The sequence below is a fragment of the Belliella pelovolcani genome, assembly GCF_900156785.1.
GTDB lineage: Bacteria > Bacteroidota > Bacteroidia > Cytophagales > Cyclobacteriaceae > Belliella > Belliella pelovolcani.
In genome coordinates this window covers 57,672-148,550 of the sequence record NZ_FTOP01000011.1, presented here as the reverse complement: position 1 = coordinate 148,550, position 90,879 = coordinate 57,672, and the positions used below count along the sequence as shown (strand labels likewise).

Here is a 90,879-nt window from a genome sequence, read left to right as displayed (position 1 = left end):
GGAGAAAACTTTCGTCTTGTTTGCTTGTTCATAAGGTTAAATTTAAACGGTTTTTTTTAACTTAACCTCTGGTCTCAATTTTGGGGAGTATTATAGGTGAAGCCGTCGAACTTTTCAATAGCCCTATGTGAAACCTAGGGGAAAGGATGAATAATGATGCATGGCAACAACCCCGTGAGGGGTTGAACTTAGTATGAATAATCGTTCAAGAAAGTTATACAAAAAAGTATAAAGACCATAATCAATATCAAAAATGCATAAAATCTTAAAGGGTCATTTTACTCCGAAGTAGGTACGATTAGAGGAAATTTAAGAAAGTCAGAGTTAAATCGTATTATTATTTTTTGACTTATAGAAGATTTTTCTTTTTCATTTAATTTAGTTTTATCCAAAAAATATTTTCGCATCTTTCTTTCAGATCTGACCATCTTTTGTCTATGCCTTGGAGAAATCTCTTTACCTAGAGTAAAGATTACAAGGTAACAATCACCCTTAAGTCTCTCACCAATTCTTTCCCACCAAATCTTATCTGTGTCTCCTATTGAACTCCCGAAAATAATTATAACGTTTGAATTAATAATTTGCTTTTTAAACTGATTTTCAATAAGGTACTTATTAGCTATGTTTGTTTGTTCTTTTACCAAAGAATCAGTTATATCCAAATCATCTCTAAAATTTAGATTACCAATTTGAGAAGTATCATTAACCCCAAGAACCATGTCTTTATCGTAATATCCATGGATGTGAGTAAGCCCTTTCAAATAATATTTTGAATGATTTTTATGCGTGCCAATAAAATTATTTTGCTCATAATCTTTAAAAATCCTATCCAAAATATAGGTATAATTAAAAGTACAAATTTCAATTGAAACTTCTTTGCTCGCCCATTTATGTTTATGAGTATTAATTATCTGTTTATCAGCTGGTGGTAAATTTCGTTCAAAATAAATTAAATAATTTTGTAATGATGAGAAATCTATTGAATCAAAGTCTAATTTTTCTTCCTCTTCTTTTAAATAATCCGCTAAAGAATCTTTAAAACAATCTAAGACTTCATCAAACTCTTCTATTGTATTTATCTCCTCAGTATATTTTCCAAGGGCTAACTCTAAGTCGGCCCAATTTTCGTAATCATTTTTAATTTTTGCTTTAATATCTTTAATCAAAACACTTTCGTGATTAGCACAATTAAAATGACTGAAGAAATCTGAATATTTTGATTTCATACCTAAACTTAAATCAAAACCATTACCTAAAACAAATAGAATCTTCATTTATATTTTATAATTAATTAATAGATTTTTAATCCCCTTCCACTATCCTAATCTCCTCCTCCGTCAACCCATACAACTCATAAACCAGGTTGTCGATCTCTCGATCGAGGCGGGTGATGTCGGATTGGAGGGCTTGGGCTTTGGCTTTTTGTTCGTTGAAATAGGCCATCCACTCGGCTTCTTCTCCTAGACTTAACTTGACCTTGGCTTTCTTTAACTCCCCCAAGAATCCCTTGAAATCTAAGGAAGGCCAGTTTTGGAGTTTGGTGGAAGGTTTCTCGATTGAGAATTTTGATTTAAGGAGATTAACAAGGCTACTCACTTGCTCTAAATTATGATTAGAAAAATTTGATATTTCAGTAACCAAAACTGAAAGTTTATTAAAAATTTGTGAATCAATATCAGGAATTGGATAATTCTTAATATCCTTTATTACAACCTTTGGGAAAAGAGTTCTGTTACCCTTTGCAGCTTGACGAATATGATAAAACGACATTAGTGAAGAATTCAAGATCCCAACCAAAGCTTTCAAAGAATAATCGTTATTTTTTGATAAAATATTAATAACACTTTTATTGTTTAGGTAAACTTCTTCTACATAAGAAGCATATAAAACATTTGGAAATTTCCCTGTTATTTCCCTTATTAAAATTCTACTTTTCGAAAACTGATCAAAAGATTTTGGTTGTGATAACCATGGTCCCCATGATAACCAAGAACCTGACCAATTAATACCATATCGCAATACGTCCTTACCTTCCAAGTACTTAAATGTATTTTCATCATATTTATACGTAAAATCAAATATATGATTTTTCACATCATCTTCGGATTGTTTTGGATTACCCTTTCCTTTTTCATAAGCTTGCATCCCAACTCTTACATCATATTTATCCTCTATTATAAATGGTGAAGAACTAATTTTTTGAATTATTGAGATATCATCATTATTACTTTTAATATCAATGAATGAATCTCTATTTTTAAGCCAGTCTTCTTGATTTATTGAATTATAAATACCGTCTATAGAATCGCTCAAAACAGTGAAATATTTTGTAATATTTGATATAGGTTTGGAATTTTTAATTATAAAAATCATAGTTTCAACTCCAACTCCTTGAAAACTTTTACCACTTAGAAATATTAAATAATTAATACTTGTAGTAGTTAAATATAAATTTCTTATAAGCTTACCTGACTCAATCCCCAGCCAAGCATTTGGAACAATAAACGCAAATTGGCCTGACTCCTTGATTAAATCCAGAGCTTTTTCCATAAACAATATATAAAGATTGGGCTTTTCATAAATGCATTTAAAATTTGATAAATAATAATCTTTATAGTCATCTAAAATCTCATCACGGGATCTCACATAAGGCGGATTACCAACTACCACATCAAACCCTCCTTTGGCAAAGACTTTTGGGAACTGCGCTGACCAGTTGAAGGCCAAGTCACCGGCTACTTCGGGATCATCGATTAAGGAGTTGCCTACTTTGATATTGGAATTGAGACTACTGAGTTTGCGGCCTTTTTTAGCAGTGCGGAGCCATAGGGAAAGTCGGGCGATCTGTACGGATTCCTCGTTAATATCCACGCCGAAGATGTTGTTTTCCAGAATGTGGTTTTCTACATTGGGAAGGATCAAGGGTGAATCGAAGAGTTGGGATTCCAGTTCATCCACATAGCGATGCTCTGCCATCAAAAACTCCAAGACCTGATTTAGAAAAGCGCCTGATCCACAGGCAGGATCACAAATCGTCAGCTGTAGCAGCCAGGTACGATAGGTATCGAGCTTTTCTTTGAGTCGTTGGATCGTTTTCTTCTGCCTGCCTCTTTTGCCCTCTGCAAAATCCTCGTCTATGATTTCGAGTTCCGCTTTTTTCTCCGTGCACAGCTTCCCTAGGGTATTGTCTACGATGTATTTGGTAATGTATTTTGGGGTATAAAAAACCCCATCCCGCTTCCTCTTGGTCTTGGAACGGTCCACGACCTCACCCGCAAGTTGGGCACGGACATTTTCGATATCATTGAGTGAATGCTCGAAAATATGTCCCAGGATATTGGTATCTACTTCGGATTCAAAATCATATTCGGTCAGCTTTCGAACGTGCTTTTCCAGTACCTGATCCGAAATCTCCAGTGCATCCAAGATCAAATCTGGAGCGAAAAGCCCGCCATTGTAAGCGTGTATTTCTGCCTTTCCCGGCTGAACCCTTCCTGTATTCAAGTAACCAAAATACTTTTTGAAAATCTGATACAAAGGTCTGTATTCGTCCAGATCGCTGAGTTTGTTCCAATGCGTGACTATTTCCATAATGGAATTAGGCGGCAGCAAACCCTTATCCTCTGCAAAAAAGATAAATAGAAACCGATCCAAGAGCTTTTGACTTTTCTTGTAGAGTTCCAGTTCATCAGTGCCAGCGTTCAACTTGACCATATCCTGCCAAAGCTCTTGCTTGAAGGCCGAATAATCCGCATAGAGTTGCTTGGTGATCTGCTCCTCTACCAGTAAGGATTGTTCTTTGATCTTTTTGGGAATGCCCGAAAGCAGGTTTTCTTTATGAAGCAGCAGCCAAAAAACCTTGAATTCCTCCAGCTGCATCGCCAGAATATTGAACTCTAAAAAATCAACTGCATTGTCGATGTAGAAGCGTAATTTCTCGAAATTACTGGTAATGACATAGACACATTCGGGCTGATTGTTTTTATAATTGAAGGCTTGATCACGGATTTTTTCCAAGTCCTTCGTATCCGTCCCCTTCAGTTCGATGACTGCCAAAGCCTTCCCGTCTTTCAAAATCGCGCCATCGGTCTTTTTTGCATCCTTGATATTCTTCAGCTCCGTAGTCAGGTCATAATCCGGATTTGGGTTGATGGTATAGCCCAAAATATTGACAAAAAGCTCTCGGAGAAAACCTTCCTGAAATTGTTCTTCTTTGGCCGCTCTGATATTTTCCCGAATCTGAGGATGATGAAAATATTTCTGATAAGCTGTATATGCTTCTTTTACAAGAATCTGATCTTGAGTGGCAAGATATTTTTTAAGAACTGAGTTTTGGAAAAAAGCCATTCAATAGGTTGATTAAAAATTACTAATCCTTAAAGATATTTGAATCTGTTGAAACTAAAAATTCAAATTCTGAAATTTTGATTTGGTTGATGAAAAAGTTTTTGTAAAATAAGTTCGACACCCTTCGGGGTCGTGGGGTAAATTGGGTTTGTTTCGTTTTCCACGGGTTTCACCCGCGGTTATTGAAAAGTTTGACCACTTCGTGGTCGGTAATTTGATAAAATGTTGATTTGCATTTCCGATGCTGAAAGGATCAAACTTTTCAATAGCCCTAGGTGAAACCTAGGGGAAAGGATGAATAATGATGCATGGCAAAAACCCCGTGTGGGGTTGAACTTTTAGAAATGGATTTCTATTTTTCTGGCAAAAATTTCACCCCTTCAAAAACTCCAAAAACCGCATCTCTGACCATGTAAACTCTTGCCCGCTTACCGTAAAACCTGTGTGACCTCCCCTTTTCGGTAATTCTAGGAAAATATGGGATGAATTTTCTGCCAGCTTGATGGGATAGCAGCGATCATGGAGCAGTGGATCATTGAGGGCATTGATGATTAAAGTGGGTATTTGTATGTGCTCCATCCAATTGTCCGCGCTCACAGATTGGTAGAAATCGGTAGCGTCCTTGAACCCATGCAATTTGGCTGTAAAGTGCGTATCAAAGGCATCAAAGTCCTCCACTCGCTTCAGCAATTCCAAATCTATTAATTCGGGATATTGCTCACCTTTGAGTTGCATTTTTACTTTCAACTTATTTAAAAATCGTTTCTTATAAAAACCATTTCCTTTGAAATTGAGCGTAGCAGCAGAATCCGTCAAGTTGCAGGGAGTGGAGTAGACAGCGGCTTTTTTGATCTTTGAATTCAAGTCAGTTCCTTTTTCACCTAGGAACTTCAAGGTCTGTGCTCCGCCCATACTGATGCCAACCAAATAAACTTCATCATAATCAAATGATCCTTCCACATGCTCAAAAACGGTATTCAGATCATAAGAGGCACCATGATGATACATAATAGGCTTCAGGTTCATCTCTCCGCTGCAAGTTCTATTGTTCCACGCTAAAGCATCAAATCCGTGTTGATTGAAGAGTTTTACCAAGGCCTTGGCATAGTGTCTATCAGCACTTCCTTCTAATCCGTGAGATATGATTAGAAGTTTTCTGCTTCCAATCCTCGACCAATCCAAATCCAAAAAATCTCCGTCAGGTGTATCAATTCTTTCTCTTTGATACATTACGCCATCGATCTTTCTGAAAATACTCGGAATGATGGTTTCAAAATGTCCATTGAAAAGATGAAGCGGTGGTTTGCCGTAAGTTGAATTTGAAATAATAGGCATGATAAAAGGAATTTAAGTCACGAAAGTAAAAACATATGGGCTAATCAGGAATTTTTTTGTTAATTCATTAATCAAATCAAATTCAATTATGAAATCATATATCGGTATTATATGTATCCTAGCGATCAATTTGGGGGTTTCGGCTCAAAGTTTAGACCAAGCTATAGAACAGTTTTATCCTCATTTGGATCAACTCTACAAAGAGCTGCATCAAAATCCAGAGCTTTCGCTTCAAGAAAAAGAAACATCTGCAAGAATGGCCCAAGAGCTCAGGTCATTGGGATATGAAGTCACAGAAAACATTGGTGGCTATGGCCTAGTCGGCATGTTCCAAAATGGCCCTGGACCGGTATTACTGATCCGGACAGATATGGATGCACTTCCTATGGAGGAGAAAACAGGCTTGCCTTATGCTTCTACGAAAAAGGGAGTAACTAATGATGGAAAAGAGACCTTCATTACCCATTCCTGCGGGCATGATATCCACATGTCGGTTTTTGTCGGCACGGCCAAAATGATGATGGAATACAAAAATAGCTGGAGAGGTACGGTATTGATGGTGGCTCAGCCTGCTGAAGAAAATGGCCTTGGGGCTTATAACATGCTCAATGATGGCCTGTACGAAAAATTTCCACATCCAGACTATGCGATTGCCCTGCATGATGATCCCTTTTTACCCGCCGGAATGATAGGCTACAAAGCTGGGCCATTGATGGCAGGGGTTGACATGATGAATGTCAAAATCTTCGGAGAAGGTGGTCACGGCGCAGCGCCACATACGACGATTGACCCTGTAGTCTTATCGGCTCAGATCATTCAAGCCTATCAGACTATTGTCAGTAGGACACTTACACCAACTGATCCTGCAGTAGTGACGGTAGGATCTATCCACGGGGGATCGGTTCACAATATCATCCCAGATGAAGTGATGATGCAATTGACCATTAGAACTTATTCTCTTGATGTCCGAGAAAAAATCATCAGCAGAATCAAAGAGATAAGCGAGAATTACTCCAGAGCTGCGGGATTGAAGGAAGACAAAATGCCCGAGTATTGGATTAGAGAGCCATTTACTGCGCCATTGATTAATGATGCCACGCTGACTGGTCAAATGGTGAGTGTTTTCCAACAAACTTTTGGCGAAGATAAAGTAGTAGAAGTCGCTGCTCAGATGGTTGGGGAAGATTTTAGTGCCTATGGCAATCAAGAAAGAAAAATTCCAATCAGCATGTTTTTCTTGGGAGCCAATGATCCAAAATTTCTAGAAGAAGCCAAAGCAAAAGGACTAGATATTCCAGGGTTGCATAGTCCTTATTTTGCGCCAATCCCAGAACCCACCATCAAGACTGGCGTCAAAGCAATGACCAGCTTTGCACTAGATATTTTGAAAAACAAAGAAGTGATGATCGATAGAGGGAATTGATTTGGTAACAATTGAATGACATTGTGTTAACCACTTCCTTGAATCTTTACCCTAGTTTTGAAGTGTAAACTTTCTTCATAGGGAATCAATAGGATTTAAACTCAAAAAGCGGTCTGAAAATCAGACCGCTTTTTTATTACATTCATATCTACGCAAGAAAATTAACTGGGATCAAATAAAATTACTTAGATCAAGACTTTACCCGATTCATGGCTAACATCCTAAGCATCCAGTTTGGAAGAGGTTTATCTGGCTTTCTGTTTCTGAGATTCAGGTACCAACCCCATTTTTCCATGATTGGGATTTTATGAGTCTCTACAAACTCTATCAGTGTACCGTCAGGGTCTTCACAGTATGAAAAATGCCCTGCCGCTTTACCCATATCAAAGCTATTGCTGCTATCTACAGTAAAAGGAAAGCCCGCTTTAGCACATTTTTCAGCTAATTCCTTCATGCCTGTAATATCAAAACACACATGGATAAAACCCAAATCCCCCCAATCTCTATTTTGAAATATCTTTTTCGGAACTCTTCCCTTTACTTCAAAAAGCTCAATTTCAGTCTTACAGAGTAATTTGCTAAATGCTCCCACTCTACCCTCTGGTCTATGAATCAATACTCTTCTAAATTTGGCATCTCCTCCATTGACGCCTAACAAATCCTCAAATTGTCTAGTTTCATCAGACCTTACATGGTGATACCCTAAGATCCCTTGATAGAGCTTCAGCGCCTCCTCTATATTACTCACACCAATTGATACACCTGCCACTCCACCTGTATAATCCTTGTTCAGATTGAACCAAGAAGGACTTTCTACCATTTCAAAAGTATTTCCATAAGGGTCTTGAACATAGAAATGTTTCCTTCCACAAGGAGATATCGTGGGTGAGCCTAAAACTTGAGCCCCTTCAGCTTTAAAATAATTGTAAGTATTCTCAATATCCTTGGTCCTAATCTTTACAGCGAATATTCCTAAGTCGCCCAGAGCTAATTCAAAATCAGCTTTAACAGGTTTTTTATTTGTGTATTGCCAGATTTCAAATCCACCACCTCCTTGCATATTCATAGCCAGGATTGCAAAGCGCTCCTGTGCTATTTCAGAGGTATATCTTGTCATCAGGTTTGCTGTGGCTGCATCTTCAAAAATAGGCACATCCATCTTGAAAAACTTTCTATACCAAGACCATGCTTCTTTGGCATCTGTCACTCCAATACCGACTTGTTGGATACCGCTGATGATCGGTAATAGCCCATTACTTTGACTCATATGTAAACAATCAATTATCTATAATTCAGCATTTTGCGGTAGATCCATTTGAGTTTATCAGGATTTATTTTGAGATAATAAAGCATGAAAACTGTCAAATTAGCTAACTGAACTCTCAACCAAGAATTGGTCTCGTATTTTCTAGCAGAAACAAGGATAGTTTTTGGTAAAACCGTAAAACCAAACTTTCTCTTGATTCTTCCAACTAATTCAAAATCCTCCATGATTGTATAATACTCATCGAAGCCATTCAACTCCTCAAATACTGATCTTGCGATAAACAATGTCTGATCTCCACCTCCTGAAAATATACCATTAAATCTTGTAAACCAAGCATTCATTTTTAACAAAGGACTAGAAGAATCAAATTGATATCGATAACATCCTGCTAAATTTCCCTTTTTAACTGATTCTGAGACATCTCTAGCAAAATCTGGATGCGGTCTACTATCAGCATGTACAAAGTAAAAAATTCCACCTTTGGCTACAGCAGCACCTTGGTTGAGTTGTGCCGCCCTACACTTCTGTTGTGAGCGCAATAAAATTGCGCCATGGCTTCTGGCAATATGTACTGTGTCATCTTCGCTTCCAGCATCTACAACGATCACCTCTGCCAAATCCCTCCCTCCAGACTTAAAAATAAACGGTAACAGCTCTTTGAGATTCTCTGCCTCATTCAAAACTGGAATGATTACTGAAATTTTCATTAGGGACTTTTCCTTTTGATCACATAATTTTTGATAGGACTTTGCATGACAGCTTTTAGAAACTTACCATTTTCATAGTAAAATCTGTTTTTATTACCGTTGACATTGACTTCATAATAATCTTTGTATTTGGTAATCGGAGATGGAAGTCCAAAATTTTCTGCCATAAAAATTTTCTGACCTACTGGTTCTTCAAAATACAATCTTGCAGAGCTGAAAAAAAGTGGATTATTGATCACTGTATCCTTTTCGTATTGATAACTAGTTGCTTCTACTACATATCGATCATTTTTCCAGACAATATCAGAAGCAAACTCTCCCTTATTACTTTTTGTTTCTGCTTTTGCTTTGATCAATTGTTCACCCTTGAAATGAGAATTGATAGAATAATCCACATTGACTTTACCAAAAAACCAAAAACTAACTTCACTCTTTAAGTCATAAAATGATTCATCCCCTTTCTTCGTTTTGACAGCTGTCATTTCACCGATGGAGAATCCAGCAACGGAGATTTCGAAGTCCATTTTCTCCTGAGCTAGACTAGGTAAGCTCAAGAGAATGACTAATCCAACTAAATTTTTTTTAAGATAACCCATTATTGAAATATTTTCAACCATAATTCTAAAGTGTTTAGATGAGAATTACTTCCCAAAAGTTCAATTTTGAGAAATTATATCTGATACTTTTATCAAAAATTGGAAAAGTTTATATCAACTCTTTACCTAATCTAAACAACATTGAACCACAATTTCTGAATTTTTGGCCTAACAACAACCCCCTCCGTCATAAAAGAAAGTTGATTCAGTAATATAAATGTCCTCTCTTCCAAGGTTTTTAATGGCAGCTGCTGTCTTATCACAAATAGAAAGAGGTTGATTTTGCATCAACACATGCCCTTTTTGATCATCAAAATACGCTTCTGATCCAAAATAAATGGCTGTTTTACCAGTAAATACACATGGTCCATCTGCTGGCATTGGATCTTTGATGGCACACACCTCTACACTCTCCAAAAAGATCATCTCCTCTGTATCATAATGACCAGGAGCCAATATTCTATAGGGTCTTTTAGCTCTGATTTCAACCGTACCAAATCCAGCATCTGTGATCATCTTGAGATATTCTTGAAGAGAAAGTGAGCCACTCAGACATAAAGCTCTCAGACGATCGTCATTTCTAAGACTATCAGGCATAGCTTGCTCAGTCACAGGATCACTGAGCACCAAGCGACCATGTGGCTTTAGCACCCTGTACATCTCTTTCAATGCCAAAGCAAGATCTTCTTTAGTGAAAATATTGAAAAGGCAATTTTGAGCTGCAACATCTATACTTTCATCGGCAATTGGTAAGGCTAGCGCTGATCCTTTCCTAAGTGACACAAACTCCTTTTTGAACCAATCATTTTCTTGCTCAGCCAATACAAGATTAGCATTACAAGCTTGGATCATTTCGTCTACAATATCCACCCCAATGACCCCATTTTCTTTTCTGGAAAAATAAGAGAATTGCAATACTTCCATACCTCCTCCAACTCCAACATAAAGAATGTTAGGCTCATTGACCAAATCTCTGAAATGAACTGTGCTCCCACAGCCATAATTCATTTCTTGCATAATCTTTGGGATCTTCAATCCTGGAAATTGCCAAATGGGTGTAGTGGTGCAACATAAACCCACATCAGGTTTCAAGGCTGCGTCTCTGTATACATTTGCTGTGGTTTCTAAGTAGGTGCTCATATAGTTTGTGAAAGTGTTTTTTTATACTTGATCCAATCTGCTTCATTATCAATATCAGACAGCATCTCAAGTAGTGTAAATGAATTTCTATTTAAGTCTAATTTCTTGATGGAATCCATCAAAACCCTGTCGTGACTCCAAATCATCTGCTCAAAAAGATGGGGAATAAACTGATTCATGCCCAATAAATAATAACCCCCATCTCTAGCAGGTCCAAAAACGGTATCCGAATAATCCAAAGTCTCAAACGCCTGATTGATTAATTCAACGGTGATTTCAGGGCAATCAGTTCCTATGATGGTGACTTGATCATATCCTTGCTGAAAAATTTCTTCGAATGCATTTTTCATCCTTGACCCTAAGTCAAGTCCATTCTGAACCTTGAATTTTACCCGATCCACAAACATTTCTTCCAGACCATTTTCAACTTGATCGCTGAAATAAATGAAAGTATCGATGGCTTCTAGTTGATTGATAACTTTATAGGTATGCTGAAGCAACAGCATATATATTTCCAAGGCTTTGGCCTCCCCTACAGTCGCTGCCAATCTGGTTTTGACTTTGCCAAGGACTGGATTTTTTTGAAATACAATGAGTGCTTTTTTACTTTCTTCCATAACTTAGGCAGTAGCTCCTCCACAACTAGACCCTGCTCCAGCAGTACAGCCAAAACAATGTTGCTTCACGATAATTTCTCTTTCTAAAAGAGATTTTTTATTCCAGTCTGCTATGTGCTGACTTGTAGGAGAAGCTACTTTTAATTCAAGCATTTGATTGAAATCACAATCATATAAGTATCCATCCCAACCCACTGATATCGTATTTCTACACATCACATTAGCAGCAGCTACAGGGTTGTAAGCGTCTAGGAGCTTTTCCATATAGCTATCATAATTTTCGGACCTCAGTAGGTATTCTAAAAATCTACTGATAGGCAAATTCGTGATGGTATACAATGCATTGAAAGTAATGTCATAGGAGTTCTTTAAACGTTTTTTGAACTCTAGCTCCAGACCTTCCTGGGAAGCAGGTAAGAATGCCCCAGCGGGATTATAGACCAAATTTAATTGCAGTCCTGTACCCTCTGCTCCATAACCAACCTCATTGAGCATTTTCAATGCTTTGATTGATTTATCAAATACTCCATCTCCTCTTTGGGAGTCTGTTTTGACTGCTGTAAAGTAAGGTAGAGACGAAACTACCTCGATATGATGTTTTTTATAAAACTCAGGGAGATCATGATACTTTGGGTTTGCCAAAATAATGGTCAGATTACACCTAACGATGATATGGACTTCTGAACTGATTTTCCTAATCTCTTCGATAAACCAGCGAAATTCGGGATTCATCTCAGGAGCTCCACCAGTCAAATCCACCGTTTTGATTCCACCCTTTTTGATCACTTCTAAAATCAGCTGCATGGTTTCTCTGGTCATGATTTCTTTGCGGTCTGGACCTGCGTCTACATGACAGTGCTTACATACCTGATTGCACATTTTTCCCATATTGATTTGAAAGATATCAATTTGGGTGGGACTCAAAGGAAAAAGATTAGAATTGGCTAGCTTATCAGCAAAACTAATTCCTTTGATCGGGGTATCTAAGACCTCTAATTCGTATTCAATTTTAGAAAGCGGGTGTTGTTGAGCTTTGAGTGATTTCATGTTTAGTCTTCAAAAATTCACAAGAGATTACATAGAGATCTCTTTTACTTTATTCATCATTTGGGTACTATGTACTAGTGATGCGCCACCTCTGATAGCTGCAGCAACATGTACCGCTTCCATCATCTGCTCTTCATCGCAGCCCTTTTCCATGGTATCGACAGTGTAAGCATCTATGCAGTATGGACATTGGATCGCATGGGCGACGGCTAATGCGATTAGAGATTTTTCTCTAGCTGTCAAGGCTCCTTCTTGAAAAACTTCTCCGTAATAGTCGAAGAATTTATCCGCCATGGATTTTTGAAATTCCCCAATTTTCCCAAATTTTTTAAGATCTTCAGGATTGTAATATGTCTTCATGTTTGATAGTTTTGGTTGATATACGTATTAAGCTCAAGGTATAGATTTATGTTCAATGAAATATAAATTCTATAGAAATTTATATCCTAATAAATGATTATCTCTAAATAAGCAGTTATGTGATTATGTCAAATTCTATCATCTGGTCATTCTCCTACGATACACAACTAAGAATCCACAGAAATCTTAAAAAAAGATAGTGATTAATTTCTATTGCCTAGGAAGTTTGCAATGAAAAAATAATATATCTTAAAATGATTTTTATTAAAAATTTTATTCTGATTAAAATATTATTTTTAACATTATCATAAAGCTGTGATTCAAATAGAGCTTCCTTAATTTTTATTTTTTAAATTTCGGCTCCAACCAGATTTTCACCCAATTAAAAACTCTTTATGCCTATTTACAGCATCATTACTGGATCTGGAAAATACATTCCAGAGATTATAGTCAAGAACGAAAGCTTCCATAACCGCAATTTTATCAATGAAAAGGGAGAAAAATTAGAAAAACCAGTTCCTGATATCGTGAGTAAATTTCAAGAAATCACTGATATACAAGAAAGAAGATACCTCAATCCAGAACTCAACACTTCGGATATGGCTTTTTTTGCCGCAAAAGATGCAATTGAAAACGCCCGGATTGATTCCGAATCATTGGATTATATTATTGTCGCTCACAACTTTGGGGACATCCTCCATGATAATATCAAATCGGACATGGTGCCTACTTTGGCCTCCAGAGTCAAACATAAGCTTCAAATAGCAAATCCAGATTGCGTAGCTTATGATTTACCATTCGGCTGTCCTGGATGGGTACAAGGTATCATTCAGGCTAATTATTTTATTAAATCAGGTGATGCTCAGCGTGTATTGGTCATAGGAGCTGAGAATCTTTCACGAATAGCTGATCCGCACGATATAGATAGTATGATCTATTCTGATGGTGCTGGGGCAGTAATCCTAGAAGCAAAGGAAAGTGAAAAAGCACTTGGGATACTTTGTCATAAAACAAGAACTGATACACTGAATGAAGCCCATTTCTTAAAAATGGATATTTCTTATCATCCCGAGTTTGAAGACAACACCTTATTTATGAAAATGAATGGGAGAAAACTCTATGAATACGCACTCAATACAGTACCTGCACTGGTCAAAGCTACAATAGACAAATCAGGGGTTCCAATCCAAAAGATCAAGAAAGTCCTTATTCATCAAGCAAATGCAAAAATGGATGAAGCAATCATTCAGAGGCTATTCAAACTTTATGATCAAAGGCTTGAAGATTCTTCTTCTATCATGCCCATGACCATCTCCAAGCTTGGAAATAACTCAGTAGCGACTGTTCCAACTCTCTACGACATGATCATCAAAGGCGAATTAGAAAATCACCATATCAATTCTGGTGATCATTTGGTATTTGCTTCTGTAGGTGCTGGAATGAATGTAAACGCATTTGTTTACCTGGTTCCTTGAAGAAGTGTCAAAAAATGAATTAAAAATCCCCGTCTGTTAGTAGCTCAGACAGGGATTTTTTAAATGAAAATCTCACCTTGAAGATAGGTCACTGCATTCCCACTGATGTGAACCCTATCACCGACAAGTTTACAAATCAAACTTCCAGATCTTGCAGACATTTGAATAGCAGTCAAACTATTCTTCTTCAGTTTTTCTGCCCATAGGACAGTCAATGTAGTATGGGCAGAGCCAGTGACAGGATCTTCCTCCACTCCTACTTGAGGTCCAAATCAACGGCTTACAAAATCCACTTCTTTTCCTTGTGCAGTAACAATAAATCCACGAGTTTTTACTTTCTCTATCTCTTTAAAATCTATATGGATATCGCGTATGTCATCTTCTGATTCATAGACCAGTACATAGTCACTTTTACCTCTCCAAAGCTCTTTTGGTGCTTTCCAGAAACCATGGAATATACTTGAATCTAAGTCAATCCTTTTTATCTCATCCACTGGAAAATCTAAAGTCAGCATTCCAAGCTCTTCTTTCCTCACATCCAAAGCACCAGTTCGGGGAGATATGAATTTGATTAAATCGCCAGAATACCCTTCATGCTGAAATAAAACATGTGCTGTAGCCAAAGTTGCATGACCACAGAGATCAACCTCCACTGTCGGAGTAAACCAGCGGATTAAATAATAATCTCCATCTGCTACCACAAATGCCGTTTCTGATAAGTTATTCTCTGCGGCTATTTTTTGCATAAGTTCATCTGGCAACCAACTTTTCAAAGGAACCACAGCGGCAGGATTACCTTTAAATACTTCTTCTGTAAATGCATCTACTTGGTATATTCTCAGTTTCATATCAAATGGTATTTTTCATCTTTTCACCTATACGCTGTGCTATCGCACTTCCGAATATCAACTGTAAAGCATGATACATCATCAAAGGCAGCAAAATCACTCCAAATATGACTGGGTCTGGGAACATCACTCTTCCCATGACAGCACCTTGAACAAGCGACTTTTTACTTCCACAAAAAAGCACAGTAATCCTGTCGGCATCATTGAACTTCATGCTTTTGGCAAGGAAATCCATCAACAACATCATTACCAAAAAGAAAAGCAACATCAAGCCCCCCAAGGTGATTAACTCTCCTGCTGTTTTTCCATCAAACATTTTTTCAGCAAAGGATTCAGCAAATGCTGTAAAAACGATTAGTAGGATGATTGTCTGATCTAAGTTTTTCAATGCCTTACCATGCCTTCCAACCCATGCAGATAGGTACTGATGCACAAAAAGCCCAACAATCAAAGGTAAGAGAACCTGAAGGCTGAGTTTGATAAATGTATCCGTGAGATCAAATCCAATAGCAGTAGCAGGTAATAATAACTCCATCCAAATAGGCGTAATAAATATCCCAACCATACTCGAAATGCTGGCATTAAAAATCGCTGCTGGCAGATTGCCTTTCGCTATAGAAACCATCACCACAGAAGAGGAAACAGTAGAAGGCAAAGCGGCCAAATAAAAAGTCCCTAACCATATGTAAGAATTCTGATCACCCCAAATCGCATAAAGTACCAAAACAAGCAAAGGGAAAATCAAAAATGTAGTACCCTGTACTAGCAAATGAAGCTTCCAATTAGAAAGATCTTGAAGCAGTTTCCTAGGATTGAGCTTGACTCCATAAAAAAAGAAGATGACAGAAATGCCAACACCTGTGATGGGCTTGAGTGGTATAGGGCTATCTGCAGTACCCCACTCAGGATACAGTTTGGCTAAGAAGATCACTCCAATCAATAGAAAGAAAAAGGTATTGAGACCAACTTTTTTGAGCGTAACGAATAAATTGGACATATGGGAATGACTTATGATCTTTTGAAGTTATCGCAAATGATAGCCGTAGCTATGGCCACATTAAGAGATTCTGCATGACCAAATCGCGGAATTGTCAGCCTTTCTGTAACAAGCTCTGCTATTCTATCTGATATACCATTGGATTCGTTGCCCATCAGAATAACACCTGTTGATTTCAGGTTTTGTTGATGAATATCTTTCCCCCCTAGAAAGGCTCCATATATAGGTAAGTTCAAAGTAGGTAAATAGGTATATAAATCGGTATAATACACATTCACTCTTGTAAAACTTCCCATACTGGAATTAAGTACCTTTGGGTTATAAATATCAGCCGATTCTTCTGAGCAAATGATATGCTTGATTCCATACCAATCAGCAATTCTGATAATCGTACCTAAATTCCCAGGATCCCTCACATCATCCAAAGCGAGCATCAATTCTGATTTAGATATTTGGGGTGGATCATTGACTTTAATCTTTGCCACGGCCAAGGCACTGTCATTGGACTGAAAAGATCCCGCTGACTCTAGTACTTTTTGAGTCACAAGAAAAGCCTCTCCTTTGAAACCTCTTAACAAATTTCTATATTCTGTTTCAAACTTCTCTGTGTACAATAAATATGTGATTTCGAAATCTGAATCCAATAATTCCGTTACATTTTTGCTACCTTCCACAAAAAATGCGTTTTCCTGTTTACGGAATTTTTTATGTTGCAAGGATTTAATAAACTTAAGCGTATTTTTGCTTAACATTCGGTGAGCGTCAAATAGTGAATAAGGCCAAATATATAAACTTTATCTTTCTCCTTTTTTTGATTTCTTCATGTTCTTTGACCAAGGGCTTGAAGGAAAACGAATATTTGGTCTATCAAGTACAAATAGAAGGTGTAGAGAAGAGCGATAAGGATGCAATTTCTAACCTGATCAAGCAAGAACCCAATACCCGTATTCCATTTTTAAATACATCAATTGGGGTAGCCTTTTATAGATTTGGAGAATGGACTTTTGATAGTACCGTTCACATTCAAAGAAAAGAGAATTTAGAAAAAGAAAGGAAAGCACTTTTAACCAAGAAGGAAGAGGAACTATCCCGAAGGGAAATCAAGCGATTCAATAAAATCAATAATCAAATCACTTCAATAGAAAAAAAATTAGAGTTTGGAAACTTTTTCATGCGAACTGGCAACCCAAGAGTAATCCATGACAGCATCAAGACTGAGGATTCACGAAGGCAAATCTCTTTTTACTTATCCAATAATGGTTTCTTTGAAAACGAAGTAGATTATGCTGTAGACTATGATGGTAAAAAAGCTAGGATAAAATATTTACTTACTGAAAATGAACCATATGTCATTGATTCTGTCTACTCTCGATCAGATGATGAAAACATTTATCTACTTCTAGATAAAAATAAAAGGCGTTCCGAAATCAAAACTCGAAGCAGATACGAGCAAGCACAACTATCTAGGGAGCGTCAGCGTGTGGAAGACTTCCTAAAGGAAAACGGCTATTATACTTTTTCAAAATCCTACATTGAATACAATGTCTACAAAGACACTCTTGAAAAAACTGTTCAAATAGAGCAGGTCATCAGAAAACCAGCGGCCAATGATTTCCACAAAGTTTACACCCTAGACTCTATCTACTTCTCTATTGACGCGCCTTCGGGAGACAGCTTCTTTGAAGAAGAAACGAAGTCGAAATACAAGGACATCAATTTCAAAATCTATCGAGATCGCTATTCCGAAAAAATAATCTCTTCAAGAATATTCCTAAATCAAGGTGACCTCTATAATAAAACAGATGTATTAGAGACGCAAAGGCAGTTAGCTAATTTGGATCTCTTTAGGTTTGTTAATATTTCTTTTGATACCTTGGGAACAGTCTTAAGGCCAAGGATTTTTACACAACCAAATCAAAAATACCTGATCACAAACCAACTTGGTGCTAGTATCACAGAGCAAGTTCCTGGACCATTTTTTAGTCATTCTTTAAGAAATCGAAATCTATTTCGAGGAGCAGAGATCTTTGAGTTTAACTTCAGAGCTGGTCTTGAAGGTGTTGTATCAGCAACAGGCGAAGGTGGTGTTTTCAGATCCAGGGAGTTGAATACTTCCGCATCGATTATCTTCCCGCAGTTTTTGGTGCCAATGAATAAATTTGCTCTAGAGCGATTTGGAAGGTACAATCCCAGGACTAGAACTTTGATTGGTTACAATTATGTAGATCGGCCTGAATACAACAGGGAAAGTGTCAATGGAATCCTTGCCTACAATTGGAACACACGAAACCTTAGACAGCAATTCTCGCTCAACTTAGTCGATGCTAACTTTATCAGATCTAATTTAAGTAATGATTTCAGAGAAATACTTGAAGACCTTCAAAATCAAGGAAATAACCTTATCAATTCATTTCTCCCTTCATATGTAAGTAGCATCTCAGGACAAGTTATCATCAACTTCAATCAGTATGGCGTTTTTCAGAAAAACAGTGCTTCACTTTTACGACTTTTCTTAGAAAGTGGTGGGACGGCGCTCAATTTTGTCAATAGGCAATTTATAGAAAATCGAAGCCTTGCGTATTTCCAGTTCTTAAAATTTCAAGCAGACTTTAGGAGATATATCCCACTGAGCAACAAACAGACTTTTGCTTATAGGCTCAATTTGGGTATGGCCAAACCGTATGGCATTAGTGATGGAATTTTACCTTATGAAAAATATTTCTTTGCTGGGGGTAGTACCGGTATCAGAGCTTGGCAACCTAGACGACTTGGCCCAGGATCTTATACACCTCCGTTAAATGAAGACGGTTCATTTGATTATAGATTTGAGCAGCCGGGAGATATTCTATTCGAAGGAATGCTGGAATATAGAAGGAAACTATATGGCTATTTTGACGGAGCTTTTTTCATTGATTTTGGAAATAGCTGGACTTTTCTCAATGATCCTACTAGACCAGGGGCTAACTTTGAGTTCAATAGATTTTACAAGGAGATTGCGGTAGGTACAGGTCTGGGATTGAGAATGGATTTTGATTTTTTGGTGCTAAGACTGGATATGGGCGTCAAAGCTGTAGATCCCGCACGAGAAGAGGGCCAAAGATTTATCCTTGGTAATTTCTTCAATGGCTTTCTAGGTGAAAGAGGCCAAACTGTCTTCAATATAGGGATCGGGTATCCATTCTAATCAACTGTTATTCTATCTAGATTGCTTTCCCAATATGTACCAAGGCATCGCCAGCATTCACGACTGGATTGTTGTTAAGTCCCACGATAAATCCATTGGTTGTACACTTGATAGGCACTTTTACTTGCCCGTAAGGGTCTGAGATTCTAGCCAGAATTTGCCCTTTTTTGACGTGATCTCCCAATTGCACTGAGGTCATAAAAATTCCTGAAATCTTTGCCCTCAACCAAGAGCTTTCAGCTATCATGGTCAAGTCCTTCTTTTCAGGAGCAGCTTCCAACATACCCAAGTAATGAAGCATACGCTTCGTACCTGCGACTGCCTCCTCTACTGCAAAGTCATCCAAACGCATAGACTCTCCCCCTTCGTATACTAGAATACTTTTCTTCTTTTTATAAGCTTCCTTCCTGAAGGATTTATCAATATGAGGAGAATTCAAAATAAAATGTGTCCCAAAAGCTTTAGCTAGTTCAACGCCTTTTTTGTCTTTGTAGTCTACTCTGATTTGAGGGTAATTGGACAGCATCCTCCCTCCAGTATGCATGTCTATACCATAATCTATCAATGGGATGATTTCATTAGTCAAGATGAACGCAATCTGAGAAGCTAATGAACCTTTTTTACTGCCTGGAAAACTCCTATTCAAATCTCTCCCATCAGGAAAGGTTCTGGAATTACTCAAAAAACCATATACATTTACCAACGGAATCAATATCACTGTTCCCTTTGAAGGTGTGATTTCATCTTCCTCCAGCATCCTCTTTACGGCTACGATTCCGTTGATTTCATCACCATGTACACCTCCGGAGATCAAGACAACTGGACCATCTTCTTTTGCTCTTTTGATGAAAACTGGAAGATCAATCAATGTATGGGTGGGCAACCTTGCAATTGCAATTTCTATATTGACAGTTTGACCTGGTCTTATTCTTACTCCGTTGATTACCATTTCTTTCATTCTGGAACAGATTTAATTAAAGTGACATATACGTCTCGAATCTTTCTATTTGGGTAAAATCTTGCTTAATTCGCAAGAAGAATTTTCAGCCATGAATATACAAGAAAACATCTCGTTAAAGTCATACAATACTTTTGGAATTGATAAAAAAGCTAAATTTTTTGCTATTGCAAATACCGAAGAAGATGTCCTAGAAGCCTTGGAGAAGGCCAAAGAATGGAATATTCCATTACTGATTCTAGGGGGAGGAAGTAATATCCTTCTGACTCAGGATATAAATGCGCTTGTACTAAAGATGGAAATAAGTGGGATAAACTTGATAGAAGAATCAAAAGAAGATGTTTTCGTGGAAGTTGGTGCTGGAGAAAACTGGCATCAATTTGTACTGCATTGTATTGAGCAGAATTGGGCTGGTGTTGAAAATCTTTCGCTAATTCCCGGGACAGTAGGTGCATCTCCAATGCAAAACATCGGTGCCTATGGCATAGAGATCAAGGAAGTGTTTCATACTCTCAGAGCGATCAATAGAGATTCTGGTAAAACAGAAGTGTTCGATTGGAATGAGTGTCAATTTGGCTATAGAGAAAGTGTCTTTAAAAATGCACTGAAGGATCAGTACATCATCACCAAAGTTTCATTTAAGTTAAAAAAGAATCCTATTTTCAATATTTCTTACGGCGCTATCGAAGAAACATTGCAAACTATGGGTATCAAAGAGCTTAACATCAAAGCAATATCAGATGCTGTAATCCAAATCAGGCAAAGTAAATTGCCAGATCCCGCGGTAATTGGAAACGCTGGAAGTTTCTTCAAAAATCCGACAATTTCTCAAGAGCAGTTCGATAAGCTAAAATCTGAGTATCCAAACATTCCCGGATACCCTAATGAGAATGGCATAAAAGTAGCAGCAGCATGGCTGATCGAACAAGCTGGCTGGAAGGGACAAACTTTTGGTAAGATTGGTGTACACAAGCTACAACCACTTGTCTTAGTCAATTATGGAGATGGAGATGGAAAAGAAATAGCCAATCTCAGTAAAAAAATACAAACCTCAATTCAAGAAAAATTTGGGATTTTACTTCATCCAGAGGTTAATTTCATTTAAATCAAGGGGTCTTCAATCTTAATTTCGACTCCATATTTATCAACTTCCACCCCAAATTTCTTTAAGAACTCTAAGCCCTCATCGAATGGTAATCCTTTGTATTCAGCGTAAGAATACATGTATATGACTCTTTGGATACCCATGGAAAAGATAATTCTTGCGCAGGCTAGGCAGGGAGCCAAGGTCACATATAGCGTGGATCCTTCCACCGAAGTATTGTTCTTGACTGCATATAAAATGGCATTTTGTTCTGCATGAAGAGCAAGTGTACAACTACCTTTACTATCTCGGGCACAACCTTCATGTGGAAACTCCTCGTCGCAGTTGTGGGTACCTGACGGAGGCCCATTATAACCAATGGATATGATTCTAGTCTCTTTTGTCAGCACAGCCCCTACATGCTTTTTGATACAATGTGATCTTTTTGCAAGATTCACAGCTAGTTCCATAAAAATATCATCAAAATTAGGCTTGCTCATTCCTGAATGGATTAATATAAATCGAATTAGATAGCAAAGAAAACAAATCTTAATGGTTTTCTGGTTTTATGCTACAGTTTTTAAAGTAAATAATTTCCTACTTTTGTAATCTAATCAAGTAGCAAATGGAAAAGGAGAATTTAACTGAAGAGCAAATGATCGTAAGAGATTATCTAGCGAGGCAAAGGACTACCCTGGCCAACGACAGGACGCTCCTCTCTTATATCAGAACTTCGCTTTACTTTTTGGTCAGTGGTACTGCTTTGATGGAGGTAAATGTACTTAGCCATATCAGTGACTTGGGATATTTAGCTTTTGCATTAAGTATAGGATTGATCTTTCTTGGTTTTTTCAATTATTTCAAGGTCAAAAAAAAGCTCAAAAAGGGTAATTACATTAAAATGTAAAGACCTTTTTTTCGAATATGCCTGACTAATAATCCTCACTGAATAAACAAATTACCTTTGGAATATCTAAAAGATGAAGGCTATGCCCTGATTGGTTTTGCCATTATTGTCTTAGCCCTACTTGCTATTGATTTACTAGTCTTCAATAAAGAAGCCCACAAAGTATCTACTAAAGAAGCTCTGAATTGGTCAATCGTCTGGATTGGGATCGGACTGCTATTTGGCTTGTATGTTTATTGGGATTTTGGACTAGAGAAAGCTTCTCAGTACTACTCCGCATTCTTGATTGAAAAAGCCCTCAGCGTAGACAATCTTTTTGTTTTTATCTTGGTGTTTAAGTTTTTCAAAGTACCAGATAAATACCAGCACAAAGTCTTGTTTTACGGAATCTTAGGAGCTATCATCATGAGAGCTATTTTCATTTTCTTTGGTGTTACTTTAATAGAATTAACTTTCATTGAACCTTTTTATCTATTTGGTATTGAGCTTCATATCAATATCATATTGACCATGTTTGGAATCTTCCTTTTCTATGCTGGCATCAAGACTTGGAAGCAAGACGAAGAGGTTGAGGACAAAAAAGACTTCTCAAAATCTTTGGGAACTAAACTCATTCACAAACTATTCAGAGTAGATCCAAAATACCATGGAGAGAAGTTTTTTGTAAGGATTAATGGAAAAAGATTTGCGACACAACTACTAGTGGTAGTCGCAGTGATTGAGTTTACTGATCTATTATTTGCTGTGGATTCCATTCCTGCCATTTTTGCTATTTCAAATGATCCTGTTATCCTTTATACCTCCAATATATTTGCGATACTTGGACTTAGGGCACTGTACTTTCTACTAGCTAATAGTTTTGAGATGTTTCATTACTTGCAACATGGGCTCTCATTTATATTGATTTTTATCGGTTTCAAGATGATCATTTCTGCTGCTTATCATTTTCCATCTTATATTTCGCTATCAGTTGTGTTTGGAATTCTTTTGATAAGTATCATTGCATCATGGAACCGGTATAAGTCACTTCACTCCAATTCATAGTTTGGTAAGCTTCTTGCTCCTAATGGATACAGAAACCAATCAAACAAACTATGAGAGCTTTGGGAATTATTTTGATAGTTATCGGAATTGCGATGTTCATTTTTTCAGGAATCAGTTTCAATACGGAAGAAAATATCATTGACGCTGGACCAATACAAGTCAACAAAACCAAAGAAAATGAAGTCAACTGGCCTAATTATGCTGGAGGAATTAGTGTAGCTGCAGGTATAATCTTACTTGTGGGAGGAAGAAAAAATAAGAATTAGTAGTTCTTAGCCGCTATTTTTGATTAATTTAGAATTGATTTCTCAAATAGTAATTGAACACCTTTTCAACCATTTGTTTCATTAATTTAAAATATTGATTTGAAACTAGCAGCAGTAGATATCGGATCCAATGCCATCAGGCTCCAAATTACCAATGTAACTCACTACGAGGATAAAACCACCTTCAAAAAACTAGAATACCTTCGCTTTCCACTTAGATTAGGTATGGATGTTTTCCATGTTCAAAAAATCAGTGATAAGAACAGAAGGAAGTTTGTAAAATTGATGAAGGCTTTTAAACTTTTGATTGACCTCTACGAAGTGGATGATTACATGGTGTGTGCAACTTCTGCCATGCGTGAATCTGCCAATGGAAAAGAGATAGCAGATGAAGTCAAGCAGGATATTGGATTGAAAATCCAAATTATCGACGGAAATAGAGAAGCGGAGCTAATCAATTTGGCATTGTGGTCATATATAGATGAAAAACCTTATTTACACATCGATGTGGGTGGTGGTAGTACGGAGCTTAATATCTATAAAAACAAGCAAAAGATTGCTTCAAAGTCTTTTAAAATTGGTTCGGTCAGAGCATTGGATGACAATATCCCACTTTCTGTATGGAAAAGTATGAATAAATTCATAGAAGAAAACATCACCAATAAAGACAAAATCACCTGTATTGGAACAGGAGGTAACATCAATAAAATTTTTGAATTATCAAATCCAGCTAAGAATAAAAGATACATCAGTCCAGAAAAGATTAAAGAAATTAAAGAATACCTAGAGTCTTTTTCTTACGAGGACAGAATCAATAAACTTAACCTGAATCCTGATCGGGCAGACGTTATCATTCCTGCAAGCAAAATTTATCTTGCAGCTATGACAGCAGCAGCATCCAAAAAAATGATCGTACCAGATGTAGGACTGAAAGATGGATTGATGAATGTGCTATACGAAAGAAATAAAATCAAGAAAGTAGTCAAATAAAAAATGCCTCACTTTGATTGTGAGGCGTTTTTTATCTGTTTACCCTATCAACTTCACCTGCATGACATCGTCTACATTGAGATGAAAAAACTCCTTGTGGATATTGAACTCTTCTTCATCCGCTTGAGGCATTTTTCTGATGTAGGTTCCATCCTCCAGCATTTTATACGAGTTGACATTGTCTCTAAGATTGAATGCTATGATGTTCATCAATTGCTTTTCCAAAAGTGGTGCATCTACTTTGAATAATGACTCCAGTCTTTTGTCAAAACTTCTCACCATCATATCAGCACTTCCCGCATAAGTTCTAGTCTCACCATTATTATGAAAATGATAGATTCTAGAATGCTCTAAATAGTCCCCAACAATAGAAAAAACCTCGATATTTTCACTTAAACCTGGTCTTCCTGGTCTAAGACAGCAAATACCCCTAATGATCAATTTTATGGGAACACCGGCCTGCGAAGCCCTATACAAGGCATATATGATTTCGGAATCCTCTAGAGAATTGACTTTGATAAAAATACCACTTGGAAGACCCTTTTTGGCATTTTCTGACTCTTGTTCAATAAAGCTAATCAATTGATTTCTCATGTCCCGAGGTGCCGTAATCAAGCTTTCATAAGTGTCTGGCATAGAATGTCCAGTGATTACATTAAAAAATTCAGACACATCATTAGCCAGAATCTCATTGGTAGTAAGCAAACCTATATCAGTATAAAGTCTTGCCGTATCTTCATTGTAATTACCAGAACCTAGGTGAACATATCTTGTAACCTTGTTTTCGTCCTTCTTGACGATCAGCATCAATTTAGTATGTGTTTTCAAATTACTGATCCCATAGATTACAAAGCAACCTGCTTTTTGAAGCTTTTTGGCTTCACGAATGTTATTTTCCTCATCAAACCTAGCCTTGACTTCAAAAAGAACCGATACGTGCTTGCCATTCTCAGCTGCTCTAAGTAGCGCCTTGGTTATCCTAGAATCACTGGCAAGTCGATAAATAGTCATCTTGATAGCCATGACATTATGATCATCCGCAGCCTTTTCAATTAGATCAAGAATCGGGTCGATGTTGTTATAAGGATGGTGCAAAAGTATATCCCTATTTTTCAAAACCTGAAAAATATCTTCTGTTCCTTCCTCCGGATAAGATAATGGATGAACTGGAGAGGGCATTTGAGGGAGTCTATCTTTGAAACGCCTATTCCCAATCACTTGCCAAAGACCAGTGAAATCCAGCATACTTCTTCTTTCTACTTTGAAGATACTGTCATCTTGAATATTCCACCTTTCTTTCAGCAAATTGATCATCCATTTGCTGTATCCTTCTTCAATTTCAATTCGCACTACCCTGCCGGTCTTTCTTTCGTTAAGTTTTCGCTTTACTTCTTCCAGAAAGTTCGCATCCATGTCCTCACTTTCTTCCAAAGTAAAGTCTCCATTTCTAGTTATTCTGAATAGGTTTACAGATTCTATATTCACATTTCGAAATAGCGAAATTAGATTTTCTCTGATTACTTCTTCAATTGGGATGTAGATCACTACATCTTCGCGCTCTACTTCAAAAAACCTCGGAATATTGGCAGGAATCTGCACAAAAGATAGTTTTCTATTTTCTTTTTTCTCTCCTGGCGCCAAAGTGACTACTCCAAAAACCAAGAGCTTATTCATCAAAATCGGAAAAGTTCGATAACCATCATATACCATGGGAGTTAGCATTGGGTATATCGCCTTATTGAAATAAGACCTGATATACTCTTGCTCGTCCTCAGTTAGATTTTTGACGTTACTCAAAATAAAACCTGAATCTGCCATATTTGGCAGAAGGTTTTTTTGAAAATGTTCTTGTTGCTTTTTGTGAAAGGCTTGACACTCTAGCATCAATTTTACCTTGAAAGGTTCTTCTCTGAGCCCAGAGTAGTCAACTCTTTCTTTATCATAATCAAGATAATTGTAGAGAGAACCTACTCTAATCATAAAAAATTCATCCAGGTTAGACGCAGTGATTGCGAGAAATTTCAACTTCTCGAAAATTGATCTTGATTCTTTTTTGGATTGATCAAAAACACGCTCATTGAACTTAAGCCAGCTTAAATCTCTACTGACAAGATCACTCGCATAGATGATGCTATCAAATTTATCTTTGGTTGCAATATTCATAATTCAAGTATTCTTAGGGCGAAATTACTTAATAATAATCCTCCAAATGGAGCTTAAGTTTAAGTATTTTATAACGAAATAAAAAAGGGAGCGATTCGCTCCCTTAAATTTATTTTCTGAAAATTATCAGGTATCAATTTTTGCGTATTTCGCGTTTTTCTCGATAAAGTCTCTCCTTGGTGGCACTTCATCTCCCATCAGCATACTGAAAAGGTGGTCTGCTTCTGCAGCAGACTCTATAGTCACTTGCTTGAGCGTTCTTGTATTTGGATCCATAGTGGTGGTCCAAAGCTGCTCTGGGTTCATCTCTCCCAGACCTTTATAACGCTGCAAATTAATGCTATCTTCTTTTCCTGAATCACCTACCATCTCTCTAGTGATCTTTCTTCTATCTTCTTCATCATAAGCATAACGCTCGTCCTTTCCCTTTTTCAGAAGGTAAAGTGGTGGCTGAGCGATATAGACATAGCCATTTTCGATAAGAGATCTAAGATATCTAAAGAACAATGTAAGAATCAATGTTCTGATGTGAGAACCATCAATATCAGCATCTGTCATAATGATAATCTTGTGATATCTCAAGTTGGTCAGATCCAATTCTCTATCACCATTGACAGTACCAAACTTAACACCTAGCGCCGTGAGGATATTTTTGATCTCATCGTTATCGTAGATTTTATGCTCATGGGCTTTTTCTACATTTAGGATTTTTCCTTTGAGCGGAAGAATCGCTTGAAAATCTCTATCTCGTCCTTGCTTTGCAGAACCTCCCGCGGAATCACCTTCTACCAAGTATAATTCACATACAGTTGGATCAGAATTGGCACAATCTGCAAGTTTACCTGGCAGACCACCTCCACCGAGAACATTCTTACGCTGTACCATCTCCCGGGCTTTTCTAGCTGCATGTCTAGCTTGTGCTGCTAAGACTACTTTACCCACGATTATTTTAGCCTCTTTTGGATGTTCTTCCAGCCAGATTTGTAACACCTCAGAGACAGCACTGTCTACCGCACCAACTACATCCGAATTACCAAGTTTCGTTTTGGTCTGACCTTCAAATTGAGGTTCTGCTACTTTTACTGAAATGACAGCCGTCAATCCTTCCCTGAAGTCGTCTCCAGAAACTTCAATTTTCAACTTATCAAGCATACCAGATTTATCTGCATAGCTTTTTAAAGTTCTAGTCAAAGCTCTTCTGAAACCTGATACGTGACTACCGCCTTCATAAGTATTGATGGTATTGACATAAGAAACCACATTTTCTGAGTAAGAAGAATTATAACTCATAGCCACCTGTACAGGTACGCTATTTCGCTCTGACTCAATGTAAATAGGTTCTTCTATGATTTTTTCTTTTGTATCGTCTAGATACTGTACAAATTCTACCAAACCACCTTCTGAAAAGAATTCATTGGACCTTGGCGTGCCATCCTCTTCCAATTCTCTCATATCCTTGAGCAAAATCCTGATCCCTGCATTTAGGAAAGACATCTCTCTCAGCCTATTGGCTATAGTTTCGTACTTATACTCCGTGATGGCAAAAATACTTGCATCAGGTTTGAAGTGAATGATTGTTCCTCTCTTATTAGTTGTACCTATCTCTCTCACAGGGTATTGAGGTACACCTATAGCATACTCTTGTTCGTAAACCTTACCCCCTCTATGCACGGTAGCTTTAAGCATAGTGGACAATGCATTCACACAAGAAACACCCACACCATGAAGTCCACCTGAAACTTTGTAGGTGTCTTTGTCAAACTTTCCACCAGCATGTAGGACAGTCATTACAACTTCAAGTGCAGATTTTTTTTCTTTTGGGTGAAAATCTGTTGGAATACCTCTTCCATTATCTTCAACGGTTACTGAATTATCTTCGTTAATTGTAACATGAATGGTATCACAATGCCCTGCAAGCGCCTCATCTATAGAGTTATCCACCACTTCCCATATTAGGTGATGAAGTCCTTTTACTCCAACATCGCCAATATACATGGCAGGTCTTTTTCTTACAGCTTCTAATCCTTCGAGAATTTGTATATTCCCCGCTGAATAATCATTCTTGTTTTCTTCTATGTTGTCGCTCATAACTAATTTTAAGCTCCTTTATTGATGTAAAAAAGGGATTTTTTGACAATCGTATTAAAGCGTAATAATACGCAAATTTTTCGAGAGCACATACCCACTTGCATCCTTAAATTGCATTATTTAAGTAATTATACAATAAGGAAATAATAACCAATTCAACCTAACGAAAGTAAAGTTTGAATTGCTGAGCCATACGCTTCTATGTTAATTTCCTAAATACCAATTACATGCGTTTTGTCACCAATATCAAGTCATTAAAACACTTTTGTTTAACATATTCATATTTTTATTAAACAAACAATCTCCCAAATCTCTTTACATGTCAATATTACCCAAAATATTATTTCTCTAAATCAATCACATCTAAAATCAATTTACAATGAACACAATTTTAACAGCAGAAATGATCGGATTAGATCGTATCGTCAACAGTGATCCTGTAGCCATTACCTTTTTCATTGGGTATATGGCTATGTTTGCATCTGCAGTATTCTTCTTTGTGGAAAGAAGTTCTGTAGACGGGAAGTGGAAAACTTCACTTCTTGTATCAGGTCTCATCACTGGTATTGCAGCAGTGCACTACTATTACATGAGAGATTTCTATTTAGAAACAGGTAGCTCACCAACAGCCTTCAGATATGTTGACTGGACACTAACAGTTCCATTGATGTGTGTGGAGTTCTATCTTTTAACAAAACCATTTGGAGCAAAAGGCTCTACATTGACCAAATTGATCGTAGCATCCTTGGTTATGTTGGTAACAGGTTACATTGGTGAAACTTCTGGAATCGACAATAATGTATTCTGGGGAGTTCTTTCTACTGTAGGTTACCTTTATATCGTGTATGAAGTATTCGCTGGTGATGTTGCTAAATTGGCTAAATCTTCTGACAGTCCTGCTTTGGGTAGAGCGATGTTCTTGTTGAAGATCTTCATTACATTAGGATGGTCAATCTATCCAATTGGTTACATGGTTCTTCCAGGAAACTTGTTATCAGGTTTGTTTGAAGTTAGTAGCATTGACTTATTCTACAACCTTGCTGATGCTATCAACAAAATTGGTTTCGGTCTTGTAATTTATTCTGTAGCTATCGCTGAAACACACAAAAATAAAGCTGTAGCAGCTTAATAAACTTAATTTGGTCACTCTGTAATTATTCAGAGTGACCTTTTTATTTAAATATCACCCTCCCCACTCCCAACTATGACCTACGATTTCATCATATCAGGTCTTGGCTGTGCTGGATTCAGCTTCTTGTACTATTTGCTGGACAGCCCACTCAAAGATCAAAACGTTCTCGTGATAGATGCCTCAAAGAAGGATCAAAACGACAGAACTTGGTGTTACTGGTCTCCTACCCCATTGGATACACATCCAAATAAAGATAATCCTACTTTTTGGAATTCGATTGCGCTATCAGGAAAAAAAAATACCGTTAGCAGTCTAAAAAATCTTAAATATTACCACATCAAATCATCTGACTTTTATCAGCAGATGTTGGAAATGATTTCGGACAAACCAAATATTAAATTTGTCAATGATAGAATCGTTGGCGTCCAAACGACTTCTGAAGGGAATTTCGAACTATTAACAGCGACTGAAAGTGTTTTTTCAGGAAAAAAAATCATCAACTCCATTCCGCAATTGAATGGTGAGCTTCCTGAAGACGTGCTCAAGCAAATTTTTCTTGGTTGGAAAATAAGAACAAAGGATCCTGTATTTGATTCTAAACAAATCACTTTGATGGATTTTGTTCCAAATCAAAGTGATGCTTTCTCCTTCTTTTATATACTTCCATACAATGAAAGAGAAGCTCTTGTAGAATACACCCTGTATGATAAGATTGATATAGACACTACTGAGATGATCTCCAAGCTCAGAAACTATATAGAAACCAAATTCTCAAAAGACTTTGACATTACTTTTGAAGAAAAGGGCTCTATACCAATGTCAACGAAAGCCTTTTCTACATCTACAAATCCCAACTGGATCAATGTCGGTACCATAGGAGGTTGCACAAAACCTTCTACGGGCTATACCTATCATACAATACAAAAACACTCTAAGCAACTGATCAATGAATTGGTTAATGGAAGTACCAAAACCAACTTGTCATGGAATAGACCATTTAGATTTAAATTTTATGACAATATCCTACTCAATATCGCTTCCAGATGGCCTGAAAGGTTACCAGATATTTTTCAAGAAATGTTCTCTAGGAATCCTGGAGATCAGGTGCTTAAATTTTTGAATGAAGAAACCAACTTCTTTGAGGAATTGAATATACTTCGTAAGCTTTCTTTCGGTATATTCATCAAATCCTTATTGAATTATGAACAACATTGAAAACATTGGCAAATGCATCGCCATAGGGCTTTGTCTCTTATTTTTCCTTTTTTTCAAGGAAAATATCACCTTCCAATGGATTGTTTTTGCTGTAGTGTTACTCAGTATAGGAATACCACATGGAGCAATAGATCACTTACTTCCCCAAGGTTCCAATAAAAAATCTTCTTTAGGTCTATTTCTATTTAAATATCTTGGCATCATGGCATTATATCTAATTTCATGGTACTTTTTCCCAAAATTATCCTTGGCAGTTTTTATAATAATTTCAGCGTATCATTTTGGCCAAACGCATTTTTTAGATTTTGACCAAATCAAATTTAAACCAATTACTTATTTCATTCTTGGTTCCAATTTCCTGTTGATTATTCTTTTAAGTGATTTTCAGTCAACTTACGATATCCTAATTTCCATAGTTGATATCAGCATTTTAGAACCCATGTCCTTAACCTTGATAGTAATTTTATTTATGACATCTGTGGGATTGACTTTAATTCAAAGACAGAAAGGGTCATTCAAATTGGCTTTAGAAATATGCTTTTTGAGTTTATTACTCTATTTCACTCCGCTGATTTTAGGCTTTGGGATATATTTTGGATTTTGGCATGCTTTACCGAGCATGAAGGCCGAATATTATGCCTTGACAAAACAATTGAATTCGAGTCAATTAAAAATGTTTATCAAGCAACTGCTCCCTTTTAGTAGTATCAGCATCCTTGGAATCTCCCTTATTCTCTACCTTTCAAAAGAATTCTTGAATGAAGAACAAGTCATTCTTTTGTTTTTTGTGTTGGTTTCTTTGATTTCAGCTCCGCATATATTTGTGATGAACAATTTTATAGAGCATCAAAAAGTCTAAAATTGGCCAGTTCGCAATAAAACAAGATTACAGGAGACAGTAGCCTCAATACCCTTATCCTCAACCATTTTTATAAATTCAGGATTTTCGGTTCCTGTATTAAAAATAATTCTTTTGGGCTTCAAAGAAAGTATATATTCGTACCATTCCGGCTGATTTTTGGGTCCAATATACAAGGTCACTGTATGTACATCTCCAATTTCTGGCTTAGATCTCAGGTCTAAAATATCTTCTCCAAAAACTTCCCCTTGTTTGATACCTACCGGTACAAATGGAATTTTATATTCCGAAAACATCCCTGCTGCTATGAAAGCAGTCCTAGAGGGATTGGTTGTAGCGCCTATGATTACGGTTTTTTTCATCTTGATCCAAATACTTTATCTCTCTCAAAAGTATCCATATGTCTATGCTTTTTGCTTTCATAGATATCGTCAATGGTGATCAAAATACCTGTCTCCTCTACTGCCCCAAATTCGTCATTGAGTGCAGTACCAAAAGTTTTCATACTTGGAGAAAGGTTCATGTAGGTATTGATCAAAGGAGGAATATTTTCTCCTGCTGCTCTTACCCTTGAATTCAACAATTTATACCCTTCCTTATAATCCAATCCATCAAAAATATGGTCTATTTTAGATAGGTCTGTATCATATCCTAATTTTAAATGATCCAAAGGACTTACTAATTGATCATTATCAGGAAAATAATGGTTCATGAAATAAAGCAAGAGATCTCTCGCTTCTCGATCATAGTGAGGGTACATCGTGACTTTACCAAACAAATACTTCACCTCTGGATGCAACATAACTACAGCTCCCAACCCATCCCATAAATTGTCAAGGGAAAAAAGGCCTTTACGGTTGTCTAAGCTTGGTTGATACTTGGGTTGTACAAAAGACCTTCCTAATTCAATGGTATGTGGAATGTACTCTTTGATAAATTTTTCTGAGAACTTGAACAGATGCGCAGTGGAGAGATTGATGATGTTATTTTCATCAAAAGAAGCATTTTTACAATAGATTAATCTATATCCTGCAACTATCTCCTCTTCTTCTGGATTCCAAGTAATCAACTGCTGATAGCAATTTTCACAAGTATCGTTTTCATCTATATCCAGCTCCAAACCAGTACCTCCACCAGCTCCCCTAAAAGTCAATTCTCTCAATCGACCAATTTCACGGACAACATTTGGAGCATTGTGAAAATCAATCAGATAAATATGGTTATTTCCATTATTGGTATATCGAAGGAAGAGCTCCGGCGTAAGCTCTTTCTTCAACAACTCCTTATCTATCGCAGGTATAATTGCTTGCATAAACCTTAATTTTTGGCCATTTGGTAAACGGTCTCTTTAATTTCTTCAGCCCAATCCTTTTCACTTTTTGATGAATCAAAATACTGATAAGAAATAGGTTTTCCCACATGAATCACTACTTTTTTACCTTTTTGCGAGAACATTTCGTCAGCAAGGTATAACATCTCAATATTAGCTTTGATACCGATAGTTTTCCGAATCAATGCCAAATTGTAAAAGAATTTCGAGTTCTTGCCCTCAATGTAAACTGGAACAATGTCTTTCTTATACCTCTTGGATTTACTAATAAAGCTTTTTTTCCACTCTAGGTCTTTAATTTGACCATTTTGCTTTCTAGAAACTAGCCCAGCAGGAAAAACTAACACAGCATGTTCTCCAGCATAAGTTTCTTCAATTAATTTGGTTACCTTCCTTGAGTTGGCTCCATGCTTATTGACAGGGATAAACATGGGTTCAAAGTTTCTAATATTGGTTAGAATGTCATTGACCAGAAAACGAATATCCGATCGAAACTTACCAAGGGCATACATAAAAGCTATTCCATCCATCCCTCCCAGTGGATGATTGGATGCAAATATAACAGATCTATCCATAGGGATATTCTCCTCACCCTTGAGCTCTACTTCAACACCAAATTCTTCAATTAAGGCATTCACAAAGTCTAGACCTTGGAGGTGGCCATTCTTGGCCATGATGTGATTGATTTCACCTTCGTGAACAATTCTTTTGATATAACTGAGGGCAAATGAAGGAAGCCACCGATGAAGTTTCGGATTTTTAGTCTTCAATACTTGCTCTATATCAATAAATGGTTCTTTTACTTTCACTCTTTTTGGGAAATTAAGTCAATGTTTCTTTCAGAGTTCCTTTTAAAACACTGATTTTCATAATATTTATGAAAATGCTAGAAAGAATAAGTTTCTATATTTTTTGAAATATTGAAATTTCAAAAGCATAAAATTACTAAATTTTGTCTTAAATATAAGTTTTATTTCATTATACAAAATTTCATTTTTAAGCTTTGCTATAACATTTTAGAACCACCTTGGTTTAACTGTAAAATTTTAAATTATGAATTTAGCTATTACAGGTGCCACATCAGGAATCGGAGAATTTACTTTAAGAAACCTTATTCCAGCGTTTGAGCAAATTTTCATTTTGGCAAGAAATAAGCAAAAGGCAGAAAATTTGGTAAAAGATTTAAAAACAGATGCTAGTCAAAAATGTATTTTTATTTACTGTGATTTGACTGACATGGATTCTGTAGTGAGCGCTGCACAAGAATTATCCAATCATTGTGATCAGCTTGATGTTCTGATCAACAATGCTGGCGGAATCTTCAAGCAAAAAGAGATTACCATGGATCAATTTGAAACTAGCCTTTCGGCTAACCACTTGGGCCATTTTCTTTTAACTAACAAACTCCTCCCTCTTTTACTCAACTCGAATGTAGCTAAAATTATCAATGTTAGTTCAGAGGCTCATCGGGCTGCAAAAGTTAGATTTTCAGATTTAAATTATAAAGAGAACAGCTATAGCGCTTTTGGAGCATATGCTAATGTCAAGCTTTTCAATATCCTTTTCACAAAATCTCTGGTTGAATTGTATGGTGATAAAGGACTGAAAAGTTATGCCCTCCATCCAGGGGTAGTCAAAACCAACTTTGGCTCTGATACTAGCGGAATTTTTGCCTTTCTTTGGAAATTAGCCACTCCTTTTATGATTAGTGCAGAAGATGGTGCAAAGACTAGCATCTTTCTAGCAAAATCTAAACTTCCAGAAAACCTAAATGGATCATACTTCAAAAACTCAAAGGCGGTAAAACCGTCATCTTCCGCTTCATCTAAAAGTATGCGTCAAAAGCTTTGGGCTGTAAGTGAAGAATTGTTAGCAGATTGGCTTTAAAAGCAATAATTATTTTGCTTGTAAAGCCTGCAAGAGGTTTTTAAAATCAACTGGATCTTCTATTTTCCATTTATTAGCTTTAATTAAGTTCTTAGCCTCATTCCCTCCTATTTCTTTGACAAATTGATTGACCTTAATCTCTACTTGAGTCATACCTGATATTCTATAAAAGCTTACAGCATGGGTATATGTATCAAACTGTCTAGGAGAGTAACTGTCTCGAGTCGATGAGGGCTTTACAAGTTTTTTGCTATGAAGAGCGACTATTCTTGAGCCTTCCCATTCGCCAATAAACTCCACTATCTTTGACTTGGCATGAATCATTTCGATCCCAAACTCTCTTTTTATTTCACCTAATGTCTCCAAAGTAATCCAATTGCGTACTGGAAGAGGCTGTCCATTATTGCCTTCACCTTGAATGATCAATTCTTCTTTCAATAAGTCAATGTTAAAAGAAATTCTTTCATGTTGTTTTCCAGACTTCAGCGTGATATTTCCATAAAGTGCATGATCAAATAAAAATGGCGTGCCTTTGATCCCAGTGCTCCTTGCATTGATCATAATCACATCGAAGCCTTGCTCATAGTAAGAAACATCCTTGTCATTTTGAGCCACAAGAGTTATATACTGAATAAAAGTCAATCCTAATAGCAGTAGAAATTTCATAAGTCTAGAAGCTTTGACCATAAGCATGTAATAAATATTAAATATAGGAAATTAACCAGCAAATTAGAATCATTTATGTACGCCTTCAATTATATCTTTATTTTTGCAAGATGAAGGAAACAATTTTGTCATTGACTCCACAGTATTGGGAGGATTATGAATTAATAGATACGGGTGGGTTTGAAAAATTAGAACGTTTTGGGCCTTATATTTTAAGCAGACCCGAACCTCAAGCTATTTGGGACAAAAGTATGAGTTCTGAAGAGTGGAAAAACATGTCTCATGCCATTTTCGCAAAGGAGAAAAATAATCCAGAAAAAGGTCAATGGATTGAGCAAAAAAAAATCCCTCACAATTGGCAAATCAAATACAATAATCAGGATCAAGTTAAACTGACGTTTAACTTAGCCATGACTTCTTTCAAGCACATTGGACTATTTCCAGAGCAGGCAGTCAATTGGGATTATATATCTGATACATTGAAAAAATTCCCAATCAAAAATCCTAAAATATTAAACTTGTTTGCTTATACGGGCGCTGCAAGTATAGCAGCTAGAGCCGCAGGCGCTGAAGTGACTCACTTAGATTCTGTCAAGCAAGTAGTCACTTGGTCCAAGCATAATATGGAATCCTCTAACCTGAATGATATTCGATGGATCGTGGATGATGCCATGAAATTCATCAAAAGGGAAGTCAGAAGGGGAAATAAATATCACGGAATCATCTTAGACCCACCAGCTTATGGTCGTGGACCCGACGGTGAAAAGTGGATTTTAGAAGAGCAAATCAATGAAATGCTAAAACTCTGCGCCGAACTTTTAGAACCAGAGCATAATTTTCTAATACTCAATATGTACTCACTGAGCTTCTCCTCTATTATTGCTGCCAATTTGGTGAATTCTAATTTCAAAGAAGTTAACAACGCTGAACATGGAGAGTTGTATTTGGTAGATAGGTTTGAAAAGAAACTTCCACTTGGAATATTTTTCAGATTTAGAAAAATCAAATAGCAACTTGCTCCAAGATTTCCTGATCAAATAATTAGCATGAATAATAGACAATTATTTCTTTCTCACTTAGCACAAACTACAGACTTCCCCTTGATGATAGAAATCGAAAAGGCAGAAGGCGTGTACATGTATGGTCCTGGCGAAAAGAAATACCTAGACTTGATCTCCGGAATAGGTGTCAGCAATGTAGGGCATAGGCACCCTAAAGTTTTGACTGCAATTCAAGAGCAATTGGATAAGTACCTTCATCTGATGGTTTATGGGGAATATGTACAAAGTCCACAGACAAAATTGGCCAAAGCTTTAACCGATACATTACCTGAGCATCTAGACAATGTCTACCTAGTCAATAGTGGAAGTGAAGCCGTAGAAGGTGCGCTTAAATTAGCCAAACGATATACGAATAGAAGAGAAATCATCTCTTGCGTCAACGCTTACCATGGTTCATCCCATGGTTCTCTTTCGGTCGGAGGAAATGAAATATTCAAAAGAGCCTATAGGCCTTTGCTTCCTGGTATTAGGAATGTGACCTACGGATCCTTTTATCAACTATCAGAAATTACAACAGATACAGCAGCAGTCATCATTGAAACCATACAAGGAGAAGCTGGAATTAAAGTGGCTTGTAGCAATTACTTCCAAGCTTTGAGAAAGCGCTGCGATGAAACAGGAACTTTGCTAATTCTCGACGAAATCCAGGCAGGATTTGGTAGAACAGGTAAATTTTGGGCTTTTGAGCACTTTGGTATTGTCCCAGATATTTTGGTCTGTGCCAAGGGCATGGGAGGTGGCATGCCAATTGGCGCTTTTATTGCCAATAAAGAAGTCATGGGGGCTTTCAAAAATAACCCACTACTAGGACACATTACCACATTTGGGGGGCATCCGGTAAGTGCAGCAGCATCACTGGCAACGATAAAGATAATTCAAGAAGAAAATCTTTTGGATCAAGTAGAGATCAAAGCTGAGCTGTTCAAAAAATTATTAAAACACCCAAAAATAAAGGGAATAAGAAATAAGGGATTGATGATGGCTGTTGAATTTGAGTCTTTTGATGTCTTAAAGCCAATTATAGACCTAGCTATCGAAAAAGGGGTGATCACAGATTGGTTTTTATTCTGTGATGATGCTATGCGGATTGCTCCCCCTTTAATTATTACAGAGGAACAAATCCACGAAGCTTGTACTGTCATTTTAGCAGCAATTGATGAAGTAAATTAAAAATTCAGGTAAAACTGGAACTTTTGATTTACACCCTTTCCAACACCACAGCATAGCCCTGCCCTACCCCAATACACATGGTAGACAAGGCATATTTTTTATTCAATCTCTCCAATGATTTGGCAGCAGTCAAAGTAATCCTAGTGCCAGACATACCCAAGGGATGGCCTAGTGCAATCGCTCCCCCATTGATATTCACCCTTGGATCATCATCGGATAATCCCAATGCTCGTGTACAAGCCAAACTTTGAGCGGCAAAAGCTTCATTCAACTCTATCACATCCAAATCTGCTAAAGTCAACCCGGCTTTTTCCAAAGCTTTCTTTGTAGCCGGAACTGGACCAATGCCCATGATTCTAGGCTCCACCCCTACAACAGCTGAACTCACAATTTTAGCCAAAGGCTTGAGTCCATATTCCTTTACAATCTTCTCAGACACAATCAAGGTAGCAGCAGCCCCATCATTTAAGCCCGAAGCATTGCCTGCAGTCACGGTACCATCTTTCTTAAAAACAGCCCTGAGCTTGTTCAAAGCCTCAACAGTAGTCTGAGGCTTGATGAATTCATCCTGGTCAAATACAATTGGTTCGGATTTCCTCTGAGGAATGCTTACAGGCATGATTTCCTCTGCCAAGATTCCTTTTCGCTGTGCTTCGGCAGCTTTCATTTGAGAATGGTAGGCAAACAAATCCTGATCTGCTCTATTGATCTGATACTGATCCACGAGGTTTTCAGCTGTGATTCCCATGGGATCTGTGCCATACATTTCCTCCATCTTGGGATTGACAAAGCGCCAGCCGAAGCTGGAGTCTTCCATTTTAGCATCATTGCCAAAAGCCCTGCTTGCCTTGGAAATCACCAAAGGTCCACGGGTCATCTGCTCTACTCCACCCGCAATGAAAATATTCCCATCTCCTGCTGCAATAGCCCTAGCGGCATGAATGATGGAAGACATACCCGAGGCACAAAGTCTATTGATCGTTTCTCCCGGTACAGTCACTGGAAGTCCAGCCAGAAGTGCGGACATTCTAGCTACATTTCTATTGTCCTCTCCTGCCTGATTGTGGCAGCCCAAAATCACATCATCAATTTGATCAGTAGGAATAACAGGGTTTCTTTTGACCAATTCGCTGATAACCATGGCTGCAAGATCATCAGCCCTTACAGCAGATAATCCCCCACCAAAATTCCCGATTGGCGTCCTAATGCCATCTATAATATATGCGTTGTAGTTCATAAGGTATATAATTCTATGGTTATAATGGTATTAATAGAAAATGGATTTAACGTGTAATATTTTGATATGAACCTCTGGAAAGAAACTGGCAATCTATTTATACCTAATTTTTTATGATTCAGATATTAATGGATATTTAATCCGCCACAAACGGATAAGATACTTGTGGATATTGATCCAGTATTAATGTTGAATATATTTTCAATCCCATATCAAAATTGAAAGTGAGTTATCATTTTATTCATATTAGAGAACTATAATAAAACATTCGATGTCAAAAAAGACCTCAAATGTTGTGTCTCGCTTTTTATCCCACTTTTCCAGTTATTTATGTCTTGAATCTTAAATCTTATATCTACAATCTTAAATCTACAATCTACAATCCAACTTCAAACTCAGCCTCAGTATTCTCCTTCACCTCTTCAAGACTCACGCCCGGCATCAGTTCCGTTAGGGTCAGTTTGCCTTTGATAAATTCAAACACAGCCAACTCTGTAATCACCATATCCACCGAAGCCTTAGCTGTCAAAGGCAAGTTACAGGATTTTACGATTTTAGACCCCTTGGGTGAGGTGTGGTTCATCGTCACGATCAACTTCCTTGCTCCAGAAGCCAAATCCATGGCCCCACCAACTCCCAATAGCGGCCGACCAGGTACAGCCCAATTGGCCAGGTTTCCTGCTTCATCCACTTCCAAGCCTCCCATCACGGCTACATCCACATGCTTGCCTCTGATCATGCCAAAAGAAGCAGCAGAATCAAAGTATGATGAACCAGGCAAAGCCGTTACAGGGATCTTACCTGCATTGACCGGGTAATCCATGGCTCCCCCTTGCTTTGGAGATGGACCAATTCCCAACATGCCATTTTCTGAATGCATGATGATACCATCCTCAGGACTGATCAAATTGGCAATTAAGGTAGGTATTCCTATCCCTAGGTTGACCACATCACCTTTCTGTAATTCTTGCAAGGCTCTTTTGGCAATCAGCATACGGTCAGCAGGAATATCTTCCGAACTGCCCACTTTTGCTGAAGAACCTAAATCCTCTTCTGTCAATTTCACTTCTACCAAATAATCCACAAAGCAGCTTGGAGTATGGATAAAATTGGGATCAAGCGCTCCAACAGGTACAATTTCTTCCACTTCCGCAATGACTATCTTAGCTGCTGTCGCCATAGCCGGATTGAAGTTTTGCTCAGTCAGGCGATATTGTAAGTTTCCTGCAGTATCCGCTTTCCAGGCACGGATAAAGGCTACATCTCCTTTTATTCCCTTGACAAAAACCTGCTTCACCCCATCAATTTCTTTCACATCTTTTCCCTCAGCAATCACCGTTCCTTCTGCCGTAGGCGTATAAAAACCACCAATTCCAGCCCCACCGGCTCTGATGGCCTCAGCCAAAGAACCTTGAGGAATCAATTCAAATTCTACTCTGCCCTCTTGCGCAGCTTTGACTGCTTCTGGATTGGAAGTAAAGAATGAACCGATCATCTTTTTGATCTGCCCATTTCTCAACAGCCTTCCCCCTCCTATTCCAGGTTCACCGACATTGTTTCCAATAAAGGTCAGGTCTTTTGTTGCTGTCTCTGCCAATGCATGCATCAAGTGAACCGGATTTCCGGTCATCCCAAATCCACCTTGCAGTAAAATATCTCCATCCTTGACCAATTTGGCGGCATCTTGGAGAGAAATGATAGGAACTTGTTTCATTATAGTGGGTCTTTATTTTTATTTAATGTAGCAATATTAAATGTATATACATATAAACATGGAATTACTTAAAGATGTTCTAACTACTAAAAAATAATTGTGAGAAAAATTAGGGACAATGCCTGACAATTGAAATTAGTGTCAATATAGATTGTGTAAATTTGAAGAATGTTAGGAGTCAATTTTGCAATAGTAGATATAGAAACAGCTGGAGGAAATCCCTCAGAAGGTCTTGGCATTACTGAAATTGCTATTTTAATACACAATGGTAACGAGATCACAGAAACCTACAATACGCTTATCAATCCAGAAACTTATATTCCTGGTTATATTACCGGTTTGACTGGAATCAATTCTGACATGGTGGCTCAATCACCAACATTTCGCCAAATAGCGCGAAAAATATATGAAATGCTTCATGACAAAGTTTTTATAGCACATAATGTAAATTTCGATTATACATTTATTCAAAAAGCATTAGCAAAAGAAGGGTACGAGCTAAGGACTAGCAAAATTTGTACGGTAAGATTAAGCAGAAAGGCATTCCCTGGATACAAATCATACAGCTTAGGAAGGATTTGCGAACCATTAGGCATATATATAGAAGATAGGCATCGCGCCTATGGAGATGCTAAAGCAACAGCAATTCTATTTGATAAAATCCTTAAAAGAAATCCCGAATTAATCCATGAAACTCTCAAAAAGAATAATGGTGAGTCATTTTTACCTCCTAACATCTGCAAAGAAAAATATAGCAAGATTCCTGAAAAAACAGGTGTCTATTATTTTTATGATGTAAATCACAAAGTGATCTATATCGGTAAAGCTAACAATATCAAAAGTAGATTTAAAAGTCATTTTTCAGGCAGTACTAAAGGAAAGTTAAAAATGGATTTGAAGAATGAAATCCATGACATCTCTTGGCTATTGACAGGTAGTGAAATGCTTGCTTACTTCCTTGAACTTCAAGAAATCAAAAAGAACTGGCCCAAGTACAACAAATCTATGAAATTCACTAGTCAACCTTGGGGAGTTATACAATATCAAGATAGTTTGGGTTATGTAAGATTTCAAGTGTCCAAAATAACTCCTTCCCAACCTGCTATTACCCAGTTTGAAAATCATGCTGACGCGTGGAAATTTCTAAATGAGGCTATCTCTGAGTATGAACTTTGCCCTAAGCTCTCAGGTGTACAAAAATCAAAATCAGCATGTTATGATTTTGAACACAACAAATGTAGAGGAGCTTGTTGCAATCAAGAAAAGCCTGAGCAATACAATATCAGAGTTAATCAGTGGCTAGAAAAAATAGCAAATGAAGAAAATATGTTAATCATCAAAACCATAGGAAGAAGTCAAAATGAAGAAGCCGCATTGTTTTTTGAAAACGGAATGTTTTCAGGACATACATTCATTGAAAAAGAACTAAATATTCACAATCCAAAAGAACTATTGGATATGATTCATCGCGTAAAACCTTACCAAGAAAGTAAATTCATTCTCAGAAGCTATCTACCCAAGATAAAGTTAGATTCGATTTTGATCCTGAAATAAATATTTAATAGTAAACTTCACACTCTTATTTCACCATCACAAATTCATAAGTAGACTGTAATCCTAACGGAATCCCAAGGGTCCAATATAACAACAAGAAAAGCGTCCACACGACCAGTAAGGTCAATGAATAGGGAATCATAATAGATACCAATGTCCCAATACCTGTGGACTTGACATATTTTTGACAGAATACAACAATCAAAGGAAAATAAGGCAAAAGTGGTGTGATGATATTTGATACTGAATCACCTACTCTGTAGGCAGCTTGGGTAAGGTCAGGTGAAATTCCCAACTGCATCAGCATAGGAACAAATACAGGGCTAATCAATGCCCATTTAGCCGAAGCAGAACCGACAAATAAATTGACCACTGCGGTCAAGATGACAATGCCCACAATTGTGATTTGAGCGGGCAATCCTAGAGACTGTAGAAACTCTGCACCTTTGTACGCCGCTATACTTCCAATCTTGGATTCAGTAAAAGCATTAATAAATAGTGCACAGAAAAATGCCATGACAATATAGTGTGACATGCTTCCCACCGACTTACTCATTCCTTCTACCATGTTTTTCATTGATGAGTAAGTACCACTAGCAAATCCATACACCAAACCAGGAATCCAGAATAAAATAAATATCAGCGGTACTATTGAAGCCATCAGCGGAGCATACCTTGAGGTGATGGCACCGTCAGCATCTCTCATTGCAGAATCTTCTGGAAGCACCCAAAAAAAGAGTAAAACCAAACCCAATAATAAAGTCCCAAAAGCTAACCAAAAAGCTCTTTTCTCCTTTTGGCTTAAGCTTTCCATTTTTGGAATATCTACAATATCCTTGTCAATTTTCAAGCTTCTATTGAGGCGAGGCTCGATTATTCTATCAGTCAAATACCAAACAACAGCTATAACAATCAAACTTGATATTCCAGTGAAAATAATGTTATTAAGTGGATTCAATGAAATATCTGGCTGGATTATCTGCGCAGCTGACTGAGTATAACTTTGAATCAATGGATCAATACTAGAAGGGATAAAATTGGCACTAAATCCACCCGATACTCCCGCAAATGCTGCTGCTATACCAGCAACTGGATGTCTACCAGCCGCATAGAATATAACTCCTCCTAACGGAATAACTAACACATATCCAGCATCAGCCGCTGTATGACTCACTATAGCCACCAACACCAAAATAGGCGTAAGCAGCATCTTCGGCGTAACCCCAAGCAGATATTTTAATCCAGCATTGATAAAACCAGAATGTTCTGCCACACCAACACCCAACATAGCAAGTAAAACAACTCCCAAAGGTGGGAAATTGATGAATATGCCTATCATATTTGAGAGGAATGCTGCAAGTTTCTCTCCAGTTAATAAATTAATTACCCGGATCTCTTGACCATTCATTTGATCAAAAGCATTAAAATTGATCGGAGCGAGAACAGCAGATAAGCCCCAAGTAATCAGTAACAATATCAAAAAAAGCATAGCTGGATCAGGAAGTTTATTACCAGCCTTTTCTATAAAATCCAAAAATCTATCTAAAGATGACTTTGCTTTTCCTTCTATTTTTTCCATGATTCATGCTTGGGTTTTGTCAAAAATAAGAAGCTTGGAGGCATTTACAACATAGAATTAGAAAAAACAGGCTTGATATCTTATCTTGCAAGGGAAATTAATTCACCTGATCATAAATCACACATCAAATGAAGCGTAATATTTTAAGTGCTATTATTTTTTTATCCCTTTCGTCGAGTATCACCCATGCTCAAATCGTAGACAAAAAGAACCTAATTGAAAAAAATGCCCAACTTGAGAAAATAGCTGACGGTTTTGGATTTACAGAAGGTCCAGCAGTTTCCAGATTAGGAGATGTTTACTTTTCAGATCAGCCCAATAATCGGATTATCAAATGGTCTTTTTTCACCAATAAAACAGAAGTTTTTATGGAAGATGCAGGCCGATCAAATGGAATGTTTATGGATAGGGAAGGTAACATCATAGCTTGCGCTGATGAAAATAATCAACTGTGGTCCATAGATGATAAGGGAAACAAAACTGTATTATTAGAAGCATACCAAGGCAAAAAGCTTAATGGACCGAACGATCTTTATATCACTCCCTCTGGGACCATGTACATCACAGATCCTCTCTATAAAAGAGAATATTGGACAAGAGATGCAGTATCAGAGCAAAATGGCGAGCACTTATATTTGCTATCAGCTGATAGACTTCAATTCATGAGAGTTGATGACAAGCTTGTAAAACCAAACGGCATCGTGGGAACTTATGATGGGAAGACCCTGTATGTAGCAGATATAGGTGCCGAAAAAGTTTATAAGTATGATATCATCGAAGATGGTTTTCTAACAAACAGAGAGGTTTTTATAAATAGAGGATCTGATGGAATGACCATTGACTATCGAGGAAACTTATACTTGACTGGTGCCGATGGTGTGAAGATCTATAATCGCAAAGGAGAAGAGATCGGTCACATCCCTATTCCAGAAAAATGGACAGCCAATGTCGTTTTTGCTGGGCCCGATCGTAAGACTCTATTTATCACAGCTTCCGAAGGAATTTATAAAATCAGAATGAAAGTATACGGTACATATTAATGGAAAAAGGCTTCGGGAGTTAACCGAAGCCTTTTTTTAATCACAATTCCCATCAACATCACAAGCCATTCCTTGACTGTCTTGGGTCATTTGAATGATTGGATTTTCTTTTACAAAATCAGTCCAAGCCTTTTGAAGAGTCTGATCAAACGCTTCTACAGGTTGGGCTCCAGATATACCATACTTTCTATCTAAAACAAAAAACGGGACACCCCTTACTCCCAATTGCATCGCTTCTTTGATATCGTTATTTACATCTGACTCAAATTCTTTTGATTCAAGACACTTAATCACCTTTTCCTCTTCTAAACCCACTTCAAGGGCTAAGGCTATCAGAGTTGGATTATCGTCGATATTTTTGGACTCTGTGAAATATGCTTTTAATAACCTCTCCTTCATTTCGTCCCCTTTGTCCAAAGATTTCGCTAAGTGAAGCAACCTGTGCGCCTTTTTTGCATTAGCCACTACAGTAGTATCCATACGATATTCTAAGCCTTCTTCCTTAGCCATTTCTACCACTTGCTTGGTTATTTGGCGTGTTTGTTCTATTGACCATCCTTTTGTTTCTGACAAATACTCCAAAGTTGATTTTTTGGTATCTGTAACCATATCAGGATTTAGCAAAAAACTTTTCCATTCAATTTTTATATGATCCTTATATTCAAAATTATTCAAAGCTGACTCCAATCTCCTCTTTCCAATATAGCAAAAAGGACACATGATGTCCGACCAAATTTCTATTTTCATAATTTTATAAGTTTATTTAAATGAAAATCAAAAACCCTCAAAAAGAGTTCCTCTATTATGAAAACCAAAGAATGTCCTTCATGCGCAATGGATATAGATCAAAAAGCGGCTTTTTGTCCAATTTGTCAATTTGAATTCCCTAAAAGAAATCCCTTATATACTTGGGTAGCTATAATAATGGCTATTATTCTTTTAATAATGTTCATTTTATAAAAACAGCCTAGTAAAAATCACTAAGCTGTATTTACAAATCAAGCCATTTCCAAATGTCTATGGAGTGAATCTTTTACAGCGTTGATTACCAAATCATAAAACATACTCGGGTCATTTTGAACCTGTACATTTTCTAATGCTTTATAATATGCCAACCTTGACTCCAGATCCCCTTTCAGGTTTGCTATTGGAAATCCATGACGCATCAAAATCAGATTCATCACCAACCTACTTGTCCTGCCATTTCCGTCTACAAATGGATGAATACTGACCAACCTCTCGTGCATCTCTGATGCTAAAATCACCGGATGCATGGTATCTTTGTGATTTTCATAATGAATAAAGTACTCCTCCATTAATTTTTCAAGCAAATAAGGTTGAGGAGGAATATGTTCACTACCCGAAATCCTCACAGGTACATTTCTAAATTTTCCTGCATATTCTCTATCAATTCCTTTTAGAATCAAATAGTGTAATTCTAATAGTACTCTCCTATTGAAAACCGCATCTTTATTGACCAAATCTTCTAAATAATCGATCGCCTCGGAGTGGTTGATAGCCTCCAAATGCTCTCTAACAGACTTCCCTCCTATTGTAATTCCTTCATTGACTACCAAGTGTGTTTCTTGCAGAGTCAGTGTATTTCCTTCTATCCTATTACTCTCATAGGTATATGCTATATTGAAAAATTCTTTCATTTTTCGAAGCTGGGTAGAATTGAGAGGTTTTTCTGCAGTCCACTTGTCCTTCAATTCATCTATCTCTTGAAGGTTTTCAATAATCGGATTACCCAACTCTTGTAATTCTAACGATTGCTTACTAGTAAGGTATTCTACTCTTGATTCAGCTAATGCAAGAATATCGGAAGCATCCCTCTCATCTGCAAGAATCTGATAAACCCTTTCGGCAAGCCAAACTTTGCGAAGTTCATCAAAAGATAAATCAAGAGCTTTTGCTAAAACTTTTAAGTTTTCTTCATTAGGAAGCCTATGACCTTTTTCAAACTTTGAAACCAAAGCAGGATCCAACCCGCATGCTTGCGCCAAATTTCTAATTACAATTCCTTTTGTAATTCTAGCTTCTCTTAAAATTAGAAACAAAGTTTTCATTTGTTGACATTATATTTGTTGACAAATTTAGTCATTATTTTTTGATTTTTTCATCATTCAAAAATTATTCTCAATTTTTAAATTATTTGAAATTTTACTTTGATAATGATTGATAAGTTCTAACCTTTGCATTGATATATTATCAAATGTTAAAATATCCTAACATAGCGACCAATTCTGTTTTAACGGTAAACTCCGATAGTGCTATGTTATTTTTAGCTCCTTTTAGGGAATTTAGGAACAGCTATAGGGCATAGTCCCTCTTATTTTCATTGGTTTCCTATGTGGAAGACCTACAATAGCAAGCAATTTATTATTATCCTAACCTGAATTCCAGATTCAATCACTGTCTATTTCAAAAGATCAATGGACAATTTCACATTCAAAATAACAACAGCTACTGAAGCTCATCTCGATTATGCAATAATCATAACAGAGGAAATGGAAGAATCTGCAAAAGCCAGAGGTACTGGAATTGCAAAGAGATCTCCTGAATACATCAAAACTAAAATGATGGAAGGAAAGGCTGTAATCGCTTTAACCGAACAGGGTGAGTGGGCAGGATTTTGCTACATTGAAGCATGGGGACATGGCAAATTTGTCGCAAACTCTGGTTTGATCGTCGCTCCTAAATTTAGAAAATATGGATTAGCGAGATTGATCAAAATGGAAATCTTCAAACTGAGTAGAATAAAGTACCCCGAGTCAAAAATTTTTGGACTTACAACTGGTGCTGCTGTGATGAAAATCAACTCAGAATTAGGCTATATCCCTGTTTCTTATGCTGACCTTACTGACGACGAACAGTTTTGGAAAGGCTGTCAGAGCTGTGTCAATTTTGAAATTCTACAAATGAAAAGTAGAAACAACTGTCTTTGCACAGCCATGCTATATGTTCCAAAACCTGAGCAATCTCAAAAAGAAGACCTAGCGCTAAGAAATGACTTTAAGAAAAACATCAAACTATTTGAGCGCTGGACTAGGCTAAAAAAGTATGTCATGCTCAACTTGAAAAAGACTAAAAATAAAACCATTAGCTTATTTTAATTATATGCACGTAAGTGCTTGAAACAAATATAAAGATGAAAAAAGTAGTATTAGCATACAGTGGAGGACTAGATACAACATTTTGTGCCTTATATCTTTCAAAGGACCTTGGTTATGAAGTTCATGCAGTTTTAATCAATACTGGTGGCTTCAGTAAAGATGAACTTTTGGATACGGAAAAAAGAGCTAATAGTCTCGGTATCGCATCTTTTACAATTCTCGATGTCACTAGCATCTACTATAATGAAGTTATCAAATACCTTGTATTTGGAAATGTCCTTAAAAATCAAACCTATCCGCTTTCAGTTTCAGCTGAAAGAATTCTTCAAGCCAAAACATTAGCTGAGCATGCCAAAAATATAGGTGCTAAATGCATCGCCCATGGAAGTACAGGTGCAGGTAATGACCAGGTGAGATTTGATATGATTTTTCAAACTATCATTCCTGATATTGAAATCATCACTCCAATAAGAGATCTAAAACTAAGTCGTGAAGCTGAAATAGAATATCTCAAAACGCATGGGGTACATATGAACTTTGAAAAAGCTGCTTATTCAATTAATAAAGGCATTTGGGGAACTTCAGTTGGTGGAAAGGAGACTTTGACTTCAAGTCAAAGTCTTCCAGAAGAAGCATGGCCAACTCCAGTTTCAAAGACAGAGAAGGAAGAAATCACACTTGGTTATGAACATGGAGAGTTGAAATCTGTCAATGGAGAAGCTTTCAAAAATCCAGTTGACGCTATTCTCAAAGTAAATGAAATAGTAGCTCCTTTTGGTATTGGTAGAGACATTCATGTAGGTGATACCATCATTGGAATCAAAGGCCGAGTAGGTTTTGAAGCAGCTGCACCGCTCTTGATTATCAAAGCTCACCAATTACTTGAAAAACACACTTTGACCAAATGGCAGATATATTGGAAAAATCAAATCTCCGAATTTTATGGTAATCATTTACATGAAGGACATTACCTAGATCCAGTGATGAGAAACCTTGAAGCATTCTTAGCTGACTCTCAAAAATTTGTTTCCGGAACTGTTACTGCCTGTCTTTTACCTTATCGATTCCAATTGATCGGCATAGCGTCTAAACATGACCTGATGGCATCAAAATTTGGTAGCTATGGAGAAATGAATAAGGGGTACACTGCCGATGACGTCAAAGGTTTTACCATAATTCTAGGTAATCAAACTGCAATTTTTCATCAAGTAAATCAACCTGAATCATGAAAAAAACAGTTGCTATCATAGGTGGAGCGGGTTATACTGGCGGTGAACTCCTTAGATTACTCGTACACCATCCAAATGTTGATATTGCATATGTCCATTCCAATAGCCAAAAAGGAAAATATATAGCTGAAGTACATCCAGACTTGATTGGTGATATTGAGCTGACTTTTACGGATCGAGTCGAAGTCAATGGTTTAGATGCAGTTTTTCTAGGTTTACCTCATGGGGAAACAAAGAACTTTCTTTCAAAGCATAACTTTGACCCTAAAACTGTCATAATTGACCTGAGTACAGACTTCAGAGATGAAAGTGATGGATTTGTCTATGGACTTCCTGAGATCAATGCCTCAAAAATCAAAACTGCAAAAAGAATAGCTAATCCTGGTTGCTTTGCTACGGCAATCCAGCTCGCGCTTCTTCCTGCCATAAAAAATCACCTAGTAAAAGGCTCGATTCATATTTCTGGAATTACAGGTAGTACAGGTGCAGGTAAAAAATTAGCTGATACTTCACATTTTAGCCACCGAAACAATAATCTATCTGTTTATAAGTTGTTCACTCACCAGCATCTCAAGGAAATCAATCAAACATTCCTTCAAATCAGCCCCAAATTTGATCATGAATTATTGTTTGTTCCCTACAGAGGAAACTTCCCCCGTGGTATTTGGATAACTGCCTATTTTAAGTTTGATGGGAATTTAGAAGATGCATTAAAGCTTTATAAAGATTTTTATTCTAATGCTGCATTTACTCACATTTCTACCAATGATATAGATCTTAAACAAGCTGTCAATACCAATAAATGTATCTTACATATTCAAAAAGAGGCAGGTCAATTAGTGATTCATGCTGCTATAGACAATTTATTGAAAGGAGCATCTGGACAGGCTGTTCAAAACTTCAACTTGGCTTTTGGCCTTACTGAAGAAAAAGGTCTAAAACTCAAAAGCATTGCTTTCTAAATAGGAAATTATGAAACTATTTGATGTCTACCCATTGATCAATGTGACACCGGTAAAAGCACAAGGAGCAAAAATCTGGGACGATCAAGGAAATGAATACTTAGACCTTTATGGAGGCCATGCAGTGATCTCTATAGGTCACTCACACCCTCACTTCAATCAAAGAATCAAAGATCAGCTTGATCAGATCGCTTTTTATTCCAATTCCGTTCAAATTCCTATTCAAAAGTTATTAGCTTCAAAATTGGGGGAGCTTTCAGGTTACTCGGACTTTCATCTCTTTCTGTGTAATTCTGGAGCAGAAGCCAATGAAAATGCCTTGAAGATTGCTTCATTCGCAACACAGAAATCAGGTTTTATATCTTTTAGTGGTGCATTTCATGGTCGAACAAGTGGCGCCGTCGCACTTACTGACAACCCAAAAATAATAGCACCTTCAAACCACCGAAAAGACACCTTTATTTTACCTTGGAACGATACTGAGGCTGTTGAAAAACAGTTGAAAATCGGGAATATCGCCGGGATCATCATAGAAGGAATTCAAGGAGTCAATGGAATACATGTACCAGAAGCAACTTTTCTTCTAGATCTTCAATCCCTATGTCAAAAGTATGGTGCTAAATTGATTCTCGATGAAGTACAGTCAGGATATGGTCGGACAGGAAAATTCTTTGCTCATCAGTGGGTAGATGGACTCAAACCTGACATCATTACGATTGCCAAAGGTATGGGAAATGGCTATCCTATTGGTGGCGTATTGATCCATCCTGACTTCAACGCATCTTATGGCTTATTAGGAACCACTTTTGGTGGAAATCACCTTGCCTGCGCAGCTGGTCTTGCAGTCTTAGAAGTTATAGAAAGTGAAAATTTAATTTCAAACTCCCATACATTAGGAAACTATCTTATAAAAGAACTTGAACAGATAGGTTGCATCACATCAGTAAGGGGAAAAGGCTTGATGATTGGGATTGACTTTGAAAAAGAAGCAGGACCAATTCGTTCTGAATTAATTTCAAAATACAAAATATTTACAGGAAGTTCAGCAGGAAAGCATACCATTCGTTTGCTACCTCCTTTAAATATTGAAATAAATCAACTATCTTCGTTTTTAGATAGCTTGAAGAAAATTTTAGCTTAAATCATTACCAATAATTCTATTCAGCAAATTCACATTCATTGAAATATTATTTCATCTGAGCTGAAAAAACTTCTCTAAACAACCTAACCTCCTTCTTTTCACAAGTAGTATCACTATCATGAAGCATTTCACCCAATTCGAAAATAAATCCTTAGCAGATCGATTGATCGAGAAAGCTCTAGCTTATAAAAATAACCCTAGGATTGATATATCAAAAGGTTTAGGAAAGCGTGTAGGCTGTATTTTTTTGAACCCTTCATTGAGAACCAGGGCTAGTACCCAAATAGCGGCAATGAATCTTGGTATGGAAGCCATAGTCATGAATATGGATAAAGAAGGCTGGGCACTTGAAATGAAGGAGGGTGCCATCATGAATAAAGGTACTGTAGAACATATCAAAGATGCTGCCGCTGTTTTAGGGACATACTTCGATGTTCTTGCAGTAAGAGCCTTCCCATCACTGGTTGACAAAAAAGAAGATACTGAAGATTATATCTTCAATCAATTCATAAAGTACTCAGGAATTCCAGTTGTCTCTTTAGAAAGTGCCATAAGGCATCCTCTACAGAGTCTTGCAGATATGGTAACCATTCAAGAGCACATGCTATCTGGTGTCAAACCAAAAGTGGTGCTCACATGGGCTCCACATATCAAAGCTATTCCACATGCAGTAGCCAATTCTTTTGCAGAATGGGCAGTGGGATGTGATTATGACTTAACTATAACACATCCAGAAGGCTATGAATTAGATGAAAAATTCACGAAGGGAGCCACTATCGAATATGATCAGAATAAAGCTCTAGTGGGAGCTGATTTCGTTTATGTCAAGAACTGGTCGGCTTTCAATGACTATGGGAAAATTCATACAACTGACCCTGATTGGATGCTTAGAGAGTCACATTTCAAAAATGCCTCAGGTGCAAAAGTTATGCATTGTCTCCCTGTTAGGAGAAATGTAGAACTATCAGATGAAGTTTTAGATGGACAAAGAAGCCTTGTTCAAAAACAAGCTGAAAATAGAATTTATGCAGCACAAGCAGTGCTTAGCATGATCATTGAATAATAACCAAACCTAACAAACCTATTAACACCATGAATATCAGTATTATCAAAATTGGCGGAAATGTCATTGATTACCCCGAAAAACTTGAAGAATTCCTTTTTCTATTTTCAAGATTTCCAGGAAAAAAAATCCTAGTGCATGGCGGTGGAGTACTTGCGTCAAAATTTGGAGAAAGCCTCGGAGTCATGCCAGAAATGATCGATGGCAGAAGAATCACCGACAAAGACACCTTAGACATCGTCACAATGGTATATGCTGGATTGATCAATAAGCAGATAGTAGCAAAACTTCAAAAATTAAAACAAAATGCATTGGGAATGACTGGGGCTGATGGCAACTTGATTCAATCCAAAAAACGTCCTGTAAAAAAGATAGATTATGGTTTTGTTGGTGATATCAAAACCATCAATACAGACCTTCTCGAAAACTTATTGGATCAAGATATAATTCCTGTAATCAGTGCCATCACTCACGATAAAAAAGGACAACTCCTCAATACAAACGCAGATGGTATCGCTTCTGAAATGGCAGTAGCGCTTTCAGGAAAACACAGAATCAATCTCTATTATTGTTTCAATAAAGCGGGAGTTCTAATCGATGAAAAAAATGATGACTCAATTATCCCATTGATCAATGATGACATCTATCAAGAACTCAAACAAGAAAATGTAATCCATTCCGGTATGATCCCAAAATTGGATAATGCTTTCTCTGCTTTGAAAAAAGGTGTCAATCTGGTGTGGATTGGAAAAGCTGAAAATTTGCTACTTGCTGCCAAAGGTAAAGTATCTGGCACTATGATAGAAAGTCACAAATATGATCTTTATTAATAATTGAATTTCAATTATTTAAAATAGATTACCAACATCAATAATTGAAGTAAAATATCATTAAAATTTTAAGTTAGAACGTGGCTTCTCCAGATTATCATGCAGCTATAGACCTCCTCAAGGAACTTATCAAAACACCCTCTTTCAGTAAAGAAGAGGACCAAACAGCTGATATTTTAAATAATTTTTTCCAACAAAGAAAAATACCTGTAGTTAGGTCTCAAAATAATATACTTGTTAAAAACAAGTTCTTTGACGACTCCAAGCCTACGATACTGTTAAACTCACACCATGATACTGTCAAGCCTAATTCCGGCTATACCAGAGACCCTTTCAATCCTCAGGTAGATTTGGGGAAATTATATGGATTAGGAAGTAATGATGCAGGTGGATGCCTTGTTGCTTTGATCGCTACTTTCCTTCATTTTTATTACCAAGACTGTTCATACAACCTGATCTTAGCAGCTACTGCTGAGGAAGAGATTTCAGGTAAAAATGGTGTTGAGAGCATTTTGAATTTGCTTCCTAAGATCGATCTAGCAATTGTAGGAGAACCTACTCAGATGGAAGCAGCAGTAGCAGAAAAAGGCCTTCTCGTAGTAGATGCAACTGTCAAAGGAAAAGCCGGTCATGCCGCTAGAGAAGAAGGTGTAAATGCAATCTACGAGGCACTCGATGATTTACTATTTATTCAGAACTACCAATTTGAACGAGAGTCAAAATACTTAGGCAAAACAAAAATTACAGCTACGTTAATACAAGCTGGAACACAGCATAATGTTATACCCGATACTTGTAATTATACGCTGGATGTAAGAGTTACTGATGCCTACTCTCTTGAAGAAGCATTGGAAGAAATAACTCCTAAGCTTAAAGCCAATCTAGTACCTAGATCATTAAGACTTAACTCTTCCAAAATCCCTGATAATCATCGAATTTTAAAAGTTTTAAAAACATTGAACATCAGTCAGTACGGGAGCCCTACACTATCAGATCAAGCCTTGATGCCTTTTCCTTCGCTAAAAATAGGGCCTGGAGATTCAGCTCGGTCACATTCAGCTGATGAATTCATCTACTTATCCGAGATAGAATCCGGAATCAATTCATACATCAAGTTACTCAATCAATACTTTCAAACAGCATAACTTAAATACCTCATGAAGCTTTGGCAAAAAGATAAAACGAGCAGCAAAGAAGTCGAACAATTCACAATTGGCAGAGATCCTGAATTTGACATACTTTTAGCTCCTTTTGATGTACTAGGTTCAATGGCACATGCTATTATGCTTGAGAAAATAGACCTCTTAAGCAAAGAAGAATTAAGTTTACTTTTGAAAGGATTGAAAGAAATCTATCTAGAAATAGAAAAAGGTCAATTTGACATCCAAGAAGGGGTGGAAGATGTGCACTCTCAAGTGGAGTTCTTGTTGACAGAAAGATATGGAGAAGTTGGCAAGAAACTACATAGTGGAAGGTCTCGTAATGATCAAGTCTTGGTTGATCTAAAACTTTACTACAGGGCAGCCATTCGTGAATTAGTAGAAGCGTCAAAAGAATTATTTGATCTACTCCAAAAACTATCAAAAAAGCATCAATCAGACTTGATGCCAGGCTATACCCATACACAACTTGCTATGCCTTCTTCCTTTGGATTGTGGTTTGGGTCTTTTGCTGAGGGACTGGCAGAAGATCTTGAACTAGTGCTTACAGCTTACAAATTGGCAGACAAAAACCCATTGGGTTCAGCAGCAGGTTACGGATCTTCATTTCCCTTGGATAGAAATATGACTACTAAATTACTGGGCTTTGATGATCTCCATCATAATGTGATCAACGCACAAAACAGCCGTGGAAAAACAGAGAAAACACTTTCCTTTGCAATGGCAGGCTTGGCAGGTACATTAAATCGGATGGCTGCGGACATTTGTCTATTTATGAATCAGCACTTTGGGTTCATTTCTTTTCCCGATGAACTGACTACCGGGAGTAGCATCATGCCTCACAAAAAGAATCCAGATGTATTCGAATTGATCAGAGCCAAAACAAATCAAATTCAAAATATCCCTCAAGCTATCACCTTAATACTCACCAATACAACTACAGGCTATCACCGTGATCTGCAACTATTAAAAGAACATATTTTTCCAGGCTTGGAATCATTGATATCATGTATCAACATGACTAGTCTCATGCTCAAAGAAATCAAAATCAAACCTGAAATTCTCAAAGATTCATTTTACAAGCATGTGTTCTCAGTAGAAGTAGTGAATGAACTTGTTTTGAAAGGTGTACCGTTTAGAGATGCCTACAAAAAGGTTGGAATGGATATAGAAAAGGATGACTTCAATCCGAATCAAGAACAAGTAAACCATACACATGAAGGAAGCATAGGAAATCTTTGTGTGGATGACATCAGTGCCAAAATGGGAGCAGTCATCGAAAAATTTGATTTTGAAAAAGTAAATAAGGCGTATATCAAACTATTGGGTTCTACCACATAAGGTTAGAATCCAAGTTTTATTTCTAAAGCTAGTTGCTCTTCGACTTTGATTAAGCCACCAAGTTTTTTTGGAGGACTTAGGTCTAGTTCATCGAAATTAAGGATAATGTTACCTTTGAGTTGATTCCCTCCATTGGTAAGATCTAAGCTTTTGTATTCCAATCTTTTACCTACAATATTGACGATTACGTCACATGTATAGTCCTTGCCTTTTAATTTCAAGTTATTTACTCGAACCTTAGCATGTGGATACTCATCAGCTTTAATTGTCTTTCTAAAGTCTTTATTTAGTAAAAAATTACCACAGCCAAACTCCTGAACTGGAATGTCAAAAACAATTGGCTTTTGGCTTTTGGCACTATTAACAAAAAGCGTGTCCTTAAAACCTTGATTCAGATAGTCACATTTGAAGCTTCCCAAAGAGGTCTGACCTTGTACGGTGATGACCTTTTCCTTGATGATCAGTTCCTTTTCAGAAGGAACGATGTGACTAAGTACGAGAATCAATGCTATAAGGACACGCATGATTATTTTTAATTTAGAATCCTATGACACCTTCTATCATTAGGCCATTGAATCTACCTCCATTTCTGATATCTCCAACAGCGAAGTCATTGTAGTTTTGGTTTACATATTCGAGCTTAGCTAGGATATTTTTGGTAACAAACCAACCACCGCCTATCTGAACTCTATCGATGCTCACATCTCTACCACCCGTTAACTCACCACTTACTTTATTGTATCTTGCAGCAAGGTAAACATTCTCTTTTACGCCTATTCTGTAGACAGCATCAGCTCCGATTTGGTTCCAACTTCTGTCAGTCTGCTCGTTCGCAGCTTTACCTTTTGATTGCTCAAAGTTTCCAAATAATTCCAAGCCTTTGATTTTCACAAATGGGTTGAATACCATAGCTGTGATATTGTCAGTTTGATTAGGGTTGAACCTACCTGAAGTAAAGTTTGCTGCTGTAGTAGCTCCTACTGGATCCATTACCAAGTAATATCTAGATCCTGCTCTGTCACCACCCCATAGGGTATTTCTTGCAGATCCTGATGTAGAGTAAATAGACCCCGTCAATCTTACTCTGATATCATCAGTGACATATTTATCATAACCAACTTTACCTAGGAAGTTTAACTTTCTGTCATCTGGTCTTGTCACCCCTCCTTGAATCTCACCACCTGTTACGCCAACCATTGCTAAGAAACCGTTATTTTGATAGAATACTTCCCCACCAACTTCTGTAGTAAATGCATCCATGATATAGTTACCTATGAATGGGTTGTACATCGCATTACCGTTATCTGATCTTCTGAAGTGGGCATCACCATAATTGATCTCCATGTGACCGACTCTCACTGTCAGGTACTTGTCAAACCAATCTGTATTACCGATTCCCAAGAAACCTAATTTATCTACTTGCAAGAATCCGCCTTTCACCCAAGTTTCAGGGTGGTGTCTAGAAGAAAGATAAGTCACCAAGTTCAATCTCACACCATCTGCCAAGGCAACATCGATGTTCAAGTTTGCTGTAGCTAAGTTAGTACCTGCACCGATTTCGATAAGAGCTGGGGAACCTGCTGCATTACTGTGGCTTAAGCTTTGGAATTGCTGAGTGAAGTGACCTCCAACTCTTACTTTGATTCCATCAAATTCAACTGTATCTGCTTTTCCTGTTTCGAAAACATTGATACCTCTTTGATCATAGGATCTCCAGAATTGCATATCTCTTTGGAGTCCTTGGGCCATCGTAGCGGCTGATAAGCCTGCGATAGCAATTAGGGAAAGGATGTACTTTTTCATAATTTAATTATTTTGTTGGTTGGAATGTGACATTGAAATGGATACTTACTTCATTACCTGTTTTTACTGTTCCCATCAAAGCTGTGGGAGGATCTATGTTATAATCTGTTAATTTGAAATCATGTTGTCCTTTGAAAGTGACCTTATCACCAGCCACACTTGCTGTTACTGGGAATTTTGCTGACTTAGTTACTCCAGCAATTGTAAAATCTCCCGTTGCTTCGAAACCATTCCCTTTGGCTATTAGCTCCTTCAATGTAAACTTTACATCTTTATGGTTTTTCGTTTTCAATGCTGTGTAGGCATTTTTATCCATACCACTTTTACCACTTTTGATACTTTCAGCAGGCATAGTGATCGTTACATTTTTTACATTGACAACTTTACCATTTTCTAAAGTAATCTGTGCTTTACCTGTAGCTGTGCTAGATTTCATATCCCAATCATGCAAAGTAGACGTTCCAGTCACTTTCAGATCTGCACCAGAAACTAAAGAGAAGTCTGATTGTGCAAATACTGAATAGTTGAAGAAGACAATTACTGCTAAGAGTGTGGTTTTGATTATTTGTAAGCTAAACTTGTTCATGGCTTTTTGCTTTTGATTATGAATCAAAGGTATTATGCCTTAGCTCCCTAAAACATGAGAAAAGTCAGTTTTTATGATGATTTTAGACACAAGCAAAAATCAAAAAATAGAACTCCCCTAAATAAAACACTAAAAGCCTGACATTTACACATCAGGCTTTGAATGATTATTGCATTTTTTTGAATTTAAGAAAATATTTTTTCCAGAATCTTGTAAGTAATCAAGTAAGTTGGTCTCACACCTTCCATTCCCAAAGCGCCAGATGCAAGAGTACTTCCTGTTTCCAAAGGATTGTCAGAAGCATAATATGCATACAGGACTTTTACATTCTTTCTAATTGAATTTCTAATTTTACTAGCTGACTGGATTGCTTTCTGGTAATGTGCCCCTTCCATTTCTAAGCCACATGCTTTCCAAGAGGACTCCATAAAATATCTCAGAACATCTTTATTTTGCAATGAAGTACCCAATACCGTTATCATCGGGCCATCATACACCCCAAGTCCAAAACCTTCAAAATCTGATTTTTTAAATTCATTTTTCAATGGGTAATTATCTGCAGTCCCTTCAAATACATGACTGCTTGGAATCATGATATCTCCTTTGTTTCCTTCAAGAATTCCAGCTTTACCCATGATTGATGCTGAAACTACATCCAATGGAATTACCTTACCGTCCTTTTCATAAGGCTTCAGCAATTCATCAAAGCATTCATAAGCCTGTTCTCCAAATGCATAATCCATCACAACGATGACAGGTCTGGCTTTTGGGTCTTTGGGTAGTGAAACTCCCGGGATGACGGTATCTTTACTCATCTGAGCAGTATCAATAAGCTGTGCCCCTATATTTGTTCCTGACAAATCTGGTAAATCTATAAAACCGTTTGCATTAGCAAAGGCTTGTATTTCTCTCCCCTTATTCTTTTTATCACCAACACTGATATCCATTGCGACTTTTTCAATTTCATCGTAGTTTTTCAATCCCAATGCTTGATGTCCAAAGATGGTGTTGACCACGCTATGAAGATTTGCTGAGATGATATGTATAGGCCTTTCTAGCAGGCCTTTTTCATCCAATACTTTTTTGATTCTATTGGCCCACAACTCTCCATATACGTGATGGCCCACTCTTTCTCTTAGCGTAGCCGAAAATGAAATCTCTCTATCTTTCTCTTCAGCAAATTCGTCAATAGATAATTTACCCAAGTGATAAATAATTGAGAAAAGGCTATTTGAATTTGAAGACTGGCCAAACTTGCTCACTGCTACATGGGTCTCGTCAAATGTTCTTCCTGTAATATGGCTGAGATAAGAGCAAGCAGCCTCTTTGTCAAAATCTTCTCCATTTCGCTCCTTCTCTACTATTTTCTCCAACATCTGCCAATTCAAGTTGATTCTACCTTTATGATCTGTAGAATTTGCCCTGATTTTCTCTGATTCAATATAAAGAAAGGTAAGGTGAGTCAGTATATCATAAATATCTGACTTACCTCTGGTCATCTCTACATACATTTGATCATGGTCTACTCTGTAGCAATTTCTTCTTCTTTTGGCAGGAACTAATGTAGGAAAATCAGAATTCTCATAACCTTCTCGACTGATCAATCTCACATATCTACATTCCTCTATTCCTCTAGGTAGACGTTCCATGACATAAAGCAGCCCATCTAATTCTATTTTTTCTTCGTCCACCACTAGACCATAAATCTCCGGACTCAACACCAAAAGTGAACTCACCAGCGACTCACCAGAAACTCCCATAGGCTTATAAGACCCTCTCATAAAAAGGTGTCTCATTGTAATGTATAGTCTTTCAATGGCGGCTCGTGATTCCTGTGCTCTTGTTCTTTTCATATAAATTTTATTTTTTAGTTATTCTTATTCTGAAATTATGTGAAATTTTCAAACTGCGTGAAAAGAATTTTTTGTCGATTTAAAAAGCAAGCTCAAATTCATTTTCTTAGATTTTTTGCAGTAGATAAATTCAGCAAATATAGTATAATTTCTCGAATACACCCCAATTTAATTTCATGAAGACGTCAAAAACATACTTTTATAATCCGACAATGATCAATAAAGGCTACTTTCAAACCATTGAAGAATTTCAATATCGCTCCTTCAAAACCTCTAAATGATGCAAAACATGGCCAGCCATGATATAAAATAATGCTCTGACACTAACCTCATGATTACTCGCAATTCCAGTCTTGGTATAACTTGCTATTGGAAGCGTTTTCAACATAGATACCAAGGCATAACGCTGCATTTCAAAATCCTCAAGTAAATTCATTAATGGAATATCATTGGCTCTAGCATTGGAAACATAGATATCCTGATCAAATCCAGGTAAAGGTGAAGTCTCTCCCCTTGAAAAGCATAAAGCTCTAAATGTCATCACTCTATCCGTATCAGCAATATGATTTAAAACTTCCTTTGCAGTCCATTTACCTTCAGCATAGGCCAGATTGCTCTTCTCCTCCCCCATTTCCTCGTAAAACTTTCTTATTTCCTCTACTTGATTCAGCAACAACTTGGAAATATCTTCATTGATAATTTTATCAATATACTTTCCGTAATAAGGGGCATATTCTCCTACTTTGGGTTTCATAGATTCGTTCATGTAAAATTCGTTTGGTGATCTATAGTACTTTAGTAAATTTAATAGTTTCAAAATCACCTATAACTAAAATGAGAAAAATATTCATAATAATTACCCTACTTGTTTCAACATCTGCATTTGCTCAAACTCAGATTGTTCAAAGAGATTCAAAAATTGAAAAAATGGTTTCACAAATCAGTGCTACGAGCTTAGAGCAATATGTAAGAGACCTAGCAGACTTTGGCACGAGGCACACGCTGAGCGAAGAAGAGGAAAATAGAGGGATTCTTGCTTCTCAAAACTATGTATTAAATCATTTCAAATCATTTGAAAAAGATGCTGGAGGAAGATTAAGCTCTGAGATTGATTTCTTTACTATTCCAGCTGACAACAGGAGAATTCCAACAGATAGTAAATTAGGAAATGTCATTGCAACCTTGCAAGGTATAGATCCAAATGATGATAGAATTTTTATCATCATGGCTCATATAGATAGTAGAGCACTTAGTGTCATGGATTCAAAAATTGATGCCCCAGGTGCAAATGATGATGGTTCTGGAGTAGCTGCCATCATAGAGCTAGTCAAAATTATGTCAAAAAACACTTATCCTGCTACGATCAAGTTTGTAGTAGTCAGTGGTGAAGAACAAGGGCTTAAGGGTGCAGAGTACTTAGCCAAAAAAGCAAAGTCAGAAAACTGGAATCTTGCAGCTGTCCTCAACAATGATATGATAGGTAACAGCAGATCCTCAGGAACAGATATTGCCGACAATACAAGAATCAGAATTTTTTCAGAAGGTGTTCCTATGGCGGAAACAGAGCAAATGGCTGCTGTAAGAAGATATACCAATGGCGAAAATGATAGTAAATCACGACAACTTGCTAGATTTATGAAAGAAGTTGGAGAAAGGTACGTGGATCAACTTGAAGTAAAACTGATATACAGAAATGATCGATTCCTTCGTGGTGGAGATCATACACCTTTTGCCAGAGAAGGCTTCACAGCTATCCGAGTATGTGAAATGAATGAAAACTATTACGCTCAACATGAAAATGTAAGACTGGAAGATGGTATACAATACGGGGATTTACCAGAATTCATGGATTTTGAATACATGAGAAAAGCAACGGGAATCAACCTTGCTGCTTTGGCATATTTAGCTACCGCCCCTTCCGAACCACAAATGGTAGGGATAGATGTAAGAAGATTGAGCAATACTTCCACTTTGAGATGGGAGGCTCCAAAAATCGGGAAGGCGAAAGGCTACTATGTCTTGATGAGAGAAACAAACGAGTCCATGTGGTCTAAAAAGTTCTATACAGAAGATACTACACTCACTATTCCTTATTCCAAAGACAACTATTTCTTTGCAGTGCAGGCCGTAGGAGAAGGTGGGCACGAAAGTCTCGCTGTATTTCCTCAGCCTATTACAAGATAAGTTCTCGGAAATATTTGACAAAAAATGCACCTCAGATTATTCTAAGGTGCATTTTTTTATTTCTGTCTATTGGCAGCCTGAATGAGAATAGCAAAAACCATGACCAAAATACAGCCTATGGCATTGTACCACAGAAAACCAATATTGATTGGAATACCAAATAGAGCATCTCCATTGTGCCAGTGAATCAATAAAATAATAGCTTCTGCCATAAGAGCTGCAACAAATACGGCATTTCCTTTGATCCATTTCATATAGAAACCTACCAAGAAAATGCCTAAAATTGTCCCATAAAATAGGGATCCAAGAAGATTGACAGCCTGAATCAAATTCTCAAATAATGTCGCATAAGTAGCAAATAAAATTGCAAAGACACCCCAAAACGCGGTAAGCCATTTGGAGGAAAGCATATAGTGCTTATCTGAACCCTCTTTGTAAAGAGACCTTTTATAGATATCCACAGTTGAAGTTGTACCAAGAGAATTGAGTTCGGAGGCAGTAGATGACATGGCAGCAGAAAAGATAACTGCAAAAAGCAGCCCTACAATTCCTACAGGCAGATAGTCCATCACGAAGCGCATAAAAACATAATCTGTATCCTTTGTTTCAGCTGAGGCATCATTTTGAATTATCAAAGATTTGACATCTTTTCTGATTTCTTCTTGTTTGGTATGCGCAGACTTCATTTTTGCTTGAGCATCTGCTATACCTACTTCATTACTACTTTCTATAGCTAAAAGTAATTCAGAAATTGATTTTGATTTTTGGTCAAAAACCTCTGAAAATTGTTCTTCTAATTGAAAATAGTCATCTCTTAATCCTGAATTGATAAGACTCTCGGTTTGCACTTTATTGAATACTACAGGAGGTTGGAAAAACTGATAAAACACAAAAACCATAACACCTATAAATAGGATGATAAATTGCATCGGTACTTTCAATAGCCCATTCATTATCAGTCCCATTCGACTCTCTGCAAGTGTTTTTCCTGTCAAATACCTTTGAACTTGAGACTGATCAGTTCCAAAATAGGAAAGAAAAAGGAATAATGCAGCCGTCATACCTGACCAAAAATTGTAACGATCTGAAAGGTTGAATTCAAAATTCACAATATTCAAACGCTCCATTTTTCCAGCCACATGTAGCGCTTCAGAGAAACTCACTGGGAGCATATTAATCACGAAGACGCCAGCTAGTACCATCCCACCCATCATCACGGCCATTTGCTGCTTTTGAGTAATCGAAACTGCTTTTGTCCCTCCTGACACAGTGTATAAGATTACAAGCAGACCTATAAAAATATTAGTCCAAAATAGACTCCAACCCAAAAGGGTCGATAAAATAATAGATGGAGCATAGATTGTAATCCCTGCTGCTAAACCCCGCTGTGTCAGAAATAAAAGAGCTGCTAAAGTTCTTGTTTTTAAATCAAACCTATTTTCAAGAAACTGATATGCGGTGTAAACTTTCAATTTATAATAAATAGGTATAAACGTAACTGAAAGAATGATCATTGCAACTGGCAAGCCAAAATAGAATTGTATAAAACGCATTCCATCTTCATACGCCTGTCCAGGAGTACTCAAAAAGGTAATAGCCGACGCTTGAGTAGCCATGATTGAAAGTCCAATGGTCCACCAGTTCATGTCACTATCACCTCTCAAATAATTGTCCATACTCTTGGGCCCATAGGTTTTATATACCCCATAGCCAACTATCAGAAATAATGTAGAAAATAATACAATCCAATCAACCGTACTCATGAAAATGCTTGGGTTAACCAATAAAATAAGCCAATCAATACTGCTAAAGCAATGATTAACAACCAATACCATTTATTCCAATTCACCTTATCGTCCATCACCTTGTTCGATTAGATTGACAAAGATTTTGATAGCACCAGGAACTCCCGCAGGTAATTGCCTGAACCACGAGATTCCAGAATATGTGTAAGTACCTTTACCATATTGAGTAAATAAAAGTGAACCAGCGCTTTCCTTTTCACCTGGGTCTTGCATGATAAAAGGCGTAGTATATTTTGAATCCCAGTTCGAAGTAAAATATAATCCTCTTTCTTGCACCCAGCCATCGAAATCCTGACTCGATATTCGATTTGGATAACTTAAAACAGGATGATTGAAATCAGCTTCGACTGGAGAATCTTCTACCGTCACACGATCTCTTGATATTGAAAATGGGTATGGACCTAAGTCACGAGTAAGTAGTGGAGAAGATGTGTTATACTGCACAATCAGATTACCTCCACCCTTGACATATTCCATCAATTGATCGACATTGTTTGCTAAATTTTGATTGGTGTTAAATGCCCTGATGCCAATCACTATTGTTTTGTAGGCATTCAGTTTATCCTTTTGAATATCTCCATTTTCTATAAAATTCACTTCATAGCCTAAATTTCTCAACACATCAGGGACATCATCTCCTGCTCCAACGATATAACCTACCTTCTGATCAGACATCTTAATATCCATTTTAATCAGGCTGAATTGAGAAGGTGTAAAATAGGTCAGATTAGGAATATGCTTATAAAGTATTCTTTTGGTATTTTGATTAAAAACCCTTCCATCACTCGCACTGAATGCAGCAGTTACCTCCTTTTTTTCAACATCAGAATCAAGTAACTTTACCTGATAAATTATTCTTTTCCTCCTTTCATCCTTTTCTGATGCAAGAATCTGATATTGCGCATTTGTAAGCCCCTCAAATATTAACTCACCATCAAGAAACTTATCTTTGAATGTTACCTCGACTGACAGCTCAGGTTTAGCACCACCTACCAAAAACACCAATGATTGAGTTAGGCTTACATTGACCTCTGGAACAATTGTAAATGGCTGCTTTATTTCTCCATCTACCTGGTCATTATATTTATACATCAAAGGTAGCTCTAATTGAATAGACTGTCCATCTATTTTTAGATCCAGCAAAAGAGATATGCTTGGTTTATTGATCGGTGCACCAATATTATTTTTATCTTGAATATCAAATAAACTATTATCAATTGGTTTTTCTAACCAAAACGGTTGAGATATAGGGAAATCTTTTGGAATAGTCAGTTTTAATGACTGACTTATTGGTTTATTATCCACCGCTTCTTTATTCATATTCATATTCAAAAGTGAATTTCGAACTTGTATGATTTGAATTGGCAGGCTACTTGGATTATTAAAAATCATCTCAGCATCTACAGACTCTCCAGCATATGCTATTTCTTTTCTGATAATAAATTCAGCTTTTACACCTAAAACATCTAAAATCAATTGATTGATGAAATCTTGCTTTTCCTTGAACCATGGTTCTTGGAAATCAGAGAAATCCATTATTCTCTTAATATTCAACAGATTCTTTGCATTTTGTTCAACATCGATAAAATCAAAACTTTGAATGGCTTTGTCAATTGCTGATACGATTGATTGTCCATTTGGAACCTTATTCCAGCGGCTTTCAATACCTTCAAATGGACTATTTTTGAAACTTTCACCTTTGATCTGTTCGATAAAGTCTTGTCCAAAACCTATCTGTGAAGTGGATCCAAAGCCTTGAGATTTATGCATAGTCCTACTATCTGCTGCGATCTGAGAATAGGTGGTGCCTAACAAAGGGTTATAATCACCTACAGGAAAAATATGATAATTCATTCCATCTTTTGGTTCATACTGACCTCCCCAATTATACGCATTCCAAAATAATCTTTTTGCTTTCCAAGGTTTTGTATAATTGAGTTGTTCTGAGAAAGCCTCTGGATCATCTACGATATCAAAAGCTTCTGAAGAAAGGATAGCAGATGTCGTATGATGTCCATGTGTGGTCCCTGGAATGGTATTGAATCTATTGATAATAATATCAGGTTGAAAATTCCTGATAATCCATACTACATCAGAAAGCAAATGCTCTTTATCCCAGTTATTCAATGTTTCATCTGGATTCTTACTGAATCCAAAATCAAGCGCTCTTGAAAAAAACTGTCTTCCTCCATCAGTTTCTCTTGCTTTTAGGAGTTCGTGAGTCCTTATCATTCCCAATTCAATCCCAAGCTCCTTTCCAATTAAATTTTGCCCCCCATCTCCACGGGTAAGAGAAAGGTAAGCCACTTGAGCATGTTCACCATTTGCTAAATACGAGATCAGTCTTGTATTTTCATCATCAGGATGGGCTGCCACGAAAAGGATCCTTTTTGTCTCTTTTAGTTTTAATAGATCATGATAAAGTTTCGAAGAGGGATTTTGAGCATAAGAAAATTGAAATGTCAAGCATATAAAAGCTAATGACAAACTTACATGTTTTAACATAAGGTCTATTGTTTGAAAGGTAAAAGCTATAAGAAGCAACTATCATTTAAAAACGTTTTTTTACCAAAGGGTTTTAGATGATTTTAAAAAATGTATCAGTGGTTATTTAGTCGTGCTAACAACAAAAAAAGCCACCTCGAAAGGTAGCTTTTTTTGTATTAATGATTTAAGAATTAACCTTCCATCCAATTTTCACCAAGGATGGCAATTAGTTTTTGATTATACTTTTCAGCCTCTTCCTTGTTACCAAGTCTGGTGTGGATTTGAAAAAGTATCTCAAGGATATCAGTAGAGTCAGGCCTGATTTCTGTTGCCTTTGTAAAATATGGTACAGCTTCTCTATAATATCCTTCGGCTTCTTTATTCATAGAATCAGCTCTTTTTTCCCATTCTTCATCAGAAAGGTTTCCTACTTCATTAAGAATAACTCTTGCTTTCTCAAGATAAATAGCGCCTGCATAGTTATTTCCTTCAAAAAACTCAGGATCAGCTTCTACAGATTTCTTATATTGAACTAAAGCTCCTTCCAAATCACCAGACTGCTCTAGCAAGTATCCATATCTAAGAAGAATTCCAGCATTATTAGGATCATTTTCGAGGGCTGAAACCACAGAAGTCAATGCTTCATCCATTTTATTCAATTGTAATAACAATTGAATTTCATATTCAGCTAAAGTCTTATCGGAAGGATCTGCTTTTCTTGCCTCCCCTATCAATCTTAAAGCTTCCTCTGGATTAGAATCTGCACTTGTAGCAATCTGAATCAAGAAATAATAAGCATTCAATTTATTATAATCCTCAAGCTCCAACAATCTGTTAAAATATTTTTTAGCTTCTTCATACTTTCCTAAATCATTTGCAAGGTATCCAGCATTGAAGTTCATAGTAGAATCAGTAGGATCAATATCTCCAGCCAAAGCAAAGAACTCATAAGCCATCTCCATATTGTCTTCCTCGTAAGTCGCTATTGCTTTCTGGAAAGCAGTATTTTTCAAGGTCACAATTCCAAATGGTCTTAGATTTTCTGGCATACCAGCCAAATCATCTTTATAAACTTCTTTTCCAACTTTTGAACTTTCATCATTACCTACCATTTCCATAGTCTTTGTGAAAGTTCCGAAAGCATCTCTACCAAGAGCGACCGTAGACATTTCATTTTCATCTCCAGCTTCAAACATTTTGGTTTGAATCTTACCTTTTAACAGATGATTTGATGGATCATCCATTGTTTCAGGGTTTGATAAGGCAGCATTGATTTCATCTAATGCTGTTGTCAACTCACCTTTTTTGAAATTTTTCTCAGCAGATTTTGCTACCTTTTTTTGGGCAAAACTCACAGAAACAAGACCTGCCAATGCGATTGATAGGATTAATTTTTTCATTTTGTGTTTTTCTTAAATGTTTGGTTCCTCAGTTTCATTGTTTTCTGAATCAGGGCTTTCTCCCTGAGCATCTATGGTAGTATCTTCGACCTCGGATTCGTCTTTTCTGATTTTCTCAACGGAAGATATCTCGTCATTTTCTCCCAATTTGATCAATCTTACACCTTGTGTCGCTCTACCCATTACTCTCAAGCTAGAAACTGGAGTTCTGATGGTGATTCCTGATTTATTGATTATCATCAGGTCATCAGAATCAACCACTTCTTTGATTGCAACAAGTGATCCCGTCTTCTCGGTGACATTCATGGCTTTTACACCTTTTCCTCCTCGGTTGGTGATACGGTATTCATCAAGGGGTGATCTTTTCCCGTATCCTTTTTCCGAAACTACCAATAGGTTAGCATCTTCTCTAGCGGCACATACCATGCCAATCACTTGGTCATTAACATTACTTAACGAAATGGCTTTTACACCAGTAGCCGTACGCCCCATAGGTCTTACTGTAGACTCGTGGAAATGAATTGCCCTTCCTGATTTCGCTGCAATGATGATATGTGAATCTCCGTTTGTCATTTCAACCTGCATCAATTGATCTTCATCTCTGATATTTAAAGCGATGATACCATTTGTTCTAGGTCTCGAATATTGTTCTAATGTGGTCTTCTTGATGATACCATTCTTAGTAACCATTACTAAGAAATTATTATTTATATAGTCAGGATCATTAAGATCTCCCACCTGAATGATAGATCGAATCTTATCCTCTGATGTGATATTTATTAAGTTTTGAATAGGGCGACCTTTGGAAGCTTTTGCTCCCTCTGGTATTGCATAAGTTTTTAACCAAAACAACTTACCAAGGTCTGTAAATATCAGTAGATAATTATGTGTAGAAGCTGTAAACAAATATTCTGTCCAATCATCATCTTTGGTTGTTGCTCCTCTAGAACCTACTCCACCCCTACTCTGAGTTCTATACTCTGTAAGTGCTGTACGCTTGATATACCCTTCATGAGATACGGTAATCACCACTTCTTCATTTGGAATCATATCTTCATAGCTGAAGTCTTCCGCGTTGTGTTCTATAGTAGTTCTTCTAGGATCATTATAGCGTTCTTTGATCTCAGCAAGTTCATCCTTGATGATTTGCATTCTCTTGCCCTCATCAGCGAGAATTTCCTTAAGCTCTTCAATCAACTTCATGATCTGATCATACTCCTCCTGGATCTTCTCACGTTCCATGCCTGTAAGACGCTGCAACCTCATGTCTAAGATTGCTCTGGCTTGAATTTCACTCAATTCGAATCTTTCAATTAAGCCATTTCTTGCTGTTTCTGGATCTCTAGAGTTTCTAATTAGAGCAATGACTTCATCCAAATTATCTAAAGCAATTAAATACCCCAATAAAATATGGGCCCTTTTCTCTGCTTCTCTTAGCTCATATTCTGTCCTTCTGACTACTACCTCGTGACGGTGATTGACATAATGCACAATCATGTCCTTCAAGTTCAATGTATGCGGCCTACCTTTGACAAGGGCTACATTATTAACTGAGAATGAGGTCTGTAATTGTGTTTGCTTATATAGATTGTTTAAGACAACATTAGAGATAGCATCACGCTTTAGTTCATAAACTATCCTCATCCCTTGACGGTCTGATTCATCCCTTATAGCCGAGATCCCATCGATTTTCTTTTCGTTGATCAGCTGCGCTGTCTTCTCGATCATATTAGCCTTATTGACTAAATATGGGATTTCAGAAATGATGATCATTTCTTTACCACTATCCTTAGTCTCTATCTCTGCCTTTCCTCTAATGACAACTCTACCTCTTCCTGTCTCAAATGCTGCCTTGACACCATTGTAACCATAGATAATACCACCCGTTGGGAAATCAGGTGCTACTATAAACTCCATTAATTCAGAGACTGTTATATCCCTATTGTCAATGTAAGCAGTAATGCCATCTACAATTTCTCCCAAGTTGTGGGGTGCCATATTGGTTGCCATACCCACTGCGATACCCGAAGCACCATTCAACAACAATGCTGGGATCTTAGCTGGTAAAACAACTGGTTCTTTTAAAGAGTCATCGAAATTCAACTGGAAGTCAACGGTTTCCTTATTGATATCAATCAATAGCTCCTCAGCAATCCTTTTCAGTCTTGCCTCTGTATAACGCATCGCCGCTGGATTATCTCCATCAACGGAACCAAAGTTACCTTGACCATCCACTAAGGGGTATCTCAAAGACCATGGCTGCGCCATTCTAACCATTGTTTCGTAAACTGCTGAATCACCATGTGGATGATACTTACCAAGTACCTCACCCACAATTCTTGCAGACTTTTTAAAAGATTTATTATGTAATACTCCTAGTTCTTGCATTCCGAAGAGTATTCTTCGGTGAACAGGCTTTAGTCCGTCTCGGACATCTGGAAGTGCTCTGGAAACAATAACCGACATCGAATAATCGATGTAGGCTCCACGCATTTCGTCCTCAATGTTAATTGGTATGATATTCTCGTTTTCTCCTTGAGCCATATTTATGTATTCTCAATAAGCTTGCAAGATAATAAAAAGAATATGGTTTTGAAACACGAATTTACACTCAAAAAAAGGGTTTTTGATGAAGTTTTAATACCATTGACCTACTTTTCTGTTTTGGAAATTCCAAATAGAACTACCCCTATACTCTACCCCTTCATGTAAGTGCTTCATTACCACACCACAACCTTGAACCTTACATCTCTTAGTTCCAGGAAGGCTAATTGAAAGGCCAATTTGTGCACCATATACTCTTTGTTGTATATTTTGAAATTCTTCCAAGTTTTGAGGGGCATATACCAAACTTCTAAACTCTGCTCCTGCTTTCACAAATATTCTAGCATACTCTGAAAACTCTCTTTCAATTCTCAAAGCCAATCCATAATAAGGTTCATTACTAAAATTGAGATTTGCATCGGGAGAAGACCTGTTGAACATTTGCCCGTACTCTCCTTCAAGGATAAATCGCCAAGGGTAATTTTGTCGCATTCTTTGATTTTTCTCTGATTGCATGTAGGTGTTTTGAGAAGCAAATTTTCTGTAACGCCACTTAAGAAAACTCACTCTCCTTTTTGCATCATAGAGAACTAAACCAAAAGTGCCATAAAGCTTATCAAAAGTATATGCGCTCTGATCAAAAGTGAAATCATAATCCCCACTCGACATTGAAGAAAAACTACCCATCTCACGGCCATAACCACCACCTAACGTGAAAATATCAAAGAGATTTAACCTAACTCCAAGGTTGATAGGAACTCCAAATCCTGCGCCTCTAAATGAAAGGGTATCTTGAGAAGCAATCTCGCTAACATTTGAAATATTTCTAACCTGATCAATTGGATAAAAGCTGGGTTGCTCAGAATTAAACATAATTTGATTATTTAGATAATTACCTCCTGCAGCAAGCTCAAAACTAAAGTTACTCACAGCTTGTCTAAAAACATTCCCTAGATTGCTTTGACTCATTCTGTTGCGCTTGGCTTTGGTGTCTATTCCAAAAAAATCTTCTTGGGCTAGCGAAAGGCTACTAAATCCAAAAACTAATAGGACAATGATTGTATACTTGATTTTCATATACGATAATAACGAATTTCAAAGATAGTTTAATACAGGAATAGGCAATAAAAAAGGCCTTCTTGATGAAGACCTTTTTTATTTATTCAAAATGTATGAAAATTATACTGTTGCAGTTGTTTCATCTTCTTCAGTTACTGTTTCCTCATCAGCTTTGGCTTTCAATTCAGCAATCAGAGAATCAACCTTTTCTTTAACTTCAGGATCTTCCTTCATGGCCTTGTTTACTTTGTTGTAAGTTGCCGCTCCCAATACTTCCTGATCCATAATCAAATCAGTCTTATATTGTCTAGCATCATCTCCGATAGAAGCAATAAAGTCCTGTATTCTTTGATATTCTGCCTTTTCTTCTTCAGTCACTTCAATTTCGGCCATTTTCTCTTCATTACCCCAAGCTGCTTTGATTTCATTGTATCTTGCACCTCCTCCTTCGATCACCTCATTCGTCTTGATCATATCTTCCATTTCAGCTTGCTTTTTAGCTATAAACTTCGCAAACTGTGCCTCCATAGAAGCAAATTTCATCATTTCCTCTTCAGTCACTTCTTCTGACTCATCCTGAGCATTCACCTGAACACTCATCAATCCCAACATCAAGAAGGCTAGTACAAACACTCTTTTCATCATGACAATAGTTTAAATTTAGTTTTTTAATAAAATCAATTTACAATAAAACGTTTAAAACGCATTTTCACAAGGAAATATGCAAAAACTAAACCACAATAATTGTTAAAAGGCAAATAATTCTGACCGAAGGTAATTTCAAAATTCAATATTATTCTATTGCTTTCAGGGTTTTGATAGTCTGAATAGGATCTGGTGAATTAAAGACAAAACTTCCAGCAACTAAAACATCTGCTCCAGCAGCTCTCAGCAATGGTGCATTGTCTTTGTTAACCCCACCGTCAATTTCAATTTCGGTAGAAGCCCCATGCTCGAGGATGATTTCTTTCAATCTTTTTACTTTAGGATAGGTTTGCTCTATAAATTTTTGCCCACCAAAACCTGGGTTAACAGACATGATACACACCAAGTCAATATCATTGATCACATCTTTCAATAATTCGACTGAGGTATGTGGATTGAGTGCCACTCCAGCTTTACAACCAAGCTGTTTGATAGCTTGTAATGTTCTGTGCAAATGTGTACATGCTTCATAGTGAACTGAAATTATTGCCGCACCAGCATTTTTGAATGCTTCAAGATATTGATCAGGATTGACGATCATTAAATGAACATCAAGTGGCTTTTTTGCATGTCGCTTGACAGCCTCAGTTACTGGAATACCAAAGGAAATATTAGGTACAAAAACACCATCCATGATATCTACATGAATGTAATCAGTTTCTGATGCATTGAGCATCTCAATTTCTTTTTGGAGATTAGCAAAATCAGAAGCTAATATGGAAGGAGCTATTTTTACGGACATTTTGAGCAAAATTATATTTGCTGCAAAGGAAATAAAAAAGATTATAGCCCCCTATTTTTTTATCAATTTTATCCTTTTGACAGTAGCAGCATCTCTTACCTCTAGCACATATACTCCCACAGGTAAATTGGGGGTCGAAATCTCAAATGGATTTTGACTGGATTCCCTGCTCATCTCACCTGACTGGATTACAGTTCCTGTTGAATTTATTAAAAGAAATGAAGCATCTAAACGATTACCAAATTCAACGTTTATAATAGAACCTTCTAGTGGATTAGGAAATACTTTCCATTTGATTTCAGGCTCAGAGTTTTCAATATTCAAAACTTCCCCAAAATAAGCCCTTGAAAAATTTGGAATTCCATAGCCCAAAAGATTGTCTGGAGATTCAAATTGAGAACCACTTTGGATCAACGCCTCAATTAATTCATCTTTTGTCCATTCTGGTTTTGCTTGCCAAAGCCCGGCCGCTAATGCAGTAATTTGAGGCGCAGAGAAGGATGTGCCACTTGATTGAGAAACGCTGATATTAGGACGAACATAAATATACACTCCTTGTCCCAAAGTACTCAATTCTGGCTTTATCCTACCATCTGCTGTAGGACCCCTAGAGCTAAAACCTGCCCTTTCCAATGAACTATTGACTGCGCCAATTGACAAAATTCCATGTGCATCCGCTGGTGCAGTGACGGAAGATTCACCCACACTTCCATAGTTCCCAGCACTTGTCACAACTAGAATACCCTTATTTTGTGCAATATCTGCTCCTCTTGAAATTATCGCAATCTGACCATTCAAATCTGAGACAGTGTAATCCATAGTTGGATCATCAAAGTCAAAATACCCCAAAGAGGAATTGATAATATCTACCCCAAGGCTATCTGCATATGTGGCTGCCTTCACCCAGTTATACTCTTCAATTCTATATTCACTGGAAGTATCTTCAGTAATACATAAAATATAATTAGAGTTTGGGGCTCCCGCTACAAGCTCCCCTGGTTTATTTGAGGCAATGGCAGAAAGTACATTCATTCCATGCTGATTTTTAAAAAATATATTTTGATTATTTAAATCCACAAAATCCTTCCCTCCAACAATCCTCTGATTTTCAAACAAATGACTAAAAGCTTCAATGTTATTCACATCTGGAAATCCTGCATCAAAAACTGCAATAGTAATGCCCTCTCCTTTAAATCCAAGTTCATGCATTTCAGGTATTCCCAAAAGTCCGTTTTGAAAATCATATACATTTGAGGAAACCCTAGCGTTTTTTAGATTCAATTTTAGATTGAAGCCCTTTTTGATTTTCTGAATCAACCTTGCACCATTTCCGATGATTGGTGCTGCATACACTACCTTCTCTACAAAATCCAAAGCCTCTATTTCTTGTATCTGTGATTCTGTAGCGACTACCAAGGATGCATTGAACCAACTGATATGGTAAAGCATACTTTCAGTCAACTCAGATATGGTAGAGATATACTTTTCAGAAACTGGCAAATCCATCGAATCTAAAGGGATTTGATACCGGTCTCGACGCTCTATAGCTTTTGCTGTCAAAAATTCTTGTGGTCTATCCAAGCTGTAAGCATCCTGAGGCTTAAATTTATAATGAATGGCATACTTGCTTTGTCCTTGTACTGATCCCATGACCAACACAAACAAAAACACAAATACAAGTCTAATTCCTTCCATAATTAATAATCTTCATGTGGGTTTTTCGACCCGAATCAACTAACTGCTGTCCCAAACAGTCATTTCTAGAACAATAAGTCAATACTTCATAATAATGTTCAATCTGACCTATTCCCTTCACATAAACATCATATCTCTTGTCTCGAAAAGTAATCAAATCATCATCATCTTCTTGCAAAACCCTTGCCGCCTGTGTATAATTCCTATCGTCTAAGGCGTACCCACCAAGTAAATCTATCTCAAACTGTTCTGATTGGTTACTTGAATAGACTCGACCATCCCATGATCTTCCTAATCGCGGAGGAAATGCTAACATCACTACTCTTTCATTATTTTGCATGCGTACCAAAGCATTGTTTCTAATAAAAAGTGCATAATTACCATCACTGATATAATTATTTCGACTAGTCCCCTTTTCGCGTAAGATTACATAGACGATCTCTCCTGCCTCATTTCTATAGCTATAGTCTACCTTATCTCTGATGAAAAAATTACTCGTTTCAGAATCATTCTCTCCAAATACAATAGTCTCTTCAACGACATACTCCCAGAAGTTTCCAATTTCTAATGGTTGAAAATCATAACCAAGATCTCGTGTAGGGTCCTCTACTTCTCTACACCCTAGGACAAGACCAATAGATAAGTATAAAACTATGACATATTTTCTAAGCATACTGATCGGTACAATGGGCTAAAAATACATTTTTCGATCGAAATCTTTTACCTTAGCAGTCAGAAAAACAAAATATTTAAGCATGTCTCTGAAAACTTTTGTCAAAGTAAGCAATATCAACAATTTAAGTGATGCCCGGTACTGTGCTGGAATGTACGTCAATCTGATGGGTTTCAACTTGGAACAAAGTCATGAAGATTTTATTTCTCCTGAAAAATTCAAAGAAATAACTGATTGGCTTTCTGGCTTGGAATACGTTGCCGAATTTGAAACTGCCCATCCCGACACTATTCTCAGCACTTTACAAAGCTATGAAGGCATCAAGTATATTCAAATTCAAGAAGAAATCCATCTCAAAATGTTGGTAAATTCTGGTTATGGTTTGATACTTAAAATAACGATTCATGAAGCTTCAGAGCTAGATGAAATCATCGCTAAATCAAACTCCTATAAAAGCTTCGGAGTAGTTATTCTTTTAGATAGTACTTCTCTTGAATTGAATGATACCGTTGCCAATAAAATCAGCGAACTATCATCAAAATGTGATGTGCTACTTGGCTTTGGTTTAGAAGCAGACACAATCGAAAAAACATTGAATCAAACAGGTGTCAAAGGAATTTGCTTGCAAGGAGGACACGAAATCAAGCCTGGGTTGAAGGACTTTGATGAATTAGCGGATATTTTAGAAGCTTTGGAAGTAGAAGATTGAAAAAGAAAAATGATAAATAAAAATCAAATTGCCGAAGACTTCAAGTTGATACAAGACCATATTTGTAGTGAGCTAGAACTTGAAGATGGCAAAGCAAAATTCATAGAAGACGAATGGACTCGTGCAGAAGGCGGAGGGGGTCGCACTAGAATCATTCAGGATGGAAATATCATCGCCAAAGGTGGGGTGGCATTCTCAGCAGTAGAAGGTCCGACTCCTGACAAAATCCTACAAAAGCTTCAGCTAGACCAAGCAGATTTTTTTGCAACGGGTGTATCTATTGTGATTCACCCTGAAAGTCCTATGGTTCCTATCATCCACATGAATATCCGTTATTTTGAGATGAGCAATGGGGTCAATTGGTTTGGCGGAGGTATAGACTTGACGCCACATTATGTGGATGAAGAGGATGCCAAGTATTTTCATCAAGCTATTAAAGATACCTGTGATCAGTTTAACCCTGACTATTACCCAAAATTCAAAAAATGGGCGGATGATTACTTTTTTATCAAACATAGGAATGAAACCCGTGGGATAGGCGGAATCTTCTTTGATAGATTGAGTTCAAAAGATGACTCAGAGATGACTCAAATTTTTGAATTTGCAAAAGCCATCGGGTATTTATTCCCCAAAGTCTATAGATACTTTATGAATAAAAATAGTAAACTGGCTTACGGAGAGAAAGAAAAGCAATGGCAAGCTTTGAGAAGAGGGCGCTATGTGGAATTTAACCTAGTCTGGGATGCGGGAACGAAGTTTGGATTGGATACCAATGGCAGAACAGAAAGCATACTGATGAGTATGCCACCTGTAGCAAATTGGCAATACATGCATCAACCTGAAGTCGGTTCTGAAGAAGCAAAAACACTTGCATTGCTAAAGAAAGATATCAACTGGGTTTGAAAACGGAATTATGATTGAAAAAATCAAAGCATGGGATGAAGGTCTATTCATCTATTTGAATAGCTTTCATCATGATTGGCTAGACCCAGTCATGTTTCAGTTGACCCAAACATGGCCATGGATTCCCCTGTATTTGTTTTTGAGCTTCTTAGTGATTAGGCACTATGGCAAATCATCTTGGTGGGTTTTCATTGGAATTGGATTGACTATTCTATTTGCTGATCAATTTACTTCGGGATTTATGAAACCGTTTTTTGAACGATTACGACCTTGCCATGATCCAATTTGGGATGGAATAGTCCATAACTACGGTAAATGTGGCGGCCTTTATGGATTTGCCTCGTCTCATGCTTCCAATAGCTTTGGAATAGCTATGATCATGTACCTGACATTAGGTCAAAAACATGATCATATCAAATGGCTATTTCTCTGGGCTACTTTCTTTTCCTATACCAGAATTTACTTAGGTGTACACTACCCAGCGGATGTGACTGTAGGTGGCTTAGTGGGAGTTTCAGCCGCTTGGGGAGCTTGGTATATTAGCCAAGCTATTCACAAATTGAGTACACAATCAGTTCGTTAAGCTTCGTAGCCTCTAATTATCCTCTGAATATATTTTCCAATCACATCAAATTCCAAATTCACTTCATCTCCAACTTTGAGTTGGTGGAAGTTGGTGAATTCATAAGTATAAGGAATAATGGCTACCGAGAATCTTCCATTTTTTGAGTTGAAACAGGTCAAACTTGTTCCATTCACGGTAATTGATCCTTTTTCTACCGTGACATTTCCAGAGTTGGCATCAAAAGAAAAATCAAAAATCCAAGATCCATCCTGTTCTGAAATCGCCTCTACCCTACCGACTTGGTCTACGTGACCTTGTACGATATGTCCGTCAAACCTCCCATTGGCAGGCATGCACCTTTCGATATTTACCTTTTTACCAACGGTCCAATTCTTCAAACTCGTTTTTTTGAGTGTTTCATCTATCGCTGTCACCCTATATACAGCACCTTCGATGGCAACAACAGTCAGGCAAACTCCATTGTGAGCCACTGATTGATCTATTTTCAACTCAGCAGTGATTGGTGATTCTAAATCAAAGTGAATATTGGTTCCTTCTTTTTCTATATTTTTAATTGTCCCGATGGTTTCTATGATTCCAGTAAACATTTCCTTCTAAAATTTAAATATCAAAGATTCAGGTGATCAAAACAGCAAATGATCGATTGTTCAAATTAAGCCATTTTAAACCTTAACTTAGCAGTCTCAATTAAAGTTTCTAATAAAATCTTTTTCCACATTCATGCTTAGACTTGAAGACACATATAGACATAAAGGACAGCGCAAAGCTTTAGTAAGCATCCTTCGATCCAAAGGAATAAAAAACGAAGCTGTACTTGAGGCAATCAATACTTTGCCACGACACTTTTTTTTCGATACTGCATTAGACTCCCATGCTTATGAAGATAAAGCTTTTCCAATTGGAGAAGGTCAAACAATCTCTCAACCCTATACGGTGGCTTTTCAGACTGAACTCTTGGAAATCAAGCCCGGGGACAAGATTCTCGAAATAGGAACTGGATCTGGCTATCAAGCTAGCATACTCCATTTGATGGGTGGCATAGTACACAGCATAGAATACCAAAAAAAACTGTATGATAGAACAAAGAAATTTCTCACCAAGCTAGGTATTCCGATCAATTTCTATCTTGGAGATGGTTCACAAGGAATTCCATCACAAGCGCCATTTGATAAGATAATTGTAACAGCTGGAGCGCCTGTGGTTCCCAATTCTCTTCTGAAACAGCTCAATATAGGTGGAATTCTTGTCATCCCTGTAGGAGATCGAAATACACAAAAAATGATGAAACTGACCAAAAAAACTGAAAAGCAAATTATTCAAGAGGAGTATGACAATTTTGCTTTTGTACCTTTACTAGGCGAGGAAGGCTGGAGATCAAAATAATGATCAAAATATTATATGGATTAAACACCTTAATCTCTTTCAAATTGATAATTTATTCTGTATTTTTGTATAAAATATAATTTTTATGACAAGAAAGAAACTAGCCAAGCAATCAGAAGTCATCATGACTGAAATGGTATTACCCAATGATACCAATACTTTGAACAACCTCATGGGAGGCAAATTGATGCACTGGATGGATGTAGTGGCAGCTATCGCCGCGCAAAAGCACTCCAATAGAATCGTAGTTACTGCATCTGCAGACAGCATTTCTTTCAAGCATCCAATTGCCTTGGGAAATGTGGTGACACTTAAAGCGCAAGTTACCAGAGCTTTCAATTCTTCCATGGAAGTATTCATTGAAGTGTTTGCAGAAGATATTCCGGCAAATAAAAAGATCACAACTCATCGAGCTTTTTTTACTTTTGTAGCGGTAGATCAAGGTGGTAGACCTATAGAAGTTCCAGAAGTAGAGCCAGTATCAGAAGAAGAGATTGAACTGTATGAAGGGGCTTTGAGAAGAAGGCAGCTGAGGCTTGTTTTAGCAAAAAGAATGGATCCAAAAGATGCAGTTGAGTTAAGATCAATTTTTGATCTCGAAAACAAAAAAGAAGATTAAAAACTAATTGATACTGGTGGCTTGAAAGATTATTTCAAGCCACCTTTTTTTATAATAAGGGCAGAGAATTTGTTTGTTTGAGCCATAATTTTTAAGCAATTTAGCCACATGGAAAACATGAATTTGAAGCATTTTAGTCTTTTTCTAGATTCAGAGCTAGTAGTGGTCAAAGAGGAAGTTCCTAAATTAATCAGTAATCTATTCAACGACTCTTCAGAATCTGAAATCGAAGTTGATACCCCAGAGAGGCAAGAAGATGATTTGATTTTTGAAGGTAACTTTGGAAAAGCAATCATGATCATCTATCAAGGAAGTCATTTGGAACCTGAACTGAGAGAGTTTTTGTTCAAAATCCTAGGTGCTGTAGGTTGTTCGCTAAAAGATATCGCATTAGCTGCTTCTGAATCAGTAGAAGAAGTTTCACTCAAGTCGATAGAAACACTCAATCCAAGCAAAATTTTGGTTTTCGGTAAACTGAATCATGAACTATCTAACAAAAAACAACACAATTACGAAATCTTAAATGATGAAGGTGTCGAATTCCTATTTGCAGATGATCTCAAAGATATCAATGCTCAAATCAACCTGAAAAAATCACTCTGGAGCAAACTACAAGTATTATTTGGTATCAAATCTTAATAAAATCTTCATGTCTATAAAAGAAAATCAAATCAAGTGGCTCAAGCGCTTTAGAAAAATCAGCATCGTAGAAGGTCTGTCATTCTTGCTCTTACTTTTTATTGCCATGCCTCTAAAATATGTTTTTGATATGCCCATGGCAGTCAAAATAGTTGGTTGGGCTCATGGAATCCTCTTTGTCATTTATATCTATGTCATTTTTCCTACTGCAAAAAAACTTGATTGGAGTTTCAGTAAGACATTTTTGGGTTTAGTTGCCGCCGTATTACCATTTGGGCCATTTATTTTTGATAGAAACCTAAAGAAAAAAGAAAAAGAACTGATCGAATCCTAATAGATAGACGATGGCATTGATCAGTAAAAAGAAGCTTGTATTTCCAATCAGCGAAAAACTCAGAAGCTATTTAGTCAAATACGGTAGAGAGGCAGGCTTCCCTATTCATTATAAGGACCTACTTCGGTATAGCAGTTCTATCCCATTGTATGATTTCAAGGGTAATGATACGCTATGGGAAACTGTATTTTTCAATGAATCTGATCGAGAAGAAATCCACTACAATGTCAAAAAAATCTATGCAATCCTTAAGGCTGAAGGTGATATTTCTGTCATGAAACACCTCTATGTAGACCGCATAGATTTGTGCGTTTACGGCAATACACAGCCTTACAGGGTAAGGATTGTCAATAGAATCAATGATAACTTCGATTACTTCTATGTCAAAAATGCAGATGCATCTAGGGTATATGGGTTAGAGTTAGAACATCTCCTCTCGCCAAATAGAATTTCATATCTCGTGCATGAAAATACGCTTATAGAAGAGCATATCGCTGGTATTCCTGGGGAGATGTTTATGAAACAGCATATCCATGACAGTTTGCTCAACCCTATCCGATTAGCCAAGGAGTTTGTAAAGTTTAATGAAAGGTGTTTTGTCAGGCTTCTGGGTGATATGCACTCGTCAAACTTCGTGATTGACGTCACTCCTGATTTTGAAGAAACACATTATAGAATCAGAGCGATTGACTTTGATCAGCAATCCTATGAAGGTAAAAAGTCCATTTACCTCCCTCAGTATTTCAAAGAAAACAATGCTCTGATACAGTTGGGCATCAAGCATATCACGTCTGAGTCTATGGTACAATATCAGCGGGAAGAGCGAGCCTTGATAGCCAACAGACTCAAATCTTCCTCAAAAGAAATTGAAGATATCCTGAGAAGCATGGAACAGGATAAAATCTCTACTCCTGAGAATATTGCGCATCTCAAAATAGACCTCGCCAAACACTATAAAAACGAAAAATTCTTAAGCTGTAAAAATATGGGTGCTATTCTTAGAGAAAGTCTAGAACAGGTAATCAAAAGGTAAAGGGATTGAAAATCAACCCCTTTACCTTTTATTTTTAATAATATCTCACTTCACACTCAGGGTTTAATTTCCTAAAATTATCTACTCCTCTTTTGTTTATCCTTGTGTTGAAGCAGCTTAACTTATTCAGGTTAGTGAGCCCTTGTACTGGCTTCAATGACCTCACATTGGTACTGGCAATATCTAATTCTTCTAAAGAATAAAGGGACTCTAGACCTCGCAGGTTTTTGATTGTTGTACCTGAAATCAATAAAGTACTCAGGTTCCTAAGTGACGACAATGGTCTCAAGTCTTCAATACCTGTATTTGAAAGATCCAAATAGGTGAGTTTGATAAGTTGAGCAACATCATTGAGATTTGAAATAGGTGCTTGATTGATAGTTAAAGATTCCAGTAAAAGCATCTCATTCAAAGCTGAATAATCCATCGCAGGTACATCGACGATCTTCAAACTTCTCAGATTAATGAAAGCCTTCAGGTTCCTGAAATTTGAAACAGATTCCTTTTCTATGCTCAATGACTTGCTAGAAGTCCAAATATGCAGTTCTTCCAAGTTAGGATTTTCTGTGGCGTTGAAATACTTTTTGATCAAAGATTGCCAATTTTCATCCATACTATCCCACCATTCAATCAGATCTTCCGTCCTGAATATGATTTTTAAAGAAGGATTTTGCTCCAATAGCAAAACTACTTCCTGGTGCCCAACATTAGAATTATCAACATTGAGATATTTCAAGGACTTGACCGCAGTCAGCGCACTGATGGAATTGATTGGGTTATTTCTAAAATCAAGTACTTCTACATTTGGAAGATTGACCAAAGGCTGCAATGTATTCACATCTGCATTTCTACCTGTGATTCTTACCAAAGTTTTGATATCTGCCAAGGGAGACAAATCCACAACTTCTGTATCATCAAATGACAAATAATTGATTTTTTTGAACTTTAATACTGGTCCGAGATTGATTACTCCACTACCAGATAAATCCAAGGAATCCATACCAACTAGGGTAGACAATTCCTCTATACTCGGTTCAGCCCTATTGAGATTTGGATTGATCTTGATAAAAACTTCTTTCCAAGGTTGAGACAAACCATCCCACCAAGTCTGAAGATTCTCCACATGATGAATCATCAACACCCTTCGGTTTCTTCTAGCAAACTCATCAGCAACCCATTCTTCTATGCGTGTCCTATCTGCATAGATTCGTTGTAGTGAGGGCATGGCATCAAGGGCATTGATATCAGAGACTTCCGTTTGATTGATATTGACTACTTTGAGCTTTTTTAATTCCTTCAAGGGCGTCAAATCAACAATATTCGTCTCTTGAAGATTGATATTTTCAAGGTCTACTAAGCTTGAAAGCAATTCAAAATTGATCAAATAATTGGAACTGATGTCGAGAGATACAAGCTGATCAAGCTCTTGGATATTTTCCAAGTTATTGAACCCACTACCTTTCAAATCGAGCGTTCTCAAGGCAGAAAATGAATTGAGTACTGCGAAACTTGTGATCGGTGTATTCTGTGCTCTTAAAATTGAAAGTCCTTTTAAATTTCCCAATTCACTGATATCACTAATCTCTGTATTTGAAATATTCAGATGCGTCAATCTATCAGAATATTTGATAAATTGGATATCCTTAGTTGGAGTGTTAGCAATATTCAAATAAGATAAGAAGGTGACATTGCTGATAGGATTCAACTCTTTGATTTGTGTATTGCTAATGTCTAGAAATTTCAGTTCTCTAAGTGCCTCAATCGGTTCTAGATCCACGACAAACTGATTCCCAGAAAGGTTGATGGAGTCAATTGAGCTGATTTTGTACAAATGCTCAATTGTAACCGAATCTGAATCAGTCAAACCAACTTTCTTACGGAAGTAGTTTTCCCAAGTAAATGACAATCGCTTCCACCACTCCAACAACTCCTCATCCCTACTCAATTTAGTTGTGTAAATACTCGCGATTTTCAATTCATTGGACTTTTTATCCACATTGACTTCAATGAATCGCTCCTTAGTATTGGTGATTTTTTCTTTATTTAAACCTGTGGCTGTCAATGTTCGGTCGAGAGATACCACAAAAGATAATTCACCATTATCTCTCAAAAATGGTTTCACCTCTCTTACCTTAAACTTAAATGATGCATCCTTGAAAAAGAACTCAATATCTTTCAAATATGCTGTAATGTCCTTGTTGGTGATGACTTTCCTGTCCAATAACAAATCATCTTCAACCTGTACCAAATGGTCTCTAAAAATCTTCTTATAACTCTCTCTTATAATCACATCTTTATCTCTAGCAGGAGTATCCTTACTCCCTACTGTGTTGAAAAAATACTCCAAGAAAGCAACTTGATCCTCAACCTTTTGGCTAAGATCCTTGATTTCTTGCTTGGTATAATCCCCTAAAGCTTGTTGAGCTTTGGAAACGAAGCCATTTAGAATAAAAATGGCAAAAAAAAGATATGTTAACCTAGTTCTGGTCATAAATGAATTTTTGAACAACTTCTTTATCCCCTGGCTTTAGCTTGATCAAATTGCTAATAAGCCAACCTGTATTAAATCCTGGTCTATTGAACTGATTCAGTTCAAAATACCAATCGTTGATTTGAAAGAAATGAAATTTCACATCTGAGATGTTATCAAATTTCAAGTTTCCATTCTTGACTTCGTACAAAAACAAGGTCAAATAATCTGGTTCATACTCTTTAGGTGTGTATGCTTCAGGTAATTTATTATCCTGAAAAGCCTTTCTCAAATTCATAAATCCAATTTCATGACTCATTGGATGCAGGAAAGACTTCTGATCACCTTGCGGTTTTTTAAATAAATTCTTAAATGGAGCGAAACTCACTCTATCTACTACCCATTCATAGCCCAAACCCTCAGGCTGAAGCTTCATGAACAAGGTGACATTTTCTCTTTTTCCTTTATAAATAAAAGTGGTGGCAACCTCCGCAAACCACTCACCTCTATGAAAGGCTAAATATTGAGGTAAAGGCTCAGAAAGAACATCTTTCATGAATTCAGTCTTCAGATTATTTTGAATACCTGAAGTCTCATTATCAAAAAGGATGCTAATAAATTTACCTCTTAGTTCTCTATTTCTGTAATTGGAGTCGTCTTCATAATAACGTTTAGTGCCATCAGCACTCTCTTCTCCATTGAATCGTCTAAAAAATTGATTCACCTGTTTGGTTGAAGCGGCAAATCTACCATCATCTTGAGGGGAACCGGGGCTGTATAAACCTTGCCCCGGTGCCAACTCAATTGATGTAATAAATAGAATGATTATTACTGCTAATTTTCTCATGCTGAAGTTTCAGTCACTCTGATGTCACCCAACATCACATCCCAGAACTCAATTGTTCTACCTGCAATTTGAGTTTGTTTTTTCTCTACATAGATAGTGATGTCTTTCTTCGTAGTATCTCTGTAGTTCAAGCCACTTTCAAGAGAAGTACCTTCAAATCTTTGATACACTGTAATCACACCTACATATCTACCATCAGGCTGTCTTTCCAAATCAGAAATATAGTGAATATCATACCAAGTGATGTTTACTCTATCATAGTTCAAAGCCATTAATCTTTCGAAATATCTTCTCACTTTGTAGTAAGCAATCTCTTTTCTGTTCAAAGAAGAAACTCCCATTTCAGCATCTGGAGCGAATAATTCTTCTGCTCTATCCATTACTCTGTTAGCTTCAGAGAATTGTGTCTCTTTGCTACCGATGATAGAGATATATTTACTTAAGTCCTTTACTTTTTCCAAAGCCAAAGAATCGATGGCTTGCTTTCTTGCTGGGCTGATGTTATCTGACTGCGCCATAGAGATGGTCGCGCTAGCCACAAACATGAATAGGAATAGGGAAATGTATTTTTTCATGGTTTAATTATTATCGATTGAGTGATTATTTGCGACGAAGTTCCAATTCAGATACTCTACCATTGGCATCTAACCTGATATCGCTGATGAAGTTTAGGTTTTTCTTGGTGTCTTTGAGATAGTTCAAATATTTAACGATGGTAGTAGGCTCATCGTAATCTTTGATACCGCTCTCTTCATAGATCACAATCAATACTGGAGTTTCTTGATTTGAAAACATGCTCAAGGCTTCTTGAATTGTGCTATTGGCAGCTTGAACATTGGTAGAGTTAGCGATGCTGCTAAAGTAATTTTCCAACTTCCCTACAGCGACTTCTTCTGCCGAAGGCTGTGCAGGTGCTGGAGCAGGTGCTGGTTCTACTTTCTCTACTGGAGCAGGAGGTGCTGGTTCAGCAACTACTTTTTTCTTGCTTTTACAAGCTCCCATGGCTAATAAGCCGAACAGTGCAATAAATACCAATCTGTTCAAAGGTGATTGAAGGGTTCTTTTTTTCATGTTTGGAATTATAGATTTTAGTTTGTTCCTTTTGAGATTGTCCTCTAACAGTCAAAAAGCATTCCATAATTAATAAATGAATTATTTATTTTGAAATTACTTTATGCATCCTGAGAACGAATTTCTCGCGCAAATGTATGCGAAAAACTCAATAATAAATACTAGCTACAACCCATTAAGATAAAATATTTTTTTTGAATAAAAAAAGCCACTTACAACAGGTAAGTGGCAGGGTATTTTATTGGATTCAAACTTAATCAAAAAGCTCTTTCAATTTATTTTCAAGGCTTGGTCCTCTTAGATCCTTCGCTATTATTTTACCCTCAGGATCAAGTAGATAGGTAGCAGGAATTGCATTGATTTGATAGATCGCAGCAGCCGCTGAATTGAAGTATTGTAAATCAGAAACATGCGTCCATGTCAATTGATCATCTTCTATAGCTTTGACCCAAGCATCTTTGGTTCTATCCAAAGAAACCCCAAAAACTTCAAAACCCTTTTCGTTATACTGATTGTAAAGCCTAACCACATTTGGATTTTCTTCTCTACATGGTCTACACCATGCCGCCCAGAAATCAATTAATACATAATTACCTCTCAAGTCTGACAGATTTACCAACTCTCCTTCTGGATTTGGTAGTGAAATCTCAGGAGCTACTTGACCAATAGACAATACCCGCATGTCATCCAACTGAGCCATCAAGGTAGTTATCATTTTAGTATTAGGGTACCTTTCATTTAAATTCTTGACCAATTCATCGATATAAATAAAATCATTCTTTTCATTGATCATACCCAGTGCAGCTAAAGCAGCAAAACTTCCATCCATATCATCAATTACAGCTTTTACTTTTACTGCATGGTCTCCTTCAAGATTCATAGCTTGATTCTGAATTTCCTTGATGGCCTCTTGATCCTTATTGGTCATGGCTTCAAAATATGCAGTATTCAGATTATTGATTTCTGCTTGGTAATCCTCAGTCAACTTATCGACTTTTTGCATGTGTTGAGAATCCTCAGAACCTTCAATCACAAGACTATTTTCATCTTCAAGGTCATAGTTAATTACAACATCTTGATCATAAAGAGCCAATCTGACCATTTTCTTGTCAAGAATATTCAATTCATAAAATCCAGGCCCATCCAATGTAAGCTCATATTCGAAACTACCATTTCCCGCTAAATCTATTTTAGCCACTTCTTCTGATCGTTCTTCAAGTTTCAAAAGAACTAGACTTCCAGATCCAGCATTATTGATCTTTCCTGACACTTTTACTTTTCCATCAAATACTCTCTCTGATTCTCCACATGCAAAGAACAAAATGGCTAAGGTTGCCATTAAAATATGTTTGAATATCTTCATAGTTTTTAATTTTCAAGAAGTTCAGTTAGAATTTTTGTCGCTACTTTAGGATCTGCTTTTCCTTGAGACTTTTTCATTACTTGTCCCATAAACATACCCATCAAGCCCTTTTTACCAGACCTATACTCTTCTACTTTAGCTCCATTTTCAGCTAAAACCGATTCCACAATAGGTCTAAGACTACCTTCATCACTATCTTGGATTAGATTCAACTCTTGAGCTATTTCAAGTGGGCTTTTTTCTCCATTTTTCAGCATCTCAGGGTATACTTTTTGAGAAGCTACGGAGAAGTTGATTTTTCCATCATCTATAATCCCAATCAGATCTGCTAATCTATTTGGCTGAATTGGAAAGTCTGAAATATGCAACGTCAATTCATTTAAATATGACTTGACTGGTCCCATCATCCAATTAGAGGCTGCTTTGTAGTTGGCTGTGGCTTCACATAGCTCGTTGAAATACAATGCAATTTCCTTAGAATCTGTAAGTACACCAGCATCGTATTCAGGCAGGCCATATTCATTGACAAACTTTGCATGAAGCTCTCTTGGAAGTGCGGGCATTTCTTTTCTAACAGACTCTAGCCACTCTTCAGATACCACCACAGGACTAAGGTCTGGCTCTGGAAAATACCTATAATCATTTAGGTCTTCCTTGGTACGCATACTTGCAGTAGTTCCAGTCGTAGCATCAAAAGTCCTTGTTTCTGATACAATTTCTACTCCTTCTTCGATTAAAAGTATTTGTCTTTCAAACTCATGTTCTATGGCTCTAGCAACATTTCTGAAAGAGTTCATGTTTTTGACCTCTACTTTCTTTCCATATTCAGCAGCACCATGTAACCTCACCGAAATATTGGCATCACATCTTAGTGAACCCTCTTCCATATTTCCATCACAGATATCTAAGTATCTTACCAATTTTTTGATCTCCATCAAAAAAGCATATGCTTCTTCAGATGACCTGATGTCTGGCTCAGACACAATTTCAATTAATGGCACTCCAGCTCTATTGTAATCCACTAGGGTATCCACTTCCCCAACCAAGTGCATGGATTTACCTGCATCCTCTTCCATGTGGATTCTAGTCAATGTGACTGACTTTTTGGTACCATCCGGCAATGTCAATGGAACTTCTCCTCCAACACAGATTGGCCCCTTGTCTTGGGTAATCTGATAGCCTTTTGGAAGATCTGGATAGAAATAGTTCTTTCTAGCAAAAATATTTCTCCTCGTGATTTCAGAATTACAAGCCAAACCCATTTTCACAGCAAACTCAACTGCCTTTTTATTGACTTTTGGAAGTGTACCTGGATGACCTAGCGTAAGGACAGAAATGTGAGTATTTGGTAAATTCCCGAATTCCGTAGAATCCGATGCATACATTTTACTTTTTGTAAGTAACTGTGCATGGACCTCAAGACCTACTACTAATTCGTATTTATTCTTTATATCAGCTGAAAGCATCATTAATTCTTTTCTTTATTGAACATAACCGAATGAAGTGTCCAAAAATGGCTCAGAAATCATCTAAAACCAAATTGGAGGTTATTTAAATGTGGTATTTTAAGCAAACATTGTTTTAGCTTTGGCTACTACAGCATCTAATCCACTAAGATTCTTCCCTCCCGCAGTTGCGAAGAAAGGCTGACCTCCTCCTCCTCCTTGAATCTCTTTTGCCAATTCTCGGATGGCTTGGCCCGCATTTAGCCCTTTTGTTGATACCAAATTTTCATTGATTACAACGGCAATCTGCGGATTGCCATCAATTTCAGCAGCTATCACTGCAATTAAATTTGGAACTTCATTTTTGAGTTCGAAAGCGATTTTCTTCAAAGCCTCAGCAGAAGGTAAACTGACTTTTACAAATAGTTTATTTAGATCATCTCCTGTTTCCACTTGTTTTAAGAGATCATCTTTCAAAACTCCAGCTTGCTTGCTATGTAGCATTTCAATTTCTTTTCGCAAGTCATTTCTTTCTTGGATCAGAGATTCAACCGCCTTTTTCAAATCTTTTGGTGCCTTGAGTAATTCTTGGATTTCTTTCACCAATGTCAATTGACTATTGAGAAAAGCTTCAGCAGCTTCAGCAGTGATTGCTTCGATCCTTCTTACACCAGAAGAAATTGAACCTTCTGATACAATCTTAAATAGTCCAATTGCTCCCGTGGACTTTACATGGGTGCCACCACAAAGCTCAACTGAAAATTCCGGATCAAATGTGATAACCCTCACAAAATCTCCATATTTCTCCCCAAAAAGTGCTGTTGCACCTTTTGTCTTTGCTTCTTCTATTGGCACATTTCTTTCTTCGGAAAGTTGAATATTTTCTCTGATCTTGGCATTGACAATCGCTTCTACCCTTGCTATTTCTTGATCTGTCAATTTAGCGAAATGTGAAAAATCAAAGCGTAACAGTTCTTCATTCACCAAAGAACCTTTTTGCTGCACATGATCTCCTAGAACATCTTTGAGTGCTGATTGCAACAGGTGGGTTGCTGTATGGTTATTCATCGTAAGCTTTCGCTTGGTAGCATTTACCTCTGCCGAAAACTGTGCATTTGGCTCTAAGGGCAGTTTATCTACAAAATGTACAATCAGATCGTTTTCTTTTTTGGTATCTATGACCTTGATCTTTTCAGATGAAGAAATCAAAATCCCTGTATCTCCTACTTGACCTCCACTTTCTGCATAGAAAGGTGTACGATCAAGAACAAGCTGGTATCTATTTCCTTTCTTATCTTTGATCTGACGATATTTTATGATTTTACTTTGTGCGGTTAAGTTATCATAACCTACAAACTCCACTCCCTCGTCATCTCTGACCATGATCCAATCTCCAGTTTCTTGTTCTGCTGCTGCTCTTGATCTGTTTTTTTGCTTTTCCATTTCTTCAGCAAAACCCTTTTCATCCACCGAAAGGCCATTTTCTCTGGCAATCAATGAAGTGAGATCTAGTGGAAAACCAAAGGTGTCATAAAGCTCAAATGCTGTCTTTCCATCGATCACCTGACCGCCTGATGCTTGAAGTTCATTTTTGATTTGATCCAGAATTTTTAACCCATTATCCAAAGTCCTTAAAAAAGAAGCTTCCTCTTCTTCAATGACTCTGCCAATAAAATCCTGCTGAGCCACAACTTCTGGGAAAATCTCTCCAAAACTCTCTGCAAGCATGGGTAGCATCTCATACATAAACGGCTTTTGGAAGCCCAGGAAAGTGTAACCATAACGAACAGCTCTTCTTAATATCCTTCTGAT

80 protein-coding genes and 1 pseudogene (1 of these 81 cut by a window edge) are annotated in these 90,879 nt (G+C 37.2%); 33 read left to right on the top strand and 48 right to left on the bottom strand.

Annotated features, from left to right (window positions below):
* Positions 1 to 278: 278 nt before the first annotated feature.
* The 3 genes from BW935_RS13015 to BW935_RS13005 form a co-directional block, all read right to left on the bottom strand.
* On the bottom strand, positions 279 to 1,274 hold the full coding sequence (locus BW935_RS13015) for an AbiH family protein (RefSeq protein ID WP_076502103.1): 996 nt from the start codon (positions 1,272 to 1,274) through the stop codon (positions 279 to 281).
* Between the two features lie 28 nt (positions 1,275 to 1,302).
* Complete coding sequence (locus BW935_RS13010) at positions 1,303 to 4,347, bottom strand: Eco57I restriction-modification methylase domain-containing protein (protein WP_076502101.1); 3,045 nt, start codon at positions 4,345 to 4,347, stop codon at positions 1,303 to 1,305.
* 372 nt (positions 4,348 to 4,719) lie between these two features.
* Positions 4,720 to 5,682 (bottom strand): YheT family hydrolase, encoded by a 963-nt coding sequence (locus tag BW935_RS13005; protein ID WP_076502099.1) that lies wholly within the window; start codon positions 5,680 to 5,682, stop codon positions 4,720 to 4,722.
* An 88-nt stretch (positions 5,683 to 5,770) separates the two neighbouring features.
* On the opposite strand from BW935_RS13005, the gene BW935_RS13000 reads away from it, so the two are divergent.
* Positions 5,771 to 7,105, top strand: coding sequence for an amidohydrolase (locus BW935_RS13000; protein ID WP_076502097.1), 1,335 nt, complete (start codon positions 5,771 to 5,773; stop codon positions 7,103 to 7,105).
* 190 nt (positions 7,106 to 7,295) lie between these two features.
* On the opposite strand, the gene BW935_RS12995 is transcribed toward BW935_RS13000, so the two are convergent.
* The 7 genes from BW935_RS12995 to BW935_RS12965 all read right to left on the bottom strand — a co-directional run bounded on the left by BW935_RS12995 (position 7,296) and on the right by BW935_RS12965 (position 12,839).
* Positions 7,296 to 8,372, bottom strand: coding sequence for a VOC family protein (locus BW935_RS12995; RefSeq protein ID WP_076502095.1), 1,077 nt, complete (start codon positions 8,370 to 8,372; stop codon positions 7,296 to 7,298).
* A 14-nt stretch (positions 8,373 to 8,386) separates the two neighbouring features.
* Positions 8,387 to 9,079: a TIGR04283 family arsenosugar biosynthesis glycosyltransferase gene (locus tag BW935_RS12990; RefSeq protein ID WP_076502093.1), complete on the bottom strand. Its 693-nt coding sequence runs from the start codon at positions 9,077 to 9,079 to the stop codon at positions 8,387 to 8,389.
* Positions 9,079 to 9,675: a DUF6134 family protein gene (locus BW935_RS12985; RefSeq protein WP_076502119.1), complete on the bottom strand. Its 597-nt coding sequence runs from the start codon at positions 9,673 to 9,675 to the stop codon at positions 9,079 to 9,081. Before BW935_RS12985 ends, BW935_RS12990 begins: the two co-directional genes overlap by 1 nt.
* Before the next feature lie 168 nt (positions 9,676 to 9,843).
* Positions 9,844 to 10,815 carry an arsenosugar biosynthesis arsenite methyltransferase ArsM gene (gene arsM, locus BW935_RS12980; RefSeq protein WP_076502092.1) on the bottom strand — a complete coding sequence of 324 codons (972 nt, stop codon included), beginning with the start codon at positions 10,813 to 10,815 and terminating at the stop codon, positions 9,844 to 9,846.
* Positions 10,812 to 11,432 (bottom strand): TIGR04282 family arsenosugar biosynthesis glycosyltransferase, encoded by a 621-nt coding sequence (locus BW935_RS12975; protein WP_076502090.1) that lies wholly within the window; start codon positions 11,430 to 11,432, stop codon positions 10,812 to 10,814. The genes arsM and BW935_RS12975 overlap by 4 nt, the downstream gene beginning before the upstream one ends.
* A 3-nt stretch (positions 11,433 to 11,435) precedes the next feature.
* The gene (gene arsS, locus BW935_RS12970) at positions 11,436 to 12,479 is read right to left on the bottom strand and encodes an arsenosugar biosynthesis radical SAM (seleno)protein ArsS (protein WP_076502089.1); all 1,044 of its coding nucleotides are present in this window, start codon (positions 12,477 to 12,479) and stop codon (positions 11,436 to 11,438) included.
* Positions 12,480 to 12,506: 27 nt separating this feature from the next.
* The gene (locus BW935_RS12965) at positions 12,507 to 12,839 is read right to left on the bottom strand and encodes an arsenosugar biosynthesis-associated peroxidase-like protein (RefSeq protein WP_076502087.1); all 333 of its coding nucleotides are present in this window, start codon (positions 12,837 to 12,839) and stop codon (positions 12,507 to 12,509) included.
* 395 nt (positions 12,840 to 13,234) lie between these two features.
* On the opposite strand from BW935_RS12965, the gene BW935_RS12960 reads away from it, so the two are divergent.
* Complete coding sequence (locus tag BW935_RS12960; RefSeq protein WP_076502086.1) at positions 13,235 to 14,314, top strand: 3-oxoacyl-ACP synthase III family protein; 1,080 nt, start codon at positions 13,235 to 13,237, stop codon at positions 14,312 to 14,314.
* Positions 14,315 to 14,373: 59 nt separating this feature from the next.
* On the opposite strand, the pseudogene BW935_RS12955 reads toward BW935_RS12960, so the two are convergent.
* The 3 genes and pseudogenes from BW935_RS12955 to BW935_RS12945 all read right to left on the bottom strand — a co-directional run bounded on the left by BW935_RS12955 (position 14,374) and on the right by BW935_RS12945 (position 16,911).
* Positions 14,374 to 15,162 (bottom strand): annotated as a pseudogene (locus BW935_RS12955) (PhzF family phenazine biosynthesis protein).
* A 1-nt stretch (position 15,163) separates the two neighbouring features.
* Positions 15,164 to 16,159: a bile acid:sodium symporter family protein gene (locus tag BW935_RS12950; RefSeq protein ID WP_076502084.1), complete on the bottom strand. Its 996-nt coding sequence runs from the start codon at positions 16,157 to 16,159 to the stop codon at positions 15,164 to 15,166.
* 11 nt (positions 16,160 to 16,170) lie between these two features.
* Positions 16,171 to 16,911, bottom strand: a complete 741-nt coding sequence (locus BW935_RS12945; RefSeq protein WP_076502083.1) for a TrmH family RNA methyltransferase — start codon at positions 16,909 to 16,911, stop codon at positions 16,171 to 16,173.
* A 17-nt stretch (positions 16,912 to 16,928) separates the two neighbouring features.
* On the opposite strand from BW935_RS12945, the gene tamL reads away from it, so the two are divergent.
* On the top strand, positions 16,929 to 19,343 hold the full coding sequence (tamL, locus tag BW935_RS12940) for a translocation and assembly module lipoprotein TamL (RefSeq protein ID WP_076502081.1): 2,415 nt from the start codon (positions 16,929 to 16,931) through the stop codon (positions 19,341 to 19,343).
* A 16-nt stretch (positions 19,344 to 19,359) separates the two neighbouring features.
* Here tamL and BW935_RS12935 read toward each other — a convergent pair whose 3' ends face one another.
* Complete coding sequence (locus tag BW935_RS12935; protein WP_076502080.1) at positions 19,360 to 20,301, bottom strand: succinylglutamate desuccinylase/aspartoacylase family protein; 942 nt, start codon at positions 20,299 to 20,301, stop codon at positions 19,360 to 19,362.
* 61 nt (positions 20,302 to 20,362) lie between these two features.
* Between BW935_RS12935 and murB the strand changes: the two genes are divergently transcribed.
* Complete coding sequence (murB, locus tag BW935_RS12930) at positions 20,363 to 21,406, top strand: UDP-N-acetylmuramate dehydrogenase (protein WP_262484365.1); 1,044 nt, start codon at positions 20,363 to 20,365, stop codon at positions 21,404 to 21,406.
* Here murB and BW935_RS12925 read toward each other — a convergent pair.
* Positions 21,403 to 21,885 (bottom strand): deoxycytidylate deaminase, encoded by a 483-nt coding sequence (locus BW935_RS12925; RefSeq protein WP_076502076.1) that lies wholly within the window; start codon positions 21,883 to 21,885, stop codon positions 21,403 to 21,405. The genes murB and BW935_RS12925 overlap by 4 nt on opposite strands.
* Before the next feature lie 125 nt (positions 21,886 to 22,010).
* Between BW935_RS12925 and BW935_RS12920 the strand changes: the two genes are divergently transcribed.
* The 4 genes from BW935_RS12920 to BW935_RS12905 all read left to right on the top strand — a co-directional run bounded on the left by BW935_RS12920 (position 22,011) and on the right by BW935_RS12905 (position 24,592).
* Positions 22,011 to 22,292, top strand: a complete 282-nt coding sequence (locus BW935_RS12920) for a DUF202 domain-containing protein (protein ID WP_076502075.1) — start codon at positions 22,011 to 22,013, stop codon at positions 22,290 to 22,292.
* 57 nt (positions 22,293 to 22,349) lie between these two features.
* Positions 22,350 to 23,336 carry a TerC family protein gene (locus BW935_RS12915; protein ID WP_076502073.1) on the top strand — a complete coding sequence of 329 codons (987 nt, stop codon included), beginning with the start codon at positions 22,350 to 22,352 and terminating at the stop codon, positions 23,334 to 23,336.
* Positions 23,337 to 23,386: 50 nt separating this feature from the next.
* A complete protein-coding gene (locus BW935_RS12910) occupies positions 23,387 to 23,602 on the top strand; it encodes a hypothetical protein (protein WP_076502072.1) in 216 nt (71 codons plus the stop codon).
* 99 nt (positions 23,603 to 23,701) lie between these two features.
* Positions 23,702 to 24,592, top strand: a complete 891-nt coding sequence (locus BW935_RS12905) for a Ppx/GppA phosphatase family protein (RefSeq protein WP_076502070.1) — start codon at positions 23,702 to 23,704, stop codon at positions 24,590 to 24,592.
* A gap of 39 nt (positions 24,593 to 24,631) precedes the next feature.
* On the opposite strand, the gene ppk1 is transcribed toward BW935_RS12905, so the two are convergent.
* Both ppk1 and gyrB read right to left on the bottom strand, forming a co-directional pair.
* Positions 24,632 to 26,755: a polyphosphate kinase 1 gene (gene ppk1, locus BW935_RS12900; protein WP_076502069.1), complete on the bottom strand. Its 2,124-nt coding sequence runs from the start codon at positions 26,753 to 26,755 to the stop codon at positions 24,632 to 24,634.
* Positions 26,756 to 26,881: 126 nt separating this feature from the next.
* Positions 26,882 to 28,843 (bottom strand): DNA topoisomerase (ATP-hydrolyzing) subunit B, encoded by a 1,962-nt coding sequence (gene gyrB / locus BW935_RS12895; protein WP_076502067.1) that lies wholly within the window; start codon positions 28,841 to 28,843, stop codon positions 26,882 to 26,884.
* A 379-nt stretch (positions 28,844 to 29,222) separates the two neighbouring features.
* On the opposite strand from gyrB, the gene BW935_RS12890 reads away from it, so the two are divergent.
* From BW935_RS12890 to BW935_RS12880, 3 genes are all read left to right on the top strand, one after another.
* On the top strand, positions 29,223 to 29,972 hold the full coding sequence (locus BW935_RS12890) for a bacteriorhodopsin-like (protein WP_076502066.1): 750 nt from the start codon (positions 29,223 to 29,225) through the stop codon (positions 29,970 to 29,972).
* Between the two features lie 75 nt (positions 29,973 to 30,047).
* Positions 30,048 to 31,190 carry a lycopene cyclase family protein gene (locus tag BW935_RS12885; RefSeq protein ID WP_076502064.1) on the top strand — a complete coding sequence of 381 codons (1,143 nt, stop codon included), beginning with the start codon at positions 30,048 to 30,050 and terminating at the stop codon, positions 31,188 to 31,190.
* Positions 31,177 to 32,049 (top strand): Brp/Blh family beta-carotene 15,15'-dioxygenase, encoded by an 873-nt coding sequence (locus BW935_RS12880; RefSeq protein WP_076502063.1) that lies wholly within the window; start codon positions 31,177 to 31,179, stop codon positions 32,047 to 32,049. The genes BW935_RS12885 and BW935_RS12880 overlap by 14 nt, the downstream gene beginning before the upstream one ends.
* On the opposite strand, the gene BW935_RS12875 is transcribed toward BW935_RS12880, so the two are convergent.
* The 3 genes from BW935_RS12875 to BW935_RS12865 are packed head-to-tail and all read right to left on the bottom strand — an operon-like array spanning position 32,046 to position 34,188.
* A complete protein-coding gene (locus BW935_RS12875; RefSeq protein WP_076502061.1) occupies positions 32,046 to 32,411 on the bottom strand; it encodes a CoA-binding protein in 366 nt (121 codons plus the stop codon). The genes BW935_RS12880 and BW935_RS12875 overlap by 4 nt on opposite strands.
* Positions 32,408 to 33,361 carry a glycine N(alpha)-acyltransferase GlsB gene (locus tag BW935_RS12870; RefSeq protein WP_076502060.1) on the bottom strand — a complete coding sequence of 318 codons (954 nt, stop codon included), beginning with the start codon at positions 33,359 to 33,361 and terminating at the stop codon, positions 32,408 to 32,410. The genes BW935_RS12875 and BW935_RS12870 overlap by 4 nt, the downstream gene beginning before the upstream one ends.
* A gap of 5 nt (positions 33,362 to 33,366) precedes the next feature.
* Positions 33,367 to 34,188, bottom strand: a complete 822-nt coding sequence (locus BW935_RS12865) for a lyso-glycine lipid O-acyltransferase GlsA (RefSeq protein WP_076502058.1) — start codon at positions 34,186 to 34,188, stop codon at positions 33,367 to 33,369.
* 244 nt (positions 34,189 to 34,432) lie between these two features.
* Between BW935_RS12865 and BW935_RS12860 the strand changes: the two genes are divergently transcribed.
* Positions 34,433 to 35,266, top strand: coding sequence for an SDR family NAD(P)-dependent oxidoreductase (locus tag BW935_RS12860; protein WP_076502056.1), 834 nt, complete (start codon positions 34,433 to 34,435; stop codon positions 35,264 to 35,266).
* A gap of 9 nt (positions 35,267 to 35,275) precedes the next feature.
* On the opposite strand, the gene BW935_RS12855 is transcribed toward BW935_RS12860, so the two are convergent.
* Positions 35,276 to 35,932, bottom strand: a complete 657-nt coding sequence (locus BW935_RS12855) for a hypothetical protein (RefSeq protein ID WP_076502117.1) — start codon at positions 35,930 to 35,932, stop codon at positions 35,276 to 35,278.
* Between the two features lie 110 nt (positions 35,933 to 36,042).
* On the opposite strand from BW935_RS12855, the gene BW935_RS12850 reads away from it, so the two are divergent.
* Both BW935_RS12850 and BW935_RS12845 read left to right on the top strand, forming a co-directional pair.
* Positions 36,043 to 36,942, top strand: a complete 900-nt coding sequence (locus BW935_RS12850; RefSeq protein ID WP_076502054.1) for an RsmD family RNA methyltransferase — start codon at positions 36,043 to 36,045, stop codon at positions 36,940 to 36,942.
* Between the two features lie 36 nt (positions 36,943 to 36,978).
* Positions 36,979 to 38,163: an aspartate aminotransferase family protein gene (locus BW935_RS12845; RefSeq protein WP_076502053.1), complete on the top strand. Its 1,185-nt coding sequence runs from the start codon at positions 36,979 to 36,981 to the stop codon at positions 38,161 to 38,163.
* Between the two features lie 28 nt (positions 38,164 to 38,191).
* Here the strand turns inward: BW935_RS12845 and pcaF are convergent, their stop codons facing one another.
* Together pcaF and BW935_RS12835 are read right to left on the bottom strand one after the other, a co-directional pair.
* Entirely contained in the window at positions 38,192 to 39,400 is a 1,209-nt protein-coding gene (pcaF, locus tag BW935_RS12840) for a 3-oxoadipyl-CoA thiolase (protein WP_076502051.1), read from the bottom strand.
* A 376-nt stretch (positions 39,401 to 39,776) separates the two neighbouring features.
* Entirely contained in the window at positions 39,777 to 41,114 is a 1,338-nt protein-coding gene (locus BW935_RS12835) for a 3-oxoacid CoA-transferase (protein ID WP_076502049.1), read from the bottom strand.
* Between the two features lie 168 nt (positions 41,115 to 41,282).
* On the opposite strand from BW935_RS12835, the gene BW935_RS12830 reads away from it, so the two are divergent.
* The gene (locus BW935_RS12830; protein WP_076502048.1) at positions 41,283 to 42,668 is read left to right on the top strand and encodes an exonuclease domain-containing protein; all 1,386 of its coding nucleotides are present in this window, start codon (positions 41,283 to 41,285) and stop codon (positions 42,666 to 42,668) included.
* Between the two features lie 25 nt (positions 42,669 to 42,693).
* Here the strand turns inward: BW935_RS12830 and BW935_RS12825 are convergent, their stop codons facing one another.
* Positions 42,694 to 44,247, bottom strand: coding sequence for an AbgT family transporter (locus tag BW935_RS12825; protein WP_076502046.1), 1,554 nt, complete (start codon positions 44,245 to 44,247; stop codon positions 42,694 to 42,696).
* A 128-nt stretch (positions 44,248 to 44,375) separates the two neighbouring features.
* On the opposite strand from BW935_RS12825, the gene BW935_RS12820 reads away from it, so the two are divergent.
* Positions 44,376 to 45,287: an SMP-30/gluconolactonase/LRE family protein gene (locus BW935_RS12820; protein ID WP_076502044.1), complete on the top strand. Its 912-nt coding sequence runs from the start codon at positions 44,376 to 44,378 to the stop codon at positions 45,285 to 45,287.
* A gap of 36 nt (positions 45,288 to 45,323) precedes the next feature.
* Here the strand turns inward: BW935_RS12820 and BW935_RS12815 are convergent, their stop codons facing one another.
* Positions 45,324 to 46,034 (bottom strand): DsbA family oxidoreductase, encoded by a 711-nt coding sequence (locus tag BW935_RS12815; RefSeq protein WP_076502043.1) that lies wholly within the window; start codon positions 46,032 to 46,034, stop codon positions 45,324 to 45,326.
* A 251-nt stretch (positions 46,035 to 46,285) separates the two neighbouring features.
* Positions 46,286 to 47,356: a Fic family protein gene (locus BW935_RS12810; RefSeq protein ID WP_076502041.1), complete on the bottom strand. Its 1,071-nt coding sequence runs from the start codon at positions 47,354 to 47,356 to the stop codon at positions 46,286 to 46,288.
* A gap of 366 nt (positions 47,357 to 47,722) precedes the next feature.
* Between BW935_RS12810 and BW935_RS12805 the strand changes: the two genes are divergently transcribed.
* From BW935_RS12805 to argH, 8 genes are all read left to right on the top strand, one after another.
* Positions 47,723 to 48,403: a GNAT family N-acetyltransferase gene (locus BW935_RS12805; RefSeq protein WP_076502039.1), complete on the top strand. Its 681-nt coding sequence runs from the start codon at positions 47,723 to 47,725 to the stop codon at positions 48,401 to 48,403.
* A gap of 35 nt (positions 48,404 to 48,438) precedes the next feature.
* Positions 48,439 to 49,632 (top strand): argininosuccinate synthase, encoded by a 1,194-nt coding sequence (locus tag BW935_RS12800; RefSeq protein ID WP_076502038.1) that lies wholly within the window; start codon positions 48,439 to 48,441, stop codon positions 49,630 to 49,632.
* The gene (gene argC / locus BW935_RS12795; RefSeq protein ID WP_076502036.1) at positions 49,629 to 50,594 is read left to right on the top strand and encodes an N-acetyl-gamma-glutamyl-phosphate reductase; all 966 of its coding nucleotides are present in this window, start codon (positions 49,629 to 49,631) and stop codon (positions 50,592 to 50,594) included. Before BW935_RS12800 ends, argC begins: the two co-directional genes overlap by 4 nt.
* A 10-nt stretch (positions 50,595 to 50,604) precedes the next feature.
* Entirely contained in the window at positions 50,605 to 51,735 is a 1,131-nt protein-coding gene (locus BW935_RS12790) for an aspartate aminotransferase family protein (RefSeq protein WP_076502035.1), read from the top strand.
* Between the two features lie 118 nt (positions 51,736 to 51,853).
* Entirely contained in the window at positions 51,854 to 52,798 is a 945-nt protein-coding gene (locus BW935_RS12785) for a Rossmann-fold NAD(P)-binding domain-containing protein (RefSeq protein WP_076502033.1), read from the top strand.
* A 29-nt stretch (positions 52,799 to 52,827) separates the two neighbouring features.
* The gene (gene argB / locus BW935_RS12780) at positions 52,828 to 53,628 is read left to right on the top strand and encodes an acetylglutamate kinase (protein ID WP_076502031.1); all 801 of its coding nucleotides are present in this window, start codon (positions 52,828 to 52,830) and stop codon (positions 53,626 to 53,628) included.
* An 80-nt stretch (positions 53,629 to 53,708) separates the two neighbouring features.
* Positions 53,709 to 54,773, top strand: coding sequence for a M20 family metallo-hydrolase (locus BW935_RS12775; protein WP_076502030.1), 1,065 nt, complete (start codon positions 53,709 to 53,711; stop codon positions 54,771 to 54,773).
* Positions 54,774 to 54,785: 12 nt separating this feature from the next.
* Positions 54,786 to 56,129 carry an argininosuccinate lyase gene (argH, locus tag BW935_RS12770; RefSeq protein WP_076502028.1) on the top strand — a complete coding sequence of 448 codons (1,344 nt, stop codon included), beginning with the start codon at positions 54,786 to 54,788 and terminating at the stop codon, positions 56,127 to 56,129.
* 2 nt (positions 56,130 to 56,131) lie between these two features.
* On the opposite strand, the gene BW935_RS12765 is transcribed toward argH, so the two are convergent.
* The 5 genes from BW935_RS12765 to BW935_RS12745 form a co-directional block, all read right to left on the bottom strand.
* Positions 56,132 to 56,653 (bottom strand): hypothetical protein, encoded by a 522-nt coding sequence (locus BW935_RS12765; RefSeq protein WP_076502027.1) that lies wholly within the window; start codon positions 56,651 to 56,653, stop codon positions 56,132 to 56,134.
* Between the two features lie 13 nt (positions 56,654 to 56,666).
* Positions 56,667 to 57,932, bottom strand: a complete 1,266-nt coding sequence (locus BW935_RS12760; protein ID WP_076502025.1) for a hypothetical protein — start codon at positions 57,930 to 57,932, stop codon at positions 56,667 to 56,669.
* Positions 57,933 to 57,939: 7 nt separating this feature from the next.
* Positions 57,940 to 58,518, bottom strand: a complete 579-nt coding sequence (locus BW935_RS12755) for a YceI family protein (protein WP_076502115.1) — start codon at positions 58,516 to 58,518, stop codon at positions 57,940 to 57,942.
* A gap of 185 nt (positions 58,519 to 58,703) precedes the next feature.
* Positions 58,704 to 60,371 carry a DUF6909 family protein gene (locus BW935_RS12750; protein ID WP_076502024.1) on the bottom strand — a complete coding sequence of 556 codons (1,668 nt, stop codon included), beginning with the start codon at positions 60,369 to 60,371 and terminating at the stop codon, positions 58,704 to 58,706.
* Between the two features lie 250 nt (positions 60,372 to 60,621).
* Positions 60,622 to 61,137 (bottom strand): DinB family protein, encoded by a 516-nt coding sequence (locus BW935_RS12745; protein ID WP_076502022.1) that lies wholly within the window; start codon positions 61,135 to 61,137, stop codon positions 60,622 to 60,624.
* Between the two features lie 68 nt (positions 61,138 to 61,205).
* On the opposite strand from BW935_RS12745, the gene BW935_RS12740 reads away from it, so the two are divergent.
* The gene (locus BW935_RS12740; RefSeq protein ID WP_076502020.1) at positions 61,206 to 62,555 is read left to right on the top strand and encodes a M28 family metallopeptidase; all 1,350 of its coding nucleotides are present in this window, start codon (positions 61,206 to 61,208) and stop codon (positions 62,553 to 62,555) included.
* A 56-nt stretch (positions 62,556 to 62,611) separates the two neighbouring features.
* Here the strand turns inward: BW935_RS12740 and BW935_RS12735 are convergent, their stop codons facing one another.
* The 9 genes from BW935_RS12735 to BW935_RS12695 form a co-directional block, all read right to left on the bottom strand.
* Positions 62,612 to 64,318 (bottom strand): sodium:solute symporter family protein, encoded by a 1,707-nt coding sequence (locus tag BW935_RS12735; protein ID WP_076502019.1) that lies wholly within the window; start codon positions 64,316 to 64,318, stop codon positions 62,612 to 62,614.
* 87 nt (positions 64,319 to 64,405) lie between these two features.
* The gene (locus BW935_RS12730) at positions 64,406 to 66,865 is read right to left on the bottom strand and encodes a PIG-L family deacetylase (RefSeq protein ID WP_076502017.1); all 2,460 of its coding nucleotides are present in this window, start codon (positions 66,863 to 66,865) and stop codon (positions 64,406 to 64,408) included.
* A 173-nt stretch (positions 66,866 to 67,038) separates the two neighbouring features.
* Complete coding sequence (locus BW935_RS12725) at positions 67,039 to 68,247, bottom strand: tetratricopeptide repeat protein (protein ID WP_076502016.1); 1,209 nt, start codon at positions 68,245 to 68,247, stop codon at positions 67,039 to 67,041.
* Positions 68,248 to 68,259: 12 nt separating this feature from the next.
* On the bottom strand, positions 68,260 to 70,791 hold the full coding sequence (gyrA, locus tag BW935_RS12720; protein ID WP_076502014.1) for a DNA gyrase subunit A: 2,532 nt from the start codon (positions 70,789 to 70,791) through the stop codon (positions 68,260 to 68,262).
* A 93-nt stretch (positions 70,792 to 70,884) separates the two neighbouring features.
* The gene (locus BW935_RS12715) at positions 70,885 to 71,868 is read right to left on the bottom strand and encodes a hypothetical protein (protein ID WP_076502012.1); all 984 of its coding nucleotides are present in this window, start codon (positions 71,866 to 71,868) and stop codon (positions 70,885 to 70,887) included.
* A gap of 102 nt (positions 71,869 to 71,970) precedes the next feature.
* On the bottom strand, positions 71,971 to 72,492 hold the full coding sequence (locus BW935_RS12710; RefSeq protein ID WP_076502011.1) for a hypothetical protein: 522 nt from the start codon (positions 72,490 to 72,492) through the stop codon (positions 71,971 to 71,973).
* Between the two features lie 151 nt (positions 72,493 to 72,643).
* Positions 72,644 to 73,297 carry a ribulose-phosphate 3-epimerase gene (rpe, locus tag BW935_RS12705; RefSeq protein ID WP_076502009.1) on the bottom strand — a complete coding sequence of 218 codons (654 nt, stop codon included), beginning with the start codon at positions 73,295 to 73,297 and terminating at the stop codon, positions 72,644 to 72,646.
* A 51-nt stretch (positions 73,298 to 73,348) separates the two neighbouring features.
* Entirely contained in the window at positions 73,349 to 74,992 is a 1,644-nt protein-coding gene (locus tag BW935_RS12700; protein ID WP_076502008.1) for a S8 family serine peptidase, read from the bottom strand.
* Positions 74,979 to 75,665: a hypothetical protein gene (locus tag BW935_RS12695; RefSeq protein WP_076502006.1), complete on the bottom strand. Its 687-nt coding sequence runs from the start codon at positions 75,663 to 75,665 to the stop codon at positions 74,979 to 74,981. Before BW935_RS12695 ends, BW935_RS12700 begins: the two co-directional genes overlap by 14 nt.
* Positions 75,666 to 75,747: 82 nt before the next feature.
* Here BW935_RS12695 and trpF point away from each other — a divergent pair, with 82 nt between their 5' ends.
* From trpF to BW935_RS12680, 3 genes are read left to right on the top strand one after another with little or no spacing between them, the layout of a single operon-like run.
* Positions 75,748 to 76,374 (top strand): phosphoribosylanthranilate isomerase, encoded by a 627-nt coding sequence (gene trpF, locus BW935_RS12690; RefSeq protein WP_076502005.1) that lies wholly within the window; start codon positions 75,748 to 75,750, stop codon positions 76,372 to 76,374.
* Between the two features lie 9 nt (positions 76,375 to 76,383).
* Positions 76,384 to 77,277 carry an oxygen-dependent coproporphyrinogen oxidase gene (gene hemF, locus BW935_RS12685; RefSeq protein WP_076502003.1) on the top strand — a complete coding sequence of 298 codons (894 nt, stop codon included), beginning with the start codon at positions 76,384 to 76,386 and terminating at the stop codon, positions 77,275 to 77,277.
* A gap of 10 nt (positions 77,278 to 77,287) precedes the next feature.
* Positions 77,288 to 77,860, top strand: a complete 573-nt coding sequence (locus BW935_RS12680; protein WP_076502002.1) for a phosphatase PAP2 family protein — start codon at positions 77,288 to 77,290, stop codon at positions 77,858 to 77,860.
* On the opposite strand, the gene BW935_RS12675 is transcribed toward BW935_RS12680, so the two are convergent.
* On the bottom strand, positions 77,857 to 78,450 hold the full coding sequence (locus tag BW935_RS12675) for a riboflavin synthase (RefSeq protein WP_076502000.1): 594 nt from the start codon (positions 78,448 to 78,450) through the stop codon (positions 77,857 to 77,859). The two genes, BW935_RS12680 and BW935_RS12675, sit on opposite strands and share 4 nt — an antisense overlap.
* Positions 78,451 to 78,583: 133 nt before the next feature.
* Between BW935_RS12675 and BW935_RS12670 the strand changes: the two genes are divergently transcribed.
* The 5 genes from BW935_RS12670 (at position 78,584) to BW935_RS12650 (ending at position 81,871) form a co-directional block, all read left to right on the top strand.
* Positions 78,584 to 79,246, top strand: coding sequence for a protein-L-isoaspartate(D-aspartate) O-methyltransferase (locus BW935_RS12670; protein ID WP_076501999.1), 663 nt, complete (start codon positions 78,584 to 78,586; stop codon positions 79,244 to 79,246).
* Between the two features lie 85 nt (positions 79,247 to 79,331).
* Complete coding sequence (locus tag BW935_RS12665; RefSeq protein WP_076501997.1) at positions 79,332 to 79,865, top strand: acyl-CoA thioesterase; 534 nt, start codon at positions 79,332 to 79,334, stop codon at positions 79,863 to 79,865.
* A gap of 108 nt (positions 79,866 to 79,973) precedes the next feature.
* Positions 79,974 to 80,504, top strand: coding sequence for a hypothetical protein (locus BW935_RS12660; protein WP_076501996.1), 531 nt, complete (start codon positions 79,974 to 79,976; stop codon positions 80,502 to 80,504).
* 10 nt (positions 80,505 to 80,514) lie between these two features.
* Positions 80,515 to 80,838, top strand: coding sequence for a DUF3817 domain-containing protein (locus BW935_RS12655; protein WP_076501994.1), 324 nt, complete (start codon positions 80,515 to 80,517; stop codon positions 80,836 to 80,838).
* A gap of 10 nt (positions 80,839 to 80,848) precedes the next feature.
* Positions 80,849 to 81,871, top strand: a complete 1,023-nt coding sequence (locus BW935_RS12650; RefSeq protein ID WP_076501993.1) for a hypothetical protein — start codon at positions 80,849 to 80,851, stop codon at positions 81,869 to 81,871.
* 34 nt (positions 81,872 to 81,905) lie between these two features.
* Here BW935_RS12650 and BW935_RS12645 read toward each other — a convergent pair whose 3' ends face one another.
* The 7 genes from BW935_RS12645 to alaS form a co-directional block, all read right to left on the bottom strand.
* Positions 81,906 to 84,362: a leucine-rich repeat domain-containing protein gene (locus BW935_RS12645; RefSeq protein ID WP_076502113.1), complete on the bottom strand. Its 2,457-nt coding sequence runs from the start codon at positions 84,360 to 84,362 to the stop codon at positions 81,906 to 81,908.
* Complete coding sequence (locus BW935_RS12640; protein WP_076501991.1) at positions 84,349 to 85,188, bottom strand: hypothetical protein; 840 nt, start codon at positions 85,186 to 85,188, stop codon at positions 84,349 to 84,351. The genes BW935_RS12645 and BW935_RS12640 overlap by 14 nt, the downstream gene beginning before the upstream one ends.
* Positions 85,185 to 85,763 (bottom strand): hypothetical protein, encoded by a 579-nt coding sequence (locus tag BW935_RS12635; RefSeq protein WP_076501989.1) that lies wholly within the window; start codon positions 85,761 to 85,763, stop codon positions 85,185 to 85,187. Before BW935_RS12635 ends, BW935_RS12640 begins: the two co-directional genes overlap by 4 nt.
* A 25-nt stretch (positions 85,764 to 85,788) precedes the next feature.
* Positions 85,789 to 86,259 carry a nucleoid-structuring protein H-NS gene (locus tag BW935_RS12630; RefSeq protein ID WP_076501988.1) on the bottom strand — a complete coding sequence of 157 codons (471 nt, stop codon included), beginning with the start codon at positions 86,257 to 86,259 and terminating at the stop codon, positions 85,789 to 85,791.
* A 253-nt stretch (positions 86,260 to 86,512) separates the two neighbouring features.
* Positions 86,513 to 87,598: a TlpA disulfide reductase family protein gene (locus BW935_RS12625; RefSeq protein ID WP_217695365.1), complete on the bottom strand. Its 1,086-nt coding sequence runs from the start codon at positions 87,596 to 87,598 to the stop codon at positions 86,513 to 86,515.
* Between the two features lie 29 nt (positions 87,599 to 87,627).
* On the bottom strand, positions 87,628 to 89,088 hold the full coding sequence (gatB, locus tag BW935_RS12620) for an Asp-tRNA(Asn)/Glu-tRNA(Gln) amidotransferase subunit GatB (RefSeq protein ID WP_076502111.1): 1,461 nt from the start codon (positions 89,086 to 89,088) through the stop codon (positions 87,628 to 87,630).
* Positions 89,089 to 89,187: 99 nt separating this feature from the next.
* Positions 89,188 to 90,879, bottom strand: the 3' portion of a protein-coding gene (alaS, locus tag BW935_RS12615; RefSeq protein ID WP_076501985.1) for an alanine--tRNA ligase. 933 nt of this gene lie beyond the right edge of the window; 1,692 of the gene's 2,625 nt are visible here — the last part of the coding sequence; its start codon lies beyond the right edge, outside the window; its stop codon occupies positions 89,188 to 89,190.

What these genes read in the sequence shown, in the direction of transcription:
- BW935_RS13015 (WP_076502103.1), bottom strand. Translation starts at nt 1,274, where the DNA reads ATGAAGATTCTATTTGTTTTAGGTAATGGTTTTGATTTAAGTTTAGGT.
- BW935_RS13010 (WP_076502101.1), bottom strand. Translation starts at nt 4,347, where the DNA reads ATGGCTTTTTTCCAAAACTCAGTTCTTAAAAAATATCTTGCCACTCAA.
- BW935_RS13005 (WP_076502099.1), bottom strand. Translation starts at nt 5,682, where the DNA reads ATGCCTATTATTTCAAATTCAACTTACGGCAAACCACCGCTTCATCTT.
- BW935_RS13000 (WP_076502097.1), top strand. Translation starts at nt 5,771, where the DNA reads ATGAAATCATATATCGGTATTATATGTATCCTAGCGATCAATTTGGGG.
- BW935_RS12995 (WP_076502095.1), bottom strand. Translation starts at nt 8,372, where the DNA reads ATGAGTCAAAGTAATGGGCTATTACCGATCATCAGCGGTATCCAACAA.
- BW935_RS12990 (WP_076502093.1), bottom strand. Translation starts at nt 9,079, where the DNA reads ATGAAAATTTCAGTAATCATTCCAGTTTTGAATGAGGCAGAGAATCTC.
- BW935_RS12985 (WP_076502119.1), bottom strand. Translation starts at nt 9,675, where the DNA reads ATGGGTTATCTTAAAAAAAATTTAGTTGGATTAGTCATTCTCTTGAGC.
- arsM (WP_076502092.1), bottom strand. Translation starts at nt 10,815, where the DNA reads ATGAGCACCTACTTAGAAACCACAGCAAATGTATACAGAGACGCAGCC.
- BW935_RS12975 (WP_076502090.1), bottom strand. Translation starts at nt 11,432, where the DNA reads ATGGAAGAAAGTAAAAAAGCACTCATTGTATTTCAAAAAAATCCAGTC.
- arsS (WP_076502089.1), bottom strand. Translation starts at nt 12,479, where the DNA reads ATGAAATCACTCAAAGCTCAACAACACCCGCTTTCTAAAATTGAATAC.
- BW935_RS12965 (WP_076502087.1), bottom strand. Translation starts at nt 12,839, where the DNA reads ATGAAGACATATTACAATCCTGAAGATCTTAAAAAATTTGGGAAAATT.
- BW935_RS12960 (WP_076502086.1), top strand. Translation starts at nt 13,235, where the DNA reads ATGCCTATTTACAGCATCATTACTGGATCTGGAAAATACATTCCAGAG.
- BW935_RS12950 (WP_076502084.1), bottom strand. Translation starts at nt 16,159, where the DNA reads ATGTCCAATTTATTCGTTACGCTCAAAAAAGTTGGTCTCAATACCTTT.
- BW935_RS12945 (WP_076502083.1), bottom strand. Translation starts at nt 16,911, where the DNA reads ATGTTAAGCAAAAATACGCTTAAGTTTATTAAATCCTTGCAACATAAA.
- BW935_RS12935 (WP_076502080.1), bottom strand. Translation starts at nt 20,301, where the DNA reads ATGAAAGAAATGGTAATCAACGGAGTAAGAATAAGACCAGGTCAAACT.
- BW935_RS12925 (WP_076502076.1), bottom strand. Translation starts at nt 21,885, where the DNA reads ATGAGCAAGCCTAATTTTGATGATATTTTTATGGAACTAGCTGTGAAT.
- BW935_RS12920 (WP_076502075.1), top strand. Translation starts at nt 22,011, where the DNA reads ATGGAAAAGGAGAATTTAACTGAAGAGCAAATGATCGTAAGAGATTAT.
- BW935_RS12910 (WP_076502072.1), top strand. Translation starts at nt 23,387, where the DNA reads ATGAGAGCTTTGGGAATTATTTTGATAGTTATCGGAATTGCGATGTTC.
- ppk1 (WP_076502069.1), bottom strand. Translation starts at nt 26,755, where the DNA reads ATGAATATTGCAACCAAAGATAAATTTGATAGCATCATCTATGCGAGT.
- gyrB (WP_076502067.1), bottom strand. Translation starts at nt 28,843, where the DNA reads ATGAGCGACAACATAGAAGAAAACAAGAATGATTATTCAGCGGGGAAT.
- BW935_RS12890 (WP_076502066.1), top strand. Translation starts at nt 29,223, where the DNA reads ATGAACACAATTTTAACAGCAGAAATGATCGGATTAGATCGTATCGTC.
- BW935_RS12885 (WP_076502064.1), top strand. Translation starts at nt 30,048, where the DNA reads ATGACCTACGATTTCATCATATCAGGTCTTGGCTGTGCTGGATTCAGC.
- BW935_RS12880 (WP_076502063.1), top strand. Translation starts at nt 31,177, where the DNA reads ATGAACAACATTGAAAACATTGGCAAATGCATCGCCATAGGGCTTTGT.
- BW935_RS12875 (WP_076502061.1), bottom strand. Translation starts at nt 32,411, where the DNA reads ATGAAAAAAACCGTAATCATAGGCGCTACAACCAATCCCTCTAGGACT.
- BW935_RS12870 (WP_076502060.1), bottom strand. Translation starts at nt 33,361, where the DNA reads ATGCAAGCAATTATACCTGCGATAGATAAGGAGTTGTTGAAGAAAGAG.
- BW935_RS12860 (WP_076502056.1), top strand. Translation starts at nt 34,433, where the DNA reads ATGAATTTAGCTATTACAGGTGCCACATCAGGAATCGGAGAATTTACT.
- BW935_RS12855 (WP_076502117.1), bottom strand. Translation starts at nt 35,932, where the DNA reads ATGAAATTTCTACTGCTATTAGGATTGACTTTTATTCAGTATATAACT.
- BW935_RS12850 (WP_076502054.1), top strand. Translation starts at nt 36,043, where the DNA reads ATGAAGGAAACAATTTTGTCATTGACTCCACAGTATTGGGAGGATTAT.
- BW935_RS12845 (WP_076502053.1), top strand. Translation starts at nt 36,979, where the DNA reads ATGAATAATAGACAATTATTTCTTTCTCACTTAGCACAAACTACAGAC.
- pcaF (WP_076502051.1), bottom strand. Translation starts at nt 39,400, where the DNA reads ATGAACTACAACGCATATATTATAGATGGCATTAGGACGCCAATCGGG.
- BW935_RS12835 (WP_076502049.1), bottom strand. Translation starts at nt 41,114, where the DNA reads ATGAAACAAGTTCCTATCATTTCTCTCCAAGATGCCGCCAAATTGGTC.
- BW935_RS12830 (WP_076502048.1), top strand. Translation starts at nt 41,283, where the DNA reads ATGTTAGGAGTCAATTTTGCAATAGTAGATATAGAAACAGCTGGAGGA.
- BW935_RS12825 (WP_076502046.1), bottom strand. Translation starts at nt 44,247, where the DNA reads ATGGAAAAAATAGAAGGAAAAGCAAAGTCATCTTTAGATAGATTTTTG.
- BW935_RS12820 (WP_076502044.1), top strand. Translation starts at nt 44,376, where the DNA reads ATGAAGCGTAATATTTTAAGTGCTATTATTTTTTTATCCCTTTCGTCG.
- BW935_RS12815 (WP_076502043.1), bottom strand. Translation starts at nt 46,034, where the DNA reads ATGAAAATAGAAATTTGGTCGGACATCATGTGTCCTTTTTGCTATATT.
- BW935_RS12810 (WP_076502041.1), bottom strand. Translation starts at nt 47,356, where the DNA reads ATGAAAACTTTGTTTCTAATTTTAAGAGAAGCTAGAATTACAAAAGGA.
- BW935_RS12805 (WP_076502039.1), top strand. Translation starts at nt 47,723, where the DNA reads ATGGACAATTTCACATTCAAAATAACAACAGCTACTGAAGCTCATCTC.
- BW935_RS12800 (WP_076502038.1), top strand. Translation starts at nt 48,439, where the DNA reads ATGAAAAAAGTAGTATTAGCATACAGTGGAGGACTAGATACAACATTT.
- argC (WP_076502036.1), top strand. Translation starts at nt 49,629, where the DNA reads ATGAAAAAAACAGTTGCTATCATAGGTGGAGCGGGTTATACTGGCGGT.
- BW935_RS12790 (WP_076502035.1), top strand. Translation starts at nt 50,605, where the DNA reads ATGAAACTATTTGATGTCTACCCATTGATCAATGTGACACCGGTAAAA.
- BW935_RS12785 (WP_076502033.1), top strand. Translation starts at nt 51,854, where the DNA reads ATGAAGCATTTCACCCAATTCGAAAATAAATCCTTAGCAGATCGATTG.
- argB (WP_076502031.1), top strand. Translation starts at nt 52,828, where the DNA reads ATGAATATCAGTATTATCAAAATTGGCGGAAATGTCATTGATTACCCC.
- argH (WP_076502028.1), top strand. Translation starts at nt 54,786, where the DNA reads ATGAAGCTTTGGCAAAAAGATAAAACGAGCAGCAAAGAAGTCGAACAA.
- BW935_RS12765 (WP_076502027.1), bottom strand. Translation starts at nt 56,653, where the DNA reads ATGCGTGTCCTTATAGCATTGATTCTCGTACTTAGTCACATCGTTCCT.
- BW935_RS12760 (WP_076502025.1), bottom strand. Translation starts at nt 57,932, where the DNA reads ATGAAAAAGTACATCCTTTCCCTAATTGCTATCGCAGGCTTATCAGCC.
- BW935_RS12755 (WP_076502115.1), bottom strand. Translation starts at nt 58,518, where the DNA reads ATGAACAAGTTTAGCTTACAAATAATCAAAACCACACTCTTAGCAGTA.
- BW935_RS12750 (WP_076502024.1), bottom strand. Translation starts at nt 60,371, where the DNA reads ATGAAAAGAACAAGAGCACAGGAATCACGAGCCGCCATTGAAAGACTA.
- BW935_RS12745 (WP_076502022.1), bottom strand. Translation starts at nt 61,137, where the DNA reads ATGAACGAATCTATGAAACCCAAAGTAGGAGAATATGCCCCTTATTAC.
- BW935_RS12740 (WP_076502020.1), top strand. Translation starts at nt 61,206, where the DNA reads ATGAGAAAAATATTCATAATAATTACCCTACTTGTTTCAACATCTGCA.
- BW935_RS12735 (WP_076502019.1), bottom strand. Translation starts at nt 64,318, where the DNA reads ATGAGTACGGTTGATTGGATTGTATTATTTTCTACATTATTTCTGATA.
- BW935_RS12730 (WP_076502017.1), bottom strand. Translation starts at nt 66,865, where the DNA reads ATGTTAAAACATGTAAGTTTGTCATTAGCTTTTATATGCTTGACATTT.
- BW935_RS12725 (WP_076502016.1), bottom strand. Translation starts at nt 68,247, where the DNA reads ATGAAAAAATTAATCCTATCAATCGCATTGGCAGGTCTTGTTTCTGTG.
- gyrA (WP_076502014.1), bottom strand. Translation starts at nt 70,791, where the DNA reads ATGGCTCAAGGAGAAAACGAGAATATCATACCAATTAACATTGAGGAC.
- BW935_RS12715 (WP_076502012.1), bottom strand. Translation starts at nt 71,868, where the DNA reads ATGAAAATCAAGTATACAATCATTGTCCTATTAGTTTTTGGATTTAGT.
- BW935_RS12710 (WP_076502011.1), bottom strand. Translation starts at nt 72,492, where the DNA reads ATGAAAAGAGTGTTTGTACTAGCCTTCTTGATGTTGGGATTGATGAGT.
- rpe (WP_076502009.1), bottom strand. Translation starts at nt 73,297, where the DNA reads ATGTCCGTAAAAATAGCTCCTTCCATATTAGCTTCTGATTTTGCTAAT.
- BW935_RS12700 (WP_076502008.1), bottom strand. Translation starts at nt 74,992, where the DNA reads ATGGAAGGAATTAGACTTGTATTTGTGTTTTTGTTTGTGTTGGTCATG.
- BW935_RS12695 (WP_076502006.1), bottom strand. Translation starts at nt 75,665, where the DNA reads ATGCTTAGAAAATATGTCATAGTTTTATACTTATCTATTGGTCTTGTC.
- trpF (WP_076502005.1), top strand. Translation starts at nt 75,748, where the DNA reads ATGTCTCTGAAAACTTTTGTCAAAGTAAGCAATATCAACAATTTAAGT.
- hemF (WP_076502003.1), top strand. Translation starts at nt 76,384, where the DNA reads ATGATAAATAAAAATCAAATTGCCGAAGACTTCAAGTTGATACAAGAC.
- BW935_RS12680 (WP_076502002.1), top strand. Translation starts at nt 77,288, where the DNA reads ATGATTGAAAAAATCAAAGCATGGGATGAAGGTCTATTCATCTATTTG.
- BW935_RS12675 (WP_076502000.1), bottom strand. Translation starts at nt 78,450, where the DNA reads ATGTTTACTGGAATCATAGAAACCATCGGGACAATTAAAAATATAGAA.
- BW935_RS12670 (WP_076501999.1), top strand. Translation starts at nt 78,584, where the DNA reads ATGCTTAGACTTGAAGACACATATAGACATAAAGGACAGCGCAAAGCT.
- BW935_RS12665 (WP_076501997.1), top strand. Translation starts at nt 79,332, where the DNA reads ATGACAAGAAAGAAACTAGCCAAGCAATCAGAAGTCATCATGACTGAA.
- BW935_RS12660 (WP_076501996.1), top strand. Translation starts at nt 79,974, where the DNA reads ATGGAAAACATGAATTTGAAGCATTTTAGTCTTTTTCTAGATTCAGAG.
- BW935_RS12655 (WP_076501994.1), top strand. Translation starts at nt 80,515, where the DNA reads ATGTCTATAAAAGAAAATCAAATCAAGTGGCTCAAGCGCTTTAGAAAA.
- BW935_RS12650 (WP_076501993.1), top strand. Translation starts at nt 80,849, where the DNA reads ATGGCATTGATCAGTAAAAAGAAGCTTGTATTTCCAATCAGCGAAAAA.
- BW935_RS12645 (WP_076502113.1), bottom strand. Translation starts at nt 84,362, where the DNA reads ATGACCAGAACTAGGTTAACATATCTTTTTTTTGCCATTTTTATTCTA.
- BW935_RS12640 (WP_076501991.1), bottom strand. Translation starts at nt 85,188, where the DNA reads ATGAGAAAATTAGCAGTAATAATCATTCTATTTATTACATCAATTGAG.
- BW935_RS12635 (WP_076501989.1), bottom strand. Translation starts at nt 85,763, where the DNA reads ATGAAAAAATACATTTCCCTATTCCTATTCATGTTTGTGGCTAGCGCG.
- BW935_RS12630 (WP_076501988.1), bottom strand. Translation starts at nt 86,259, where the DNA reads ATGAAAAAAAGAACCCTTCAATCACCTTTGAACAGATTGGTATTTATT.
- BW935_RS12625 (WP_217695365.1), bottom strand. Translation starts at nt 87,598, where the DNA reads ATGGCAACCTTAGCCATTTTGTTCTTTGCATGTGGAGAATCAGAGAGA.
- gatB (WP_076502111.1), bottom strand. Translation starts at nt 89,088, where the DNA reads ATGCTTTCAGCTGATATAAAGAATAAATACGAATTAGTAGTAGGTCTT.